79 protein-coding genes and 2 tRNA genes (1 of these 81 only partly in view) are annotated in these 81649 nt (G+C 62.0%); 33 read left to right on the forward strand and 48 right to left on the reverse strand.

Features of this window, described 5'->3' with window-relative positions; all coding sequences use genetic code 11:
- Nucleotides 1-236, reverse strand: the start of a protein-coding gene (locus ACP15O_RS04045; protein ID WP_425094756.1) for an MFS transporter. Its footprint begins 982 nt before the window's first position; the window shows 236 of its 1218 coding nt (coding positions 1-236); the start codon lies at nt 234-236; its stop codon lies beyond the left edge, outside the window.
- 65 nt (nt 237-301) lie between these two features.
- Nucleotides 302-1153 (reverse strand): uroporphyrinogen-III C-methyltransferase, encoded by an 852-nt coding sequence (gene cobA / locus ACP15O_RS04050; protein WP_425094757.1) that lies wholly within the window; start codon nt 1151-1153, stop codon nt 302-304.
- A 79-nt stretch (nt 1154-1232) separates the two neighbouring features.
- On the opposite strand from cobA, the gene ACP15O_RS04055 reads away from it, so the two are divergent.
- Both ACP15O_RS04055 and ACP15O_RS04060 read left to right on the forward strand, forming a co-directional pair.
- The gene (locus ACP15O_RS04055) at nt 1233-1862 is read left to right on the forward strand and encodes a DNA-3-methyladenine glycosylase family protein (protein ID WP_425094758.1); all 630 of its coding nucleotides are present in this window, start codon (nt 1233-1235) and stop codon (nt 1860-1862) included.
- Complete coding sequence (locus tag ACP15O_RS04060) at nt 1859-2524, forward strand: alpha/beta hydrolase (protein ID WP_425094759.1); 666 nt, start codon at nt 1859-1861, stop codon at nt 2522-2524. Before ACP15O_RS04055 ends, ACP15O_RS04060 begins: the two co-directional genes overlap by 4 nt.
- A gap of 142 nt (nt 2525-2666) precedes the next feature.
- Here the strand turns inward: ACP15O_RS04060 and ACP15O_RS04065 are convergent, their stop codons facing one another.
- Nucleotides 2667-3089, reverse strand: coding sequence for a VOC family protein (locus ACP15O_RS04065; protein ID WP_425094760.1), 423 nt, complete (start codon nt 3087-3089; stop codon nt 2667-2669).
- Between the two features lie 236 nt (nt 3090-3325).
- On the opposite strand from ACP15O_RS04065, the gene ACP15O_RS04070 reads away from it, so the two are divergent.
- Nucleotides 3326-3913, forward strand: a complete 588-nt coding sequence (locus tag ACP15O_RS04070) for an HNH endonuclease (protein ID WP_425094761.1) — start codon at nt 3326-3328, stop codon at nt 3911-3913.
- A gap of 7 nt (nt 3914-3920) precedes the next feature.
- Nucleotides 3921-4115 carry a hypothetical protein gene (locus ACP15O_RS04075; protein ID WP_425094762.1) on the forward strand — a complete coding sequence of 65 codons (195 nt, stop codon included), beginning with the start codon at nt 3921-3923 and terminating at the stop codon, nt 4113-4115.
- Between the two features lie 125 nt (nt 4116-4240).
- Here the strand turns inward: ACP15O_RS04075 and ACP15O_RS04080 are convergent, their stop codons facing one another.
- The 4 genes from ACP15O_RS04080 to ACP15O_RS04095 form a co-directional block, all read right to left on the reverse strand.
- A complete protein-coding gene (locus ACP15O_RS04080; protein ID WP_425094763.1) occupies nt 4241-4729 on the reverse strand; it encodes a bactofilin family protein in 489 nt (162 codons plus the stop codon).
- Nucleotides 4719-6056: a DUF5930 domain-containing protein gene (locus ACP15O_RS04085; RefSeq protein WP_425094764.1), complete on the reverse strand. Its 1338-nt coding sequence runs from the start codon at nt 6054-6056 to the stop codon at nt 4719-4721. Before ACP15O_RS04085 ends, ACP15O_RS04080 begins: the two co-directional genes overlap by 11 nt.
- A gap of 167 nt (nt 6057-6223) precedes the next feature.
- Nucleotides 6224-7054, reverse strand: coding sequence for a ferritin-like domain-containing protein (locus ACP15O_RS04090; RefSeq protein WP_425094765.1), 831 nt, complete (start codon nt 7052-7054; stop codon nt 6224-6226).
- Nucleotides 7051-7512, reverse strand: coding sequence for a peroxiredoxin (locus ACP15O_RS04095; RefSeq protein WP_425094766.1), 462 nt, complete (start codon nt 7510-7512; stop codon nt 7051-7053). Before ACP15O_RS04095 ends, ACP15O_RS04090 begins: the two co-directional genes overlap by 4 nt.
- Before the next feature lie 114 nt (nt 7513-7626).
- On the opposite strand from ACP15O_RS04095, the gene ACP15O_RS04100 reads away from it, so the two are divergent.
- The 5 genes from ACP15O_RS04100 (at nt 7627) to lpdA (ending at nt 15520) form a co-directional block, all read left to right on the forward strand.
- Entirely contained in the window at nt 7627-10896 is a 3270-nt protein-coding gene (locus ACP15O_RS04100) for an AsmA family protein (RefSeq protein ID WP_425094767.1), read from the forward strand.
- A complete protein-coding gene (gene queA / locus ACP15O_RS04105) occupies nt 10893-11945 on the forward strand; it encodes a tRNA preQ1(34) S-adenosylmethionine ribosyltransferase-isomerase QueA (protein WP_425094768.1) in 1053 nt (350 codons plus the stop codon). The genes ACP15O_RS04100 and queA overlap by 4 nt, the downstream gene beginning before the upstream one ends.
- 97 nt (nt 11946-12042) lie before the next feature.
- Nucleotides 12043-13326: an MFS transporter gene (locus ACP15O_RS04110; protein ID WP_425094769.1), complete on the forward strand. Its 1284-nt coding sequence runs from the start codon at nt 12043-12045 to the stop codon at nt 13324-13326.
- A 79-nt stretch (nt 13327-13405) separates the two neighbouring features.
- The gene (locus ACP15O_RS04115; protein ID WP_425094770.1) at nt 13406-13981 is read left to right on the forward strand and encodes a DUF924 family protein; all 576 of its coding nucleotides are present in this window, start codon (nt 13406-13408) and stop codon (nt 13979-13981) included.
- A gap of 144 nt (nt 13982-14125) precedes the next feature.
- On the forward strand, nt 14126-15520 hold the full coding sequence (gene lpdA / locus ACP15O_RS04120) for a dihydrolipoyl dehydrogenase (protein ID WP_425094771.1): 1395 nt from the start codon (nt 14126-14128) through the stop codon (nt 15518-15520).
- A 78-nt stretch (nt 15521-15598) separates the two neighbouring features.
- Here lpdA and ACP15O_RS04125 read toward each other — a convergent pair whose 3' ends face one another.
- Nucleotides 15599-15958, reverse strand: coding sequence for a rhodanese-like domain-containing protein (locus ACP15O_RS04125; RefSeq protein WP_425094772.1), 360 nt, complete (start codon nt 15956-15958; stop codon nt 15599-15601).
- 230 nt (nt 15959-16188) lie between these two features.
- Here ACP15O_RS04125 and uvrA point away from each other — a divergent pair, with 230 nt between their 5' ends.
- Nucleotides 16189-19044, forward strand: coding sequence for an excinuclease ABC subunit UvrA (gene uvrA / locus ACP15O_RS04130; protein WP_425094773.1), 2856 nt, complete (start codon nt 16189-16191; stop codon nt 19042-19044).
- Between the two features lie 36 nt (nt 19045-19080).
- Here the strand turns inward: uvrA and ACP15O_RS04135 are convergent, their stop codons facing one another.
- The 6 genes from ACP15O_RS04135 to ACP15O_RS04160 form a co-directional block, all read right to left on the reverse strand.
- Nucleotides 19081-19290 carry a YgaP family membrane protein gene (locus ACP15O_RS04135; RefSeq protein WP_425094774.1) on the reverse strand — a complete coding sequence of 70 codons (210 nt, stop codon included), beginning with the start codon at nt 19288-19290 and terminating at the stop codon, nt 19081-19083.
- Nucleotides 19291-19366: 76 nt separating this feature from the next.
- Entirely contained in the window at nt 19367-20239 is an 873-nt protein-coding gene (gene mmsB / locus ACP15O_RS04140; protein WP_425094775.1) for a 3-hydroxyisobutyrate dehydrogenase, read from the reverse strand.
- 4 nt (nt 20240-20243) lie between these two features.
- On the reverse strand, nt 20244-21284 hold the full coding sequence (locus tag ACP15O_RS04145) for an enoyl-CoA hydratase/isomerase family protein (protein ID WP_425094776.1): 1041 nt from the start codon (nt 21282-21284) through the stop codon (nt 20244-20246).
- 6 nt (nt 21285-21290) lie between these two features.
- Entirely contained in the window at nt 21291-22436 is a 1146-nt protein-coding gene (locus ACP15O_RS04150; protein WP_425094777.1) for an acyl-CoA dehydrogenase family protein, read from the reverse strand.
- A gap of 106 nt (nt 22437-22542) precedes the next feature.
- Complete coding sequence (locus ACP15O_RS04155; protein ID WP_425094778.1) at nt 22543-23676, reverse strand: carboxylate-amine ligase; 1134 nt, start codon at nt 23674-23676, stop codon at nt 22543-22545.
- Between the two features lie 230 nt (nt 23677-23906).
- Nucleotides 23907-25406, reverse strand: a complete 1500-nt coding sequence (locus tag ACP15O_RS04160; protein ID WP_425094779.1) for a CoA-acylating methylmalonate-semialdehyde dehydrogenase — start codon at nt 25404-25406, stop codon at nt 23907-23909.
- Nucleotides 25407-25508: 102 nt separating this feature from the next.
- Here ACP15O_RS04160 and ACP15O_RS04165 point away from each other — a divergent pair, with 102 nt between their 5' ends.
- From ACP15O_RS04165 to coaD, 3 genes are all read left to right on the forward strand, one after another.
- A complete protein-coding gene (locus ACP15O_RS04165; RefSeq protein ID WP_425094780.1) occupies nt 25509-26399 on the forward strand; it encodes a LysR family transcriptional regulator in 891 nt (296 codons plus the stop codon).
- 125 nt (nt 26400-26524) lie between these two features.
- Nucleotides 26525-26959: a CBS domain-containing protein gene (locus ACP15O_RS04170; RefSeq protein WP_425094781.1), complete on the forward strand. Its 435-nt coding sequence runs from the start codon at nt 26525-26527 to the stop codon at nt 26957-26959.
- 74 nt (nt 26960-27033) lie between these two features.
- Nucleotides 27034-27534 carry a pantetheine-phosphate adenylyltransferase gene (gene coaD, locus ACP15O_RS04175; protein ID WP_425094782.1) on the forward strand — a complete coding sequence of 167 codons (501 nt, stop codon included), beginning with the start codon at nt 27034-27036 and terminating at the stop codon, nt 27532-27534.
- Between the two features lie 54 nt (nt 27535-27588).
- Here the strand turns inward: coaD and ACP15O_RS04180 are convergent, their stop codons facing one another.
- From ACP15O_RS04180 to gap, 3 genes are all read right to left on the reverse strand, one after another.
- Nucleotides 27589-28527 (reverse strand): alpha/beta fold hydrolase, encoded by a 939-nt coding sequence (locus ACP15O_RS04180; protein ID WP_425094783.1) that lies wholly within the window; start codon nt 28525-28527, stop codon nt 27589-27591.
- A gap of 79 nt (nt 28528-28606) precedes the next feature.
- Complete coding sequence (locus ACP15O_RS04185) at nt 28607-28750, reverse strand: hypothetical protein (RefSeq protein WP_425094784.1); 144 nt, start codon at nt 28748-28750, stop codon at nt 28607-28609.
- A gap of 83 nt (nt 28751-28833) precedes the next feature.
- Nucleotides 28834-29835: a type I glyceraldehyde-3-phosphate dehydrogenase gene (gene gap / locus ACP15O_RS04190; protein ID WP_425094785.1), complete on the reverse strand. Its 1002-nt coding sequence runs from the start codon at nt 29833-29835 to the stop codon at nt 28834-28836.
- Nucleotides 29836-30032: 197 nt separating this feature from the next.
- Between gap and ACP15O_RS04195 the strand changes: the two genes are divergently transcribed.
- Entirely contained in the window at nt 30033-31001 is a 969-nt protein-coding gene (locus tag ACP15O_RS04195) for a DUF808 domain-containing protein (RefSeq protein ID WP_425094786.1), read from the forward strand.
- Between the two features lie 269 nt (nt 31002-31270).
- Here ACP15O_RS04195 and tkt read toward each other — a convergent pair whose 3' ends face one another.
- On the reverse strand, nt 31271-33289 hold the full coding sequence (gene tkt, locus ACP15O_RS04200) for a transketolase (RefSeq protein ID WP_425094787.1): 2019 nt from the start codon (nt 33287-33289) through the stop codon (nt 31271-31273).
- Nucleotides 33290-33502: 213 nt separating this feature from the next.
- On the opposite strand from tkt, the gene ACP15O_RS04205 reads away from it, so the two are divergent.
- Together ACP15O_RS04205 and ACP15O_RS04210 are read left to right on the forward strand one after the other, a co-directional pair.
- Entirely contained in the window at nt 33503-34093 is a 591-nt protein-coding gene (locus tag ACP15O_RS04205) for a hypothetical protein (RefSeq protein WP_425094788.1), read from the forward strand.
- A complete protein-coding gene (locus ACP15O_RS04210) occupies nt 34093-34500 on the forward strand; it encodes a cell division protein ZapA (RefSeq protein WP_425094789.1) in 408 nt (135 codons plus the stop codon). Before ACP15O_RS04205 ends, ACP15O_RS04210 begins: the two co-directional genes overlap by 1 nt.
- A gap of 68 nt (nt 34501-34568) precedes the next feature.
- Here ACP15O_RS04210 and grxD read toward each other — a convergent pair whose 3' ends face one another.
- The 4 genes from grxD to ACP15O_RS04230 all read right to left on the reverse strand — a co-directional run bounded on the left by grxD (nt 34569) and on the right by ACP15O_RS04230 (nt 38840).
- Entirely contained in the window at nt 34569-34931 is a 363-nt protein-coding gene (grxD, locus tag ACP15O_RS04215) for a Grx4 family monothiol glutaredoxin (protein WP_425094790.1), read from the reverse strand.
- Between the two features lie 39 nt (nt 34932-34970).
- Entirely contained in the window at nt 34971-35207 is a 237-nt protein-coding gene (locus tag ACP15O_RS04220; RefSeq protein ID WP_425094791.1) for a BolA/IbaG family iron-sulfur metabolism protein, read from the reverse strand.
- Between the two features lie 151 nt (nt 35208-35358).
- Entirely contained in the window at nt 35359-37518 is a 2160-nt protein-coding gene (gene purL / locus ACP15O_RS04225) for a phosphoribosylformylglycinamidine synthase subunit PurL (RefSeq protein ID WP_425094792.1), read from the reverse strand.
- A gap of 404 nt (nt 37519-37922) precedes the next feature.
- Nucleotides 37923-38840 carry a LysR family transcriptional regulator gene (locus tag ACP15O_RS04230; RefSeq protein WP_425094793.1) on the reverse strand — a complete coding sequence of 306 codons (918 nt, stop codon included), beginning with the start codon at nt 38838-38840 and terminating at the stop codon, nt 37923-37925.
- A 169-nt stretch (nt 38841-39009) separates the two neighbouring features.
- Between ACP15O_RS04230 and ACP15O_RS04235 the strand changes: the two genes are divergently transcribed.
- From ACP15O_RS04235 to ACP15O_RS04275, 9 genes are all read left to right on the forward strand, one after another.
- Nucleotides 39010-42435, forward strand: coding sequence for an indolepyruvate ferredoxin oxidoreductase family protein (locus tag ACP15O_RS04235; protein ID WP_425094794.1), 3426 nt, complete (start codon nt 39010-39012; stop codon nt 42433-42435).
- A 137-nt stretch (nt 42436-42572) separates the two neighbouring features.
- On the forward strand, nt 42573-43460 hold the full coding sequence (locus ACP15O_RS04240; protein ID WP_425094795.1) for a lysophospholipid acyltransferase family protein: 888 nt from the start codon (nt 42573-42575) through the stop codon (nt 43458-43460).
- A gap of 24 nt (nt 43461-43484) precedes the next feature.
- Nucleotides 43485-44297 carry a glutamate racemase gene (locus ACP15O_RS04245; protein ID WP_425094796.1) on the forward strand — a complete coding sequence of 271 codons (813 nt, stop codon included), beginning with the start codon at nt 43485-43487 and terminating at the stop codon, nt 44295-44297.
- 158 nt (nt 44298-44455) lie between these two features.
- Nucleotides 44456-44899 (forward strand): cytochrome c maturation protein CcmE, encoded by a 444-nt coding sequence (gene ccmE, locus ACP15O_RS04250; protein WP_425094797.1) that lies wholly within the window; start codon nt 44456-44458, stop codon nt 44897-44899.
- A gap of 133 nt (nt 44900-45032) precedes the next feature.
- Complete coding sequence (locus ACP15O_RS04255) at nt 45033-45644, forward strand: holin-associated N-acetylmuramidase (protein WP_425094798.1); 612 nt, start codon at nt 45033-45035, stop codon at nt 45642-45644.
- Nucleotides 45635-46165: a holin family protein gene (locus ACP15O_RS04260; protein ID WP_425094799.1), complete on the forward strand. Its 531-nt coding sequence runs from the start codon at nt 45635-45637 to the stop codon at nt 46163-46165. The genes ACP15O_RS04255 and ACP15O_RS04260 overlap by 10 nt, the downstream gene beginning before the upstream one ends.
- 73 nt (nt 46166-46238) lie before the next feature.
- Nucleotides 46239-48203, forward strand: a complete 1965-nt coding sequence (locus ACP15O_RS04265; RefSeq protein ID WP_425094800.1) for a heme lyase CcmF/NrfE family subunit — start codon at nt 46239-46241, stop codon at nt 48201-48203.
- Nucleotides 48200-48655 (forward strand): cytochrome c-type biogenesis protein, encoded by a 456-nt coding sequence (locus ACP15O_RS04270; protein WP_425094801.1) that lies wholly within the window; start codon nt 48200-48202, stop codon nt 48653-48655. The genes ACP15O_RS04265 and ACP15O_RS04270 overlap by 4 nt, the downstream gene beginning before the upstream one ends.
- 69 nt (nt 48656-48724) lie before the next feature.
- Nucleotides 48725-49501 (forward strand): enoyl-CoA hydratase-related protein, encoded by a 777-nt coding sequence (locus ACP15O_RS04275; RefSeq protein ID WP_425094802.1) that lies wholly within the window; start codon nt 48725-48727, stop codon nt 49499-49501.
- 309 nt (nt 49502-49810) lie between these two features.
- On the opposite strand, the gene gltA is transcribed toward ACP15O_RS04275, so the two are convergent.
- Both gltA and gltX read right to left on the reverse strand, forming a co-directional pair.
- A complete protein-coding gene (gene gltA / locus ACP15O_RS04280; RefSeq protein ID WP_425094803.1) occupies nt 49811-51106 on the reverse strand; it encodes a citrate synthase in 1296 nt (431 codons plus the stop codon).
- Between the two features lie 93 nt (nt 51107-51199).
- Nucleotides 51200-52600: a glutamate--tRNA ligase gene (gene gltX, locus ACP15O_RS04285; RefSeq protein ID WP_425094804.1), complete on the reverse strand. Its 1401-nt coding sequence runs from the start codon at nt 52598-52600 to the stop codon at nt 51200-51202.
- A 91-nt stretch (nt 52601-52691) separates the two neighbouring features.
- Between gltX and ACP15O_RS04290 the strand changes: the two genes are divergently transcribed.
- Entirely contained in the window at nt 52692-54707 is a 2016-nt protein-coding gene (locus tag ACP15O_RS04290; protein ID WP_425094805.1) for a ComEC/Rec2 family competence protein, read from the forward strand.
- Here ACP15O_RS04290 and lexA read toward each other — a convergent pair.
- From lexA to ACP15O_RS04320, 6 genes are all read right to left on the reverse strand, one after another.
- Nucleotides 54701-55393 carry a transcriptional repressor LexA gene (gene lexA / locus ACP15O_RS04295; protein WP_425094806.1) on the reverse strand — a complete coding sequence of 231 codons (693 nt, stop codon included), beginning with the start codon at nt 55391-55393 and terminating at the stop codon, nt 54701-54703. The two genes, ACP15O_RS04290 and lexA, sit on opposite strands and share 7 nt — an antisense overlap.
- 91 nt (nt 55394-55484) lie before the next feature.
- Nucleotides 55485-56657, reverse strand: coding sequence for a molybdopterin molybdotransferase MoeA (locus ACP15O_RS04300; protein ID WP_425094807.1), 1173 nt, complete (start codon nt 56655-56657; stop codon nt 55485-55487).
- Entirely contained in the window at nt 56654-57130 is a 477-nt protein-coding gene (gene moaC, locus ACP15O_RS04305) for a cyclic pyranopterin monophosphate synthase MoaC (protein WP_425094808.1), read from the reverse strand. The genes ACP15O_RS04300 and moaC overlap by 4 nt, the downstream gene beginning before the upstream one ends.
- Complete coding sequence (trpC, locus tag ACP15O_RS04310; protein ID WP_425094809.1) at nt 57130-57948, reverse strand: indole-3-glycerol phosphate synthase TrpC; 819 nt, start codon at nt 57946-57948, stop codon at nt 57130-57132. The genes moaC and trpC overlap by 1 nt, the downstream gene beginning before the upstream one ends.
- Nucleotides 57945-58967, reverse strand: coding sequence for an anthranilate phosphoribosyltransferase (gene trpD / locus ACP15O_RS04315; protein ID WP_425094810.1), 1023 nt, complete (start codon nt 58965-58967; stop codon nt 57945-57947). The genes trpC and trpD overlap by 4 nt, the downstream gene beginning before the upstream one ends.
- Nucleotides 58964-59545, reverse strand: coding sequence for an anthranilate synthase component II (locus ACP15O_RS04320; protein ID WP_425094811.1), 582 nt, complete (start codon nt 59543-59545; stop codon nt 58964-58966). Before ACP15O_RS04320 ends, trpD begins: the two co-directional genes overlap by 4 nt.
- A gap of 149 nt (nt 59546-59694) precedes the next feature.
- Between ACP15O_RS04320 and ACP15O_RS04325 the strand changes: the two genes are divergently transcribed.
- Complete coding sequence (locus tag ACP15O_RS04325; protein WP_425094812.1) at nt 59695-61056, forward strand: divergent polysaccharide deacetylase family protein; 1362 nt, start codon at nt 59695-59697, stop codon at nt 61054-61056.
- On the opposite strand, the gene ACP15O_RS04330 is transcribed toward ACP15O_RS04325, so the two are convergent.
- The 6 genes from ACP15O_RS04330 to fabI all read right to left on the reverse strand — a co-directional run bounded on the left by ACP15O_RS04330 (nt 61053) and on the right by fabI (nt 67923).
- Complete coding sequence (locus ACP15O_RS04330) at nt 61053-61598, reverse strand: rRNA large subunit pseudouridine synthase E (protein WP_425094813.1); 546 nt, start codon at nt 61596-61598, stop codon at nt 61053-61055. The two genes, ACP15O_RS04325 and ACP15O_RS04330, sit on opposite strands and share 4 nt — an antisense overlap.
- 122 nt (nt 61599-61720) lie before the next feature.
- On the reverse strand, nt 61721-63232 hold the full coding sequence (gene trpE / locus ACP15O_RS04335; RefSeq protein ID WP_425094814.1) for an anthranilate synthase component I: 1512 nt from the start codon (nt 63230-63232) through the stop codon (nt 61721-61723).
- Between the two features lie 11 nt (nt 63233-63243).
- Nucleotides 63244-65085, reverse strand: coding sequence for a SurA N-terminal domain-containing protein (locus tag ACP15O_RS04340; protein WP_425094815.1), 1842 nt, complete (start codon nt 65083-65085; stop codon nt 63244-63246).
- A 42-nt stretch (nt 65086-65127) separates the two neighbouring features.
- A complete protein-coding gene (locus ACP15O_RS04345) occupies nt 65128-66318 on the reverse strand; it encodes an aminotransferase (protein WP_425094816.1) in 1191 nt (396 codons plus the stop codon).
- Between the two features lie 131 nt (nt 66319-66449).
- Nucleotides 66450-66956, reverse strand: a complete 507-nt coding sequence (gene gpt, locus ACP15O_RS04350) for a xanthine phosphoribosyltransferase (RefSeq protein ID WP_425094817.1) — start codon at nt 66954-66956, stop codon at nt 66450-66452.
- Nucleotides 66957-67104: 148 nt separating this feature from the next.
- A complete protein-coding gene (fabI, locus tag ACP15O_RS04355) occupies nt 67105-67923 on the reverse strand; it encodes an enoyl-ACP reductase FabI (RefSeq protein WP_425094818.1) in 819 nt (272 codons plus the stop codon).
- A 172-nt stretch (nt 67924-68095) separates the two neighbouring features.
- Between fabI and pdxH the strand changes: the two genes are divergently transcribed.
- From pdxH to ACP15O_RS04380, 5 genes are all read left to right on the forward strand, one after another.
- Entirely contained in the window at nt 68096-68701 is a 606-nt protein-coding gene (gene pdxH, locus ACP15O_RS04360) for a pyridoxamine 5'-phosphate oxidase (protein ID WP_425094819.1), read from the forward strand.
- A gap of 17 nt (nt 68702-68718) precedes the next feature.
- On the forward strand, nt 68719-69357 hold the full coding sequence (locus tag ACP15O_RS04365; RefSeq protein ID WP_425094820.1) for a cold-shock protein: 639 nt from the start codon (nt 68719-68721) through the stop codon (nt 69355-69357).
- Nucleotides 69354-69833 carry a DUF192 domain-containing protein gene (locus ACP15O_RS04370; RefSeq protein WP_425094821.1) on the forward strand — a complete coding sequence of 160 codons (480 nt, stop codon included), beginning with the start codon at nt 69354-69356 and terminating at the stop codon, nt 69831-69833. Before ACP15O_RS04365 ends, ACP15O_RS04370 begins: the two co-directional genes overlap by 4 nt.
- A gap of 78 nt (nt 69834-69911) precedes the next feature.
- A tRNA-Pro gene (locus ACP15O_RS04375) sits at nt 69912-69988 on the forward strand.
- Between the two features lie 570 nt (nt 69989-70558).
- Complete coding sequence (locus ACP15O_RS04380) at nt 70559-74239, forward strand: vitamin B12-dependent ribonucleotide reductase (RefSeq protein WP_425094822.1); 3681 nt, start codon at nt 70559-70561, stop codon at nt 74237-74239.
- A 123-nt stretch (nt 74240-74362) separates the two neighbouring features.
- On the opposite strand, the gene ACP15O_RS04385 is transcribed toward ACP15O_RS04380, so the two are convergent.
- On the reverse strand, nt 74363-74818 hold the full coding sequence (locus ACP15O_RS04385) for a disulfide bond formation protein B (protein ID WP_425094823.1): 456 nt from the start codon (nt 74816-74818) through the stop codon (nt 74363-74365).
- Entirely contained in the window at nt 74815-75393 is a 579-nt protein-coding gene (locus ACP15O_RS04390) for a YqaA family protein (protein ID WP_425094824.1), read from the reverse strand. The genes ACP15O_RS04385 and ACP15O_RS04390 overlap by 4 nt, the downstream gene beginning before the upstream one ends.
- A gap of 118 nt (nt 75394-75511) precedes the next feature.
- On the opposite strand from ACP15O_RS04390, the gene ACP15O_RS04395 reads away from it, so the two are divergent.
- Nucleotides 75512-75595: transfer RNA gene (locus tag ACP15O_RS04395), tRNA-Leu, on the forward strand.
- 99 nt (nt 75596-75694) lie between these two features.
- Here the strand turns inward: ACP15O_RS04395 and ACP15O_RS04400 are convergent.
- The 10 genes from ACP15O_RS04400 to ACP15O_RS04445 all read right to left on the reverse strand — a co-directional run.
- Entirely contained in the window at nt 75695-76897 is a 1203-nt protein-coding gene (locus ACP15O_RS04400; protein ID WP_425094825.1) for a hypothetical protein, read from the reverse strand.
- Nucleotides 76887-77135 carry a hypothetical protein gene (locus ACP15O_RS04405; protein ID WP_425094826.1) on the reverse strand — a complete coding sequence of 83 codons (249 nt, stop codon included), beginning with the start codon at nt 77133-77135 and terminating at the stop codon, nt 76887-76889. The genes ACP15O_RS04400 and ACP15O_RS04405 overlap by 11 nt, the downstream gene beginning before the upstream one ends.
- A complete protein-coding gene (locus ACP15O_RS04410) occupies nt 77132-77554 on the reverse strand; it encodes a hypothetical protein (protein ID WP_425094827.1) in 423 nt (140 codons plus the stop codon). Before ACP15O_RS04410 ends, ACP15O_RS04405 begins: the two co-directional genes overlap by 4 nt.
- A gap of 94 nt (nt 77555-77648) precedes the next feature.
- Entirely contained in the window at nt 77649-78308 is a 660-nt protein-coding gene (locus ACP15O_RS04415; protein ID WP_425094828.1) for a hypothetical protein, read from the reverse strand.
- Nucleotides 78309-78518: 210 nt separating this feature from the next.
- Nucleotides 78519-78719, reverse strand: coding sequence for a hypothetical protein (locus ACP15O_RS04420; protein WP_425094829.1), 201 nt, complete (start codon nt 78717-78719; stop codon nt 78519-78521).
- Between the two features lie 13 nt (nt 78720-78732).
- The gene (locus tag ACP15O_RS04425; protein WP_425094830.1) at nt 78733-78906 is read right to left on the reverse strand and encodes a hypothetical protein; all 174 of its coding nucleotides are present in this window, start codon (nt 78904-78906) and stop codon (nt 78733-78735) included.
- Complete coding sequence (locus ACP15O_RS04430; protein ID WP_425094831.1) at nt 78903-79358, reverse strand: hypothetical protein; 456 nt, start codon at nt 79356-79358, stop codon at nt 78903-78905. Before ACP15O_RS04430 ends, ACP15O_RS04425 begins: the two co-directional genes overlap by 4 nt.
- Entirely contained in the window at nt 79355-80059 is a 705-nt protein-coding gene (locus tag ACP15O_RS04435; RefSeq protein WP_425094832.1) for a hypothetical protein, read from the reverse strand. Before ACP15O_RS04435 ends, ACP15O_RS04430 begins: the two co-directional genes overlap by 4 nt.
- Nucleotides 80056-81126 carry a phosphoadenosine phosphosulfate reductase domain-containing protein gene (locus ACP15O_RS04440; protein ID WP_425094833.1) on the reverse strand — a complete coding sequence of 357 codons (1071 nt, stop codon included), beginning with the start codon at nt 81124-81126 and terminating at the stop codon, nt 80056-80058. Before ACP15O_RS04440 ends, ACP15O_RS04435 begins: the two co-directional genes overlap by 4 nt.
- Nucleotides 81123-81649: hypothetical protein (locus ACP15O_RS04445; RefSeq protein WP_425094834.1), on the reverse strand; the 527-nt coding region annotated here is incomplete at its 5' end. The genes ACP15O_RS04445 and ACP15O_RS04440, both read right to left, overlap by 4 nt.

The following is an 81649-nucleotide window of genomic DNA, read 5'->3' on the forward strand; positions in this document are numbered from 1 at the left end:
CGCCCGTATGTCTGCATCACCCAGGACACCGGCGTCGCCGCCAGCATACTGCCCAGCACGATCAGCGAGATCGGCAGGGTGGCAAAGCACAGGTTCGTCGCCAAAGCCTGCCCGGCCAGCCCGCCGATGGTGAAAATCATCGGCATCTGCGCGCCCAAGATCGCCTGGGCCAGCACCAGAATGGTCACGTTCCGCTTGGCGCGGGCATCGTCGGGCATATATTCAGAACTGCTCATGCGAGAGTGCTAGCCCGTTGCTCTGTCCCGCGCAAGCCGGATATTTACGGTGTTAAATATTCGCCTCAGGACTGTTCTGCGGGGCGGCCTCGGTCCAGCGGATCCAGATCCCGAGGCGGCTGCCCCGCGATCATCCCCTGCCAGTCCAGCACCTGCCGCAACAGAACCGAGCGCCCAACGCAGAGAATCGCCGGCGGCTGCATTCCCTGGGCGGCAATGTCAGTTTCCAGCCGGGATAGCGTGGTTTCCAGCACTTTCTGATCGGACGTGGTGGCCTGGCTGACAACGGCGCAGGGCTCGTTCGGGGGGCGGCCGGCGGCCAGCAGTTCCTGAGCGATCCGGCCTGCGTGTTTCATGCCCATATAGATCACCAGAACCTGCGCGCCCTGCGCCAGCGCGGCCCAGTTCACCGCCTGCGGAGCCTGTCCCGTCTGGTCATGCCCGGTGACGAAAACCACCGATTGGTTCACATCCCGGTGCGTGACCGGAATGCCCGCATAGGCCAGCCCGCCAATGCCCGCGCTGATGCCCGGAATGATGCGCAGGGGAATGCCGTGCTGCACCAGGGTTTGGGCCTCTTCTCCGCCGCGGCCAAAGACGAAAGGATCGCCGCCCTTCAGCCGCAAAACGCGTTTACCCTGTTTGGCCAGCTCGACCAGACGCAGGGAAATGTCGCGCTGCTTGGCCGAGGGTTTGCCCCCGCGTTTGCCCGCATATTCCAGCGTGGCCTGCGGGGCCCATTGCAGGATCGCGTCATTCACCAGCGCGTCATAGACCACCACATCGGCCTGTTTCAGCGCGTTCAGCGCGTGCAGCGTCAGCAGCCCCGGATCTCCGGGGCCGGCGCCGCACAGCCAGACCCATCCGGGTTCCAGTTGCGGCCAGTCAAAGGGCGGGAGGGCAGGTGATTCACTCATGCCCCCTGTATGCGCCGGATTGCGGGGCTGGAAAAGGGGGGCTTTGGGCCTGTAGGGTAGCCGCAAAAGGAGCTGGCGGATGGTCGGACGTCTTATTGAAACACCCGATTGCGTGGCCGAGGGGGCGCGCTGGCTGTGCCGGGCCGATCCGGCACTGGCGCGCGCCTATGCGCTGACCGGGCCGCTGCCGCTGCGCCGCAGACCGGACGGGTTCGCGCAGCTGCTCAATGCGATTGTCAGCCAGCAGGTCAGCGTGGCCTCGGCCAATGCGATCTGGGCACGGCTGGAGACAGCCGGGATGCTGGACGCGCCCGCCATTCGCGCCAGTACGGACGAAGAGCTGCGCGCCCTGGGTCTGAGCCGTCAGAAGGCGCGCTATGCCCGCGCCCTGGCCGAGGCCGACGTGGATTTCACCGCCCTGCGCCGCGCCCCCACCGATGAGGTGATCAAAACCCTGACCGCGATCACCGGCATCGGTGTCTGGACGGCGGAAATCTATGCCATGTTCAGCCTGGGGCGGGCGGATGTGTTCGCGCCGGGCGATCTGGCCTTGCAAGAGGCCGCCCGCATCCTCTACGACCTGCCAGAGCGGCCCAAGGAACGGGCATTGCGGCAGATGGCGGAACACTGGTCGCCCTGGCGCAGTGTCGCGGCTCGGATGTTGTGGGCCTATTATCATGTTGAAAAACAAAGGGAAGGTATCAGATGACTCGCGTTCTACAGGCTGGACGGATTGAGCCGAAATCAGGGGAAATGCGGTCCGTCGTCGTGTTCCTGCATGGCTATGGGGCCAATGGGGCGGATCTGCTGTCGATTGGCAATGTGCTGGCGGATCACCTGCCCGATACGCTGTTCATCGCGCCCGATGCGCCGGAAAACTGCGCCGGTGCGCCGATGGGATACCAGTGGTTTCCGATCCCCTGGATCGACGGGTCGTCGCAGGAAGAGGCCGATCGCGGGATGCGTCAGGCGGTGGAAGATCTGAACGCATTTCTGGATGGCATTCTGGTGGATAACGATCTGCTGCCCGAGCAGATGGTGCTGTTCGGGTTTTCCCAAGGCACGATGATGAGCCTGCATGTCGCGCCGCGCCGCGAGGATGAGGTGGCGGGGATCGTCGCGTTCTCGGGGCGGTTGCTGGAGCCCGATCTGCTGAAAGAGGAAGTGATCAGCCGCCCGCCGGTTCTGCTGGTGCATGGCGATGCCGATGACGTGGTGCCGCCGCAATCTCTGCCCGAGGCGGCCGAGGCCTTGCAGGGGGCCGGGTTCAAAGAGGTCTATGCGCATATCATGAAGGGCACCGCGCATGGGATCGCGCCGGATGGTTTGTCTGTGGCGCTGGCGTTCATGCGCGATAAGCTGGGGCTGTAAGGGGCTTGCGGGCTGTTGCTGAAAAAATGGGCCGATCCGTGTGCGATAGGCGGGTCGGTTTTGAGTATTTTGATCAGAAAGAAACGGCGGGCGCGGTCAGGGACTGATCGGGGTATGGATCGGGCGGCGTCAGGGGATGGTGTCAGGGGGCGGTGTCGAGGCCCCAGAGGCGGGGCTCGGCGAATTCCAGAGAGTTGCCGGCCGGATCGCGGAAATACAGCGAGCGGGCACCGCCGGGCCAGTCGAATTCGGCCTCGATTGGGATGCGATGGGTGGTGAGCCGGTCGCGCCAGGCTTCGATCTGAATGCGGGTGGCGGCAAAGCACAGGTGTCCGGGGCCATGCGCGCCATGTGGGGGCACGGGCAGGGCGGTGTTCTGTGTGGGCTGACAGGTTTCATCGGGGTTGAACAGCAGCAGCACGCCGCGTTCGAGCCGGAAGAAGGCGTGCCGCTGGCCCAGGCGCGAAATCAGCGGCAGGTTCAGCACGGTTTCATAGAAGCTCTGCGCGGCATCCAGATCGGAGCAATAGAGCGCGGATTCGAGGATTGAGCCTGGGGATAGCATGGTGTCAGCTTAGGGCAGGCTTGTGAAAATTGCACCTGGTGCTGCGCAATTAGGCAGCAGGGCTGTTTTGGGCTGTCATGGGCGTGTCATCTTGGCTGGGCAGGGTGGCGCCATGCGCGGGGAAGATCATGGGGCTTGCCCCAATCCAAACGCGATATATAGTTATGGATAGCTGGGGCGGGATGTCCCGCCTTGGTGCCGTATACGGGCAGACAGGGCAGGGAGCCAATACGCCAATGGATGGAGATTTCAGAACGGAATTCGTCAGAGACCCAGGAGCTTTAAAGCAGCACCCGGCCTTGGTGTTGAATGCGGATTACCGGCCCTTATCCTACTACCCGCTATCGCTGTGGCCCTGGCAGGAGGCGGTCAAGGCGGTGTGGCTGGACCGGGTCGATGTGGTGGCCGAATACGAGACCACGGCGCGCAGCCCCAGCACCGAAATCCGCATTCCCTCGGTTGTTGTGCTGAAGGACTTCATCAAACCTCAGAGGCGCGTGGCATTCACGCGCTTTAATTTATTTCTGAGGGATGAATTCCGGTGCCAATATTGCGGCAGTCGCGGTGATCTGACCTTTGATCATGTGGTGCCGCGGGCTGCGGGCGGGATCACCAGTTGGGAAAACGTGGTGGCGGCCTGTTCGTCGTGCAATCTGCGTAAGGGCTCAAAGAGCCTGCGCCGGGCAGGGATGCATCTGCGCAAGGTGCCACGCCGGCCCAGCCCGGCCGAGATGCAGAACATGGGGCGCAAATTCCCACCGAACCATCTGCATGAAAGCTGGATGGATTTCCTGTATTGGGACGTAGAACTGGATCAGGATTAACGCGGCTGTGATTGCCGCCACCAGCCGCAACCTGATCAAACAAATCACGGATACGGCCCGGATGGACGAAGAGGAGGATGTGGCGCGCCGCGCCCCCGCGCCATGCGAGTACTTTCGCAGCGCTATAGATCCGCAGCTGGGGCAGAGCTTTGAGATTGGGAAACTGGCGCTGGCTTTGCTCAGCTGCGCGCGCAGGCGATAGAAGGTACGTAGCCATTCAGAATTCGAGGTCCAGGGATAAAGAGCGGCAGGCGGCCGGTGCAAAGACGCCTGAAACGCAAAACGCCGCCCAGGTGGGGCGGCGCTGAAATCGCGGGGCTGGCTCGATTAGCCTTCGGCTTTGGGGGCCGGTTTGGCGGCGGGTTTGCTGGTCAGCGGATCGTCCTGACGCTGGACCGAGCCTTCGAAATGGGCGCCGCTTTCGATCGCGATGGTTTTGTGGATGATGTCGCCTTCGACGCGGGCGGTCGAGGTCAGGCGGACCTTCAGCCCGCGCACGCGGCCCACGACGCGGCCGTTGACCACCACATCATCGGCGACAACCTCGCCCTTGATGGTGGCGCTTTCGCCGACGGTCAGCAGGTGGGCGCGGATGTCGCCCTCGACCGTGCCTTCGACCTGAATGTCGCCGGTGGTTTTCAGATTGCCGGTGATCGTCAGGTCCGAGGACAGCACCGAGGCAGGCGGTTTCGGTTTCGCCGCTGCGGCCTTGAACTCTGCGGCAGGCTTGGCGGCCGCGGGGGCCTCGGGCATGGCAGGTTTCGCGGTTTCGGGTGCCTTGGGGGCGGGTTCGTTGATTTTGCTCTTAGAAAACATCTCGTGCAGCCTTGATAAAGATCATCGGATTGACGGCCGAGCCGTCGACTCTCACTTCGTAGTGCAAATGGGGCCCGGTAACACGCCCAGAGGCTCCCATATCACCAATACGTTGTCCACGCGATACCCTTTGGCCCTCTTTCACGATAATTTTTGACATATGGGCATAGCGGGTTTCGATCCCGAACGCGTGTTTGATTTTCACCAGACGGCCATAGCCCGAGGACCAGCCCGCATGGACAACCACCCCATCGGCGGTGGCGTGCAGAGGCGTGCCGACGGGGCCGGCGAAATCGACGCCCTTGTGCAGGCGGCGGCCCCCGGTCTTGGGATCGCGGCGATAGCCGAAGCCGCTGGTAAAGCGATAGGCGCGGTGCACCGGCATGGCAAAGGGCGCCTGCTCGGCCGCAATGCGGTAAAGGTTCAGCCGGTCCATCTGGTTCAGCAGCCGGTTGGCGCGGATCATATCGTCCGAGGGTTCCTCGCCGCGGGTGGAAAAGGACAGGGGCATCAGCGGGCCGCCCTGTCCGGAATAGCCACGCCGCACCTGGCTGAGAATCGAATCCGTGTTCATCCCCGCCGAGCGGAACATTTTATCCAGAGGTTTGACCGAGACTGTCATGGCCTCTTCCAGCTGGCGGAAGATCTGCTCGTTCTGGTCCTGCATCAGGCGTAGTTGCTGGGTCAGCTCGTCGGCGCGCACCAACGCGTCCTGGGCATCGGCCACGATCTGATCGCGCTGCGCGGCGGTATCATCCAGCGCGGCAACCATGAAATCCAGCGTCTCGCGCACGGCGGGCGCGCCACCGTTCGCGCTGCTTTGATCTTTCTGACCGTCCATTTCCTGACGCAGATCGGCGGCGGCGATGCGTGCCTCTTCGCGTTCTTTCATGGTGCGGCGCAGGGTGGTCTGGATGACCTCGATCCCGGTTTCCAGCTCGCGGCGCGAGGTCTCGGATTCCAGCAGCTGTTCCTGCATGACCGAGATCTGCTCAAGCGCCTTGTTGAACCGTTCCTGCGCGGCCAGCGCCTCTTGGGCGCGGCTGTCGCGTTCGGCGGACACCTGGTTCAGCCGGGTTTCATAGGTTTTCTGATCGCGCCGGGCCTGTTCGCGGAAATTGCCTGACCCGATCGAGTCCATCAGCAAAATCGCCGTGGCCACAATCGCCCAGGCGATCAGCGTGGCCGAGCCGGTAAATCCGATAAGCTGCGTGACCGGACGCAAGCGTATGAACCGCGTGTCGTTTTCCGATCTCAGAAAGACGCGTCGTTCGGGAAAGTATCTTTCCAACAGAGCGTCAAATTTTATTGCCAGACGTGTTCTCACCACGACGTCCTTATTCCGTATCCCCACTTCGGGCGCGGTTTATGGTTCTTGTGGCTCCGCGCCGCTGGAAGGTGATTAACGGGACCGGGGCGGCAGGGCAAGGTTTTTAGCCCCGCTGCCCCCGGCAAAGGCGGAAAACCACCTGATCCGGCAAAATCCCGCCGATATTAAGGGGTTGGGCGGTGCGGTGTTTCCTCGGCCAGCGGCCAGTAGAAGTCCGGAGGCAGCCCGGCCTCGGCGCGTTTTTCCTCGTTGAAGGGCGGTTTCAGCGCGCCGTGGAAATAGGTGCGCACCAGATCGTGGAACACCTCTTTGGGGTCTTTGTCATGCCGCCCGCACAGGAAATGAAACCACTTCGAGCCATAGGCCACATGGGCCACTTCCTCGGCGTAGATGACATTCAGGGCCTTGACCACATCATCCTGTTTGGCGTTCTGGAAAATCTTTATCATTCCGGGGGTTACATCCAGGCCGCGGGCCTCCAGCACCATCGGAACCACCGCCAGACGGCCCAGTATGTCCTCTACCGTGTCCTCGGCGGCGCGCCACATGCCGGCATGGGCGGGCAGGGCGCCATAGTGGCTGCCCATCGCCTCAAGACAGTCGCAGACCAGATTGAAATGCTTGGATTCCTCGTCGGCCGATTTCACCCAGTCGTCATAAAACCCCATCGGCATCGGGATATGCCCGAACCGGGCCACGATGTCCCAGTGCAGATCGACGGCGTTCAGCTCGATATGAGCGACGGCGTGCAAAATGGCGGTGCGCCCCTGCACGGATCCGGGGCGGCGGCGCGGCACGTCGCGTGGATCCAGCAGCTGGGGCTTTTCGGGGCGCGCGGGGCGCAGCGGCGGGGTGGCCGTGCCAATCGGCAAGGGCGTGCCGGCCTTGCGCGCGGCAAACCAGGTGGCGGCATGTTTGTGCGACAGGGCGGTTTTGGCGCGCCCATCGGCGGTTGTCAGGACCTCAACCGCCATTTCCGTCAGAGTCTGGGTCATAGGGCGCGCGCGGCCTCCAGCACGGTTTCGACATGGCCGGGGACTTTGACTTTGCGCCATTCGCCGACGATCACGCCCTGAGCATCCACCAGGAAAGTTGATCGAACAATGCCCCAGAACGTCTTGCCATACATGGATTTTTCCTTCCAGACGTCCAGCTTTTCGGACAGGTCGCTTTGTTCGTCGGACAGCAAAGGAACGCTCAGGTCTTTCTTGTCACGGAATTTTTCATGGCTTGCGAGCGAATCTTTGGATACGCCGAACACGCGCACGCCCAGGGCCTGGAACTCGGCCAGCGCTTCGGAAAATCCGATGGCCTCTTTGGTGCAGCCGGGCGTGTTGTCGCGCGGATAGAAGAACAGCACAAAGGGCGTGCCGCGCAGATCGGCCAGGCTGACCGGATCGCCGCCATCCTGCGGCAGGGTGAAATCGGGGGCGGGGGTGTTCAGCAGGCTCATGGCGCGGCTCCTTGGGTCAGTGATGGGGGTGCGTCGCGGGTTTGGGTGTAGTAATAGTGCCTGTGACAAAAGAATAAAGATGTTCGGCCCCGGCGGGCCCATAATTGAGCGCAGATGACAGAGCCAACCTCCGATACGCATAAACCGCACCGTTCCCGCTGGGCGTGGCTGTGGTGGGCGCTGATCCTGCTGGGCATGGGGCTGGCCGGGTTGGGCTGGGGTGTTTACGCCCATTCTGACCGGCCGATCAAGGCGCCAGACTGGGTACATGAGCGGATTGAAACCCGGCTGAGCGCCGCGCTGCCCGGCGCGCAGATCGCGGTGGGCGACATTTCTCTTCTGGTGCCGCGCGGGGGGCGTCCGCGGATTTTGTTGCGCGATGCCGAGATTTCCTCGGACGATGGCCGCCCGATCATCAGCCTGGCCGATCTTGAGGCGCGCGTGGCCTTTCGTCCGTTGCTGCGGGGGCAGGTGCTGCTGGGTAAATTGCGGCTCAGCGGGGCGCGGGTGAATGTGCGGCGCTTGCAGGATGGTGCGTTCGATCTGTCCTTTGGCACCCTGCCGCAAGCGCAAAGCGCGGCCAGTGCGGCGGATATTCTGCGGTCTCTGGATATGCTGCTGCAAACCCCGGAACTGGCCGCCCTGACCGAGGTCGAGGCCGACGCGCTGACCCTGCAATACGAGGATATTCGCGTCGATCGCGCCTGGACGGTAGACGGCGCCCGGTTTGAAATGACGCGCAGCGGCGACGATCTGCAATTGCGCGGCGATCTGGCGCTGCTGGGGGGCTATGATTATGCCACCACGCTGGAGGTCAACCTGGAAAGCCGGATTGGCGAAACCTCGGCCCGGTTCGGCATGAGCTTTGAGGACATGGCCGCGCGGGACGTGGCTGCGCAGGTCGGCGCTCTGGCCTGGCTGGAGGCCCTGCGCGCCCCCATCAACGGGGCCCTGCGCAGCGGGCTGGACGAAAACGGCAGCCTGGGGCCGCTGTCGGGGACGTTGCAGATCGGGCAGGGTGTGCTGCAACCCACGGATGCCACGCGCCCCATCCCGTTCCAGTCCGCGCGGTCCTATTTCACCTATGATCCGACAAGCGAGACGCTTAGGTTCGATGAGCTTTCCGTAGAAAGCCAATGGGTTACGGGGCGCAGTGAAGGTCGCGCCATTCTAAAGGGAATCAAGGCCGGGCGCCCCACAGAATTGCAGGGGCAGTTCAGTATGACCGGGCTCAGGGCCAATCCCAACGGCATGTATCCGCAGCCCGTGACGGTGGATTCCGCGCAGATGACTTTTCGTCTGGGGCTGGCACCGTTTGACCTGACCATGGGCGAGGCCAGCCTGACAAAAGACGGCCATGTCATCGTTCTGGATGGCCGTCTTCGGGCGTTGCCCGAGGGCTGGGATTTCGCCGTCAACGGCCGTGTCGATGACATCCGGCGCGATACGGTGCTGGAATTCTGGCCCGAACAGATCAAACCCAAGACCCGCAAATGGGTGTCCGAGAACATCCACGCGCTGACGCTGACCAATGCGCAGCTGGCCTATCGGCTGCATCCGGGGCAGGAGCCCAAACTCTATCTGGGCTCTGAATTCCGTGATGGCGACATCCGTTTCATGAAATACATGCCGCCCGTGCAGGGGGCTGCGGGCCGGGCCGAGCTGATGGGCACGCGGTTTGTGGTGACGGCCGCGCGGGGGCAGGTCCAGGCCCCGCAGGGCGGGCCGGTGGATGTCTCGGGCACCAGCCTGATCGTCGAGGATGTGCGGATCAAGGGGCCTCCGGCGGTGGTGCGCCTGCGGGCGGACGGGACGATCACGGCGGCGCTGGCCTTGCTGGATCGCAAGCCCCTGCATGTCATGACCAAAGCCGCGCGCCCCATCACGCTGGCCGATGGGCGTGCCCAGGCCTATGGCGATATTCATGTGCGGCTGAAAAAGGGGATGCCGCCCTCATCTGTAGACTATGACATCCGTGCGGATCTGAGCGCCGTGCGCAGTACCAGGCTGATCCCGGACCGGGTTTTCGCGGCCTCTGCGTTGCAATTGCACGCGACGCCCGCGCAGGTGCTGATCCAGGGCAGCGGGCGGGTCGGGCAGGTGCCGTTCGATGCGGTCTGGGCGATGCCGATCCGGAACAATCCGGCCGGTGTCAGCCGGGCCGAGGGGCGCGCAACACTGTCCCCGGCCTTTTTGCAAGAGTTCAACATCACACTGCCGCGCGGCTCGGTATCCGGGGCGGGGCCGGCGCGGTTTGCCATTGATCTGGAAAAGGGCAAAGAGCCCCGGTTCGATGTGTCCAGCACATTGAAAGGGATCGGGCTGAGCATCCCTCAGCTGGGCTGGTCGCTGGCCAAATCGCGCGAGGGCGCGCTGGCGGTGCGCGGACGTCTGGGTAAAATCCCGGCGGTGGAGCGGATCACGCTTGAGGCACCGGGGCTGGTGGCCTCGGGGGCGATCAGCCTTGGCCCGAACGGGCTGAACCGGGCGGCGTTTGACCGGGTGCGCGCCGGGCGCTGGCTGGATGCGCCGATCACGCTGGTGGGCCGGGGCAAAGGCGTGCCGCCTGCGGTGGAAATTTCCGGCGGGCGGCTGGATATGCGCGCGATGCCCAAGGGCGGCAGCGCTGGCGCGGGGGGGGGGGCGAATGTGCCGCTCAGCCTGCGGCTGGACCGGCTGCAAGTGACCGAAACGATTGCGCTGCACGGGGTGCAGGGCCAGTTTTCAACGCGCGGCGGGCTGACCGGCCAGTTCACCGGGCGGGTGAATGGCGCGGCTCCGATCCGCGGGACGATGACGCCGCAGGACGGCCGCAGCCAGTTCGTTCTGACCAGCGCGCAGGCTGGCGCGGTGATGTCCGCAGCGGGGCTGATTTCCAAGGCGCGCAAGGGGGATATGACGCTGACGCTGACCCCCGTGGGGGCCGACAGCTATGACGGGCGGCTGAAAATCAAGGACGTCTGGCTGATGGATGCGCCCGCTGCTGCGAACCTGTTCAACGCGGCCTCGATCATCGGATTGTTGGAACAAATGAGCGGCGGTGGCATTCTGTTCGGCGAGGTGGACGCCAAATTCAGGGTCACGCCAACCCAGGTGATCGTGCGTAAATCCAGCGCGGTTGGGGCCTCGATCGGGATTTCGCTGGACGGGATCTATGACGTGGCCAGCAAAAGCCTGGACATGCAGGGCGTGTTTTCCCCGCTTTATATGGTGAATGTCCTTGGATCGGTGCTGACCCGCAAGGGCGAGGGGCTGATCGGGTTCAATTTCACCATGAAGGGCCCGGCGGCCGATCCGAATGTGCGGGTCAATCCACTCTCGCTCTTTACCCCCGGCATGTTTCGAGAGATATTCCGCCGTCCCGCACCCAAGGTAAACCAATGAAGCTAAGCGATTTTGATTTCGATCTGCCCGAGACGCTGATTGCGACCCGGCCGGCCAAGCCTCGGTCGTCTGCGCGGTTGCTGGTGGCTCAGGGCGATCAGATCACCGATGCGCATGTCAGCGACATCCTGAACTGGCTGCGCCCCGGCGACCGGCTGGTTCTGAACGATACCAAGGTGCTGCCCGCGCGCCTGTCGGGCACCCGCGCGCGCCATGGGGCCGAGGGGCTGACCCACGCCCGGATCGAGGCCACGCTGCTGGAGCCCCGCCCCGGCGGGCGCTGGTCGGCGCTGGTCAAGCCGCTGAAAAAGATCCGCGAGGGCGAAGAGATCGTGTTCTCGGACCGGCTCTCGGCGCGGCTGGTGGCCAAGGAAGACGGCCAGGGCCTGCTGGAATTCAACCTGATGGGCGAGGATTTCGACGCCGCGCTGGCACAGGCCGGGGCGATGCCGCTGCCGCCCTATATCGCCGCCAAACGCGTCGCCGATGAGCAGGACAAAGAGGATTACCAGACGGTCTGGGCCCGCGCGATGGGCGCGGTGGCCGCCCCCACGGCCAGCCTGCATTTCGATGCGCCCTTGTTGCAAAAAATCCGCGATATGGGCGTTCAGATCAGCTTTGTCACGCTGCATGTGGGGGCGGGGACGTTCCTGCCGGTCAAGGTCGAGGACGTGACAACCCATAAGATGCACGCCGAATGGGGCGAGGTCAGCCCCGCCGCCGCCGCCGAAATCGCCGCCACGAAAGAGGCCGGCGGGCGGGTGATCCCCGTGGGCACCACCGCGCTGCGCCTGATCGAGAGCGCGGCCCGCACCGGCACCCTGCGGCCCTGGCAGGGCGAAACCGACATCTTTATCTATCCCGGTTTCCAGTTCCACGTGGCCGATGCGCTGATGACCAATTTCCACCTGCCCAAATCCACGCTGATGATGCTGGTCTCGGCCTTTATGGGGCAGGACCGGATTCGCGCGCTTTATGATCATGCGGTGGGGCAGGGGTATCGGTTTTTCTCGTATGGGGATGCCTCTTTGCTGGTGCCGCGCGGCTAAGTTGGTCGCGAACAGACCATTCTGCGCCGCTTTCTGACCTGAGAATCAGCCGATCCTTTTGCATAGGGGACGTTTCTTTGGATGAGGACGTGCGCAGATGTTCCAAGTTGTCTCCAGCGCCTGGGCTTTGTTCCTGGGGATGATGTTGCTGATGGTCGGTAATGGCTTGCAGGGCACCCTGTTGGGGGTCCGCGGCGAGCTGGAGGGGTTCTCGACCACGGAAATGTCCATCGTGATGTCCGCCTATTTCGTCGGCTTTCTGGGCGGATCCTGGCTGGCTCCCGAGATGATCCGGCGCGTCGGTCATGTGCGGGTTTTTGCGGCGCTGGGATCGTTGATTTCGGCGGTGATGATCCTGTTCCCGGTGCTGACGGACCCGTGGCTCTGGTCCATCGGGCGGGTGATCCTGGGGTTCTGCTATTCGGGGGTTTATGTGGTTGCGGAAAGCTGGCTGAACAATTCGGCCACGAACGAGACCCGCGGCCAGACCCTGTCGGCCTATATGATCACGATGATGTTCGGCATCGTCGGCGCGCAGGGGCTGCTGCTGGTGGGCGATCCGTCGGGTTTTGTTCTGTTCGTGATCCCCTCGGTGCTGGTGTCGATCTCATTCGCGCCGATCCTGCTGTCGGTGAATCCGACGCCGGTTGTGGACACGACCTCGCCAATGAGCCTGCGCGAGCTGATCGTCGTCTCGCCGCTGGGGGCGGTGGGGATGGTGCTGCTGGGGGGCGTCTATGCCGCGCAATACGGCATGGCCGCCGTCTATGGTGCGCAGGTGGGGCTGAGCCTGCCGGAAATCTCGATCTTCGTGGCCAGTTTTTATATCGGCGCAACCCTGACGCAATACCCGCTGGGCTGGCTGTCGGACCGGATGGACCGGCGCCTGCTGATCCTGCTGATTTCCGCAGTCGGAGGGCTGGGCGCGCTGGTGGGGCTGACGCTGGGCGGGCAATTTCCGCTGCTGCTGCTGGCGGCCTTCTGCATCGGAGGCACGGCAAACCCGCTGTATTCGCTGCTGATCGCTTATACCAATGACTTTCTGGAACCCAAGGACATGGCCTCGGCCTCGGGGGGGCTGGTGTTCATCAACGGGGTGGGCGCGGTGGCCGGCCCGCTGATCTTGGGCTGGGTCATGGGCGTGTTCGGGGCTCCGGGGTTTTTCTTGTTTATCGCGCTGCTGTTGCTGGCGCTGGTCGGCTATGCGGGCTATCGGATGACTCAGCGTCCGACGCCGGGTCACGACGACAGCCTGCAATATGCGCCTGTTTCGCCTGCGGCGTCGCCTCTTGTGGTTGAAATCGCACAGGAATTCGCCCTGGATGCGCAGGAAGACGCCGAAGCTAGCGCTACCAACACGGAATATGACCAAAAGTCGTAATTCGTGACTGTTCATCCCGCCGCCTGGTTCTGTAACATTTTATTAACGAAGCAGAAACAGGTGGAAGGGGAGGCTTCCAATGGCGACAGTCGAGGAAATTCTGGCATTCTGGTTGGATGAGGTCGGGCCCGAAGGGTGGTATGCGGCGGATGATGCTGTGGATCGAACGATCCGCGCCAAGTTCCACGGCGCCTGGGAAAGGGCGCAGGATGGCGGGCACAGCCTGTGGCTGACCTATCCCAGCGGGGCGCTGGCCTATATCATCCTGATGGATCAGTTCCCACGCAACATGTTCCGCGGTCAGGCTCAGGCTTTTGCCTCGGATACGGTGGCGCTGACGGCGGCGAAAATCGCGATTGATCACGGCTATGACCTGAAAATCGACGAGCCCGCGCGGCAGTTTTTCTATCTGCCGTTGATGCATTCGGAAAACCTGTGCGATCAGGAACGCTGCGTGCGCCTGATGGCGGACCGGATGCCATTGGCGGGGGCGTCAAACCTGCTCCATGCCAAGGCGCACCGGCAGGTGATCCGAGAATTCGGTCGCTTCCCCTATCGCAACGCTGCGCTGAACCGTTCCAGCAGCACGCATGAGCGCGCGTTCATTGATCAGGGCGGATATGGTGAAACAGTCCGGATGCTGCAAGCCAGTTGATATGTGCTTTCGGTGGTGATTGTTCACCTGAAATCAATATCTTATACACCCGTCGCGCGTCAAAGCGCTGCGGGTGTTTTGTTTTGGTTGAGTGGGTGAATTAAATGGTTTAATGTCAAACTAGTTTTGAATCGGAGGGGACTCATGTCTGCCAAATCGTTTGATATGATCGTGATCGGGGCCGGGCCAGGTGGATATGTCGCTGCCATTCGCGGTGCGCAGCTGGGGCTGAAGGTGGCTGTGGTCGAGCGCGAGCATCTGGGCGGCATCTGTCTGAATTGGGGCTGTATTCCCACAAAGGCTCTGCTGCGCTCGTCCGAGGTGTTCCACCTGATGGAGCGCGCCAAGGAGTTCGGTCTGAAGGCAGACAAAATCGGCTATGATCTGGACGCGGTCGTGAAACGCTCGCGCGGGGTTGCGGCGCAGCTGTCTGGCGGCATCGGCCACCTGCTGAAAAAGAACAAGATCACCGTTGTCATGGGCGAGGCCACGCTGCCCGCCAAAGGCAAGGTGAGCGTCAAGACCGACAAGGGCACCGAAGAGCTGACCGCGAAGGCCATCGTTCTGGCGACCGGCGCCCGTGCGCGTGAATTGCCGGGGCTCGAGGCCGATGGCGATCTGGTCTGGACCTACAAACACGCGCTGAACCCGCCGCGGATGCCGAAGAAACTGCTGGTGATCGGCTCGGGCGCGATCGGGATCGAATTTGCCAGTTTCTACAACACTTTGGGCGCGGATACGACTGTGGTCGAGGTGATGGACCGCGTGCTGCCGGTAGAAGACGCCGAAATCAGCGCCTTCGCAAAGAAACAGTTTGTTAAACAAGGTATGACCATCATGGAGAAAGCCATGGTGAAACAGCTGGATCGCGGCAAAGGGAAGGTAACGGCCCATATCGAAACCAAGGGCAAGGTTGAAAAGATCGCGTTCGACACGGTGATCAGCGCCGTGGGGATCGTCGGAAATGTTGAGAACCTTGGGCTCGAAGCTCTGGGTGTGAAAATCGACCGCACCCATGTGGTGACGGATGAATATTGTCGTACTGGCGTGGAGGGGCTTTATGCGATTGGCGATATTGCCGGCGCGCCCTGGCTGGCGCACAAGGCCAGCCACGAAGGCGTCATGGTGGCCGAGCTGATCGCGGGCAAACATGCCCATCCGGTCAAGCCCGAAACCATCGCGGGCTGCACCTATTGCCACCCGCAGGTGGCCAGCGTCGGCTATACCGAAGCAAAAGCCAAAGAGCTGGGTTATGACATCAAGGTCGGTCGCTTTCCCTTCATCGGTAACGGCAAGGCGATTGCCCTGGGCGAGCCCGAAGGCATGGTGAAGACCGTGTTCGACGCCAAAACCGGCGAGTTGCTGGGCGCGCATATGGTCGGCGCCGAGGTAACCGAGATGATCCAGGGCTATGTGATCGGCCGCCAGCTGGAAACCACCGAAGAAGACCTGATGCACACGGTCTTCCCGCATCCGACCCTGTCGGAAATGATGCATGAAAGCGTTCTGGATGCGTTCGGTCAGGTCATCCACATGTAGGTGCGTCTACATAGTTTGTGCAGTTATTGCATTGATATTAAAAAGCAAAAGGCGGATCTTCGGGGCTGCCTTTCGCGTTTAGCCCCGCTCGATCGGGCCGCCTGCGGCCATCCAATGGGCCAGCCCACCCAGATTGTGCACATCCGTATACCCCATCCGGCGCAGCATTCCGGCGGCCATATTCGAGCGCGCGCCCGAGGCACAATACAGCGCGATTGGCTTGTCCTGTTTCAGGTCCGGGTGAAAATCGGGGTGGCGCGGATCGGCCATATCGGCCAGTCGCATCATCGGAATATGCAGCGCGCCGCGCGCTTTGCCCGAACTTGCCAATTCTGCGTGGTCTCGGATGTCGATCAGGGTCATCTCTCCGTCCGCGACCTGCTGAACGGCATCGGCAACGGGCAGGGCGGGGGCAGCTTGGCGCATGAATCCAAACATTGGCGGTCCTTTTGGTGTTTTATCTTGCAGGCCAATTTGTGTGTCGGCTGCCTGGGCTTCAAGAGAGGCATAGCAAATAAATTCTGAAAACGGAATATAAATGTCGCCCGAGCGGCCCTGCGCAGTGCGAACTGCCGCTTTGGGTGGCGTTGTTCCGCTAATGTTCTTCATTTTTTCTTGGAGACTCGGCCCGTCTCTACTATCTGTTAACCACTGATGGCGAGGGACCCATGGCTGATCTGAAAAACATCGAGGTGCGCGGCGCGCGCGAGCACAACCTGAAAGGCATCGACGTGGACATTCCGCGCGATCAACTGGTGGTGATCACCGGGCTGTCGGGCTCGGGGAAATCCTCGCTCGCGTTTGACACGATCTATGCCGAGGGGCAGCGCCGCTATGTGGAATCCCTGTCTGCCTATGCGCGGCAATTCCTGGACATGATGGAAAAACCGGATGTCGATCACATCAGCGGCCTGTCCCCGGCGATTTCCATCGAACAGAAAACGACCAGTAAGAACCCGCGCTCGACCGTGGGCACCGTGACCGAGATTTACGATTACCTGCGTCTGCTGTTTGCCCGTGTCGGCACGCCTTACAGCCCCGCCACCGGCCTGCCGATCGAGGCCCAGCAGGTGCAGGATATGGTGGATCGCGTGATGGGAATGGAGGAGGGCATGCGCGCCTACCTGCTGGCCCCCATCGTGCGCGACCGCAAGGGCGAATATCGCAAGGAATTCTTAGAGCTTCGTAAACAGGGGTTCCAGCGGGTCAAGGTCGATGGCGAATTCCACGAATTGGACACGCCGCCCACGCTGGACAAAAAGTTCCGCCATGACATTGATGTGGTGGTGGACCGGATCGTTGTCCGCGAGGGGCTGGAGACGCGGCTGGCTGACAGTCTGCGCACCGCCTTGGATCTGGCCGATGGGATCGCCGTTCTGGAAACCGCCCCGCGTGAGGGCGATCCCGAACGCATCACTTTTTCTGAAAATTTTGCCTGTCCTGTCAGCGGATTCACCATTCCTGAAATCGAGCCGCGGCTGTTTTCCTTCAACGCGCCCTTTGGCGCCTGTCCGTCCTGTGACGGGCTGGGGGTGGAGCTGTTTTTCGACGAACGGCTGGTAGTGCCCGACCAGAATATCAAGGTCTATGACGGCGCGCTGGCCCCCTGGCGCAAGGGCAAATCCCCCTATTTCCTGCAAACGATCGAGGCTCTGGCGCGTCACTACGATTTCGATCAGAACGCGCGCTGGAAGGACTTGCCCAAGAAGGTGCAGCAGGTGTTCCTCTATGGCTCGGGCGATGAGGAAATCGAGTTCCGCTATGACGAGGGCGGGCGCGTTTATCAGGTAACGCGCGTGTTCGAAGGCGTCATTCCGAACATGGAGCGGCGCTATCGCGAGACGGATTCGAACTGGGTGCGCGAGGAATTCGAGCGCTATCAGAACAACCGCCGCTGTGGTGATTGCGGCGGCTACCGCCTGCGCGCAGAGGCCCTGGCCGTCAAGATCGCGGGCCTGCATGTGGGCCAGGTGGTGGAGATGTCCATCAAGGAAGCCTTCGCCTGGTGTCAGACCGTCCCTGACCATCTGACCGACCAGAAAAATGAAATCGCCCGCGCCATTCTAAAGGAAATCCGCGAGCGCCTGGGTTTTCTGAATAATGTGGGATTAGAATATCTTACGATGAGCCGCTCAAGTGGTACATTAAGTGGCGGCGAGAGCCAGCGCATCCGCTTGGCCAGTCAGATCGGCTCGGGGTTGACCGGGGTTTTATACGTGCTGGACGAGCCCTCGATCGGGTTGCATCAGCGGGATAATGATCGGCTGATCGGCACGCTGAAGAACCTGCGCGATCAGGGCAACACGGTGATCGTGGTCGAGCATGACGAGGATATGATCCGTCAGGCCGACTATGTGTTCGACATCGGCCCCGGCGCGGGGGTGCATGGCGGGCAGGTGGTGTCCAAGGGCACACCCACGCAGATCTCGGATGATCCGGCCAGCCTGACCGGCCAGTACCTGAGCGGCGCGCGCGAGATTTCGGTGCCCACCGAGCGGCGCAAGGGTAACAAAAAGAAGGTCAGCGTCGTCAAGGCAACGGGCAATAACCTGCAAAACGTGACGGCGGATTTTCCTTTGGGTAAATTTGTTTGCGTGACAGGGGTTTCCGGCGGGGGGAAATCCACGCTGACGATTGAAACGCTGTTCAAGACGGCCTCGATGCGGCTGAACGGGGCGCGCCAGACGCCTGCGCCTTGCGAAACCATCAAAGGGCTGGAGCATCTGGACAAGGTGATCGACATTGATCAGCGGCCCATCGGGCGCACGCCCCGGTCGAACCCGGCGACCTATACCGGGGCGTTCACGCCGATCCGCGACTGGTTCGCCGGTCTGCCCGAGGCCAAGGCGCGCGGATATAAACCCGGACGGTTCAGTTTCAACGTCAAGGGCGGCCGCTGCGAGGCCTGTCAGGGCGATGGTGTCATCAAGATCGAGATGCATTTCCTGCCCGATGTCTATGTCACCTGCGAGACCTGCAAGGGCGCGCGCTATAACCGTGAAACTTTGGAAATTCAGTTTAAAGGCAAAAGCATAGCCGACGTTCTTGATATGACGGTTGAAGATGCGCAGCAGTTTTTCCAGGCTGTTCCGTCCATTCGCGATAAGATGGATGCGCTGATGCGCGTGGGGCTGGGCTATATCAAAGTGGGTCAGCAGGCCACGACCCTATCGGGGGGCGAGGCGCAGCGGGTGAAACTGTCCAAGGAGCTGGCCAAACGCTCGACCGGGCGGACGCTGTATATTCTGGATGAACCCACCACCGGCCTGCATTTCGAGGACGTGCGCAAGCTGCTGGAAGTGCTGCACGAACTGGTGGATCAGGGCAACTCGGTCGTGGTGATCGAGCATAACCTGGACGTGGTGAAAACCGCCGACTGGATCATCGACATCGGCCCCGAGGGCGGGGATGGCGGCGGGCAGATCGTGGCCGAGGGCACGCCCGAAGATGTCGCCCAAGAACCGCGCAGCCATACCGGCCGCTACCTGGCGCCGATGTTGGGGCTGAAGGCTGCGGCCGAATAAAAAGGCGAACGGCCCCGAAAAACGGGGCCGCGCGGCTTATTCAGACTTCACCTTGCAGGTGTTGATACCCAGCAGGCTGTAGGGCGGGCAGGTGCCCAAGGCCGCCGTCGCCAGCAGCACGATGCCCACGATCAGCGCGATCCAGCCCCAAACGCCGGACAAAGCGGTGAAAAATGCGATCACCAGAACCACGCCCACGATGGCGCGGATGATGCGATCAGTCTGGCCCATATTCTTTGCAAACATGTCAATTCCCCTTCCAGGAATGGTTAACCCTGACCAAGGGTAAAAGACAGATTGAGCAAAATGAATATGATTCTGATCAATTCCGCGTGCGTTTCTGGAACCGGGGCAGCATGGCGCTGAAATCCATACCTTTTCCATCTTCATTTTCGACGAATTGTTCATACAGGGCCGCCGCCATCTGGCCCATCGGCGTATCCGCATCGGCAGAGAGCGCCGCTTGCTGCGACAGGCGCAGGTCTTTCAGCATCAGCTCGGCGGCGAATCCGGGTTTGTATTCATTGTCCGCGGGGCTGGTCGGGCCCACGCCCGGCGCGGGGCAATAGGCGTTCATCGTCCAGCTGTAACCCGACGAGGTGCTGACCACATCGAACATTTTCTGCCGGTCCAGGCCCAGTTTGTCGGCCAGGGCAAAGGCCTCGCAGGTGGCGATCATGGTGACGCCCAGGATCATGTTGTTGCAGATCTTGGCGGCCTGTCCGGCGCCGCTGTCGCCGCAATGCACGGCTTTCTGGCCCATGATGTCGAACAGCGGGGCCGCGACGGCAAAGGCCTTGGCGCTGCCACCGGCCATGAAGGTCAGGGTGCCGCCCACCGCGCCCCCCGTACCGCCCGAAACGGGCGCGTCCACGGCCATCAGCCCGGCGGCCTCGGCCTGAGCGGCGACGGCACGGGCGCTGTCCACGTCCACGGTCGAGCAATCCACCAGCGTGGCACCCGGTGCCATTGCGGGGATCACCTGATCGGCGACGGCGCGCAGAATCTGGCCGTTGGGCAGCATGGTGATAACCACGTCTGCATTCGCGACGGCCTCTTGGACGGTTGCGGCATTGGTGACGCCTGTTGCCGTGGTGCCGGCGGTGTCGAATCCGGTGACGGAATGGCCCGCTGCGGCCAGGTTTGCAGCCATGGGCGCGCCCATGTTGCCAAGTCCGATGAATGCGATCTGCATTGGCTTATTCCTCCTCAAAGCCGAGTGTTTCTGCGCCCAAAGGCATCAGCATCTGCGACACGGCGGTCGCGGGCACGCTGTCATGGGCGTGTTTCCAGGTGGGGGTGCGGTCCTTGTCGATGATCTGGGCGCGCACCCCTTCCAGAAAGTCTCCGTGCTCCATGATCCGATGCGAGGCGCGGTATTCCATTTCCAGCGCTTTGCGGATGGTCAGGCTGGGGCTGCGCAGCCGGTGGATCATCTCTAGCGTGACGGCCATCGACAGGGGCGCGTTGCGCATCAGGGTTTGCAGCGTTTTGGCGGCGAAATCGCCAGAGTCCGCGCGCAGGGCGTTCAGGATGTCTTGCAGCGTCTCTCCGTCGAAAAGCATATCAATTTCAGTCTGTTGTGCGGCCAACGGGCTGCCGGGTGCGGGCTGCGCGGCGGCCTTCAGCGCGGCGATCTCTCCGGTTTGGGTCAGCGTCTGGATCAGGCCGGGCCAGTCGGCCTGCGGGACATAGGCATCGGCAAACCCGGCATGGATCGCATCGCCAGGCCCCATGCGCGCGGCGGTCAGGCCCAGATATTCGCCCAGCCGCCCCGGAGCGCGCGCCAGCAGATACGTTCCGCCCACGTCCGGCACAAAGCCGATCCCGCATTCGGGCATCGAGATCTGCGAGCTTTCGCACACCACCCGGTGGCTGACATGCCCGCCCAGCCCCACGCCGCCCCCCATGGTAAAGCCATGCATCAGGCTGACGATGGGCTTGGGGTATTCGGCCAGCTTGGCGTTCATCCGGTACTCATCGCGCCAGAATTTGCGGCCGAATTCATAATCCCCGGCGATCCCGGTGCGGTACATTTCCGCGATGTCGCCGCCCGCGCAGAAGGCGCGATCGCTGTCGGCGTCGAGGATGATCAAGGCCACGCTGTCATCGGCGCGCCAGCTGTCCAGCGCCTGTTCGATTGCCATGCACATGTCATAGCTCAGCGCGTTCAGGGCCTGCGGGCGGGTCAGCGTGATACGGCCGGCGCGGCCCTCGGTGCGGATATGGGTTTCGCTCATCTGCGGTTATCCTCTGTCGCTCAGCAATTGGCGCGCAACGATCAGGCGCATGATCTCATTCGTGCCTTCCAGAATTTCATGGACGCGCAGGTCGCGGACGATTTTCTCGATCCCGTAATCGGCCAGATAGCCATAGCCGCCGTGCAATTGCAGGCACTCGTTCGCCACTTTCGAGCCGGTTTCCGTGACGAACCGTTTGGCCATGGCGCAGAATTTGGTGGCGTCGGGCGCGCGCTGGTCCAGCTTCCATGCGGCCTGGCGCAGGAAGGTCCGCGCGGCTTGCAGCTCGATCTCCAGATCGGCCAGACGGAATTGCAGCGCCTGGAACTGGTCGATGGTTTTGCCAAAAGCCTTGCGCTCGCCCATATATTGCAGGGTTTGCGTCAGGGCGGCCTGCGCGGCCCCCAGGCTACAGGCCGAGATATTCAGCCGCCCGCCGTCCAGCCCGGCCATGGCGTATTTGAATCCGTCGCCCTCGGTGCCGATCAAATTCGCAGCGGGGATTTTGCAATCGTCGAACTGCACCTGGCGCGTGGGCTGCGATTTCCAGCCCATCTTTTCCTCAAGCCCGCCAAAGGACAGCCCATCGGTGCCGTCCTCGACCACCACGGTGGAAATCCCCTTGGGGCCATCCGCGCCGGTCCGGCACATCACGACATAGGCGTCAGAATAGCCGCCCCCCGAGATGAACGCTTTGGTCCCGTTCAGCGTGTAGCTATCATTGGTGCGATCCGCGCGGGTTTTCAGCGCGGCGGCATCCGAGCCCGAGCCCGGCTCGGTCAGGCAATAGGACAGCACGGTGTCCATGCTGATGGCGGGGGTCAGATAGCGGGCCTTGATGTCGTCAGAGCCGAACGCATCCAGCATCTTGGCGCACATGTTGTGGATCGACAGGAAGGACGCGACCGAGGGGCAGGCGTGGCTGAGCGCCTCGAAAATCAGGGTGGCATCCAGCCGCGACAGGCCTGACCCGCCCGAGTCTTCGCTGACATATACCCCGCCCAGCCCCAGCGCGCCCAGTTCGGGCCACAGCTCTTTGGGGATGGTGCCCTGTCTTTCCCATTCGGCAGCGTAGGGCGCGATGTTTTCCTGGCCAAAGGCCAGCGCCATATCAAAGATGGCGGTTTGTTCCTCGGTTAAGGCGAAATCCATGGGTTTCCTCCCGGATCGGCTGGATATTTGAACATGTGTTTATTTCTCAACCCTTGCAGAAATTTTTCAGCCGGAAAATTTGCAGGGGCAGGGGCAGGGGCAGGGGCTATAAATCGTGGTGATATTCCTCGATCAGGTGACGGACGACGGCCCTGAGGGCCTCGGGGCGGGGGGCTTCGGCGTGCAGCGCGTCCTGGTAAACGGCCCGCTGCCTGTCGGCCGAATTGCCGCGCGCCAGAATGGTGCGCAGGTTTTCGATCTCGGGGGTGCAGCCCAGGGCCTGGGCATCTTCGGCAATCAGGGCGATCATATGTTCGACCAGCGTGTCAAAGGGTACGATGGAACGGTCGCCAAAGTCGATCAGCCCGCGGTTCAGCCCGTATCGCTGCGCGCGCCAGCGGTTTTCCGCGATCAGGAAATTGTCATAAAGCCGCCAGCGCTGGTTTTTCTGGCTTAGCCGCCACAGCATCCGCGTCAGGCATTGGATCAGCGCCGCCAGGGTCAGCGTGTCCTCCAGCCGGGGGGACACATCGCAGATGCGCGCCTCGATCGTCGGGAACCGGGCCGAGGGGCGCAGATCCCACCAGATTTTCGAGCTGTCCTCGATCAGTTCCAGATCCACCAGCGCCTGGACCGAGCGTTCGTAGCTGCTCCAACTGTCGAATTTCGGCGGCAGCCCGGTGCGCGGCAGGTTGTCGAAAACGGTCAGCCGGTAGCAGCTTAGCCCGGTATCCTCACCCTGCCAGAACGGTGAGGACGCCGACAGCGCCAGCAGATGCGGCAGAAAATAGCTGAGCTGATTCATCAGGTCGATGCGCTGATCGGGGTAGGGAATGCCCACATGCACATGCATCCCGCAAATCAGCATCCGCCGCACCACCCCGGCCAGATCATCATGCAGATCGTTGTAGCGGTCCTTGTCGGTGTGATGCTGGTCACGCCAGTTCGAGAACGGATGGCACGAGGCGGCGATGGGCGCGAGGTTATACTCTCTGGCGATATGCGCGACGGTGCGGCGCAGATGCTGCAATTCGGCGCGCGCCTGAGAGACATCGGCGCAGACCTTGGTGCCGATCTCGACCTGACAATTGAGGAATTCAGGGCTGAACTGGCCTTCGAGCGCGGCGCCGCAGCGTGTCATCAGATCGGCCGGGGCCGGAGCCAGATCCAGCGTGTCCAGATCGACAAGCAGATATTCTTCTTCGATCCCGATGGTGAAATCTGGCTGTGGAATGGGCATGGTGAACCTCTGGCGCGTGTAAACCTGCTGAAACAGAGCAGATCGGCCGATCTCCGGCAAGCGCAACCGTACCGAGTGCGGCACTGGCGGGACATTTGAGTATTTGGATCAGAAAGAAGCAGGAGGCTTCGTGCCCCGGATAGGTTCGGGGTCGGCCGAGGCGCAGTGTCCCGACCGCCCGAAGGGCTGATCAAGCGCGCGCGAATGCGCGCTCAATCGGATCCGGAGGATCAATCCATTGCTTTGAAGGCGAATTCGCCGCCTTCCTTGATGCCCGAGAACCAGCGCGAGGTGACGGTTTTCGTTTTGGTGTAGAAGCGCAGGGCGTCGGGGCCGTATTGGTTCAGGTCGCCAAAGGCCGATTTTTTCCAGCCGCCGAAGGTGAAATAGGACAGCGGCACCGGGATGGGGAAGTTGATGCCCACCATGCCCACGTTGACTTTGTGGGCAAAGTCGCGCGCGGTGTCGCCGTCTGCGGTATAGATCGCGGTGCCGTTGCCGTAGTCATTCTTGATGATCAGGTCCAGCGCGTCTTCGTAGCTGTCCATGCGGACGGTGGACAGGACGGGGCCGAAGATTTCCTCTTTGTAGATGTCCATGTCGGGGGTCACGTTGTCAAAGAGTGAGGGGCCGACGAAGAAGCCGTCCTCGTAGCCCTGGAGGGCGAAGTCGCGCCCATCGACCACCAAGTTTGCGCCCTGTTCAACGCCCGAGTTCACCAGACCATTGATCCGGGCCTTGGCCGCGCCGGTGATGACGGGGCCGTAATCCACGTCTTCGCCTGCGGTGTAGGGGCCGACCTTCAGCGCTTCGATGCGCGGGATCAGGCGTTCGACCAGAGCGTCCGCAGTTTTCTGACCCACCGGCACCGCGACCGAGATCGCCATGCAGCGTTCGCCTGCCGCGCCGAAACCGGCACCGACCAGCGCGTCGGCGGCCTTGTCCAGATCGGCGTCGGGCATGATGATCATGTGGTTTTTCGCGCCGCCAAAGCATTGCGCGCGTTTGCCATTGGTACAGGCGCGGCCATAGATGTATTGCGCGATCGGGGTCGAGCCGACAAAGCCCACGCCCTGGATGGTTTCATTGTCCAGAATGGTGTCCACGGCTTCTTTGTCGCCATGCACGACTTGCAGCACGCCATCGGGCAGGCCGGCCTCTTGGGCCAGTTCGGCCAGGCGCATCGCGGTCGAGGGCACGCGTTCCGAGGGTTTGAGGATCATCGCATTGCCGCAGACCAGCGCGGGGGCCATTTTCCACAGCGGGATCATCGCGGGGAAATTGAACGGCGTGATGCCGGCCACAACGCCCAGCGGCTGACGCATGGAATACAGGTCAATGCCGGGGCCGCCGTCGTTCATATATTCGCCCTTCAGCAGGGCCGGGGCACCCATGCAGACCTCGACGACCTCCAGGCCGCGCTGCACATCGCCGCGTGCGTCGGGCAGGGTTTTGCCGTGTTCGCGGCTGAGCATTTCGGCCAGCTCGTCCATGTGTTCATTGATCAGGTCGGCCAGTTTCATCATCACGCGGGCGCGGCGCTGCGGGTTGGTGGCGGCCCACTCGGGCTGGGCCTTGGCGGCGGCGGCGATGGCGGCGTCCATCTCGGCCGGAGTGGCCAGCGGAACCTTGGCGATTTGCTCGCCGGTGGCGGGGTTGAATACTTCGGCAAAGCGGCCCGACGTGCCTTTGACATGCTGGCCGTTGATGAAATGACAGATCTCTTGCATTTGGTCCTCCATTTGCAGTTGGCGCCAGCTTAGGCTTGCATTTTTCCGGAATAAACAGGCAAGTTGGCAAAAGCGTTTTGCAATATTGCAATAGGTGGGGCGATGAACTGGGACGATCTGAAAATATTTCTGGCCGTGGCCCGCAACGAAAGCCTGTCCGGCGCGGGCCGGGGGCTGAAGGTGGATCCGGCCACGGTGGGGCGGCGGATCGGGCGGCTGGAGGACCAGCTGGACACGCCCCTGTTCGTGAAGTCTCCGCAGGGGTATGCGCTGACGGGTGCGGGGCAGCGTCTGCTGGTCCACGCGGAACGGGCCGAACAGGCCATGGGCGCCGCAGTCGAGGAAATGGCAGGGCAGGCGGGGGCGCTCTCGGGGCAGATCCGCATCGGGGCGCCGGATGGTTGCGCGAACTATCTGCTGCCTCAGGTCTGCGCGCGCATCGTGCAGGACAATCCCGATCTTGAGGTGCAGATCGTCGCCCTGCCGCGGGTTTTCAACCTGTCCAAACGCGAGGCCGACATGGCCATCGGGGTCAGCCCGCCGAATGCGGGGCGGCTGACGGTGCAGAAGATCACCGATTATCGCCTGCATCTGGCCGCGCATGAGATTTATCTGCGCGATCACCCCCCCATTGCCTCGTTCTCGGATTTACGCGGGCATCCGCTGGTGGGCTATATTCCGGACATGATTTTCGACAAAGAACTGGACTACCTGTCCGAGGTCGGCGCGCAGAGGGTGTCTTTGGCCTCGAATTCGGTGTCGGTGCAGTTCAACTGGGTGCGGCAGGGCGGCGGGATCGGGATCGTGCATGATTTCGCCATTCCCTCGGCCACGGGCCTGCGCAAATTGTTGACCGAGCAGCTGAGCCTGATCCGCAGCTTCTATCTGATCCGCCATGCGGACGACCGCCGATCAGAGCGGCTGAACCGTTTTGCCGTGGCCCTGGCCGAGGGCGTCCGCACCGAGGTGCAGCGCCTGGAAGCCCAATGCTGAGGCGTTCGGCCGCTCCTGCCAAGGTCGTATCCGCTCGTGGAAAGAGATTTCACAGTTGTGCTTGACACTCTGTCGCAGGCGGGTGACGCTGGGTGCGCGAAATATTATTGCGGAGGAGACCCCAAATGCTTGTCCATCAGATCCTCAAGGCCAAAGGTGACGACGGTGTTGTCTCGGTTCAGCCGGGGACCCCGATTTCTGAAGTAACCCAAATCCTGGCCGAGCGCCGCATTGGCGGTGTGATCGTGTCCAAGGACGGCCAGGTGGCCACGGGGATCTTGTCGGAACGCGATATCGTGCGGGCTCTGGCGGTCAAAGGCACCAATGTGCTGAATGAAAAGGTCGAGGACATGATGACCCGCAACCCGGTTTGCTGCGCGCGCAATGATACCGCCGACACCGTGCTACAGCGCATGACGGATGGCCGTTTCCGCCATATGCCCGTCGTCGAAGAAGGTGTTCTGGTGGGCATTGTCACCATCGGAGACGTGGTAAAGGCCCGGATGCAGCAGCTGTCGATGGAAAAGGATGCCCTCGAAGGTATGATCATGGGGCATTAACACTTGCATTCCCTGACGCAATAATGTTGCGTGCGCAGCATGGAATATGTCTGTTCTGAGGGGAGGAGCACCTGATGCGTATCGGTTTGTATCCGGGGACGTTTGACCCGATCACATTGGGCCATATTGATATCATCCGGCGGTCGGCCAGCCTGGTGGACCGTCTGGTCATCGGAGTGGCGATCAACCGTGACAAGGGGCCTTTGTTCCCGCTGGAAGAACGCGTTGCGATGATAGAGGGCGAAATGGCCAAGCTGGTCGCCGAAACCGGCACCGAAATTGTTGTGCATCCGTTCGAAAACCTGCTGATCGACTGCGCGCATGATGTGGGCGCACAGGTGATCGTGCGCGGCCTGCGCGCGGTGGCCGATTTCGAATATGAGTTTCAGATGGTCGGCATGAACCGGGCGCTGGACAGCACGGTTGAGACGGTGTTCCTGATGGCCGAGGCCAAACATCAGGCGATTGCCTCGAAACTGGTGAAGGAAATCGCGCGGCTGGACGGGGATGTGTCGAAATTCGTCACCCCCGCTGTACGAGAGAAACTGCTGGCCAAGCTGGGCAAGGCCGTCTGAAAACCTGACCGTCCGGCAAAGCCCCGCCCGGATGCGGGGCTTTGGTGTTTGGGGCTATGCCTGGCGTATAAAGGCCGCGGTCTGCGGAATGTGAGTCAGCGGCAGCATGTGGCCTCCGTCCAGCAGGTGCAGCTGAAACGCCGGGTGTTTGGCCACCAATGCCGTGCCGTGTTCGCGGTAATCCAGCACCTGATCCTGCCGCCCGTACAGAATCTGCACCGGCACCTGCATGGTCTCATAGCCTTTCAGCATGAATCCCAGGCTCTGCCCCGAGGCCAGAAAATCGCGCACTGTATTGCGAAAGGACACGGGCCGCAGCCCCAGCATCCCGCCCCCCTGCACCGCATAGTTCGCAGGCACCGGATCGGGGCCGAAAATCGCCGCCATGTTCTGCTCGGCCATTTTCATCGAGGTCGGAATCGCCAGCGTTTCCGACACCAGATTGCGCAGCCATCTGCGTGGCAGGTTCAGCCCGTTGAAGACCTCGGCCGGGGCAGAGGGCGGCATCGTCAGCGGGGCAAGAAGCGCCAGGCCTTTGATTTTATGGGGAAAATCTATCGCCAGACACAGGGCGATCGCCCCGCCCAGAGAATGGCCCACCACCAGGGGCTGTTGCAGGTCCAGCGCGTCGATCACCTCGGCCACCAGGGCAGCCTGGGCGCGGGGGCTGGCATCGGCGTCCTCGGGACGGTCGGACCAGCCCATGCCGGGGCGGTCAATCGCGATGACGCGGTGATCGCGGGCCAGATCGTCCGCCAGCCCGGTATCGAAATTGCCCAGCTGCGCGCCCAACCCGTGGATCATCAGCACCACCGGGCCGGCCCCCTTGTCGATATAATGCACCCGCCCCGAGGAAATCTGAATGAACTTGCCCCGCGGCGGCACGGCCTGCGCCACATTGGCCGCGGTTTTCTGCGTCAGGCGATAGTTCCAGCCCAGCCACGCGGCAGCGCCCAGAATGATCGCGGCCAGAATCCATAAAATGATCGACATTTCACCCCCCCTTTTGGTGTTGCGTTTACGATAGGGGCAGGGCGGCGCGGCGCAAGCGACAGTTGCGTGAAACGTGACGTTACCGCCAGAAGGCCATGTATTCGATCAGATCCCACAGTTTCTTCATCACGAACAGGACCGATTTTCCCTCGTTCATGAAAATGTCCAGGGCAATCACGGCGGTGATGATCAGCGCCAGCACGGCGGCGATACGGTTTGTCATCTGGACCTCGGGTTTGGGCGGGGAAATGAAAAGCGCTCCGGCAGACTATGCCGAAGCGCTTAGCGTCTCGCAAGAGAGAGGTTTTACAGCAATTTACCCATTGCCACGGCCACGTCGGCCATCCGGCACGAGAAGCCCCACTCGTTATCGTACCAGGCCAGCACGCGGACCAGGCGCTTGCCGATGACTTTGGTCTGGTCCGCCGCGAAATACGAGCTTTCCGAGCTGTGGTTGAAATCGACCGAGACCAGTTTTTCCTCGGTGTAGCCCAGGATGCCTTTCAGCGGGCCCGCGGCGGCTTCGGCCATGACGGCGTTGATGTCGGCCTCGGTCACGTCTTTTTTCGCAACAAAGGTCAGGTCCACGGCGGACACGTTCGGCGTGGGCACGCGGATGGCCGAGCCGTCCAGGATGCCGTTCAGTTCAGGCAGCACCAGACCCACGGCCTTGGCCGCGCCGGTCGAGGTGGGGATCATCGACATCGCGGCGGCACGGGCGCGGTACAGATCCTTGTGGCGGCGGTCCAGGGTGGGCTGGTCGCCGGTGTAGCTGTGGATCGTGGTCATGATGCCGCTTTCGATGCCGACGCTGTTGTTCAGCACCTTGGCAACGGGGGCCAGGCAGTTGGTGGTGCACGACCCGTTCGAGATCATGGTGTCGCCAGCGGCCAGCTGATCGTCATTCACGCCCATCACGATGGTTTTCTGTACGTTCTTGGCGGGGGCCGAGATCAGAACCGACTTGGCGCCGCGCTCGATGTGCTTTTGCGCTTTCTCACCGTCGTTGAATTTGCCGGTGCATTCCAGCAGCACGTCAACGCCGGTCCAGTCCAGCGCGTCCATGTCATAGGTCGATTGCACCTCGAAGGCACCGCGGCCCATGTCCATGGTGCCGTCGCCGATGGTCACGTCATTGGGGAAACGCCCATGCACGGAGTCATAGCGGATCAGATGCGCAGCGGTGTCCAGCGGGCCGGTGGCGTTGATTTTGACCACCTTGATGTCTTCGCGCGCGCTTTCGGCAATGTGGGAAAGAGTGCAGCGGCCAATCCGGCCAAATCCGTTAACACCGACGGTGATGGTCATAATTTCAACTCCTGAAGAGAAATGATTTTCGCGCGTCGTATAGCCGCCCGTAGCGGCTGCCGAAAGGTGAAAAATGCCGCAAAACAAGGGTGTTAGCGCAAACCCGCCGTGGTTGCGCTAACGTCTGCCCGTCAAACGGACTTGTTCCGCGCAACGGTTCGGTTAGATTGGCCGCAAATACAGGTTTGAGGTGCAGCATGAGTGGTCTTCTGGCTCTTTTGGATGACGTGGCGGGCATTGCCAAAGTGGCAGCCGCCAGCGTGGATGATGTGGCGGCCGCCGCCGGTAAGGTGGGGGCCAAGACGGCAGGCGTGCTGATCGACGACGCGGCGGTCACCCCGAAATACCTTCAGGGTTTCGCCCCCGCGCGCGAATTGCCGATCATCTGGCGGATTGCCCGTGGCTCGTTCTTTAACAAGCTGGTGATCTTGCTGCCGGTGGCGATGCTGCTGTCGAATTTTGCCCCCTGGCTGATCACGCCCCTGTTGATGCTGGGCGGGTCTTACCTGTGTTTCGAAGGGGCCGAGAAAATCTTCCACGCGCTGTTCCCCCACGCGGACAAACATGTGGAACAGGATATGGATATCAAAGACCCCAGCCACCTGGAACAACAGAAGGTCGCAGGCGCCATCAAGACCGATTTCATTCTCTCGGCCGAGATCATGACCATCGCCCTGTCCGCTGTCCCCCAGGGCAACATCTGGATGGAGGCCGCCACGCTGGCCGTCGTCGGAATCGGGGTCACGATCGCCGTCTACGGCTCGGTGGCGCTGATCGTCAAAATGGATGACGTCGGGCTGTTCATGGCGAAAAACGCCCGCACCGGACTGGCGCGCGGCCTGGGCCGGGGGCTGGTCAAAGGCATGCCGCTTCTGATGAAACTGCTTTCTGTCGTGGGCACGGCGGCGATGCTGTGGGTGGGCGGCTCGATCGTCATCCACGGGCTGCACGATCTGGGTCTGCACCACCCCTACGAGGACATCCACCACCTGGCCCAGATCGCCGCAGATGGGGTGTCCCAGCCCCTGATGGGCTTTGCCAAATGGGCCGTGACCGCCCTGTGCGATGGCATTCTGGGCCTGCTTTACGGCCTCTTGCTGATCCCCGTGGCCACCCGCATCGTCTCGCCATTGATCGGTGCGTTTACCGGCTCCAAAGCCAGCTAAGCCTTTCTTTGCTCTGGACAATACTCCGGGGGTGAAGGGCCGCAATCGTGATTGTGGCCCGAGGGGGCTGGCCCCCTCATTTGCCAGTTGAGGCTGCCCCCCCCAGTTGTCCTGCGGGGGCCGCCCCCAGCTTTATTTACACCGGGTAACGGCCCGCCTCATGGCCGCATAGAGCCCCCGTCCTTCCCCCGCACATGCCCCTCGTCTCTTTCAACGAAAAACACCGCGCTTTTCAGCGCGGTGTTTTCTTTCGCCTTACGGTCAGCGCCTTACTTGAGCAGCGCCTTGGCTTTCTCGGCCACGGCCTGGGCGGTGATGCCGAACTTTTCGTACAGCACATTGGCCGGAGCCGACGCCCCAAACGAGGACATGCCCACGAACCCGGCCTTTGCTTCGCGGCCGCGCTCGCCCAGCAGCCATTTGTCCCAGCCCTGACGCACACCGGCCTCAACCGCCACACGCACGGGGCCGGCGGGCAGAACGCGCTTGCGATAGGCCTCGTCCTGCGCCTCGAACAGCTCCATGCAGGGCATGGACACAACGCGCGTGCCGATCCCTTCGGCTTGCAGAATGTCGCGGGCTTTCAGTGCGATTTCCACCTCGGATCCGGTGGCGATCAGGATCGCCTGACGCTTGCCCTCGGCCTCGGCCAGAACATAGGCGCCCTGGGCGACCAGGTTCTTCTGCGTGTGTTTGACACGCACGGTGGGCAGGCCTTGACGGGTCAGCGACAGCACCGAGGGCGTCTCTTTCGAGGTCAGCGCGATTTCCCAGGACTCGGCGGTTTCCACGGTGTCGCAGGGGCGGAACACATAGGTGTTCGGCGTGGCGCGGCTGATGGCGACATGTTCCACCGGCTGGTGGGTGGGGCCGTCCTCGCCCAGGCCGATGCTGTCATGGGTCATCACAAACACCGACGGAATCCGCATCAGCGCGGCCAGGCGCATGGCGGGGCGGGCATAATCGGTAAACGCCATGAACGTGCCGCCATATGGGCGCATCCCGCCATGCAGCGCCATGCCGTTCATCGCGGCGGCCATGCCGTGTTCGCGGATGCCCCAGTGGATGTAGCGGCCCTTGCGGTTGTCCAGATCGAAGATGCCCAGATCGCCGGTTTTCGTATTGTTCGAGCCCGTCAGGTCGGCCGAGCCGCCCACGGTTTCGGGCATGATCGGGTTGACGACCTCCAGCACGATCTCGCTGGATTTGCGGGTGGCGTATTTGGGCTGTTCCTCGGCGATCTGGCGTTTCAGAGCGCGAATGGCACCGGGCAGTTTCTTGGGGGCGTCCAGCGCGTACATGCGGCTGAATTCGGCCTGTTTACGCTCTGAGATCGAGGCCAGGCGGTCCTCCCATTCGGCACGATCCGCCGCGCCGCGCGATCCGATGGCTTCCCAAGAGGATTTGATGTCGGCGGGCACTTCGAACGGGCCCGAGGCCCAGCCGTAGGCTTCCTTGGTGTCGGCGATCAGCTGCGGGTCGGTCAGCGCGCCATGCCCCTTCGAGGTATCCTGCGCCGCCGAGCCCAGGGCGATATGCGTCTTGCACGCGATCATCGAGGGCTTGCCCGTCGATTTGGCCTTGGCGATGGCGGCGTCGATGGCCTCGGGGTCGTGGCCGTCGATTTCCTGCACATGCCAGCCCGACGCCTTGAAACGCTGCACCTGATCGGTGCGGTCGGCCAGATCCACGGTGCCGTCGATGGTGATGTTATTGTCGTCCCACAGCACGATCAGCTTGCTCAGCTGGTGACGTCCGGCCAGGCCGATGGCCTCTTGGCTGACGCCCTCCATCAGGCAGCCGTCGCCGGCGATCACATAGGTGTAGTGATCCACGATCTTCTTACCGAAGCGGGCGCGCTGGATTTCCTCGGCCATGGCAAAGCCCACAGCGTTCGAGATCCCCTGACCCAGCGGGCCGGTGGTGGTCTCGATCCCTTCGGCGTGGCCGTATTCGGGATGCCCGGCGGTCTTTGCGCCCCACTGACGGAAATTGCGCAGCTCATCCAGGGTGATGTCTTGATAGCCGGTCAGATACAGCAGCGAATACAGCAGCATCGAGCCATGCCCCGCCGACAGGATGAAACGGTCCCGATCCGGCCAGCGCGGGGCCGAGGCATCGAATTTCAGGTGTTTCTCGAACAGGACGGTGGCAACGTCCGCCATGCCCATCGGCATTCCCGAGTGGCCGGAATTTGCAGCATGGATGGCATCCAGGGTCAGCGCGCGGATGGCGGCGGCTTTGAACCAGTGGTCGGGGTTGGTATTACGCAGTGCAGTGATATCCACGGCGATATTCCTTTGATCGAGGTATGTGAGCTTAGACGCTCAATACCAGCCCGTGGCCAGAGTGCAAGACTGCCGTCTAAACCATAAGGCCGGAAGGGGGCGCATTTTGGGGTCTGTTTGGGTAAACTTGGCGCAAAGCACGGCCAATTTGATTCGCGCAGGCCAATTTCGCGCGCGGGTCCGGGGTCTCAGAAAAACTGAAGGTTGAGGGTTATGAGCGACATCAGCGCATTGGAAGGCCGGATAACAGCGGCACTGGATCGCATCGCAAAAGGGCTGGATGGGTTGCCGACGGCCGATGACGGCGCGGCCGAGGCAGAGGCTGCGGCTCAGGCTCAGGCTGTGGCCGAGACGGAAATCGCCGGGCTGAAACAGGCCCTTGAGGAAGAGCGCACGGTGACCTCTCAGCTAGAGGAGCGGGTCAAGGCGATCAAAGACAAGCTGGACGCGCGGATGCAAGAGATGCAGGGCGCGCTGGCCGAGGCACAGGGCTCGGTTACGGCGATGGACACTGAATTGCAGCAGCTGCGCGAGGTGAACGAGGCCCTGCGTGCCAGCAATATCGCGCTGCGCGATGCCAATGCCGCCGGTCTGGCCGATCCCGAACTGATCAACGCAGCCCTGCTGGCCGAGCTGGACGCCCTGCGCGCCGGGCGTGCCACCGATGCGGCTGAAATGGGCGCGGTGCTGACGCAGCTGGACGCGCTTTTGGGCGATGGCCCTGCTGATGATGCGGCGGTTGATACGCCTGTCGCCGATGCCCCAACCCCAGATGCCCCAGCCGAACAAAAAGGAGAGGCCTGATGCCCGAAGTGGAAATCAAGATCGGCGGACGGGGGTTTGACGTCTCTTGCCAGCCCGGAGAAGAGGATTACCTGCACGCCGCCGCCAAGATGCTGGATGACGAGGCCCAGGCCCTGGCCGCTCAGATCGGGCGTCTGCCCGAGCCCCGGATGCTGTTGATGGCCGGCCTGATGCTGGCCGACCGCACCGCAGGTTTGCAGGATCGCCTGAACGACATGACCGCCCAGCTGGACGAATTGCAGACCGAACTGGAGCAGCTGAAAAACGCCCCCGCGCCCGAACCGCAGCGCATCGAGGTGCCCGTCGTACCTGAAAGCGTGATGGAAACCCTGGCCGAGGTTGCCGCCCGCGCCGAAGCGCTGGCCGCGCAGGTGGATGAAGCCGCGGATGTGACAGCAGGCACCTAAGCCTATCTGTATAAACGTAAAAAGGCGCGTACCGCAGGGGCCGCGCCTTTTGTGTCTATACGCCGGATTTACGCGTTCGCTTCGCGGATCTTGTCGGCGGCTTCTTTGTTATAGCCCACTCCGTTTTCGTCAAACAGCGTGTCCAGCTCGCCGGATAGGGTCATTTCAGTGATGATGTCGCAGCCGCCCACGAATTCGCCCTTCACATAGAGCTGCGGAATGGTCGGCCAGTCCGAATAATCCTTGATACCCTGGCGGATTTCCTCGTCCGCCAGCACGTTCACATCGGCATAGTCCACACCCATGTAGTTCAGCACTCCGGCCACGCGGCTGGAGAACCCACATTGCGGCATGTCCTTGGTGCCCTTCATATACAGCACCACGTCATTGGCTTTGACGGTTTCGTCGATACGGGTGTTTGCGTCAGTCATTTACGTTTCCTTTTAGGCCCTTAGGGTGCGTTCTTAATGTTATTCCGGAGCGCGGGTGGTCAGCGCCAGCGCGTGCAATTCGCCGTCAGGGCCGTCCATCTTGCCCTTCAGCGCGGCGTAAACCGCGCGTTGCTGCTGCACCCGGTTTTTCCCACGAAAGCTCTCGTCCACGACCATGGCGGACATGTGGCGGCCATCGCTGCCCTCGACCGCGATCTGGGCGTTGGGGAAGCTTTCGCGAAGGATTTCTTCGAGTTCCTGGGCGTGAACGGGCATTGATGTCTCCGGCTGAGTTCTGTCTTGGGGTGAATCTAGGGCGCGGGGCAGGGCTGTGCAAGTCGTCTGACCCCGGTTCGGCCTGCGCGCCAGAAAAAAGGGCCGCAGCAGGAAGATTTGCGCGGCCCTTGGAATGTCAGATGGTCAGGGGTTAACCGACGGCGGCTTCGAAGCTGCCACGATACAGCGCGGCCAGCTCGGACAGGGGGGCCTCGGCGGTGCCGAATTTCACCGTATCGCCGGTGAATTTGCCCACGGTCGCAATCGGAACGCCCGCAGTGGCGGCGGCGGTCATCAGCGCCTCGGCCTGATCGAAGTTGCAGGCGATCAGGTAACGCGCCTGATCCTCGCCGAACAGCTGGGCCATGTCGGCCTCGTCGATCTGTACGCCAACGCCGCCGGCCTCGGCCATTTCAAAGGCGGTGACGGCCAGGCCGCCATCGCTGAGATCCGAGCACGCCCGGATCAGCGCGTGGTTGGCGCGGATGAAGTCGCCGTGGCGCTTTTCAGCGTCCAGGTCCACGGCGGGGGCGTCGCCTTCTTCGCGGTTGAACACCTCGGCCAGCAGGGCGGATTGGCCCAGATGACCGGCGGTTTCACCAACCAGCAGGGCCACATGCCCATCGCGCGCGGTGCCGATGATGGCTTTTTCAGGCGAGTCGATCAGGCCAACGGCACAGATGGTGGGCGTGGGCAGGATGCCCTGACCGTCGGTTTCGTTATACAAAGACACGTTGCCCGACACGATTGGTACGTCCAGCGCGGCGACGGCCTGGCCGATCCCCTGAATGGCCCCGACGAACTGGCCCATGATCTCGGGTTTTTCGGGGTTGCCGAAGTTCAGGTTGTCGGTGGTGGCCAGCGGGGTGGCGCCGACGGCGGTCAGGTTGCGGTAGACCTCGGCCACGGCCTGTTTGCCGCCCTCAACCGGGTTGGCCTTGACATAGCGGGGGGTCACGTCGCTGCTGAAGGCGACGGATTTGTCGGTGCCGTGGATACGCACGATGCCCGCACCCAGACCGGGGGCCTGAACGGTGTCGGCCATCACCATGGTGTCATATTGTTCATAGACCCACTGTTTGGCACCGTAGTTGGGGCTGCCGATCAGGGCCTTCAGACCGTCGATAGGATCGACCGCGGGCACATCCGCCAGCGGCGCGGCGGCGGGGGTGGCAACCCAGGGGCGGTCATATTCCGGGGCCGAGGAGCTGAGTTTCGACAGCGGCAGATCGGCCTTCACGTCATTGCCATGCAGGATCAGGAAACGGTCCTCGGCGATGGTTTCCCCGACGATGGCAAAATCCAGATCCCATTTTTCGAACACGGCGCGGGCCTCGGCCTCCAGCTCGGGTTTCAGGACCATCAACATGCGTTCCTGGGATTCGGACAGCATCATTTCATAGGCGGTCATGTTCGCCTCGCGCTGGGGCACGTCGTTAAGCTGTAGCTTGACCCCCAGCTGCCCCTTGTCTCCCATTTCCACGGCCGAGCAGGTCAGGCCCGCCGCGCCCATATCCTGAATCGAGATCACCGCGCCGGTCTGCATCAGCTCTAGCGTGGCCTCCATCAGGCGTTTTTCGGTGAAGGGATCGCCCACCTGAACGGTGGGGCGTTTTTCCTCGATGGTTTCATCGAATTCGGCGCTGGCCATGGTGGCCCCGCCGACGCCATCGCGGCCGGTCTTGGCCCCCAGATAGACGACAGGCATTCCGATGCCCGAGGCGGCCGAGTAGAAAATCTTGTCCGCATCGGCCAGACCGGCGGCAAAGGCGTTCACCAGGCAGTTGCCGTTATAGGCGGGGTGGAACCGGACCTCGCCGCCCACGGTGGGCACGCCGAAACAGTTGCCATAGCCGCCGATGCCTTCGACCACGCCATGCACCAGCTGTTTGGTTTTCGGATGATCCACCTGACCGAAGGACAGCGAGTTCATCGCCGCAATCGGGCGCGCGCCCATGGTGAACACGTCGCGCAGGATGCCGCCCACGCCGGTGGCCGCGCCCTGGTAGGGCTCGATGTAGGAGGGGTGGTTGTGGCTTTCCATCTTGAAGACGATCGCCTGCCCGTCACCGATATCCACCACGCCCGCGTTTTCACCGGGGCCGCAGATGACCTGAGGCCCTTCCGTCGGCAGGGTGCGCAGCCATTTCTTGGAGGACTTGTAAGAGCAATGCTCGTTCCACATCGCGCTGAAGATGCCCAGCTCGGTAAAGGTGGGTTCGCGCCCGATGATTTCCAGAATGCGCTCGTATTCGTCGGGCTTCAGGCCGTGGGCTTCGATCAGGTCAGGCGTGATGGCAGGGTCTTGCATGTCTCTCTCCGCAGGCGCGATGTTTGGGCGTTCTTTAGGCCATCCGAGGGCAGGGGAAAAGAGGCAAGCCAACATGTTTATAGCGTGGGGCTGATGCAATGGGCGTTTTGCGGGCCAAGTCAGGGGCGCTCAGGGGGGGGGGCTCAGGTTAGGCAGAGCGGGGCCGGCGCTGCCATGGCCCCTGGCAGGGCAGGCGCGCAAATCCGATTCGGCCCGCGCTGTCTGGCACCGGCGAAAAAAAAAGGCCGAGCACTAAGCTCGGCCGAAGTCCAACAGGGAGGTATGAAGATGATGCGAGAAAAGTCAGCATCACCGTCGGATGCTCAAATAGGCATCGAAAATGAATCGATCAAGCGTCTTGGCACCCCTATCGCAGCAAGCCCGCTATGCGCTGCGCGCATAGCTTAGTTAACTTGTTCGCTAAGCGCCTGATCTTTCATCTGTTTACGGTAGTGAATGATCTCATCCTGCACAAAGTCACGGAAGGCGGAAATACGCTTGGAATGCCGCAGCTCTTCGGGATAGGCCAGAAACACCGGCACCTCGACGGATTGCACATCGGGCAGAACCCGCACCAGATTCGGGAAATCCTGCAACAGATAGTCCGGCAGAACTCCGATCCCCAGATGGTGATCCACAGCCTGCAACACGCCGAAATAGTTGTTCACCGTCAAAGTCGAATGGATGTCATAGGTCAGCAGATGCTGCACCAGATTGGCCCCCGCACCCACCTGAGCCGAGCTGGGACTTTGGCAGATCAGGCGGTGATCGCTGATTTCCTCGATGGTTTCGGGGGTGCCGTGGCGTTCCAGATACTCGCGCGAGGCATACAGCAGCATCCGCACCGACATCAGCCGCTTGCGGATCAGATCGGCCTGGCTGGGCTCTTTCATTCGGATGGCGACGTCGGCCTCGCGCATGGGAAGATCCAGAACGCGCTCTTCCAGCATCAGGTCGATTTTCAGATCGGGGTATTTTTCATAAAGGGCGGGCAGGCGCGGCGCCAGCCAGAGCGAGCCAAACCCGGTGGTCGTGGTCACGCGCAATTCGCCGAACACCTCTTCTTCGCTATCGCGAATCCGGGCGGCGGCGGCGTCCAGCCGTTTTGTCATCGCGCGGGTGGCGTCAAACAGCAATTCGCCCTGTTCGGTTAGAATCAGTCCGCGGGCGTGGCGGTGAAACAGGGTGGTGTTCAGGCTCTCTTCGAGCGCGCGGACCTGCCGGCTTACCGCAGATTGTGACAGATGCAGCGTATCACCCGCATGAGTCAGGCTGCCAGCATCGGCAACCGCGTGGAAGATTCTTAGTTTATCCCAGTCCATCTCGGTAACTTTCGATTTGAAACGCCCGCATACACGAAACACTATAGTCGTACAGGGCATAGCATCCCTTAACGTAAGGGGAAGTCAAATTTTTCTCTTGGTAGGTCAGTTTTTGTGACCTAAACTTGCCCTATAGTTAAGCACATCATCCAGCGAGGGGAGGCGCCCGATGACCAGCCAGAAAGTATCGCTAAACGATCGTTTCGATCTGACAAAATCACCCGTTCTTTTGAACGGAACTCAGGCTTTGGTCCGTCTGATGCTGATGCAAAAAGAGCGCGACCGCCTGGCCGGGCTGAACACGGCCGGCTATGTGACGGGCTATCGCGGCTCGCCCTTGGGGGCGGTGGATTTGCAGATGCGCCGCGCCGAAAAGCAGCTGACCCAGGCCGATATTCACTTCGAGGAAGGGCTGAATGAGGATCTGGCCGCCACCGCCCTGTGGGGCGCGCAGCAGGCCGAACTGCGCGGCGAGGGGCGCTATGACGGGGTTTTCGGGCTGTGGTATGGCAAGGGTCCGGGGGTGGACCGTTCGGGCGATGTGATGCGCCATGCGAATATGGCGGGTAGCTCGAAATTCGGTGGGGTGCTGATGGCGATGGGCGATGACCACACCGGCGAATCCTCGACCGTGCTGCACCAGAGCGAATGGGCGATGGTGGATGCCTATATGCCCGTGGTCAGCCCGGCCGGGGTGCAGGAAATTCTGGATTACGGGATTTACGGCTATGCTCTGTCGCGGTTTTCGGGCCTCTGGGTGGGGCTGAAGACGATGAAGGACACGGTCGAGGCCACCGCCGTCGTGGATGGCCGCCCCGACCGGATGACCCTGATCATGCCCGAGCTGGACCTGCCCCCTGGCGGGCTGAACATCCGATTGGGGGACACTCCGGTCGAGCAAGAAGCCCGGATGATTGACCACAAACGCTTTGCCGCCGAGGCCTTTGCCAATGCCAACAAGATCGACAAACGGGTCTGGGGCAAACCGGGGGCCAAGATCGGCTTTGTCGCGGCGGGGAAAAACTGGTTGGACCTGACGCACGCGCTGTCCTTGCTCAACATCAACGAATCCGAGGCCGAGCGGCTGGGGATTTCGACCTACAAGATCGGTCAGACCTGGCCCTTGGATATGCGCGGCTTTAGCGACTGGGCCGAGGGGCTGGACCTGATCGTTGTGGTCGAGGAAAAGCGCAAGCTGATCGAGGTGCAGGTCAAAGAGGCGATCTTTGATGACCGTCGCGGACGGCGCGTCTATGGCTGGCACAAGGGCGGCGGGGCCGGGTCCATGCACGGGCCGGAACTGTTCCAGACGAAACTCGCGCTGGATCCGATCATGATTGCCGAAAAACTGGGCGCGATCCTGATCGAAGAGGGGCGCGGCACCGAAGGCATCAAGGCCGGCATGGCGGCGCTGTCCGAAGCGCGCCGCAATGACAACGCCGAGGAAATCGCCAGCCGTCTGCCCTATTTCTGCTCGGGCTGTCCGCATAACAGTTCCACCAAAGTGCCCGAGGGCAGCCGCGCCTATGCCGGTATCGGCTGTCACTATATGGTGCAATGGATGGATCGCGATACGCTGGGATTCACCCACATGGGGGCCGAGGGGGCGAACTGGATCGGCGAGGCTCCGTTTTCGAAAAAGCCGCATGTGTTCCAGAATCTGGGCGACGGGACGTATAACCATTCCGGCATTCAGGCGATCCGCGCGGCCGTGGCGGCGGGCACCACGATCACCTATAAAATCCTGTTCAACGATGCCGTCGCCATGACCGGCGGCCAGAAAAACGAGGGCGGGCTGACCGCCTATCGCATCGTCGAAGAGGTGCGTGCGATGGGCGTGCAGCATATCGCCGTCGTCTATGACGAAAAAGAAGAGCTGGACCTGAGCGCCTTCCCTTCGGGGGTGGAAAAACACGAACGGTCCGAGCTGCCTTCTGTCCAAGAGAAAATGAGCAAAATCAGCGGTGTATCGGTCATTGTTTACATCCAGACCTGCGCCGCCGAAAAGCGCCGCCGCCGCAAGCGCGGCAGCTTTCCGGATCCGGATCGCCGGGCCTTTATCAACACCGATGTCTGCGAAGGCTGCGGCGATTGCGGGGTGCAGTCGAACTGTGTCTCCTTGGTGCCGGTTGACACAGAACTGGGCCGGAAACGGGCGATTGATCAATCCTCGTGCAATAAGGATTTCAGCTGTCTGAACGGGTTCTGCCCGTCCTTTGTGACGCTGGAGGGCGCGCAGGTCAAAAAGGTGGAAACCGCTGACCTGGACCTGCCCGATCTGCCCCGGCCCGATCTGCCTGCGATCAATGGCACCTATAATGTGGTGATCACCGGCGTGGGCGGCACGGGCGTGGTGACCATCGGCGCGGTGATGGCGCAGGCGGCTCAGATTGACGGTAAGGGCGCGGGCATGATGGAGATGGCCGGCCTGGCGCAAAAGGGCGGGGCGGTGCATATCCACTGCCGCCTGGCCAACGCCCCCGAGGACATCAGCGCCGTGCGCGTGGCCACAGGCGAGGCCGATGCGCTGATCGGCGGGGATCTGGTGGTCTCGGCCGGGGCGAAAACGCTGGGGCTGACGCGTGCCGGGCAAACCGGCGCGGTGGTCAACAACCATGAGATCATCACCGGCGATTTCACCCGCAACACCGAATTCGCGCTGCCCTCGGACCGGCTGGAGCTGCAATTGCAGGCGCGGCTTCAGGATCGGGTGATGCTGTTCGATGCCTCGGAACTGGCGAAGCTGACGCTGGGGGATTCGATTTTCTCGAACATGATGATCTTTGGCGCGGCCTGGCAGAAGGGGCTGGTGCCGCTGAGCCTGGAGTCGATCACGCAGGCGGTTGATCTGAACGGCACGGCAGTGGCCCGCAATCAGCGCGCGTTCCAGATTGGCCGCTGGGCGGCAGAATACCCCGCACAGGCCGCCGCGCTGCTGGCCCCCAAAGTGATCGAAAAGCCCAGGTCGGTGGAGCAGAAAATCGCCTTTCGCGCGGATCATCTGGTGGCCTATCAGGGCAAGCGTCTGGCCCGCAAATACCGCAAATTCGTGGACCGTTTCGACGATCCCGCGCTGCAAGAGGCCGTGGCCAAGGGCTATGCCAAGCTGCTGGCCTATAAGGACGAATACGAGGTCGCCCGGCTGCTGCTGGACACCGAAGCCAAGGCGCGGGCGGAATTCGATGGCGATTTCACGATGAAATTCCATCTGGCCCCGCCGCTGCTGTCCAAAATGGGGGCGAACGGACGTCCGGTGAAAAAGGAATTCGGCGCGGGCATGATGCGTGCGTTCCGTCTGCTGGCGCGGATGAAAGGGCTGCGGGGCACGCCGCTGGACCCCTTTGGCCGGACCGAGGAGCGCCGGATGGAGCGCGCTCTGATCCGGCAATACGAGACCGACATGACCGAGGCTCTTGAACGCGTGACGCCCGAAACCCTGCCCGTTGCGGTGGCCCTGGCCGAATTGCCGCTGACGATCCGCGGCTTCGGCCCGGTGAAAATGGCGAACGAGGCAAAGGCGGCCAAACAGCGCGAGGCTCTGCTGGCGCAATTGCGCAGCGATCCGGGGGCGGCGGCGGCGCAGGCGGCCGAATAAACCGCGTCACCGGGCCGCCACAGGTGCGGGCCTATGCGCCGGGGGCGCCGGGCAGGGCTGGCTTTCTGCTGGGGAACTTCTTAACTGCGGCCGAGGGATAAAGCCCTAGGCACAAAGCCCGGCAGGAAGGAGCCCCGATGAGCCAGAACATGTCTGAGCGCCAGATCGCGCGCGACATCAGCTATGCGCATTCGGCCCGGACACGAGGCGGGCGGGCGGTGATCCGGCTGATGGAAAATGCCTCTGGCCGGCTGGGCCTGATCCGGCGGGCAAAGGGCTATGAGACCGAGATCGCGCAGGGGCGCGATTTCTGGTCGGTCATGGTGGAACGCTACGGGCTGTCCTTGCAGATTGAGGGCGGCGCGCTGGCGAATATCCCCGCCCGCGGCCCGCTGATTGTGATCGCCAATCATCCGTTCGGCATTCTGGATGGGCTGATCATGGGGCACCTGCTGGCGCGCACGCGGGGCGATTTCCGCATTCTGGCGCATCGGGTGTTCCGCAAGGCCGAAGATCTGAACCGCATTATCCTGCCCATCAGCTTTGACGAAACCCGCGCCGCCGTTCAGCAAAACCTGGAAACCCGCAAAGAGGCGCTGCGTTATCTGGCGCAGGGCGGCGCGATCGGCGTGTTTCCGGGCGGTACGGTGTCAACGGGCGCGCGGCCCATGTCTCGGCCGATGGATCCGGGCTGGCGGGCATTCACCGCGCGAATGATCGCCAAATCCGGGGCGCAGGTGGTGCCGGTGTATTTTGACGGGCATAACTCGCGCCTGTTTCAATGGGCCAGCCACTGCCATCCGACGCTGCGCATGGGGCTGCTGATCCAGGAATTCGCGCGCCGCGTGGACCGGCCCGTGCGTCTGTCCATCGGTCAGCCGATTGCCCCCAAGGCTCTGCGCGCCCATGCGGGGGATACCAAAGCTCTGATGGATTTTCTGCGCAAAGCCACGTATGAGCTTTCCCCGACGCCGCTGAAATCCTATGATTACGGCTATGAATTCGAACAGAAACACCGTCGCTAAGGCGGAAAAAGCGAGGCCCGGGCAATGGCAGTAGGGATTTTTGACAGTGGGCTGGGCGGCCTGACGGTGCTGGATGCTGTCTCGAAACGGCTGCCGGATGTGCCTTTCGTCTATTTTGGGGATAACGCGCACGCGCCTTATGGGGTGCGCGATGCCGATGACGTGTATAACCTGACCACGCAGGCGGTTGAACGGATGTGGGATGCGGGCTGCGATCTGGTGATCCTGGCGTGTAACACCGCCTCGGCCGCGGCGCTGCGCCGGATGCAGGAAAGCTGGATCCCGCGCGACAAACGCGTTCTGGGCGTCTTTGTGCCGCTGATCGAGGCCCTGACCGAGCGTAAATGGGGCGACAATTCCCCCCCGCGTGAGGTGGCCGTGAAACATGTGGCGCTGTTTGCCACGCCCGCCACCGTGGCCAGCCGGGCGTTTCAGCGCGAACTGGCGTTCCGCGCGATCGGTGTCGATGTCGAGGCGCAGGCCTGCGGCGGTGTGGTGGATGCCATCGAGGACGGCGATCTGATCCTGGCCGAGGCGATGGTGCGCAGCCATGTGGACGCGCTGAAACGCAAAATGCCCAATCCCGAGGCCGCCATTCTGGGCTGCACTCATTATCCGCTGATGCAGGATATTTTTCAGGATGCGCTGGGGCCGGATGTGTCCGTCTATAGCCAGGCCAATCTGGTGGCCGCCTCGCTTGAGGATTATCTGAAACGCCACCCTGCAATGGTGGGCTCTGGAACCGAGAACATGTTCCTGACCACGGGCGATCCGGCCAAAGTCTCTGCGCGGGCCACGCAGTTTTTGCGCCGCCAGATCAGTTTTCAGTCCGCCTGATCCGGCCTGATCCGGTCTGGGCTGACAATGGGATGGCAATGGGCTGACAAAAAGTAGCAGTCCCGAAACCTTGCGAAAATCCTGCGGGATGTTAGGTGACTCACTTGCAGGTGTTCGGATATGTTCAGAGCATCCGCCTGATCGACTGGGAGGTTGGAATGAAAGGTCTGAAAAAGAAACGCCGCATTCAGGTTATCGCGCTTGCCGTGGTGGCCTTGGCCCTGTCCACGGGGTTGATTGGCTATGCGATGCGCGATGGGATCAACTTCTTCCGCTCTCCGACCCAGGTCATGGCCGAGCCGCCCGCGCCCGGTGAAACCTTCCGCATCGGCGGGCTGGTCGAAGAGGGCAGCCTGGAGCGCGGTCAGGGCGAGGTGGTGCGATTCAACGTGACCGATGGCGGGGCCACGGTTCCGGTGACATTTACCGGCATCCTGCCGGATCTGTTTGCGGAAAATCAGGGGATGATCGGCACGGGGAATTACGTGGACGGGATCTTCGTTGCCAATGAGATTCTGGCCAAACACGACGAAGATTATATGCCCAAGGAAGTTGTCGATGCTCTGAAAGAGCAAGGCGTCTATCAGGAGGCAGAGGGTTAACCTTTTTATTTTCGGGTACTTATGTGGCAAAGTTAAGGTGATACTTTAACGCCATTCTCCGCGCACTGTCAGATTAGCGCCTGTTAACCTCGGGCTCTCACCCTGATCGGGACAGATCAGACCGGAGAGCGCCATGCAGACAGTCCGCGACATCGCCAATGACATCATCGCCCGCGAGGGCGGCTATGTGAACGATCCCGACGACCCCGGCGGGGCCACCAAATTCGGGGTCACCATCCATACGATGCGCCGGCTGGGGCTGGATCTGGATGGCGACAGCGACATAGACGCCGAGGATGTCAAACGCCTGACGCGTCAACAGGCCGTTCAGATTTTCCTGAAACATTACTACGAGCGCCCCCGGATTGGGGAACTGCCGGCATGCCTGCGGGCCTCGGTGTTTGATATGTATGTGAACGCGGGGGCCAATGCGGTGAAAATCCTGCAACGGTTGCTGCGCAACATGGGGCAGGCGGTGGCGGTGGATGGGGTGATTGGGCCTCGGACGATCATGGCGGCCAAAATCGCGGCCGAGGATGCGCCCAAACATCTGGCCGATGCCTATGGGATCGCGCGGCGGAACTACTATTTCGCGCTGGCAGATGCGCGCCCGGCCTCGCGCAAATATGCGCAGACCCGCGCGGGGGGCAAGGGCGGCTGGATCCGGCGCGCCGAGGAGTTCATCTCGCCGCGCTATCATCTGACGGATCGCGATTTTCAGCAGCGGGTATCGGGATGGGCGTGATGGGGCGGGCCTTTGATGTGATCTTTGGCGATGGGCGCAATGTGCTGCGCGAAACCGCCGAGGTTTTCCGCGAAAACGCCGAGGCGCAGGCCGAGCGGGCAGGGGCGGCGCGTCAGGCGGCGCTGTCGCAATTCGGAGCCGAGTTTCTGCTGCCGCGCCGGGGTCTGTTTGACCGGGTGATCGACGGGCTGAACCGGCTGCCGCGTCCGGGGCTGGCGCTGGGGACGCTGGGGCTGTTTATCGCCGCGATGGTGGATCCTGAATGGTTTGCGGCGCGCATGACCGGCATCGCTCTGGTGCCCGAGCCCCTGTGGTGGCTGCTGGGGGCGATCGTGTCGTTTTATTTTGGCGCGCGGCATCAGGCCAAGGGGCAGGCGTTTCAGGAACGGCTGATCCGGGATCTGGCGATGGCCAAGGGTATGGCTCCGTTGATGACCGAGGACGCCCCCCCCATGATGACAGTGGACGAAAACCCCGCATTGGCCGATTGGCAGGCACATTCCGCGACCAGCGGGCGTTAGGCGCGACAATGTGAACGGGGGTCAGGGCCGAATCCGATTTGACGGGTTCGGCCTTCGCTTTATAACCCATGTCATGATTACAGAGCTTGGCCACTTCGCCCTTATCCTCGCCTTCCTGATCGCAATCGTTCAGGCCGTTGTCCCTTTGATTGGCGCGCACAAGCGCTGGCCGGGCTGGATGGCCATTGCCGAACCGGCCGCCAATGCGCAGTTTTTGCTGACGGCGTTTTCCTTTGCCGCGCTGACTTATGCCTTTGTGACCTCGGATTTTTCGCTGCGTCTGGTGGTGGCAAACTCGCATTCCGCCAAGCCGATGCTGTACAAAGTGTCCGGGGTCTGGGGCAACCATGAGGGCTCGATGCTGCTGTGGGTGCTGATCCTGACGCTGTTCGGCGCCATGGCCGCCTGGTTCGGAGGCAACCTGCCCCCAACCCTGAAAGCCCGCGTTCTGGCGGTGCAATCGGCGGTTTCGGTGGCGTTTTTCGCCTTTATCCTGTTCACCTCGAACCCGTTTTTGCGCATGGCCGTGCCGCCCTTTGACGGCAAGGACCTGAACCCGTTGCTGCAGGATCCGGGGTTGGCCTTCCATCCGCCGTTCCTGTACCTGGGCTATGTGGGGCTGAGCATGGCGTTCTCCTTCGCCGTGGCCGCCCTGATCGAGGGACGCGTGGATGCTGCCTGGGGGCGCTGGGTGCGGCCCTGGACGTTGGCCGCCTGGGTGTTCCTGACCATCGGCATCGCCCTGGGATCGTGGTGGGCCTACTATGAGCTGGGCTGGGGCGGTTTCTGGTTCTGGGACCCGGTTGAAAACGCCAGCTTCATGCCCTGGCTGATCGCCGCGGCGCTGCTGCATTCGGCCATCGTGGTGGAAAAACGCGAGAGCCTGAAAAGCTGGACCATCCTGTTGGCGATCATGGCGTTTGGATTCAGCCTGATTGGCACCTTCATCGTGCGTTCGGGGGTGATCACCAGCGTGCACGCCTTTGCCAACGACCCCGAGCGCGGCATCTTTATCCTGGCGATTCTGGCGGTGTTCATGGGGGGGGCGCTGACGCTCTATGCGGCGCGCGCCGGCATCATGGAGGCCAAGGGCGTCTTTGGCCTGGTCAGCCGCGAAAGCGGGCTGGTCGTGAACAATATCCTGCTGGCCGTCAGCTGTTTCGTGGTGTTTATCGGCACGATCTGGCCACTGGTGGCCGAGCTGGCCTTTGGCCGGAAACTCTCCGTCGGGGCGCCGTTCTTTAACATGGCCTTTACGCCTTTCATGCTGGTGTTGGGGATCATCCTGCCGATTGGCGCGATGATGCCGTGGAAACGTGCGCGGATCGGACGGACGCTGAAGCCGCTGCTGCCGGCTTTGGGGCTGGCGCTGGCCTTGGCCGGGCTGGCCTGGGCGATGCAATCGGGCCGCAGCCTGCTGGGGCCGGTCGGTGTGTTCCTGGGGGCCTGGCTGGTGGCGGGGGCCGCGACGGACCTGTGGCAGCGTACCGGGCGCTCGGGGCGGTTTGCCCGTCTGTTGCGCCTGCCGCGCGCCGATTGGGGCAAGGCCACGGCCCACGCGGGGCTGGGGATCACCATGCTGGGCGTTGCCGGCCTGATGGCCTGGGAGGTCGAGGATATTCGCGTCGTGCAGCTGAACGAACCCTTTGACGTGGCCGGCTATACCCTGACCCTGACCGAGGTAAACCGCGTGCAGGGGCCGAACTATTTCTCGACCATGGGCACGGTCGAGCTGTCCAAGGACGGGCGCGCGATCTCAACCCTCTATCCGGAAAAGCGCCAGTATCCGGTGGCCAGAATGCCCACCACCGAAGCCGCGATCGACAACGGATTCCTGCGTGATGTCTATGCGGTGATCGGCGATCCGCAGGATGATGGCGGCTGGGCGGTACGCGTCTATTTCAAACCTCTGGCGAACTGGATCTGGGGCGGCTCGATCCTGATGGCCCTGGGCGGGATGTTCAGCCTGTCGGACCGGCGCTATCGCGTCGCCGCCGGCGCCCGCAAAACCCCCACGGTAGGAGTGCCCGCCGAATGAAACGCCTGATCCTGGCCCTGACGATCCTGCTGGCGCTGCCCGCCTGGGCCGTGCAACCTGACGAAATCCTGGCCGATCCCGCGCTTGAGGCCCGCGCGCGCGAGGTATCCAAAGACCTGCGCTGCCTGGTCTGCCGCAACGAAAGCATCGACGATTCCAATGCCGAGCTGGCCCGCGATCTGCGCCTTCTGGTGCGTGAACGCATCCTGGCAGGGGACAGCAACCAAGAGGTCAAGGAATACCTGGTCGCGCGCTATGGCGAATATGTGCTGCTGAAACCGCTGACCGGCGGGGTGAACTGGATGCTCTGGGGCGCTGGCCCGCTGATGCTGCTGCTGGCGATGGGCATCGGCTTTGGCTACCTGCGCACACGTCAGAAAGGCTCCGAGGCGCCGGTGCAGGCTCTGTCCGAAGACGAGCAGAAACGCCTTCAGGAAATCATGAAAGAGTGACGCGCGGTTTTGCTTTACCTGACCCATCGGTCGGTTATGCTGCACCGTGAACAGGATGAGGAGCCTCCTATGGAGTACCAGACCATCACGCTCGAAATCAGCCAGAACATTGCCGTTCTGACGCTGAACCGCGCCGATAAGATGAACGCGCTGAATACCCAGATGCGTGCCGAAATCACCGATGCCGCCCTCGAAGCGGCCAAATCCGCCCGCGTGCTGGTGATCACCGGCGCAGGCAAGGCGTTTTGCTCGGGCCAGGATCTAAGCGACCGGGCCAATGCAGCCAACCTGGATCTGGAACGCACGCTGCGCGACGAATACATGCCAATGCTGCGCGCGATCTTTGACAGCCCGATCCCCACAATCTGCGCGGTGAACGGCCCGGCCGCAGGCGCTGGCGCGAACCTGGCGCTGGCAGCGGATGTGGTGATCGCCACCGAAAGCGCCTATTTCCTACAGGCTTTCACGCGGATCGGCCTGATCCCCGATGCCGGCGGCACCTACTGGATGACCCGCAACATGGGCAGCGCCAAAGCCATGGGCGCGGCACTGTTCGCCGATAAGATCAGCGCCAAACAGGCCGATGACTGGGGGATGATCTGGGAAGCCGTCCCCGATGCCGAATTCCAGGCGATCTGGCAGGCCCGCGCAGCGCATCTGGCCAAAGGCCCGACGCTTGCCTACCAACATGTCAAAACCGCGATCCGAGGCAGCTGGGACAATTCTCTGGACGAGCAACTGGCGCAAGAAGGCCGCAGCCAGGGCACCTGCGGACAAAGCCGCGACTTCAAAGAGGGCGTGCTGGCCTTCCTGGAAAAACGCAGCCCCACTTACGAAGGCCGCTAACCCGGCCCCCTTCCAATTGGCAGACCTTCTCGGAGGGCCGTCACCCCCCTTTCTTTGCTCTTCAAATACTCAATTCCCCCCCCGATCTTGGTGCGCACTAACTTTATGTAGCGCCTGTTGAGAGCATGGGATTTGAGTATTTTAATCAGAAAGAAACGGGTATTCGGCAGCACTGAAGAAGTGCAGTGCTGCCTGGGGGGCACTAGGAAGTGGGGTACGGGGCTGAAACTGCCGCAGTGTAACAGGGTTTGATACGGAAAAGGCCACCTCGTGCGAGGTGGCCTTTGTGGTTTTGGGAGTGCGCCGCGTTTAGCGGTTTTCGACATCCACGTAGTCGCGGGCGTTTTCGCCCAGGTACAGCTGACGGGGACGGCCGATTTTCATCTGCGGATCCGAGAACTGCTCTTTCCACTGCGAAATCCAGCCCACGGTGCGCGACAGTGCGAAGATCGGGGTGAACATCGAGGTGGGGAAGCCCATCGCTTCGAGGATGATGCCCGAATAGAAATCGACGTTCGGGAACAGTTTCTTTTCGACGAAGTAGGGGTCGTTCAGGGCGATGTGTTCCAGCTCTTTGGCGACTTGCAGCAGCGGGTTGTCTTCGACGCCCATCAGCTCCAGCACTTCGTCGGCGGACTGTTTCATCACGGTCGCGCGCGGGTCCATGTTTTTGTAGACGCGGTGGCCAAAGCCCATCAGGCGGAACGGATCGTTCTTATCCTTGGCGCGGGCGATGAATTCAGGGATGCGATCAACGGTGCCGATTTCCTTGAGCATCTCCAGGCAGGCCTGGTTTGCGCCGCCATGGGCCGGGCCCCACAGGCAGGCGATGCCGGCTGCGATACAGGCGAACGGGTTGGCACCCGAGGACGAGGCCAGGCGCACCGTCGAGGTTGAGGCGTTCTGCTCGTGATCGGCGTGCAGGGTAAAGATGCGGTCCATGGCGCGGGCCAGGATCGGATCCACGTGGTAGGGCTCGGCCGGAACGCTAAAGCACATGTGCAGGAAGTTCGCGGCGTAATCCAGATCGTTGCGCGGATACACAAACGGCTGACCGATCGAGTATTTATAGGCCATCGCGGCGATGGTCGGCATTTTCGCGATCAGGCGATGCGCGGCGATTTCACGCTGGCGCTGGTCGCTGACGTCGGTGCTGTCATGATAGAAGGCCGACATCGCGCCGACAACGCCCACCATGGTGGCCATCGGGTGCGCATCGCGGCGGAACCCACGGAAGAAATTGTGCATCTGCTCGTGGATCATGGTGTGACGCGTGATCGTGGATTCGAATTTCTCCAGCTGGGCTGCGGTGGGCAGCTCGCCGTACATCAGCAGATAGCAGACTTCCAGATAGTGCGATTTCGCGGCCAGCTGGTCGATCGGGTAGCCGCGGTGCAGCAAGATGCCCTGGTTGCCGTCGATATAGGTGATGGTCGAGTCGCAGGACGCGGTCGAGGTAAAACCCGGATCGTAGGTGAACACCTGGCCCTGGGCATAGAGTTTACGGATGTCCAGCACGTCGGGGCCGACAGTGGGGGACAGGATCGGCAAGTCGATGGTTTTGCCGTCGAAACTCAGCGTGGCGGTTCTGGTGTTTTCAGTCATAGTGTTCCCTTCATCACAGGCCTTGTGCGCGTACCGCTCAGGCGTTTGGTTTCTGGCTTTCGGGGGGGTGTGCGGGGCAAATCCCGTCCTCCCTCAGGCCGCTGCGTCGGTCAGGCGGGCGATGGTTTCTTCCCGCCCAAGGACCAGCATCATATCGAGAACGCTAGGGGTTACCGCGCGCCCGGCAAGGGCGGCTCTGAGCGGGCCGGCGAGCTTGCCGAACTTGATACCCTGCGCCTCAGCGACCTGGTTGGCGGCTGCCTCCAGATCGTCTCGCGTCCAGCTAGCATTTTGCAACTGCGGCGTCAATTCTTTCAGTATACAACGGGATACATCATTCAGGTTCTTTGCCGCTTTTTCATCCGGGGAAATCGGCCGGTCTGCCAATGCAAACTGAGCCTTTTCAAGGAGTTGCGGATAGGTTTTGGCGCTGCCTTTCAGAAAGGACATGGCCTGGGACAGGCGCGAAATTTTGTCTTCTTCCAGGGGGGGCATCCCGGTGGCGGCGATGAATTCCTGCAATTCTTTCAGCGCTGCGGCATCCTCCATTGCGGCCAGGTGCTGCCCGCAGATGTTTTCCAGCTTCTTGAAGTCCAACCGCGCCGGAGATTTGCCGATTCCCGGCAGATCGAACCACTCTTTGGCCTGAGCATCGGTGAAAAATTCGTCATCGCCGTGGCTCCAGCCCAGACGGGTCAGGTAATTGCGCATCCCGGCGGCCGGATAGCCCATGGCCTGGTATTCCTCGACCCCCAGCGCGCCGTGGCGTTTCGACAGTTTTTTGCCGTCGGGGCCGTGGATCAGCGGGATATGCGCCCAGACCGGCACGTCCCAGCCCATCGCGTCATAGACCATCTGCTGGCGCGCGGCGTTCATCAGGTGGTCATCCCCCCGGATCGCATGGGTCACGCCCATGTCATGGTCATCGACAACAACGGCCAGCATGTAAACCGGGGTGCCATCGGAACGTAACAGGATCATGTCGTCCAGCTGATCGTTGCGCACGGTCACATCGCCCTGCACCTGATCGCGGATCACCGTCACCCCGTCCTGAGGCGCCTTGATCCGCACCACATAGGGGGCGTCCGGATAGGTGCTGGCGTCAGCGTCCCGCCAGGGGCTGCGGTAGAGGGTGGATTTGCCCTCGGCGCGGGCGGCCTCGCGGAAGGCCTGAATTTCGTCCTGGCTGGCAAAGCACTTATAGGCCTTGCCCTCGGCCAGCAGCTGGCCGGCCACCTCGGCGTGGCGATCGGCGCGTTCGAACTGGCTGACGATTTCGCCGTCATGGTCCAGCCCCAGCCAGGCCATGCCTTTCAGGATTGCAGCGGTGGCCTCTGGGGTCGAGCGTTCGCGGTCCGTGTCCTCGATCCGCAGCAGGAATTTGCCGCCGCGCCCACGCGCATACAGCCAGTTGAACAGCGCGGTGCGCGCCCCGCCGATATGCAGATAGCCAGTGGGCGAGGGGGCGAAGCGGGTGACGACTTGGGTGGACATGCGCAATTTAACCTTTCGGTAACCATGGAGGGGTTAGCGTTTCCGCCTGTCTAGCGGTCCCCCGGATCGAGGACAAGAACAAGGACTGGCCGTGACGCGCATTCCGTTCATCAGCGACGTGCTGCTGGGGCAGCGTCTGCATCTGCTTCCCTGGGCACCCGTCTGTCTGGCGCTGGGGATCGGCGGGTATTTCCTGCTGCCGACAGAGCCCGACGGCAAGCTGCTGCTGATCGCGGCCGCCCTGGCGCTGACCGGGATTGTCGGTGGCTGGCGGCTGGATCCGGAAACCTCGCCTCTGTTCTGGATGGTGGGGCTGGCCGCGCTGGGGGTCTGTCTGGCCAGCGCGCGCACCCATATGCTGGAGGGGCCGGTGCTGAGCTGGCGCTATTACGGCGCGGTGCAGGGGCGGGTGATTGCGGTGGATCGCTCCAGCTCGGACGCGCTGCGGGTCACGTTGGACCGCGTGGTGCTAGAGGATGTCGCACCGCATAAAACGCCCACGCGCGTGCGCCTATCCTTGCATGGCGACTGGAGCCAGCCCGCGCCGGTGCCGGGCAGTGTGGTGATGTTGACGGGCCATCTGTCCCCGCCCAATGGCCCGGCCGAACCGGGCGGTTTTGATTTTCGCCGCCACGCGTGGTTCCAGCAGATCGGAGCGGTCGGCTATACGCGCAACCCGCTGGTTTTGTGGTCTTTTGGCGACGGCGGCGGCGTGGCCGCGATCCGCGCCTACCTGTCCGCGCGTATCCAGCGCGCGCTGCCGGCTGAGGCCGGGGCCTTCGCCGCCGCGGTGATGACGGGCGATCGCTCGGGGATGGCAAAACAGACGCTAGAGACCCTGCGCGCTTCGAATCTGGCGCATCTTCTGGCCATTTCAGGCCTGCATATGGGGCTGCTGGCGGGGGTGGTGTTCGGCGGTCTGCGGCTGGGATTCGCTGCGGTGCCCTGGGTCGGCCTGCGCTTGCCGGCCAAGAAAATCTCGGCCCTTGTGGCCCTTGTGGTCGCGGCGGGGTACCTGGTGCTTTCGGGCGGCAATATCGCCACCGAGCGCGCCTTTATCATGGTGGCCGTCATGCTGCTGGCGCTGGTGTTCAATCGGCGGGCCCTGTCGCTGCGAGCGGTAGCCGTGGCGGCAATGGTGGTGCTGTTTCTGCGTCCCGAGGCGCTGTTAAGTGCCGGTTTTCAAATGTCTTTTGCTGCAACGACCGCGCTGGTGGCGGTGTTCGGCCTGATCCGGGATCATAAGCTGCGGATCGGCCCTGCGTGGGTACAGCCGGTGATCGCGGTGGTGATTTCTTCGGTTGTCGCGGGGGCGGCGACCGCGCCCTTTGGCGCTGCGCATTTTAATCAGGTCTCGCAGTTGGGGCTGATCGCGAATCTGTCCTCGGTGCCGTTGATGGGGGTGCTGGTGATCCCGGCGGGGGTGATTGCGATGTGCCTGATGCCGCTGGGGCTGGAATGGATCGCGCTTTGGGTCATGGGGCTGGGGATGCGCTGGATTCTGGGCGTGGCCGATTGGGTGGCGGGGCTGGAAGGCGCGGTGCGGTTCGTGGTCAGCCCGCAATGGTACGTGCTGCCGCTGCTGACCGTCGGAGCCCTGATCGTCGCGCTCTGGCAAGGAAAGGGGCGTTGGGCCGGAGCGCCGATCTGCGTGTTTGCTCTGGTGCTATGGTCGGGCAGCGCCCGCCCGCTGATGCTGATTTCCGAACAGGGGGCGTTGGTGGGGCTGCAAACAGGCGAGGCGCGGGCGCTCAGCCGGGCGCGCGGGCAGGGATTCGTGGCGCGGAGCTGGTTGGAAAATGACGGGCTGAGGCGGGATCAGGCGGCGGCCGCGCAGCTGTGGCCGGTGGTGCCCGTGGTGGACGGATTGCATGTGCAGGTGGTACGCGGCAAACGGGCGCAGGAAACGGTAAGCTGCACCGCGCAGGACTGGGTGATCTCGGACCGGGTGCTGCCTCAGGGGCTGCCCTGCCGGGTGACCGATGCGCGGGTGACGCGGCGGACAGGTGCCCTTGCGCTGTATGAAACCGCGCGGGGGATCGAGATCAGATCGGCCAATGCCCGCGCGGGCTGTCGCCCCTGGAGCCGGTGCCCGTCACGTCAGTAACTGCGGATCAGACCAACCAGACGGCCCTGCACCTTAACCTTATCCTCGGGCAGGACGCGGGTTTCATAGGCAGGGTTCGCGGCCTCCAGCGCAATGGCATTGCCGCGCCGGAAATAGCGTTTCAGCGTGGCCTCGTGATCCTCGACCAGGGCCACGACGATATCGCCGTTATCCGCGGCCGAGGTTTCGCGGATGATCACCACATCTCCATCGTTGATCCCCGCATCGATCATCGAGTCGCCCTTCACCTCCAGTGCGTAATGCTCGCCCTGACCGGACAGCATCTGATTGGGCACGGCCACCTGGCTGGAGGCATGAGAGATCGCCTCGATCGGGACACCGGCGGCGATACGGCCCATGATGGGCAGTTGCACGGCCTGAACGGCCTCGATCGGCAGGGCGGCGGACGGGGTGCTGTCGGGGCGGTCGCCCTCGATCACGCGGGGGCTGAAACCGGCCTCTCCGCCCATCGATTCGGGCAGTTTGACAATCTCGATCGCGCGGGCGCGGTGGGCCAGGCGGCGGATGAAACCACGTTCCTCCAGCGCGGTGATCAGCCGGTGAATCCCCGATTTCGAGCGCAGATCCAGCGCCTCTTTCATCTCATCAAACGAGGGGGGCACACCGTCGCGCTGGACGCGTTTATGGATAAATTGCAGCAAATCCAGTTGTTTTTTGGTCAGCATATGCCACCTCCAAGCCTGTCCGGTTTGGGTTTGTTCTACGCATGTTCTTGTTTTGTGTCAAGTCCGGTGGCAATATCCGGCGGTGCTGCTGCTAAAGAGCCAGGTAGTTTACCGTTGCGCCCGCCGGGCGGGCCGGATCCTCGGGGGGGCGTACGATCAGCGCGTTGGCCATGCCCAGAACCGACAGCAAAGAGCTGTCCTGACGGTCAAACAGCGTGATCTGCCCGGCATCCACATGCGCGCGCATATAGTGCTGGCGGGGGCCGTTCGCCGGAATATCAGCGCTTAGCTGCGCGCTGAGCGTCCGGGCAGGCTGCGCGGGCAGGCCCTGCATGGCGGCGATCATCGGCAGCACAAACACCGTTCCGCAGACCATGGCCGACACCGGATTTCCCGGCAGGCCCACCATCGCCGCATCTCCCATCCGGCCCGCCATCAACGGCTTGCCGGGGCGCATTTTCACCTTGTAGAAGCTCTGCCGCAGCCCCAGTTGCTGCGCGACTTGGCCCACCAGATCGTGATCCCCAACCGAGGCCCCGCCAATCGTCACAATCAGATCGGCGCCCTTGGCCAGATCGAATGCCATCTGGATCGAGGCCGGATTATCCCGCGCAATCGGCAGGATACGCGCAATCGCCCCGGCCCGATCGAACAGCGCCTTCAGCCCGAATGTATTCGAAACGATGATCTGATCGGGGCCAGGAGTATCGCCGGGCATGACCAGCTCGTCCCCGGTGGAAATCAGCGCGATGTCGGGCCGGCGTGCTACCGTCACCTGCGGAATATTCATCGAGGCCAGCAGAGCCACGTCATTGGGCCCCAGAACGCGCGGGGCGGTCAGGGTGAAGCCGGCGGCAAAGTCATTGCCAGCGGGGCGGATATTGGCGTTCTGGCCGGGATCCCGATCAATGGTGATCGTGTTGACAAAGCGGTCCACGTCTTCCTGAATCACCACGAAATCCACGCCCTCGGGGACGGGGGCGCCGGTGAAAATCCGCACGGCCTGACCGGGGCCAACGGTGCCGTCAAACCCATGTCCGGCGGCGCTTTCGCCGATGATCTTGAACTGCGCGCCCACGGCGACCTCATCCGCGCGGACGCCATAGCCATCCATCGCCGAGGCGGCAAAGGGCGGCTGTGTGCGTTTGGCCACGGCGTCTTTGGCCATCACCCGGCCAGCGGCCTGCGCCAGCGGCACCTCTTCGGTTTCCAGCGGGCGGACCAGCGCGAACAACTGCTCCAGAGCCTCATCTACCGTGATCATGTCGCCTCGTAACGTCCTGATTTTCCGCCATCTTTCAAGATAACGCGGATGCCGCCGATCTCCATCGCCTTATCCACGGCCTTGATCATGTCATAGACGGTCAGCGCGGCGGTGCTGACGGCGGTCAGGGCCTCCATTTCCACGCCGGTCTGGCCGGTGGTTTTCACCGTTGCCTCGATCTGCACGCCGGGCAGGTCCGGATCCAGCGTCAGATCAACCGAGACCTTGGTGACAGGCAGCGGATGGCACAGCGGGATCAGGTCGGGCGTCTTTTTGGCCCCCATGATACCGGCCAGTCGCGCAACGCCCAGAACATCGCCCTTCTTGGCGCGTCCTTCTGAAATGATTTCAAAGGTTTGCGAGGCCATCTTCACCCATCCGGCCGCCGTGGCAATCCGCGCGGTGACAGCCTTATCGGACACGTCCACCATATGCGCGTCGCCCTTGGCGTCGAAATGCGTGAGGCCAGCCATCAGACGCCCCCCGGCATCAGCGGATTGGCCAGCAGCGCGCGCGTCGCGGCGGAGACATTCTCCTGCCGCATCAGGCTTTCGCCAATCAGGAACACGCGCGCGCCATAGCGGGCCATGTCCGACAGATCCTCGGGGGTGAACAGCCCCGATTCCGACACCAGCATCCGATCGGCAGGGGCCAGCCGTGACAGGCGGCGGGTAGTGTCCAGCGTGGTCTCAAAGGTTTTCAGATTGCGGTTATTGATGCCGATCATGCGCGATTTCAGTTGCGCGGCGCGCTCCAGTTCGGCCTCGTCATGGACCTCGATCAGCGCGTCCATGCCCCAGGACGCGGCGGCCTCTTCCAGTTCCTGGGCCTGCGCGTCGCTGACCGAGGCCATGATGATCAGGATACAATCGGCCCCCAGCGCGCGCGCCTCGGCCACCTGATAGGTGTCATACATGAAATCTTTGCGCAGCGCGGGCAGATCGCAGGCATTGCGCGCGGCGGTCAGGTATTCCTTGGCACCCTGAAAGCTGGGCGTGTCGGTCAGCACCGAAAGGCAGGTCGCGCCGCCCGCCTGATAGGCCTGCGCCAGCGCGGGCGGGTCGAAATCGGGGCGGATCAGGCCCTTCGAGGGGCTGGCTTTCTTGATTTCCGCGATCAGGCCATAGCCCGCACGCGACGCCGTGAACAGGGCCTCGGCAAAGGGGCGCACGGGGCTGGCCTCGCGGGCTTCGGCCTCGATGGCCTCCAGCGGTTTGGCGGCCTTGTCGGCGGCGATCTCTTCCAGCTTATAGGCCTTGATCTTGTCCAGAACGGTGCCGGTTTCGGTCATGCGCTTGCCTCCGAGGTGATGCGGGCCAGGGTTTCCACGGATTTCAAAGCCGCGCCGCTGTCAATGGATTCCTGAGCGATTTCAACGCCTTCAGGCAGGGTGCTGGCCTTGTCTGCCACCATCAGCGCGCAGGCGGCATTCAGCAGAACCGCGTCGCGATAGGCGCCTTTGGCCCCTTTGAGCAGCGCGCGCATGGCGGTGCCGTTTTCCTGCGGAGTGCCGCCCAGAATCGCCGACAGAGGGTGCACGGGCAGGCCGGCGTCCTCGGGATGGATCTGGCGGCTGTGGATCTGGCCATTCTCCAGCGCGGCCACCTGAGTAGAGCCGGTGATCGTCACCTCATCCGTGCCGTCCGAGCCATGCACCAGCCACGCCTTTTCCGAGCCCAGAGCCTGTAGCGTTTCGGCCATCGGAAAGATCAGATCGGGCGCAAAGGCCCCGGTCAGCTGGCGTTTCACGCCTGCCGGATTGGTCAGCGGGCCCAGGATGTTGAAAATCGTCTTGCAGCCCAGCTCTTGCCGCACGGGCATGACGAATTTCATCGCAGGGTGATGCATCGGGGCCATCATGAAGCCGATCCCGGCCTCGGCCAGGCCTTTTTCCACCACGTCAGCGCCGACCATCACGTCAATGCCCATCTGGCCCAAAGCATCCGCCGCGCCCGATTTGGAGCTGAGGTTCCGGTTGCCGTGCTTGGCCACGGGCACCCCGGCACCGGCTACCACAAAGGCCGTCGCGGTTGAAATGTTCAGCGTGCCCATGCCGTCTCCGCCGGTGCCGACGATATCCATCGCGCCCTCGGGGGCCTTCACGGGCAGGCATTTGGCGCGCATCACGGCGGCGGCGGCGGCATATTCGGCCACGGATTCGCCGCGCGCGCGCATCGCCATCAGCAGCCCGCCGATCTGGGCGGGGGTGGCGTTGCCCTCGAACAGCTCGGCAAAGGCGGCCTCGGCCTGGGCGCGCGACAGCGGGCCTTCGGAGGCGGCGAAAATCAGGGGTTTCATCGCGTCGCTCATGCGGGGACTTTCATTACATTCAGGAAGTTTTGCAGCATCTGGTGGCCATATTCAGAGCGGATGGATTCGGGGTGAAACTGCACCCCGTGGATGGGCAATTCGCGGTGTTGCAGGCCCATGATGGTGCCGTCTTCCAGCTCGGCGGTGATTTCCAGGCAATCGGGCAGCGAGGCCCGCTCGACCACCAGCGAATGATAGCGTGTTGCCTGAAACGGCGAGGGCAGGCCCGCGAAAATGCCTTTGCCGGTGTGGTGCATCGTGCCCATCTTGCCATGCACGATTTCATGGCAGCGCACCACTTTGCCTCCGAATGCCTGGCCGATGGTCTGGTGGCCCAGACACACGCCCATCAGCGGTGTCCTGGTTTCGGCGGCGGCCTGCGTCAGCGCCAGGCAGATCCCCGCCTGATCGGGATCGCACGGGCCGGGCGACAGCAGGATGCCCGCCGGGTTCATCGCCATGGCGGCCTGCACATCCAGCGCGTCATTGCGGCGCACAACGACATCGGCGCCCAATTCGCCCAAATAATGCACGAGGTTATAGGTAAAACTGTCGTAGTTATCGATCAGAAGCAGCATCCGGCCCGTCTTTTCGCTTTGGCATGTCATTTTGGGGGCTAGAGACCCCCCGCGTGGTCGCGGTATACTTGTTCAGGCTTGGCCCCAAGCGTCAAGGGGGCAGCGGGCCAATCGCGACAAAGAGACGAGCAGAGCAAGAGGGCAGCAACGTGGCAAAAGGTATTCTCCGTGGGTTCGTGACGGGCCTGGTAATTGGCGGCGTCGGGGCAGGGGCCTATTCGCTGCTGTCGGATCCGCCACAGGGGGCGGTGCAGGGGGCGACTCAGGGCACGCCCCCCAAGGCCAGCCCGGTCGAAGTGCCCGCAGGCTCGGATTTCGAAGGCAAGCGCGAGGACCGCGAACCTGTGCTGCCCAAACCCGAGGATGCGCCTCTGCCCGGTGCGGCGCCCAAGATCGAAACGCCCCCGGAAACCGTTGAAACCGCCGAAACCCCCGTGGACGAGGATTCGCGCCAGCCCGCCGCCAAGCCCGAAACCGGCGGTCCGGAAAACACGCTGACCCCGCCCCCCGAGGATACGCCTGCCGAGGATGGGAAAATCTCGACCGATCCGGCCCAGCCCGCCGCGCCTGCGGCCCCCGAGGACAAGGCTTTCCCAGAAAACACCCCCGAAACAGCACAAGACCCCGAGACCACGCCGGAATCCCCTGTCGATGCCTCGCCCGCAGCCGAGCAGAACGAGCCGCCAGCCCCGCCCAAACGGGCCGCGCCCTTGCCCTCGGTCACGGATGAAACCCCCAAGCAGGACCGCCCCGGTATTGGCACGCCGGCAGGCAGGCTGACCGATAAGGACGATCCCGAGCCTCAGACCGACACGGCCCAGCCCGCCCCGCAGCCGCCCATCGTGGCCAATGCCGCCGAGTTTGAAAATCCCGAAGCCAAGCCGCTGATGTCGATCGTCCTGCTGGATGACGGCCAAAGCGACATGGCGCTGGAGGCCCTGGCGGCCTTTCCCTATGCGCTGACCTATGCGGTGGACGCGCTGGCACCCAATGCCGCCGAACGCATGGCCGCTTACCGCGCCGCCGGGGTCGAGGTGATGGCGCTGGTTAACCTGCCCGCCGGCTCAACGGCAAGCGACACCGAAACCCTGCTGCGCGGCGCGCTGGAGCGGATGCCGCAAACCGTCGCCGTGATGGAGGGCGATGACAGCGGGCTGCAAACGGATAAGGCGGTCTCGGATCAGGTGTCGGCCATTCTGGCGGAAACCGGCCATGGGCTGGTGCTGTTCCCCAAGGGGCTGAACACCGCGCAGAAACTGGCCACCAAAGAAGGCGTTCCCGCCGCCACCGTGTTCCGCGATTTCGACGCCAAGGATCAAAGCGCGCAGATCATCCGCCGCTTTCTGGATCAGGCCGCCTTCAAGGCCCGGCAAGAGGAAAACGGCGTGATCATGGTGGGCCGTCTGCGCCCCGATACGATCTCGGCGCTGCTCTTGTGGGGGCTTCAGGATCGTGCGGCCACGGTGGCGCTGGCGCCGATCTCGGCGTTGCTGCGCGCGGCGCAGAACTAAGCGTCGCGCCAGGTGCCGGGCGCCAGCCCGTCCAGCGTCCAGTCTCCGACCCGATAGCGGATCAGCCGCAGGGTCGGAAAGCCAACGGCAGCCGTCATCCGCCGCACCTGACGGTTGCGGCCCTCGGTGATGGTCAGCTCGATCCAGCAATCGGGCACGGATTTGCGATAACGGACGGGCGGCGTACGCGGCCACAACCCCGAGGGTTCCTCGATCCGGTGCACTTTGGCCGGGCGGGTCTTGCCATCCTTCAGAATCACCCCGCGCCGCAATCCCTCCAGCGCCTCATCGGTGATCACGCCCTCCACCTGCGCCCAATAGGTCTTGGGCGTCTTAGCCCTGGGATTGGCAATTCGGGCCTGCAACCGCCCATTATCCGTCAATACCAGCAAGCCCTCGCTATCGCGGTCCAGCCGCCCGGCGGCATAGACCCTGGGCACGTCGATGAACTCGGACAGGGTGCGCCGCGCGCTGCCCGCCGTCCCCTTGTCGGTGAACTGAGACAGCACGTCATAAGGTTTGTTGAACAGAATGGTCCGCATTCCGCGCTCCGTTTCAATTGTCCCCGCCCGCAGCCCCGGACGCCCGCCCGAGGCAGAGGCCAAAGGCCGATGCCGAGACATCCAGCGCGCGCGATAGCGCGCTCCGCTTGGGAACAGGGCGGCTATTGATTGCCGTTGCCAGTGAACCGCGCCGCATCCGCCGCCGCGCGCCGGATCGCGTTGGATTTATGCACGGTCTCCATGAATTCGGCCTCGGGATTGGAATCGTAGACGACACCGCCACCGGCCTGAATATACAGCTTCTGATCCTTCACGATCGCCGTGCGCAGCGCGATACACATGTCCATATCGCCCCCCGCGCTGAAATAGCCGCAGCCGCCGCCGTAAACGCCGCGTTTTTCCGGCTCCAGCTCGTCGATGATCTCCATCGCGCGCACTTTGGGCGCGCCGGACACGGTGCCCGCGGGCATCCCGGCAAAAAAGGCGCTCAGCGCGTCCTGATCCTCGGCCAGTTCCCCCACCACATTGGACACGATATGCATCACATGGCTGTAACGCTCGATGATGAATTCCTCGGTCGGGCGAACGGTGCCGATTTTTGAGACCTTCCCAGTATCGTTCCGGCCCAGATCCAGCAGCATCAGGTGCTCGGCCAGCTCTTTCTGATCGGCCAGCAGATCGGCCTCCAGCGCCTTGTCCTCTTCGGGGGTTTTGCCGCGCGGACGGGTGCCGGCGATGGGGCGAATCGTGACCTCTCGGTCAAAGACCCGCACCAGAATCTCGGGGCTGGCGCCAATCACCTGGAAGCCGCCGAAATTGAAATAGAACATAAAGGGCGAGGGATTGGTGCGCCGCAAGGACCGATAGAGACTAAACGGCGGCAGCGGGAAATCCTGCGTCCAGCGCTGCGAGGGCACAACCTGAAAAATATCCCCCGCGCGGATGTATTCCTTGGCTTTTTCAACGGCTTGCATATAGCCGTCCTTGGTGAAATTCGATACCGGAGCAGCGGTTTCATGGGCCTGTCCCAGATCGCGGCTGGCCTGGGGCAGGGCGCGTTCCAGATCGCGCACCGCATCCATCACGCGCTCGGCCGCCTGGGCATAGGCCGCGCGGGCCGATTGCCCATCGGACACCCAGGCGGGGCTGACCACGGTTACCTCGCCTTTCACCCCATCCAGCACCGCAACCACCGAGGGCCGCAGCATCAGCGCATCGGGCAGGCCCAGCGGATCGGGGTTCACATCGGGCAGATGTTCCACCAGACGGATCATATCATAGCCCAGATACCCGAACAGCCCGGCGCTGGAGGCGGGCAGATCCTTGGGCAGGTCGATTCTGGATTCGGCGATCAGCGCGCGCAAGGCGGTCAGCGGATCGCTGTCCAGCTTCTGGAACCCTTCGGGGTCAAAGCGGGCGGCGCGGTTCACATAGGCCTCGGTGCCGTGGCATTTCCAGACCAGATCGGGCTTCATCCCGATGATCGAGTAGCGCCCGCGCAGTTCTCCGCCAGTGACGGATTCCAGCATGAACGCATCCTTTTGCGCGCCGGTCAGTTTCAGCATCAAGGACACGGGCGTGTCCAGATCGGCGGCCAGACGGGCATAGACCACCTGGTTTTCGCCATTGTCATAGGCGCGCGCGAAATCGTCGTAAGAGGGGGTCAGTTCCAAAGCGGCGCTCCTTACTGGAAATTCGCGTGAACCGCGTTGATCGCGGCCTGGTCCAGAGAAATACCCGCGCGGTCCTGAATATCCTGCGCATAGGCGGCATAGATGTCCTGTGCCAGCGAGGCGGCGATTTCGCGCTCCAGCTGGGCCGAGATGGCCTGCACATCGGCGCTGTCTGCGTCGGGCGGCAGGATGTCGTTCAGCTGCACGATGGTCACCAGCGTGTCACCGGCCACAACGCTTGCATCGCCTTTGTCCATCGCAAACACCTGTTGCAGGAACCCGGCCGGCGCGCCGGTGACGAAATCATTGCGGGTGATGTTGGTTTCCACCTGCGCGGTCAGCCCCAGCGCGGCCATGTCGCCCTGGGTGGCCAGTTTGGCGACCAGATCGTTCGCCAGCGCGGTCAGGGCCTTGGTGGTTTCGGCTTCTGTCCAGGCTTGGGTGACTTCGGCGCGAACCTCGGCCAGCGGTTTCAGGCGCGGAGCAACGATGTTTTCCAGACGCAGGGCGGCAACCCCGCCATCGTCCAGGCGGATCACCTCGGGGTAATCTCCGTCCTGAACGGCGGTGGCGGCGGCGCGGAAGGCGGCATAGCCGTTGATCGCGTCCTCGGCCTGAAGGTGCCAGTCCATGGTGGCCAGCTGCATCCCGGCCTCGTTTACCAGTTCCTCGATCGTGGCGCCGCCGGCCAGCAGATCGTCGATGTTTTCCGCCTCGGTTTCGATCATCCGGCGGGCGCGGTCGGCGGCCAGCTCGTCACGGATGTCCTGGCGGGCGTCCTCATAGGTGGTTTCCTCGGCGGCCAGAACGGCGTTCACCCGGAACAGCGCGGGGCCCAGCGAGGTTTCGAACGGGCCAACGATGTCCCCCACTTCGGCGTTGAAAACCGCGGGGCCTGCGGTGTCCAGCTCGTCCTGGGTCACATCGCCCAGATCAATGTCCGACAGTTGCAGGCCGCGATCCGTCACAAGGGTTTCGAAATCCGTCTCGCCGGTTTCCATGCGGCCTTTTGCGGCCAGAGCTGCGTCCTCATCCGAGAAGGCCAGCCGTTCCACCAGACGCCGTTCAGGACGCATATAGGTGGCCGCATTGGCGTCATATTGCGCGCGAATGGCGTCTTCCTCGATGGTCACCTGGTCCAGCAGCATCTCGGGCGAGAGCCACACATAGGTCAGCGCCTTCATCTCGGGGGCGGTGAAATCGGGGGCGTTTTCGCTGTGATAGGCGGACAGCTCGGCCTCGGACGGGGCGGGGATGGGGGTGCTCAGCGCGGCGGCATCGACGACGGCCCAGGTAAAGTTCCGGCGCTCGGCGATATAGGTCATCAGCGTGTCCAGATAGGTGTCGGGCATCTGCGCACCGGCGATGATTGCGGTCTGCAGCAGGCCGCGGGCGGCCTCATCGCGCATTTCCTCTTCGAATTCGGCTTCGGTCATGCCGGCCTGGGACAGGGCAAAGCTATAGGATTCGCGATCAAACTTCCCGTCCGAGCCCTGGAAGGCGGTGATCTGCATGATCTGACGGCTGAGATTGGCATCGCCCAGCGACAGGCCCAGCTGGGCGGCCTCATTGTCCAGCGCGGCGGCACCGATCAACTGGCCGACCACCTCTTTGTCCAGCCCGATGCTCTGGACCTGCTCAAAGCTGATGGCGCGGCCGCCCTGGGCTTCGATCGCGCGGATCTGTTCACGCAGGGTGCGGGCATATTTCTGCACGCTAATCTTCTGATCCCCGACCTGGCCGATCGTGCGGACATTTCCAGACAGGTTCACCGCCCCGAACCCGGCCAGCCCCACAATGAGCAAAGCCAACAGAATCCAGACCAGAATTTTCGAAGTACCGCCACGCGCCATGAGCTTCCCTTTGCCGGGTAGATTGAAATCGTGGCTGCGTGTCTACGACGAGACCCCGCGCGGGGCAAGGGCTGCGAGGCGGTCAAACAGCTCTGTGATGCCGGTGCGGTCAATATTGGCAAAGGCAATCCGCAGCTGGCGCGCGCCGGCCGGGTCATCGGGGGGCATGAACATGGTGCCGGGCAGGGCCAGAATGGCGGCGTCCTCGACCAGATCCTGCGCCAGTTGTAAGGACGAGCGCCGGAACGGATGCTGCACATAGGCGAAATAGGCCCCCACGCCCAGCAGCTTCCAGCCCTCGGGGTCCAGCTTGGGGAAGTGTTCCTCGATGGCGGCGCGGCGGTCCAGAATCTCGGCCCGTTCTCCGGCCAGCCATTGCGACAGGTTCCGCATCCCCCACAGCGCGGCGTGCTGGGCCAGCTGATTGGGGCAGATGGCCACGGTGTCCAGGAATTTTTCCACCTCGGCCAGACGGGCAGGCGAGGCAATCATCGCGCCCACGCGGTGCCCGGTCAGCCGGTAGGCCTTGGAGAAGGAATAGAGCTGAATCACCGTGTCGTCCCAATCGGGATCGGCCAGCAGATCATGCGGCGCGCCGGGCTGGCTGTGAAAATCGCGATAGGTTTCGTCAATAATCAGGGCGATCCCGGCGGCGCGGGCGACATCGCGGAAGGCGGCGATCAGCGCGGGCGGATATTCCACTCCGCCAGGATTGTTGGGCGTGACCAGCACAATCGCTCGCGTGCGCTGTGTGATCATCGCCTGCGCCAGATCCGGATCGGGCAGCAAACCCTGCCCGGTAGACAGCGGAACGGCGGTGACTCCGGTCATGTCCAGCCACATTTTATGATTGAAATACCAAGGGGTTGGAAGAAGAACCTCATCCCCTTCGGCGGTCAGCGTGCTGAGCGCCGCACAGAAGGCCTGATTGCAGCCCGAGGTGATGCAGACATTCTCGGGCTGAAGCGCGCCGCCATAGGACCGGCTGAATTGCGCGGCCACTTCGGCGCGCAGCTCGGGCAGGCCCAGCACAGGGCCATAAAGATGCGCGGCAGGCAGATTTACGGCGGTCTCGGCGATGGCCTGGCGCAAAGGCAGGGGCGGGATTTCCACCGGCGCGGCCTGGCTGACATTGATCAGCGGGCGGTCTGGATCAAAGTCCTTGCCCGCGATCCAGCGCCGGGCCTCCATCACCGGAGAAGGGAAAGTCGTGGCGGTGCGCGGCAAAGTCATGAGAGGCCTCACAGTTCGTTCTCTGAGCCCGAGGATAGGCCCCCCAGCGCCCGGCACAAGACCCGATTGCCCCAATCGAAGGACCGCCGGATCAACCTGCCGTCTGGCCGATTCTCAGCAGCGGCGCGCGCCTAGTCGGTGCCGCGGTACGGTTCCACATATTGCAGAGCCATATCCCAGGGGAAGAAAATCCAGGTATCCTGGCTGACCTCGGTGATATAGGTGTCCACCTGCGGGCGGCCTTTGGGCTTGGCATAGACGGTTGCGAAATGCGCCTTGGGGTACATCTGGCGGACCAGCTCCAGGGTTTTGCCGCTGTCCACCAGATCGTCAATCACCAGAATACCCGTTCCATCGCCCATCAGATCGGCATCGGGGGCCTTCAGCACCTTGGCGTTCATCTGAGCCTGATGGTTATAGGATTTCACGCTGATCGTGTCGATCGTGCGGATGTCCAGCTCGCGCGCGATGATCATCGCCGGAGCCATGCCGCCGCGGGTGATGGCCACGATGGCGCGCCAGTTGCCATCATCGGGCCCATGCCCATCCAGCCGCCAGGCCAAGGCGCGGCTGTCACGGTGAATCTGATCCCAGCTGATGTGAAATCCTTTTTCGTGGGGCAGGCGGGTCTCGGCCATGATGTGTCCTTCGTGAAAGCGTTTGGTGCAGTGATAACGCCAATCGCCCGGCCGGGAAAGAGGCCGGGCGTCAGGTCACGCAGACGAAAACACCGGCAGAACGCTCTGCCGGTGTCAGACATGCCAGGGCCGCAGTGCGTTAAGTGCGTTACTTGCGGCCTGTCACGGCGTCGATGTCGGGGGCGTCCACGGCCTTCATGCCGACGACGTGGTATCCCGCATCCACATGCAGGTTTTCCCCCGTCACACCCGAGCCCAGATCGGACAGCAGATACAGCGCCGATTTGCCGACGTCATCAATCGTCACGTTGCGGCGCAGGGGTGAGTTCAGCTCGTTCCATTTCAGGATATAGCGGAAATCGCCGATACCGCTGGCGGCCAGGGTCTTGATCGGCCCGGCGCTGATCGCGTTGACGCGGATGCCGTCCTTGCCCAGATCCTCGGCCAGATATTTCACCGAGGCCTCAAGCGCGGCCTTGGCCACGCCCATGACATTGTAATGCGGCATCACCTGTTCGGCGCCATAGTAGGTCAGCGTCAGGGCGCTGCCGCCGTCTTTCATCAGCTTTTCAGCGCGCTGCATGACCGAGGTAAAGCTGTAGCAGCTGATGTCCATCGTCATCAGGAAATTGTCGCGGCTGGTGTCCACGTAGCGGCCGCGCAGCTCGGTTTTGTCGGAAAACCCGATGGCGTGGACGATGAAATCCAGCTTGCCCCATTTGGCCTCGATTTCTGCAAAGGCCGCATCCACCGAATCCGCATCGGAGACATCGCAGTCGATCAGCGTCTCGACGCCCAGTTGTTCGGCCAGGGGCGCAACGCGTTTACGAAACGCATCCCCCATATAAGAGAAGGCCATTTCGGCGCCCGCGTCGGCGCAGGCCTTGGCGATGCCCCAGGCAATCGACTTATCGTTGGCCAGCCCCATGATCAGACCGCGTTTTCCGGCCATCAGTTGATTTGACATATCGCATTCCCTGACGTGCTAATCTGGTTAAAACTGCTTTAGGGGATCGCAACGGGGGCTTCAAGTGCAGGCTTGACGCGACGTCGTCGTCGCTTAGCTGAAACCGGGACGCTTTCGCGGCCTCGGGCGGGCGGCTATCTTCTGGGCATTCAGACGAAAGAGCATACGAATCATGACAGACAGAACCGGAATTTTTGCAGGCGATGACCCATTCGAGATCGCGCGGAAGTGGCTGAGCGAGGCCGAGAAGACCGAACCGAACGATCCCAACGCCATTGCCTTATCGACGGTGGATTCGCAGGGGCTGCCGAATGTGCGGATGGTTCTGCTGAAGGAAATCGAGGCTAACGCCTTTGTTTTCTACACAAATTTCGAAAGCGCGAAGGCGCAGGAAATTGATGGCGCGGGCAAGGCCGCCTTTGTGATGCACTGGAAATCTCTGCGGCGGCAGATTCGGGTGCGCGGCACTGTCACACGCGAAGAAGGCCCCCAGGCGGATGCCTATTATCATTCCCGTTCGCTCAAAAGTCGTCTGGGCGCCTGGGCGTCGCAACAGTCCCGGCCGCTGTCTTCGCGGGCCGCATTGATGGCAGAGGTGGCCAAAATCACCGCGCAGAAGGGGCCAAACCCGCCGCGCCCATCCTTTTGGGGAGGTTACAGAATCGAGCCTGTTGAGATTGAGTTCTGGGCTGATGGGGCTTTCCGGCTGCACGACAGGTTCGTCTGGCGGCGGGCAAAGCCCAATCTAGACTGGGAAACTACGCGTCTAAATCCGTGACACTCGCGTAACGTGAAATGCAAGCAATTGAAAAAAAGTCAATTTTTGACTTGCAGCCGCATGAGAATTTGTTTCATGTCTGTGTCGGGGATGACGTTCATTTGGGTACCAAAGCTGTGAAGACTGAAGAAAGCGGCGCTCGCAGGGTACACGGGCACGTTAAATGGTTTGACCCTGTGAAGGGGTTTGGTTTCGTACTCGCCGAAGACGGCGGTCCGGATATCCTGCTGCACGCCAATGTTCTCCGTAATTTCGGGCAAAGCTCGATTGCGGATGGCGCATATATTGAGATCTCCGTTCAGGAGACTGGCCGAGGTGTACAGGCCACAGAAGTACATCTGATCGAGCCACCCAAGGGCACCGAAGGGTCGGCGCTTGCGGATTTCGAGGAGTTTGATCCCGAAATCATGCGCAATGCGCCTCTGGAACCGGCCAGGGTGAAATGGTTCGACAAAGCCAAGGGGTTCGGCTTTGCCAACGTGTTTGGCCGCGCAGAAGATGTGTTTGTGCATATCGAGGTTCTGCGCCGGTCCGGTTTGGCCGATCTCCAACCGGGTGAGGCCGTGGGCCTCAGGGTGATCGAGGGCCGTCGCGGACGCATGGCCACCGAAATCCTGGCTTGGGAAGCCGCCCTGAAAAATCAGGAGTCCGAATGATGCGGGCGGGGCAGCTGTTTCTTGCTGCCCTGCTGTGCGTCTGTCTGCTGCCGGCAGCCACTCTGGCCGGGGAATGCAGAACAGACACCGTGCATCTGAAAGGTGACTGGGGCGTCGCTCGGTTCCGGGTTGAGCTGGCCGACGACGCCGCCGAACGTGCACGCGGTCTGATGTATCGCGAATTCCTGCCCTTGGGCGGGGGGATGCTGTTCGTGTATCCCAGGCCGTATCCCGCCAGTTTCTGGATGCGCAACACGCTGATTCCCCTAGACATCATCTTTATGGATGAAACCGGGCGGGTGGTGCATATCCATGAACGCGCCCAGCCGCTGGATGAAACCCCGGTGTCCGGCGGTGATAATGTGCTGTTCGTGCTTGAGGTGAACGGCGGCTTGTCCCGGCAATTGGGGCTGACGGTCGGCAGTGTGATGCGTCATCCGTCGGTGGCGCGAAGCCTGGCGGCCTGGCCCTGTTAGACGCGGCTTAGAAATGCCCGTCGGGGGGCGATTTTCGCTTTTCAATTCCGGATCAGCCTTGTATGTCGGGCCACGGTCCGGGGCGTAGCGCAGTCTGGTAGCGCACCTGTTTTGGGTACAGGGGGTCGTGAGTTCGAATCTCGCCGCCCCGACCATTTTCCACCGATCAGAAATATGCAGAACGGCGCGGTGGTGCCGGGCGGGTTGAAGAACGCTCAAATCTCGGGCGATTCGGGCGAACCACTACATCTGGTAGGCTGTCTCAAGAGGATTGCTCCAGATAGATGAATTTTCTGTGTTTTTTCTGCCGCGCTGCTGAAATTTGACGCCGCAATGCGGCAGGTTCTGGCTAAGCAGGCCGGTTTCCTAGAGATTTCGGAAATATCCACAAAGCTACCCACAGGCCCGTTAACAGGTTGTTAACCAATTGAATCACCGATCCTTCGCCTCTGGGACTGGTCAACACCAAATTCCATAACTTTTCGTAAAAAAATCCGTTGACCCTTTGCCTGCCGATACGCCAGATTGTGTGGGCCAACCGAAAAATCCACAAGATATAGTGGCACCAAGGGCAGCAGACGGAATTCAGCAAATCAGGGGTCCAAGGCCCTGAAATCACTCGGCTTGCGGGGCCGGGGCGGATGGATTTTGCCTGTGACCAGGGCTTCGGAGGGCCCGGCGGAAACAGCCGGACGGAACAAAAGCTGAAGTATGGGGCAGCGCCAATGAAAATCGAAAGAAAGTTCACCAAGGCCGGACAGGACGCGTACGCAGACCTGGATTTCGTGACCACCGCGTCGGAAATCCGCAACCCGGACGGGTCCATCGTGTTCCGTCTGGATGAGGTCGAGGTGCCGCAAAGCTGGAGCCAGGTGGCCTCGGATGTGATTGCGCAGAAATACTTCCGCAAGGCCGGGGTGCCGGTCAAACTGAAGAAGGTCAAAGAGGCGGATGTGCCCGAGTTCCTGTGGCGCTCGGTTCCGGCGACGAAATCCACCGAAAAAACCGGCGAGACCAGCGCCAAGCAGGTGTTCGACCGTTTGGCCGGCGCCTGGGCCTATTGGGGCTGGAAGGGCGGCTATTTCAGTTCCGAGGAAGACGCGCGCGCTTATTACGACGAAATGCGCTTTATGCTGGCCACGCAGAAGGCCGCGCCGAACAGCCCGCAGTGGTTCAACACCGGCCTGCACTGGGCCTATGGCATCGACGGGCCCAGCCAGGGCCACTACTACGTCGATTATCAGAGCAAACAGCTGACCAAATCGGCCAGCGCCTATGAGCACCCGCAGCCCCATGCGTGTTTCATTCAGTCGGTCGCCGATGATCTGGTGGGCGATGGCGGCATCATGGACCTGTGGGTCCGCGAGGCACGCCTGTTCAAATATGGCTCGGGGACGGGCACCAATTTTTCGTCCTTGCGGGCGGCGGACGAGCCCCTGTCGGGGGGGGGTAAATCCTCGGGTCTGATGGGCTTCCTGAAGATCGGTGATCGCGCGGCGGGCGCGATCAAATCGGGCGGCACCACGCGCCGCGCGGCCAAGATGGTGATCTGCGATGTGGATCACCCTGACATTCAGGAATTCGTGAACTGGAAGGTCAAGGAAGAGCAGAAGGTCGCCAGCATCGTCGCCGGATCGAAGATGCACGAGGAACGCCTGAACGAGATTTTCGCCGCGATCCGTGAATGGGACGGCAGCACCGAGGACGCGGTAGATCCCGCCAAGAACGCCACGCTGAAAACCGCGATCCGCAGCGCGCGCAAGGTGCAAATCCCTGAAACCTATGTGAAACGTGTGCTGGATTACGCGCGTCAGGGCTATGACAGCATCGAGTTTCCCACCTATGACACCGATTGGGATTCCGAGGCTTACGCGTCCGTGTCGGGCCAGAACTCGAACAACTCGGTCCGGGTCACCGATGCCTTCCTGAAGGCGGTGAAGGACGATGCCGATTGGGAATTGCTGCGCCGCACCGATGGCGAAATTGCCAAGACCGTCAAGGCGCGCGATCTGTGGGAAGACATCGGCCACGCCGCCTGGGCCTGCGCCGATCCGGGCATTCAGTTCCACGACACCGTCAATGCCTGGCATACCTGCCCGGAAGATGGCGAAATCCGCGGCTCGAACCCGTGCTCGGAATATATGTTCCTGGACGATACCGCCTGTAACCTGGCCTCGATGAACCTGCTGACCTTCCTCAAGGATGGCGAGTTCCAGGCCGAGGATTACATGCACGCCACCCGCCTGTGGACCGTGACGCTGGAGATCAGCGTGATGATGGCGCAGTTCCCGTCCAAGGAAATCGCGCAGCTCAGCTATGACTTCCGCACGCTGGGTCTGGGGTACGCCAACATTGGCGGTCTGCTGATGAACATGGGTCTGGGCTATGACAGCATCGAGGGCAGGGCGCTTGGCGCGGCCCTGACCGCGATCATGACCGGCGTCGCCTATGCCACCTCGGCCGAGATCGCCGGCGAGCTGGGCCCCTTCGATGGCTATGCGCGCAATAAGGACCACATGCTGCGCGTCATCCGCAACCACCGCACCGCCGCCTATGGCGCCGCTGAGGGTTATGAAGGGCTGGAGGTCAAACCCGTCCCGCTGGATCTGGCCAATGTGCCCGATCAGCGCCTGGCCGAACTGGCCATGACCGCCTGGGACGAGGCGCTGAAACTGGGCGAGGAAAACGGCTATCGGAACGCTCAGGTCAGCGTGATCGCGCCCACCGGCACCATCGGTCTGGTGATGGATTGCGACACCACCGGGATCGAGCCCGATTTCGCGCTGGTGAAGTTCAAGAAACTGGCCGGGGGGGGCTATTTCAAGATCATCAACCGCTCGGTTCCCGCTGCGTTGGAAAAACTGGGCTATTCCAGCGCCCAGACCGAGGAAATCGTCAGCTACGCGGTGGGCCATGGCACCATCGGCAACGCGCCGGGGATCAACCACTCCACCCTGATGCAGCACGGGTTCACCGAAAATGAACTGAACAAGGTCGAAGAGGCCCTGGGCAGCGCCTTTGACATCCGTTTCGTGTTCAACCAGTGGACCCTGGGCGAGGATTTCTGCCAGAACGTGCTGAAAATCTCGGCTGCGCAGCTGAATGACCCGACCTTCGATCTGCTGCGCCACTTGGGCTATTCGAAAACCGACATCGAGGCCGCCAATGACCACGTTTGTGGCACCATGACGCTGGAGGGTGCCCCGCATCTGGATCCGGCGCATTACGCGATCTTCGATTGCGCCAACCCCTGCGGTAAGAAAGGTAAACGCTTCTTGTCGGTAAACAGCCATATCGACATGATGGCGGCCGCGCAGTCGTTCATCTCGGGCGCGATTTCCAAGACGATCAACATGCCCAACGATGCCACAATCCAGGATTGTCAGGCGGCCTATGAGCGGTCCTGGCAGATGGGCATCAAGGCGAATGCTTTGTACCGCGATGGCTCGAAACTGTCGCAGCCGCTGGCCGCCGCGCTGATTGAGGATGACGACGAGGCCGCCGAGATTCTGGAGAGCGGATCCCCCCAGGAAAAAGCTGCCGTTCTGGCCGAGAAAATCGTGGAAAAAGTCGTGGTCAAAGAGCTGGTCCGCAGCCACCGCGAGAAGATGCCGGAACGCCGCAAAGGCTACACCCAGAAGGCCGTTGTTGGCGGGCACAAGGTCTATCTGCGGACCGGCGAATACGAAGATGGCAGCCTGGGCGAGATCTTCATCGACATGCACAAAGAGGGCGCTGGCTTCCGTGCGATGATGAATAACTTCGCCATCGCGGTGTCGGTTGGCCTGCAATACGGGGTGCCGCTGGAAGAGTTCGTAGACGCGTTTACCTTCACGAAATTCGAGCCCGCGGGCATCGTGCAGGGGAACGACTCTATCAAAAATGCAACATCCATCCTGGATTATATCTTCCGCGAACTGGCGGTTTCTTATCTGGATCGAACAGACTTGGCGCATGTGAAGCCTCAGGGGGCCTCGTTCGACGATCTGGGGCGCGGTGTCGAAGAAGGCGTTTCCAACGTCGAGGAAATCAGCGAGACCGCCGCGAACCGTAGCCTTGAAGTGCTCAAGCAGATCAGCTCGACCGGCTATCTGCGCAAACGCCTGCCGCAGGAGCTGGTGGTTTTGCAGGGTGGACAGACCGCAGGCGGCATGGCCTTAGGCGGAACGGACCCCGAGGCAGCTTTGCAGACGTTGGTGCCTGAAACGGCGGGCGGCGGCGGCACGGCTACGCTGGCCAGCACCACGGCCGTCAGCTCGGGCGCGGTCAGCATGGATGCGCGCACCAAGGCCAAGATGCAGGGCTATGAGGGCGAGGCCTGCGGAGACTGCGGAAACTACACGCTGGTGCGCAACGGCACCTGCATGAAGTGCAACACATGCGGCGCAACCTCGGGTTGTAGTTGATCGGACACGGGGCGGATGCGTCCGCCCCGCGCGACGCTCAGGCCGCAGGCAAAAACACCGAGCGGTATCAATTATTGAGCCTGAGTGCGAAACTGGCCCTCCCTTTGCGGGGGGCCTTTTTCTTTAACCTTTGGCGCGGGCGGCCAGGATCCAGATTGCCATCAACCCGAACGAGGCCAAGGCGTTCCAGCTGGCCATCGAGATGCCGAACAAATCCCAGGCGACCTGATCGCACAAAACCAGCGTGGGCCCGTCGAATGACAGCAGATTTCCGGCGTCCAGGGCGCCGCCTCCGGTACAGCTGGAGGGGCCCTCCCACCAGCCGCGCTCGATCCCGGTATGGTAAACGCCCAGGGCCCCTGTCGTGCCCGCAGCCAGAGCCCCCAGCCAGCACAAAAGACGCGACGGCGTGGCCAGGGCGATCACTCCGATCACGATGGCCGCCGCGTGGGGCCAGCGCTGCCACAGGCAGATCTGACAGGGCGCATAGCCCAAAAACTGAAACACGAAAGCGCCGCCCAGCAGGGCCGTTGACCCGGCTGCTGCCAATGAAATCAGTGTTTTACGCTCAAAGATCATAGATATTTCACCAAGTAGAATCCGCCCAGCAGAATGATCACGAACAGCGTGAACATCAAGCCCAGTCGGCGCTCGATGAAGTCACGAATTGGTGCGCCGTATTTCCACAACAGACCCGCGACGATGAAGAACCGCAATCCGCGTGCGATGATTGACGTGGCGAAAAAGGTTAACAGCGGCAGTCCCGTCCAGCCGGACATGATGGTGATCACCTTGAACGGGAAGGGGGTGATGCCGGCGATCAGCACCGGCCAGAACCCGAAATCGTTAAAACGGCTGTTATATTCGGCCATGGCGTCGGCCTTGCCCATGGATTCCAGGATCGGGCGGCCGATCTGCTCATAAAACTGCGCGCCGATCAGATAGCCCAGCAGCCCGCCCGCAACCGAAGACACCAACGCCACCCCCGCAATCAGCCACGCGCGCGAGGGGCGTGCTAGGATCATCGGGATCATCAGAACATCGGGCGGGATCGGAAAGACCGAGGCCTCGATAAAGGCGATGAACGCCAGTAGCCACAGGGCGCGCGGATGCTCGGCCAGGGACATGGTCCAATTATACAGGCCTTTGATCATGGGGCGCTCCTGTCTGGTTTGCCCTGTTACGCCATGCGTGGGCGATAAGGTCAACACGCGATCGCGTGCGTTTTCGCTCTGGACGCGGGCGAATGGGTTGGATAGACGAATAAAACGTGCCCAAGTGGCGGAATGGTAGACGCAGGGGATTCAAAATCCCCCGCCGCAAGGCGTGCCGGTTCGAGTCCGGCCTTGGGTACCACCTTGATAAGGTGGGGTTTTTTCTGATTTTGGGCTTTGCGGCTATTTTTGCCGTTAGTCGTCGGTTAGTCGAGTTCGTTAGCCATATTCACGAGTCGTTCTATTTCCGTCCGACCTGGCGCAGTTTCACGACATTGTTTGCTGCTTCGGATCTGCTGCGAACATAGCGGTCTGTCGTGGTAATTTGCGTGTGCTGAGCAGCGTCGCGCAATTGGTATGGATCGACCAGAGACTTGGCTTCGGTGATGCCACCAGACCGCGCATCGCTGATTCTGAGGTCGTCTGGCAACTTGCAGTCTCGCAGCGCTGCTTTGAACCTGCGGGAGACGATCCCGTTTTTGGGGGGCTTGCTGCTTCCTGGGAGACATATGACAGGCCCAACCCGCTTATCAGGAGGTGTTAGTGAAAGCCTGCGCACAATCTCTGGAACGTCGGAAAGGTTAAAGTGGTATGGCTCTGTGAGCCCATCCCTCGTTTTGCTGATTACCTTTTCAAATGAACTTAAGTCAGGCTCAAACATTTCCCACGTCAATCCACCCTCCCACACGCGACCACCGTCAACAATTCCACCTTCTTTTCCATCGGACGGCGCCCAATCGCCGTATACATCAACACCGCGCAGCATGAACTCGAACCTAAACAGGAGAGATAAGGAGACATAGCCAAACCCGTCTGCATCGAGGCGAGCGACAATCTTTTCCACCTGCTCTCTGGTGATGAATTTTTGCCGCTTGGGAGGAGATTTGATCCGCATGTCAGATTTCACAGCCCTCAGCTCACGGCAGTGTTTGATGCCAATCTTTGATCCGTGTGATAGCAGGATGCTGAAATGGTTGAACCACCTGCTGATATAGTGCACGGAGCGCCCGTTCGCCTCCATAGTGCGCTTCCATTCCATCATCCTTGGGAAATCGGTGTCATCAATCGGTACATCACCAATTCCATTGGCGATTCTTGTCATCACTTTTTTGTAGCCCTCTCGGGTCGATGCGCGAACATCGTGAATCGCTGAGTATTCGTCAGTCATGTATCTGGTGATCAGCCAGCCCCACGTACCTGGCTCTTGTCGTTCGACGTTGCCTTCGTACCAGTTGACCATGCTGCGGGTCATTTCTCGGCAGGCCCGAGCCCTATCAAGATGAAGCCCGTCACCCTCTTGCCCGCCAAGTCTATAGGTTTTGATGCTGTATCCGGCGTCGCGGTATTTCTTGGGCGGAACCCAATAGTAGGTTCCTCTGATCCTGCTTAGGCAGGGTGAGTATGCTGGGTCGCTGTCGTCCCAAAGCGAATCCTTAAAGCTCATGATATTTCTCTTGGTTGTTTTCCGTCAACCGCTCGGCAGCCAAGTGCCTTCTTCTTATGTTCCGGTCACTGGCCCACGCCTCAATCGCCTCACGGTGACGCCTGCCGGTGGCGCAGTCAATCTTTGGGAAGCCATATTGTGCCTCAAGTGTAGCGCCATTTGCGCGCAGCCAAGCAATATCCCGACCAAGCAGCCGCGCCACTTCCGATTCCGTCAGATACAGCTTGGGAATGCTCATTGCAGGTGCCCCCGCTCGACGCTTGCAAAGCGTGTCGGGCTTTTCGAGATTTCAACGATTCCAGCGCTAAAGTGGCCAGTGTACCCTGGTGGAATCAAAAACATTCCGCTTGGTATTGGCTCTCCGTTGTGAGAGTTGCCAAAAGCCCAAATAAGAAAACCATGGTCTCTGCCGTCTACAATGATCGCCGGGCCATCATAATTCACATCCACATCAACTATGGTGAGTTCTTGGAGTGCGGGGTTTTCTTTACGGATTTTCCGGTATTCGTCCAGCGACTGAATTTCTTGTGCGGCATTCAGGGGGCTACCCAAATGCGGAGGCCAAGAGGCCTTTGTGGATATACTGTTGATGCGATACGGCTTCTTGACGCGGACCGCATCAATTATCCAACTTTTTTTGAACCAGTCAAAAATCATCGCACGTTTCCTTTTTGGCATTTGCAAAAGGTCAACCAGTGGAGACGAGGAATGCTGACTTGGCGCTGGCATCTCGGACATTGATAGAGGTACATCACTTGCCCTCCTTCACTGCGAGGCTTTCAGGGGTGTGGAGGGCGCTCAGGATTTCTGACCTCACTTGATGCGCCGCTTCATACGGGTCGGAAGGTAAATGCCCGTGGCCGTTGGCGGGGTAGCTTTCGATCAAGGCAATCACCTTTGCCCGTTCCTCAGCCCGAGCCTCGGCTTCGACGTCTGCGGCGCTGCGGAGGGTGATGGCGGATAGCACGTGTTGGGCGTGATACCCATCAACCCAATCCTTCGCATCTTTGTCTGTCGCAAAACCATGATCCTCGTTTGGGTATTTTACAAAAGAATCATCATACCCGTCCCGCACTACAAGCCAGCCAAGTCCATGATCCGTGTGAAGCAGGGTGTATTCCCCCAGCAGCGTTTCTTGCGCGGTAAAAGAACCGTCAACCTCGCGCGACCACTTCAGCGGCTTGACGACTGCGACCTGTTCGGCGGTCGCGGCTTCCAGCTGTTTCCGTAAGGCTATAACCTCCGCGCGTTCTGTGGCGATGATTTGAGCTGCGCCCTCCGCTGCAAGCTCGGCGGCTTCGAGGGCGTAGGCGGCTTCCTGCATTGCAGCATGCGCGGACTGTCGCTGTCCTTCCGTAACGATAGGCACCAGCAGGTGCAGCCGCTCAATCAGTTCCTTATAGTCAGTCATCATATTTCTCCGGCTTTGGAATTTGCGTATGGAAGGGTCATAGTCTGCCTTTCCCTGCCAAAGCGGCCAGGATTGCGAGGCCAGATCGGCCGTGGGCTATCGAAATTACGCGCGGTTTATGTTTCTGCTTTGTTGCGGGAGCCTGCCGCTGGCGCTCCTTGCGGGCTTTCGTGCGGTTCCGGCTGGTTTTCTTATTCTGCATGTTTCACCTCAAAACGAGACCCGGTCGGCTTCGAGTTCGACGCGGCGAACATCGTCTTTCACGAAGGCAACCACGGCCTGCATGACGTAGAATGTCTTGCCTGGGTTTTCGCGAGCGAGGCGCTTCGCCTCAGCTTCCGCGACACTCCGATCAAGGTGAACAACGCTGCTGGGGCCGTCACCTTTGACCATCCAAAACGAGTTTTCCATTCTTCTCTCCTTTTCAGGCCACCACGGCCAGCTCGGGCACGTTGGCGGATACCAGCGCCTCGGCCATCACCGGGGGCACTGAGTTTCCGCACATGCGGGTTTGTTCGGTCTTGGTGAAGATGCGGCCATCGGGTCCGCGCTCCAGATCGGTTGGGGCTTGCAGCAGGTCTAGGAAGGTGTCTTTCATGAACGGGCCTCGTTTCGTGGCAGTGCAATAATCGCCTCAACCCACCACCATTCCCCGTGTGCCCCGTGCAGCGCGTTTTCAGGATTAGTCACCCAATCGCCAGTGGCTGGGTCCGCAATTTGACCGTCAATCGCCACAACAGCATGACCCCAATCACCGCGCGGCGATTTCCCCGACAGCATGAACGGAACGCCGGGGCTAAGGTAGGCTAGGGTATGCAGGATCGTCTTAATCTCAGTTTCAGGTGGGTAGATGAATTGCATTAGGCCGTGTCCCTGCGCCGCCAGATATTCGCGGAGCGGCGCTACATGGTCGCTAACCCCTACATCCGCAAAATGTGGGAGGTCGCGGGCATTCAAGCCCATCAGCATCGCAACAGCAGTTCTGAGGCAGTCGCCGTGTACGCCGTTTTCAGGGTCGTGGCGTAGAGCCTGCTTTTGTGGAACAATCATTCTGCCACCTCCATCTGGTCAATGTTGCAGCGGTGTACGGTTACGGCGGTGGCTGTCACCCATGGATTAGCGTCCCAGCCTAGGCCGCGCTTGGAATGGCGGGTGTTCCAGGCTCTTTGGAATGACGTTCGGAACGGGCTATCCACAAGTTCTCGCAATGGGATGTCGTAGGGCTTGAACAGCCCCGTTGCCGCCGCTTGATCCTCGCCAATCTCCTGCACCCGCATGACTCGCACGTCCGTGACGATCAGCGTCAGGCGTGACGCCCAGCGGGGCATGTGTTGAGAGGAAATATTCCCTTTGGCCGCAGCCTTTGGAATTATCCAATCGCCGAAATCATCGTCTGAGGACCAGTCCCAGTGGCGCACTTTGCTGTCATTTGGATACAGGACGGCTACATGCCAAGGATCGGCTGCGCTGATTGATGGTCTCCACGCCTCACGCACCCACAGGCGGTCCCCGGTGGCTCGCCGGATCGGAATGCGGTCCTCGACGTTGCATGGCCACAGGTCGCCTGCCTCAGGCACCATCCATCCGAAGCTGTGACACAGGTCTGGGCGCGGTGCCTCGTGGCCGTAATAGCGGTACATCGCCATGCTTTCCGGGGGCTGTTTTGCCAGCGGCTCCACGACCAGAGACAACCGCCCGTCCAGTGCGGCGCGGACCTGCCAGTCGGTTAGGTTGATGGGGCGGTCAGTCATTCGCACAACCCGTATTGAGAGGAACATGACAAGCCGTCATCTGCCTCAAATGCGTGGCGCAGCATGTTGAGCTGCCGACCGCCGTGATCTGTTTTTGACCATGCAAAAGCCGCGTCTGCTTTCGGCCATTCAATCGACGCGGATAGATCGCGGCGGATTTTCCGCCCCATGCGGTGCAATTCCACCTCGCGGCCATCTTCCAGTAGGTCGCGGTGATTGCTGCGGATGGTGTGTTCGACCATGCGATTCAGGGCGCGCACCAGATCCGCCCCTTCCGGCGTCATATCTGCTGCGAAAAACGTGGCCGCCCCCCGTTTGCTGGCATCGGCCACCAGCACCTCCCATTCGCGCAGCTTGTCCTCAGTTTCTGGGAACCGAATTGCGATTTGGCCGATTTCGGCCTTATTCACATTCACGCAGGGAAAGCACCCGACGCGGCCCATACCAAGGGAATACAGCGGGTTGTGTTTCGCTCCCACTGCCGTTGCGTACGAAATCACATTCTGCGCCTTCCAGTGGATCAGCGGGCGAAACAGAAGCATGTCATGCGGGCCGTCGCGGCGCACACGCTGGAACATCTGCGCATTGCGGCGATTTGGGCTTTCATCACGCCTTACCCCGATCCACTGGACCACCGGGCCGACCTTCAGGGCCGGGCTGACAACATGATCCTCAATCGCCCGCGCCTTCAAAAATTCGGTGCAAAATTGCGCTCGCGCGCTGGGGAAACGCCCCTTCCACAAGCACAGGTCCAGAAACGGGATGCCGGTTGGCTGGATGATCTCTAAGGCGCGCTCGATGCGAGAAGGTGGAACCCCAGCATTGGCCCATTCTAGCGCGATGAAGGTCCGCTTCTTTGCCATCTTTTCCGTGAAATCATACCGCACCATTTCCAGAGGAACCCCGACGAACTCAGCCAAATAGTGCGCGTGTTCGATGGTCAGCTCGTTTTCGTTGCCTGTGTCCGCCATGACCAGCCGGAACGGCATACCGCGCTCAGCGGCTAGCAAGGCGCAGGCTTGGCTGTCTTTCCCACCGGAAAGGTTGACGATGTGCTGTGGGCTCATTCCGACACCTCCATCTGGTCAATGTTGCAGCGGTGTACGGTGAAGGTGGTGGCTGTGACCCACGGGTTAGCGTCCCAGCCGAGGCCGCGCTTGGCGTGGCGGGCGTTCCATGTGTCTTGAAGTTCTTCGCGAGGGGACACCCCGTCTTGACCGTCTGCCGATATGAAGCCCTTGAGGCCCGCCTTATTGGCGTCAACGTCGCCAATCTCCTGCACCCGCATAACCCGCACGTCTGTGACGATCAGGGTCAGGCGAGAGGCCCAGCGGGGCATGTGTTGGGGGCGACGGATGCGACCCCACATCGACAATGCGTCAGGCCTCCACCCCCATCGCTGCACAGTGTCGTCGCAGGTGTAAATCAGAGGCTCTTCACCCCCCATTTCTAACGGTGCAAGATCATCGTAACAGCGATCTGTTCTCCACGCCTCACGCCCCCACAGGCGGTCACCAGTGGCTCGCCGGATCGGAATCCGGCGCTCTGGACCAGCATCCTCAACGGTGAAACCATCTTTCGAAAGCTTTA

Origin of the sequence: Youngimonas ophiurae (nom. illeg.) (assembly GCF_049803795.1) — a bacterium.
Lineage (GTDB): Bacteria > Pseudomonadota > Alphaproteobacteria > Rhodobacterales > Rhodobacteraceae > Thalassobius.

What these genes read in the sequence shown, in the direction of transcription:
- cobA (WP_425094757.1), bottom strand. Translation starts at nt 1,153, where the DNA reads ATGAGTGAATCACCTGCCCTCCCGCCCTTTGACTGGCCGCAACTGGAA.
- ACP15O_RS04055 (WP_425094758.1), top strand. Translation starts at nt 1,233, where the DNA reads ATGGTCGGACGTCTTATTGAAACACCCGATTGCGTGGCCGAGGGGGCG.
- ACP15O_RS04060 (WP_425094759.1), top strand. Translation starts at nt 1,859, where the DNA reads ATGACTCGCGTTCTACAGGCTGGACGGATTGAGCCGAAATCAGGGGAA.
- ACP15O_RS04065 (WP_425094760.1), bottom strand. Translation starts at nt 3,089, where the DNA reads ATGCTATCCCCAGGCTCAATCCTCGAATCCGCGCTCTATTGCTCCGAT.
- ACP15O_RS04070 (WP_425094761.1), top strand. Translation starts at nt 3,326, where the DNA reads ATGGATGGAGATTTCAGAACGGAATTCGTCAGAGACCCAGGAGCTTTA.
- ACP15O_RS04080 (WP_425094763.1), bottom strand. Translation starts at nt 4,729, where the DNA reads ATGTTTTCTAAGAGCAAAATCAACGAACCCGCCCCCAAGGCACCCGAA.
- ACP15O_RS04090 (WP_425094765.1), bottom strand. Translation starts at nt 7,054, where the DNA reads ATGACCCAGACTCTGACGGAAATGGCGGTTGAGGTCCTGACAACCGCC.
- ACP15O_RS04095 (WP_425094766.1), bottom strand. Translation starts at nt 7,512, where the DNA reads ATGAGCCTGCTGAACACCCCCGCCCCCGATTTCACCCTGCCGCAGGAT.
- ACP15O_RS04100 (WP_425094767.1), top strand. Translation starts at nt 7,627, where the DNA reads ATGACAGAGCCAACCTCCGATACGCATAAACCGCACCGTTCCCGCTGG.
- queA (WP_425094768.1), top strand. Translation starts at nt 10,893, where the DNA reads ATGAAGCTAAGCGATTTTGATTTCGATCTGCCCGAGACGCTGATTGCG.
- ACP15O_RS04110 (WP_425094769.1), top strand. Translation starts at nt 12,043, where the DNA reads ATGTTCCAAGTTGTCTCCAGCGCCTGGGCTTTGTTCCTGGGGATGATG.
- ACP15O_RS04115 (WP_425094770.1), top strand. Translation starts at nt 13,406, where the DNA reads ATGGCGACAGTCGAGGAAATTCTGGCATTCTGGTTGGATGAGGTCGGG.
- lpdA (WP_425094771.1), top strand. Translation starts at nt 14,126, where the DNA reads ATGTCTGCCAAATCGTTTGATATGATCGTGATCGGGGCCGGGCCAGGT.
- ACP15O_RS04125 (WP_425094772.1), bottom strand. Translation starts at nt 15,958, where the DNA reads ATGTTTGGATTCATGCGCCAAGCTGCCCCCGCCCTGCCCGTTGCCGAT.
- uvrA (WP_425094773.1), top strand. Translation starts at nt 16,189, where the DNA reads ATGGCTGATCTGAAAAACATCGAGGTGCGCGGCGCGCGCGAGCACAAC.
- ACP15O_RS04135 (WP_425094774.1), bottom strand. Translation starts at nt 19,290, where the DNA reads ATGTTTGCAAAGAATATGGGCCAGACTGATCGCATCATCCGCGCCATC.
- mmsB (WP_425094775.1), bottom strand. Translation starts at nt 20,239, where the DNA reads ATGCAGATCGCATTCATCGGACTTGGCAACATGGGCGCGCCCATGGCT.
- ACP15O_RS04145 (WP_425094776.1), bottom strand. Translation starts at nt 21,284, where the DNA reads ATGAGCGAAACCCATATCCGCACCGAGGGCCGCGCCGGCCGTATCACG.
- ACP15O_RS04150 (WP_425094777.1), bottom strand. Translation starts at nt 22,436, where the DNA reads ATGGATTTCGCCTTAACCGAGGAACAAACCGCCATCTTTGATATGGCG.
- ACP15O_RS04155 (WP_425094778.1), bottom strand. Translation starts at nt 23,676, where the DNA reads ATGCCCATTCCACAGCCAGATTTCACCATCGGGATCGAAGAAGAATAT.
- ACP15O_RS04160 (WP_425094779.1), bottom strand. Translation starts at nt 25,406, where the DNA reads ATGCAAGAGATCTGTCATTTCATCAACGGCCAGCATGTCAAAGGCACG.
- ACP15O_RS04165 (WP_425094780.1), top strand. Translation starts at nt 25,509, where the DNA reads ATGAACTGGGACGATCTGAAAATATTTCTGGCCGTGGCCCGCAACGAA.
- ACP15O_RS04170 (WP_425094781.1), top strand. Translation starts at nt 26,525, where the DNA reads ATGCTTGTCCATCAGATCCTCAAGGCCAAAGGTGACGACGGTGTTGTC.
- coaD (WP_425094782.1), top strand. Translation starts at nt 27,034, where the DNA reads ATGCGTATCGGTTTGTATCCGGGGACGTTTGACCCGATCACATTGGGC.
- ACP15O_RS04180 (WP_425094783.1), bottom strand. Translation starts at nt 28,527, where the DNA reads ATGTCGATCATTTTATGGATTCTGGCCGCGATCATTCTGGGCGCTGCC.
- ACP15O_RS04185 (WP_425094784.1), bottom strand. Translation starts at nt 28,750, where the DNA reads ATGACAAACCGTATCGCCGCCGTGCTGGCGCTGATCATCACCGCCGTG.
- gap (WP_425094785.1), bottom strand. Translation starts at nt 29,835, where the DNA reads ATGACCATCACCGTCGGTGTTAACGGATTTGGCCGGATTGGCCGCTGC.
- ACP15O_RS04195 (WP_425094786.1), top strand. Translation starts at nt 30,033, where the DNA reads ATGAGTGGTCTTCTGGCTCTTTTGGATGACGTGGCGGGCATTGCCAAA.
- ACP15O_RS04205 (WP_425094788.1), top strand. Translation starts at nt 33,503, where the DNA reads ATGAGCGACATCAGCGCATTGGAAGGCCGGATAACAGCGGCACTGGAT.
- ACP15O_RS04210 (WP_425094789.1), top strand. Translation starts at nt 34,093, where the DNA reads ATGCCCGAAGTGGAAATCAAGATCGGCGGACGGGGGTTTGACGTCTCT.
- grxD (WP_425094790.1), bottom strand. Translation starts at nt 34,931, where the DNA reads ATGACTGACGCAAACACCCGTATCGACGAAACCGTCAAAGCCAATGAC.
- ACP15O_RS04220 (WP_425094791.1), bottom strand. Translation starts at nt 35,207, where the DNA reads ATGCCCGTTCACGCCCAGGAACTCGAAGAAATCCTTCGCGAAAGCTTC.
- purL (WP_425094792.1), bottom strand. Translation starts at nt 37,518, where the DNA reads ATGCAAGACCCTGCCATCACGCCTGACCTGATCGAAGCCCACGGCCTG.
- ACP15O_RS04230 (WP_425094793.1), bottom strand. Translation starts at nt 38,840, where the DNA reads ATGGACTGGGATAAACTAAGAATCTTCCACGCGGTTGCCGATGCTGGC.
- ACP15O_RS04235 (WP_425094794.1), top strand. Translation starts at nt 39,010, where the DNA reads ATGACCAGCCAGAAAGTATCGCTAAACGATCGTTTCGATCTGACAAAA.
- ACP15O_RS04240 (WP_425094795.1), top strand. Translation starts at nt 42,573, where the DNA reads ATGAGCCAGAACATGTCTGAGCGCCAGATCGCGCGCGACATCAGCTAT.
- ACP15O_RS04245 (WP_425094796.1), top strand. Translation starts at nt 43,485, where the DNA reads ATGGCAGTAGGGATTTTTGACAGTGGGCTGGGCGGCCTGACGGTGCTG.
- ccmE (WP_425094797.1), top strand. Translation starts at nt 44,456, where the DNA reads ATGAAAGGTCTGAAAAAGAAACGCCGCATTCAGGTTATCGCGCTTGCC.
- ACP15O_RS04255 (WP_425094798.1), top strand. Translation starts at nt 45,033, where the DNA reads ATGCAGACAGTCCGCGACATCGCCAATGACATCATCGCCCGCGAGGGC.
- ACP15O_RS04260 (WP_425094799.1), top strand. Translation starts at nt 45,635, where the DNA reads ATGGGCGTGATGGGGCGGGCCTTTGATGTGATCTTTGGCGATGGGCGC.
- ACP15O_RS04265 (WP_425094800.1), top strand. Translation starts at nt 46,239, where the DNA reads ATGATTACAGAGCTTGGCCACTTCGCCCTTATCCTCGCCTTCCTGATC.
- ACP15O_RS04270 (WP_425094801.1), top strand. Translation starts at nt 48,200, where the DNA reads ATGAAACGCCTGATCCTGGCCCTGACGATCCTGCTGGCGCTGCCCGCC.
- ACP15O_RS04275 (WP_425094802.1), top strand. Translation starts at nt 48,725, where the DNA reads ATGGAGTACCAGACCATCACGCTCGAAATCAGCCAGAACATTGCCGTT.
- gltA (WP_425094803.1), bottom strand. Translation starts at nt 51,106, where the DNA reads ATGACTGAAAACACCAGAACCGCCACGCTGAGTTTCGACGGCAAAACC.
- gltX (WP_425094804.1), bottom strand. Translation starts at nt 52,600, where the DNA reads ATGTCCACCCAAGTCGTCACCCGCTTCGCCCCCTCGCCCACTGGCTAT.
- lexA (WP_425094806.1), bottom strand. Translation starts at nt 55,393, where the DNA reads ATGCTGACCAAAAAACAACTGGATTTGCTGCAATTTATCCATAAACGC.
- ACP15O_RS04300 (WP_425094807.1), bottom strand. Translation starts at nt 56,657, where the DNA reads ATGATCACGGTAGATGAGGCTCTGGAGCAGTTGTTCGCGCTGGTCCGC.
- moaC (WP_425094808.1), bottom strand. Translation starts at nt 57,130, where the DNA reads ATGGCTGGCCTCACGCATTTCGACGCCAAGGGCGACGCGCATATGGTG.
- trpC (WP_425094809.1), bottom strand. Translation starts at nt 57,948, where the DNA reads ATGACCGAAACCGGCACCGTTCTGGACAAGATCAAGGCCTATAAGCTG.
- trpD (WP_425094810.1), bottom strand. Translation starts at nt 58,967, where the DNA reads ATGAGCGACGCGATGAAACCCCTGATTTTCGCCGCCTCCGAAGGCCCG.
- ACP15O_RS04320 (WP_425094811.1), bottom strand. Translation starts at nt 59,545, where the DNA reads ATGCTGCTTCTGATCGATAACTACGACAGTTTTACCTATAACCTCGTG.
- ACP15O_RS04330 (WP_425094813.1), bottom strand. Translation starts at nt 61,598, where the DNA reads ATGCGGACCATTCTGTTCAACAAACCTTATGACGTGCTGTCTCAGTTC.
- ACP15O_RS04340 (WP_425094815.1), bottom strand. Translation starts at nt 65,085, where the DNA reads ATGGCGCGTGGCGGTACTTCGAAAATTCTGGTCTGGATTCTGTTGGCT.
- ACP15O_RS04345 (WP_425094816.1), bottom strand. Translation starts at nt 66,318, where the DNA reads ATGACTTTGCCGCGCACCGCCACGACTTTCCCTTCTCCGGTGATGGAG.
- gpt (WP_425094817.1), bottom strand. Translation starts at nt 66,956, where the DNA reads ATGGCCGAGACCCGCCTGCCCCACGAAAAAGGATTTCACATCAGCTGG.
- fabI (WP_425094818.1), bottom strand. Translation starts at nt 67,923, where the DNA reads ATGTCAAATCAACTGATGGCCGGAAAACGCGGTCTGATCATGGGGCTG.
- pdxH (WP_425094819.1), top strand. Translation starts at nt 68,096, where the DNA reads ATGACAGACAGAACCGGAATTTTTGCAGGCGATGACCCATTCGAGATC.
- ACP15O_RS04365 (WP_425094820.1), top strand. Translation starts at nt 68,719, where the DNA reads ATGCAAGCAATTGAAAAAAAGTCAATTTTTGACTTGCAGCCGCATGAG.
- ACP15O_RS04370 (WP_425094821.1), top strand. Translation starts at nt 69,354, where the DNA reads ATGATGCGGGCGGGGCAGCTGTTTCTTGCTGCCCTGCTGTGCGTCTGT.
- ACP15O_RS04380 (WP_425094822.1), top strand. Translation starts at nt 70,559, where the DNA reads ATGAAAATCGAAAGAAAGTTCACCAAGGCCGGACAGGACGCGTACGCA.
- ACP15O_RS04385 (WP_425094823.1), bottom strand. Translation starts at nt 74,818, where the DNA reads ATGATCTTTGAGCGTAAAACACTGATTTCATTGGCAGCAGCCGGGTCA.
- ACP15O_RS04390 (WP_425094824.1), bottom strand. Translation starts at nt 75,393, where the DNA reads ATGATCAAAGGCCTGTATAATTGGACCATGTCCCTGGCCGAGCATCCG.
- ACP15O_RS04400 (WP_425094825.1), bottom strand. Translation starts at nt 76,897, where the DNA reads ATGAGCTTTAAGGATTCGCTTTGGGACGACAGCGACCCAGCATACTCA.
- ACP15O_RS04405 (WP_425094826.1), bottom strand. Translation starts at nt 77,135, where the DNA reads ATGAGCATTCCCAAGCTGTATCTGACGGAATCGGAAGTGGCGCGGCTG.
- ACP15O_RS04410 (WP_425094827.1), bottom strand. Translation starts at nt 77,554, where the DNA reads ATGATTTTTGACTGGTTCAAAAAAAGTTGGATAATTGATGCGGTCCGC.
- ACP15O_RS04415 (WP_425094828.1), bottom strand. Translation starts at nt 78,308, where the DNA reads ATGACTGACTATAAGGAACTGATTGAGCGGCTGCACCTGCTGGTGCCT.
- ACP15O_RS04420 (WP_425094829.1), bottom strand. Translation starts at nt 78,719, where the DNA reads ATGGAAAACTCGTTTTGGATGGTCAAAGGTGACGGCCCCAGCAGCGTT.
- ACP15O_RS04425 (WP_425094830.1), bottom strand. Translation starts at nt 78,906, where the DNA reads ATGAAAGACACCTTCCTAGACCTGCTGCAAGCCCCAACCGATCTGGAG.
- ACP15O_RS04430 (WP_425094831.1), bottom strand. Translation starts at nt 79,358, where the DNA reads ATGATTGTTCCACAAAAGCAGGCTCTACGCCACGACCCTGAAAACGGC.
- ACP15O_RS04435 (WP_425094832.1), bottom strand. Translation starts at nt 80,059, where the DNA reads ATGACTGACCGCCCCATCAACCTAACCGACTGGCAGGTCCGCGCCGCA.
- ACP15O_RS04440 (WP_425094833.1), bottom strand. Translation starts at nt 81,126, where the DNA reads ATGAGCCCACAGCACATCGTCAACCTTTCCGGTGGGAAAGACAGCCAA.